The following is a 115,343-nucleotide window of genomic DNA, read 5'->3' as shown; positions in this document are numbered from 1 at the left end:
CCTTCAATCAATTTGCCTAATCCATGATCCTTAGGTTGTTTGCGCACGACAAACGTGCGCCATTCCCGCTGTGGATCGGCCCTATACCCATAGTCTGAAATACCGGTGGCCAGGGGAATTGCTCCGATTTCCAATCCGCCAATGAGTGTAAAATCTAAGGATTTAAGCAGGTGATAGGCTAATTGAGCCACAAGGTGACGTGAGTGCGGATGAGCCAATACAATACGACAGTCAACATAATAGGGGCTGTTTTTTCCTGAGGCGAGGCGGAAGCCCTCTTGCGGATTCCATTTGAAGGCTTCCAGCTGATGAAAAGCCTGAATGAGGGCATTTTTTGGCATAGGAAATTTAAGAAAGTGTTACGGTTGAGTCATAAGCGATTTCCTTCTACCATTACGACTTCGAGATCTGCAACAAGACGCGGAAAAAATTATGATGTTGAAAATGAAAATGTTCGTGTGAATCGGAAAGCACCGGTATCGTGAATATCTAGTCGTTCCCTTGAGGGTGGAGAAGTCCAAAGCCAAAAGGAAACTCAGCGTGAAGGAGCGTATTGAATGTTTAGAGTGAAAAAACGTCCATTAAAAAAAGAAAAACCCCCGGTTCTCTATAATATTCTAGAGAACTATACGGATTATGATCCCCCTGGAAATGTAATGGTGTGCGGAATGACGGAACCGGAAGATTTTGAGATGCATGCACGAGTCCTGTCTGAAAGTTATGATATTCCTCTTGAATCTATAACTGGCGTGCTTCAACACGGGGGAATATATCTCTATCCGCATGAAGGTACGCTTGTCACAAAGGGCGCATTCGTCTGTCGTGTTGATCCTCTTGGCAAAGACCCGAAACACACGTGGGTCATGGATCTTGAGCAATATGCGGCAGCCGAGCGCATGCGTCAAAGTTATGGTGTGACGTTGGAAGAAGGCATGGAGCGGGTTTTTTATCGAGGCCTTCCTCAGGAATTGCAGGATCGGTTGCGGCAAAAAAACTTAGGGATCGATTTGACAAAAATTGAATCAGGGAACGCGTGTAGTGGAGACATTCAATATATTGATTTCCGAAAAGATTGGTCTCCCCATTTTAAGCGAAAATGTGTTATGCCAGATGGACGATTGATTGAAACCAGTGGGCTCCATGATTTTGCAGAACTGCATGGGATCAGCGTGGATGAGACTCGTAGCTTGTTTGATCATGGGGGCACTCTTGCACTGAAAGATGGTGGAGGTCTTGCCTGTCAGATCATCAATGGCCAGCCATCCGTGGCCCGCTTTAACTCACGACAATTTAGTAAAGCTAAAGCTCTCGCTAAGGAAAAAGATCTTCATATATTGGACGCCTTAAGTGAAGTGGCTTATCAAGATCCAGTTTTGATGCGAGCCCTTCGTCGTGCAGAAAGCTCCTCATTGTAAGCTTTCCTTACTTCTCATGTGAGCCAAGTTTCGATACTAAATTGGCTCAAAAGGGGAACGACCACGAACGGCGTCTCGCTGTGTGCTTGCCTCATGGTTTCGATGTGTTTTTCTGATCTATTCCCAACCAATCGAATCGTACCCTCGTTCCGAAAGACATCGGTTAACGAAGGATTTGTGTGCGGGTGTGGGTTGCGAGGCCTGGAATAATCCACGAATAAAGCCAACGGTCGCACCTGTTGCGGCACCTATGGCTGCTCCAATACCCGCCCCTCCTCGAATGGCCCCACTGACTGCACCGACGGCACCCCCTGCTCCCGCCCCAACGGCAGTATTCCCGGCCACAGTCGAGGCCTCGTGTTCGGGGACATAATCTTCTGCAAGCTGTTGGCATTCCTCAATGTCCTGTTCAGCTCGATCGGGGCCAACTTGTTGAAGATGGTCGTTGGGATAAAGGATTGGGCGAGGGCCAGAGCACCCTAAAGCTAGGATACAGACACTACAGATGCTAAGAGGGACAATAAATGAATGGAAATAGGAATGGGACATGCTGTGCTCCTTTAATATGGAGGCCGTGTGTTCAATGGGAGGAAGAATTTGGTCGAACAAATCGGCTGGCAAGACGCATGAGCCATTTTTTCGGAAAAAATGGAGTTATCCATTGGGTTGCCAGTCCCTGCCATCCAATAGTCACGAGGTTTTTCCGGGATATCAAAGCCTTTAATGATTTTTTTACGACGTCGTGGGGAGTGTGAGCAGAAGAAATGTGGCGTGGGCAGTGCCCTGCCGTCCTATGGAAATCGGTTTCTGTGTAACCTGGACAGCATACCTGAATGGTGACCTCAGTTTCTTTGGCCTCCATCGCCACCGCTTCAGAGAAAGATATGATAAAGGCTTTAGTGGCCGCGTATTCCGCCATATAGGGAATTGGAAAAAATCCTGCCACGGAAGCCACATTGATAATTGCACCCTGCCGTCGATTCATCATACCAGGTAGGAATAGTCTTGTGCTTTCTGTGGTCGCATGGATATGGACCTGTAACATGTCTTGGATCGTTGAAAGTGGCATGTCTGTAAATTGGCCATACAGCCCAAAACCGGCATTATTGATAAGTAACGACACGTCCGGCCGATATGATTGAGCTAATTGGTAAAGGGTTCCAGCCGCGTTAGGCCTGGCCAAATCCAGCGGTTCAGTCCAGATTTGAACAGGGGTGGTCTGTTGAATTTCCTTGGATAATTCCTTCAGGCGGTTTTGGTCCCGGGCGATCAACAAGAGATGATAGCCTTGAGCCGCTAAGGCTCTGGCATATTCGGCCCCAATCCCTCGTGAAGCTCCTGTAATAACCGCGAATGGCGCTATGTTTTCCATGAATAGGGTCTGACGAAACGTTCAACCATAAAAGGCTTTCTTCCTACGGGTCAACTGCGGGTTGACCAAGAAGCGCTGAGCACGAGCAAGAAGTTGTGGAATTTAATAATTCATGATCATGAAAGAAGCCCGAAAATATTAAGAATTATCAGGGATGTGCCGAATGAAACAGGTATGCGCCGATCAATCGGTTCTTTAAAGCCGATTGCCCGAATTCACCACAAACCAGAGGACTCGATAACCGACATGAGTGCCGAAGGAATTGATAATACGTTACAAGCCTGTGGGTCGAGGTCGGCAACGGGTGTGCTTGAGTTGCCGGATTCTTCCCCACCTTCAAAGGCTGTCACGAAGAACGTCAATTTGGAGCAGGCCTTGGCTGATATTGAAGAGCAAGCCGGGGGATTAGTGAAAACCACGAAGCAGGTGATGGCGTCATTTAAAAAAATTAAAGATGCAGCGAAAGTGGGTGATCTGGTTAATCTGCGAAAATTGCTGGAGGAAGGCAAAGAGGTGACGCTGAGCCTGGGATGTGATTTTGTGAAAACCCAGGAACGTCTGAATTTTGATGAGGCTGGATATTTGGAGGGCAAAGCGTTTCGCCAGGAACTTCTTACCACTGCCCAGCAGATGGGTGTCAACCTCTATGAGCACGATGGCTATTTATTTTCCTATCCAGTCTTATTACGAATTCTTCATAAAGAACGTGCGGTTGCCATTGATCGAATGCGGGAAAACCGGCTTCGTCCTTCGGTCTTGGTCAAACGATTAAAGGAAGTTCAAAATAAACCCCTTCGATTTAAACCGCAAACGTTTTTGGAGATGGTCTTTACGGCCTATTCCATTGTGGTGGCGGGTCGGGGGAAGCACCTCATTGGCAAAGGAACGGTGATTCCACTCTTGGAACTGTATCAACTCTTGACGCTCCTTCCGTGGCAGGCCAATGAATATACCAGACAGGAATTTGGCCGGGATGTCTATTTATTGGATAAAAGTGGAACCATTTCCACCAAAAACAATCATCGGGCAAACTTTCATGCGAGTACCGGCGTGCGGGACGCCAACAAAACGTTAACCGTGATTGCGCAAGGGGGACGGGAGAAAACCTATTATGGAATTTCCTTTGTCCAGTCGGGATAAACCGGTCGGTACCGTATTTAAGTTTCCCTAGGGTGAACCGAGAAGACGAATGAGATTAACAGGATATTGAGGGAAAAATTATGTCTCCACAGGAATGGTTGAACGTTCTCAAATCTGCCTATCTTCAGGGGTTTATCCGTCGTGGAGGATCGGCCGTCAAATTTGCGGTTGTGGAGGAGGCTCAGAACGCAAAAGCTGTGAGCGTGGGGGTGGAGGCGCTGTCACGGGAGGAAGGCTTTGTCACGATTCACGCGGATTCTCATTGTACGAAGGTCCAACTGATTGATCTCTTGTTTAAGGAAATGGCCAGGCAAATTGAATGGGACGCCTGGGCGTTCGAGTATGTCAAAAAACTCTTTCGAGAGCATCAATGGAAAATCCCTGAAAGGCGGGAGGAGTGTTGTTGGTCTTCTCTGGCCTCCCTCAACGGTTGCGATGAACCCACGATGCACCGAGAAGTGAACGCATGGTTGGAAGGGAGCTTGTTTCAGGATTTTCACATGAGTCGGGAATTTCGACTGGCCATGATCCAGTTGTGTTTGGCTCAGTTGGAATTGCCGGATAGTCCCTCTAAAGAGTCGGCAGCAATTAAGGCGTGGCTTCGGGGTGAGCTGAAACAAATGGCTACCCTCAAAAAAATATTGATTTTTGAAAAGGTCACCCGCAGTAATGCGCGTGACCTCATAGTCTCCTTAGCCCATTGGACCCGCCTGTTGGGGAAACCCGGTATGGTCTTGACCATCGATATTTCCGCCTTTACAGGCGGCAAAGAAGCCGGTGCGACCTGCCTGAATTATTCGCCCTCTGCGGTTATGGATGCCTATGAGATGCTGAGACAATTCATTGATGGCAGCGATGAAATTGAAGGGCTATTGGTCGTGATCGTTACCTCGCAAGCCTTTCTCTCGGATCAACGGTTGGGTCTGAATCGCTATGAAGCCCTAAAGCTTCGAATTTGGGACGATGTCCGGGATAAAACCCGTCAAAATCCATTTGCACCGATGGTCAGGCTGACCAATCAGACCGCAGTCTTTGCCGAGAGCAGTCTTCTGGCCAGAGTGGGAAACCGAAAAGAAGATGTGCAGCATCAACGGGTTATTGAATCCTTGAGGGCAGGTGTCCCGAGCCCGGGAGTGGTTCAATCGCTGGGATGTCCACAGCCGATGGTCAAATCCAAATTCCAACAGATGTTGCAGGACGCTCAAGCCAGCATTCATAAGGGTTGGACAACAAAAGGCATGTTGATTGAAGGAGGATTTGGTACGGGGAAATCACATTTGCTGGAATCCTTAAGGCGTATGGCATTGGAATCCAGATTTGTGTGTAGCAAGGTCGTAATAAGTAAGGAAACGCCTCTGTATAGTCCCGCATTGATGTTTCGATCTGCCATTGAGTCTGCTGATATCCCTGAAAAACGAGGAGATGTCTTGGCCGAGGTGGCAGCGGATTTAAATTTTAAGAGTCCCCAATACGCGAATTTTTATGAATGGGTACATCGTCAGGGTGGAGAAATTGATGGGCGCTTTGCGGCCTCGGTCTTTCTGTACGAACGCATGGGGAATGACCCGGAGTTACGTCACCGGATCATTCGATTTTGGGCAGGGGATCCGTTGACCGATGCTGAAATCAAGCGATTACTCAAAGCCTGTGATGCGAGTATTTCCTATCGATTTGAACGAGTCTCCCCCATGGAGATGGCGTTGCAACGATTTAAATTTGTTTCACGACTGATGATTGCGGCGGGATATTCTGGTTGGATTTTACTGATCGATGAGGCAGAAATTATTGGTAGGTATTCCTTTAAGCAACGAGCCCAGTCCTATGCGGAATTAGCCAGGTGGCTGGGCCGACTGGAAGCCTCCAGCTTTGCCGATCTCGGCTATAAATCCGGATTGGCGGCCGTGATGGCGCTCACGGATGATTTTCAAAGTGCGATTTTGGATGAAAAGGGTGATCGGGAAAAAGTGCCAGAAAAACTGCGAGAATCAGGATCGGAAACCGATTTGGTGCTGTCCCGCCAAGCAGAACAGGGAATGCGGCTCATCGAATGCGAACGCATACCATTGGTCGGTCCCTATGACCAGCTTGTAGAAGAAATCTACCATAAAATTCGTGCCATTCATGGTGCTGCGTATGGCTGGGAACCCCCTCAGGTCCCAACGATTGAGCGGTTATCCAGCACCCGGATGCGTGAATATGTCAAAGGCTGGATTACCGAATGGGATTTGACGCGTCTTGATCCAACACAAAAAGTCGACATTGAATTAACAGAAATTCGACAAGATTACTCGGAAGATTCTGAATTAGAAGGGGATGAGGAAGACCTGCTTCACCCGGCACTCTCCGAGTCGAACTAGTTTATGTCTTGACCAAAATGGCTGTCATCAGAAAATTTGCACAATATAACCGCCAGATTCGAATGAATCTTTCAAAGACGGGGCAACATTTTTTTTCAGCATAGGTCTCTGCCTTTTCGGTAGTCTGTAAAACCTTTCTGTGTATGAATGTGACTTTCTAACCTGTGAAGGATACGAGCAATGGAGTTACGACCTCAAGAATGGTTTCATACGCTTCGCCAAGAATACCTTCAACGATTTATTGGGCAAGGAGGCTCATCGGTCAAGTTCGTGGTAACCGATTCTGACTCGGATCGAGTCGACATCCAAAACCACCTGGCTACCTTGGCTCAGCAGGAGGGTTATGCGTGCATCTCAGTTGATGCCAAAGACACCAAAATTCATATGATGGATAAGTTTTTCCATCAAATTGCTTGTCGCATCCCATGGGATGATCTGGCCTCACAGTTTGTTCGTCGACTCCTTCAAGAAAATGGGTACCAGATCCCGGACAACAAGGAAGAGTTCTGCATGTCTGGAGTCGCCAGGATGAATGAACGGGCGGAACCGTTACTGCGACGAGATTTAAATAGTTGGTTAGAGCGGGCCATCTATCGAGATACGCAGATGTGCCAGGAATTTCGTATGGCCATGATCCGATTGTGTTTGGGGCAATTGGACTCTGGCTCAGAAGCTCCCTTTATGACCGAACCGGTCAAGGCATGGCTGGGTGGAGAGATTCGTCAGATTTCGGCTCTCAAAGAAGCCCTTATCTTTCAGAAAATTAATCGGACCAATGCCCGGTATATGTTTGTTTCGTTATGCCGTTGGTTACGCTTAGTTGGGAAAACAGGGTTAGTCGTGTCCCTGGACTTAAGTCGATGTTTGCTCAATAAGAAGCCCGATTCTCCTGAAGGCTTGTATTATGGCGTTTCAACGACGTTAGATGCCTACGAAATGCTTCGTCAGTTTATTGATGGGACAGATGAATTGGAAAGTTTCTTGTTGGTGGTCCAGGTACCGCAAGAATTTTTGACAGATGAGCGGAGAGGACTCAACCGGTATGAGGCATTAAAATTACGTATTTGGGACGAAGTCCGTGACCGCCAATACCAAAACCCGCTAGGGGCTTTGATTCGTCTTGGATCTCAACAGGCCGGAGATGCCCACGATTCCGGAAAGAAGGAATACACTGATCGGCCGGCGATGGCCAATGGTGATGTTGGACATCAACGCGCCATGGAGGCGTTGCGATCCGGAGTGCCGAACCGTGATGTGGTGCAGGTACTGGGAAGTCACCAAACGGACCTGGAAGGAAAATTCAGACGGCTGCTTCAACAGATGGAGGCGAACGTTCCTCATGACTCGCCTACCAAGGGTATCGTCATTGAAGGAGGGTTTGGGAGTGGGAAGTCCCATCTTCTTCATGCGTTGCAACAGATGGCGCTAGAGAAGAATTTTGTCTGCAGTCCTATTGTGATCAGTAAGGAGACACCCTTGTATAATGGTGTACCCCTCTTTCGTGCAGCCATCAACAATGCCATTGTTCCCGGTAAACATGGTGATGCTCTCACCGAAATAGCCGGTGAACTGAATTTCCAAAGCCCGCACTTTGCCGATTTGTTTGATTGGGTGCATCGGAAGGACCAAGGATGCGATTCCCGGTTTGCTGCCAGCCTGTATCTCTATGAGCGGATGATTAATGATCCTGAACTGAGTCATCGCATGATCCGGTATTGGGCGGGAGACCCGTTGAGTAATAGCCAACTCAATAAATATCTTCAGGGGTGTCCACCGGAAAACCCCTATGTGTTCAATAAAATTTCCAGTCAGAATTTGGCCTTACAACGGTTTCGATTTGTCTCACGCTTGATGGTGGCGGCTGGCTATAAAGGGTGGATCTTGCTTATTGATGAGGCGGAAATCATCGGACGATATTCTTTTAAACAACGGACCAAGTCCTATAAGGAGGTGGCACGGTGGATGGGGGTATTAGCCGAGGATACCTGTCCGGCTATTGGGGCCATTGTCGCTCTGACTGATGATTTCCAAAGCGTGATCTTGGAAGAAAAACAGGATTCCCAGAAAATCGAGCAGATGTGTCAGGAGGAATCGACGGATGAAACTCATATGCAAGCATTACAGGCGATCCAGGGTATCCGGCTTATCGAACAGGAGGGGGAACCATTAATTCGTCCCTATGAATCAATGGTGGATGCCTTATATGAGCGGCTTCGGTCCCTGCATGGATCGGCGTATAGTTGGACACCGCCACCCGTTTCTGCTGTAGAAAAATTATCCAGTACCCGGATGCGTGAGTATGTACGTGGATGGATTACGGAATGGGACTTGCGACGATTGTACCCTGAAGCTCAATTAGACATTGAAATTCTGGATGTTCGGCAAACGTATGACGAGGATCAGGAGCTGGAACCCACACTGGCGGATGATATGGATTCTGAAAAGATAGCAGAGCCGGAAGAAAGTTTGATGGCTGTCGCCTTACAAAATCAAGCTCCAGTGTGAGTGAGCCTACCAGGTGGGAGGAATTGGTCGTATTGCGCAAAGGCCACCCTCCTGCCGAGGAATCAAGGGCTTTCATGTTAGTCTCTGCTGTGCTCCCCTCCTTTCTCTTCTTGAGGGTCCGCCAATATATTTGACCGGCTGGGTACCCATCATCTTCTGAATAGTGGGAGCCCATTAAGAGTCGGATTTAGGCGGAATCCCTTCGAGAAAAATCGCATACCAAAATCTTTCGGGCCATGGGGATGAGGGAGGCCTCCCATGGGAGGAATGCTCAATTTTGTTGCTAAGGATCCGATAGCGTAAGTCAGAGGACCGCCCTGGAAGAGGGGATTGAAAAGCCTGCGTTGAGAATAGGAAAGATCATTGTCGGTATCTGAGTTGACGCTTCGTAAAAAATTGCCGTTGTCAGGTTCGGGACTATGGCGAACCTGTCTGAACAGAATTCTGGGAGCCATGGAGCTTCTACATCGGCATACGATTTTGGTGTTAACCGTGCTTTTTGGGCTTTGTCTCATCGTGATTTATCTGCACATTTCCCAATTGAAAACCCAAATGGTAACAGCCATGGCCTTTCGAGGATCCGAGATCTATACCAGAGCGCTGAAGGAGATGCGGATATGGTACACCGTCGAGATTGTTCGACGCCTTCATGCCCAGGGAATTGAAGCCTCGACAGAGTATCGGGACCATCAAGGCGAAATTCCTCTCCCTGTGACACTCAGTCGGGACCTTGGTAAGCGATTGGTTGCCGGGCGAAGAGGCGAACGATTGGCATTACTAAGCCCCTATCCGTTTTACCCTGAAAAGAAGTCAGGAGGACTCATTGATGGCTTTCAGGAAGAGGCGTGGGAATTTTTCACGCAACATCCTGATACGGATGAGCCATTTTATCGGTTTGAGCAGGTCGAGGGGCGTGAATCCCTCCGTTTTGTGAAGGCCGATTGGATGCAGAAGGAATGCGTGGAGTGTCATAACAGTCATCCTGACAGTCCAAAGCGTGATTGGCAGATCGGGCAAGTGGGCGGCTTGTTGGAGGTCGTGTATCCCGTTGATTCGCTGGAGACGATCATGGGTATGAGTTGGCAAGGGACTTATGGGTTGATGGGGATGTTGGTCGTCATTTGGATGGGCGGATTCGGATTAGTGGTGTTAAAGCTTGGCCGGGTGGCAAGTGAATTGGAAGAGCAGGTTCGCGATCGAACCGGCGCACTGCAAAGTGCCAACAAACATTTGGAATTGGAAATTCATGATCGATTATTGGCCGAAGATACCCTTCGGAAGGCGAAAGATAATCTGGAAAAGCGAGTCCAGGAGCGAACGGGGAAGTTGGCTGCCTCAAATGCCGAACTCATTCGGGAAGTGGCGGAGCGGAAGCGGGCTGAGGAGGACATACGCAAACTCAATTCCCAGTTGGTCCAGCGCTCGGCCCAACTCGAGGCGAGTAATAAGGAGCTTGAGGCGTTTAGTTATTCGGTCTCCCATGATTTACGCGCGCCGTTGCGGGGGATCGATGGGTTTAGCCAGGCTGTATTGGAAGATTATGATGAAAAACTTGATGAGTTAGGACGAAATTATTTGCGGAGGGTGCGGACGGCCAGTCAACGGATGTCCAAGCTTATCGATGCCATGCTCAATCTGGCCCGGTTGACCCGAGCCGAAATCCATACCCAAACCTTTGATCTGAGTGCTGTAGCCCTGGCTGTTCTTGAAGATTTTCAAAAAATGGAACCGGACCGGCAGGTCGAATGTATTGTGGCCAATAATGTATTCGCCACCGCTGACCCGCAATTGCTTCGGGCCGTTTTAGAAAATTTGATCGGCAACGCGTGGAAATTTACCCAGCAACAAGCCCATCCCCGTATCGAATTCGGTTATGGCCAATACAAAGGGCAGGCAGCCTACTTTGTTTCCGACAATGGGGCGGGTTTTGATATGACCTATGCGCATAAACTCTTTGGCGCCTTCCAACGGCTTCATGCCTATACAGAATTTCCTGGAGTGGGCGTTGGGCTGGCCACAGTGCATCGTATTATTCAACGGCATGGCGGTCAAATTTGGGCAGAAGGAGTGGTGGGCAAAGGGGCAACTTTTCATTTTACGTTGTAAGGCAACCGGAGGAGGAGAAGATGATGACCAACAAAGTCATTCTGTTAGTGGAAGATCATCCTGATGATGAAGAGTTGACGATGCGGGCCCTCAAGAAAAACAACATAAAAAATGAAGTTGTGGTGGCCCGGGATGGCGTGGAAGCGTTGGAATATTTATTTGGAACCGGAGCGCATGCCGGTCGTGATTTAAGCCAGATGCCTCAAATTATCTTGTTGGACCTCAAGCTCCCCAAAATTGATGGGCTGGAAGTGCTTCGACGGTTACGAGCTGATGAACGGACGAAGTATCTCCCGGTGGTTGTGCTCACGTCGTCCAAGGAAGAACAGGACATTGTGAAAAGCTATCAACTTGGAGCCAATAGTTATGTTCGCAAGCCAGTGGACTTTCAAGAGTTTTCTCAAGCGGTTCAAAACCTTGGGCTTTATTGGCTCATTTTAAATGAATCGGCACCGGAAAGGGTGTGATTCGGTCAGGTAAAAATGATTACCCATCCCGATTAGGGGGGATGTGTCTGCCATGGGTAGATCCGTGGAATGTTCCGGCTTTCCCTGGTCTTTTTTATTGATCAATCTCCTCATGGGTGTTGAATATTTCCGCCCTCTTTCTCTCTGTCAAAGGTTCCCACAGGTGTCAATATTCCAATGACTTCAAACAGGAAAGATATGCCCGTCCACCGCATATCCTGCCTATCTTCCTGAGCCCCGTCTTCTGGTCCTTTAATCTCCTATCTTTTGTTTCCACACGCTTTTCTCTTCTCTGTCAAATCCGGTGTGGTGCCAGGCATATCCCTTGCTCTGTATTGGAGGTACCGATCCACCGACCATTCTTTTCAAGGAGGGGGCCATGAGACGAATGCTGACATGGGATATTCCCGAATCCGTCACGTCATATGAACACGCGTGGAATCCAAAACGAAAACATATGGCTGAAAGCATTGGTCTGGAGACCCAGCGGGCGTCAAGAAGCAGTGCGGCCGGGGCGATCTGTTGTGCCAAATGTGGTAGTGAGGTGAAGGTCTTTGTTTCTCCTAGACGAAATCCCCATTCCAGTAAATTAGGCCGGGCAGTCTCGTTGAAAGATCATGACCTGTGCCGGCGGTGTTGGCGGAAGTTGATGCATGAACAACGGAAGACGGGGGTGGTGACCCTGCCCATTTCCTTCTTTGCGAAAGAGAAAAATCTCCGACCTCGCCTGTTGATACCCAAAATGGCTTCCCTTCCCAAGCAAGCGTCCTAACCCCCGCCATAAAGAGAGGTTGAGAAATAGGGGCAAATGGCTCAACCATCTAGGTCGTATAAGGTCTATCCGTGAAAATTTATTTGGAGGAAATGGTCGCTTGTCTCTCTTGAATAAATGCTTTCGCAAGGACAGCATTTTGATACACGACCTTTAATTCCAGATTGCCGAACGGGCGGCGCACGACCTTCAGTAACACCTGTCCATTTTCAAATCCTGAATTCAGCTCGTCGAGTTGTCCAGAAAGAAACGATTGCTTGTTCGCTTCAGTAAGATCCTGCGTGAGGTCATAACTCGCTCCAAGAATGATCTGTAATTGCTGGTACCAATCATCTGTATATAGCCCCATATCAATGGAAATGTTTGCCAGTTTCCCGGTTGGTTCCGTCGTATCTGAGACCTCGTCGGGTAAATAGGTCAGTTCAACATATCGATTTTTATCGGTAAGTTCATAGAGACATTCCTTAGAGTTGTTGCAGGCTGGTAGGGCGGCTACCTCTTGTTCCGTCATGCCAAATTTTAAATCCCGGAAGCCATCAATTCCGGTCTCTGCCAAACCCAGCCCACCCGATAGGACAATTGAAGCGCTGGTGAGGAGTGCCCAGGTTCGTATGCTTAGAATGCCGAAAAGTAAATTCATGACATGATTCCTTACTTGTGAAGCTAGAAAAATGAAGAAAAAAGAACTATCCATGTGATGTCAACTGTTCTGCATGAGTCAATCACCATAGCAAACCTTTCCTGAAAAAGGCGATGAGGCACTGCAGGAAACCTAACCATTGAGGCCATACCAGAAGTTTGGATACTCAGAAAAGAAATTGTTGAGAGGGACTGTGGAAGCAATTTGGAAATGTGACGGGTATCGAATTCATTTGGAGCATTGGGGCCTTCTTGAATAGGTTCTCTCAATTGACGGTGCAGGGAAAACTTCTTGCCGAGAGTTTGGCACTTCTCATGCTTTCCTCTTTCCGGTATCCGGAAGGCTCAGGCCGGATCAGCTGGTTAAGGCTGAGTAAACGATAGTCCTACCCGCCAGGAAGCCTATTCCCACTGAAGCCACAGGGGAGAGAACACACTGACAGGGACTTGCTGAAGACTGCCACAAGTTGTGTCAGGGAGTTTCTTGATGAACCTGGAGAAGTGGCCCCATCCAGTAACGCATCGGTCGATCCCCTTCCGCTGCCTTATGAGGAAGATGGGCCACATACCAAAAGACCACATTGGTCTCTTGGACGCTTTCATCACTTTTAAATTCCAAATCTCCACGTGCGCCGAATGGCCAGCCGGCATCTTCATCCCGGTAAAATTTTCGAATCGAGACATCACGATCTGAAAACTTCTTCGATTCTCCATCAAATGGACCTGGAATAACCCAGACACCCTGCCCGGTGGGGTAATCGCGTACAAACCAAACGCGATCCTGACTGTTGGTGCCGGGCTTCTTGTCATCCTCCTCTACCAAATATTTTTCCCACCCGGGTCCCCAACCGTTGTCTTTTACAGAATTCCGGTCCAGGACAAAGACCTGATCCTGATCGGATCCGCCGATATCAAAGTCCAGCCGCCAGTAGGCATGGTGTTCATGGTCGGTATTACAGGAGAGATTCCAGCTCTGAACGCTTGGATACAGGCGACCGTCTTCGCTCAGATACCAGGCCTGGTACAGATGGTATTGACCGATTTTGGCATACACACCTAATTCCAACCACTTGACCCCTTGGATGGTATGTTCGGCCTGACAGAGCTTTTTCCCATCGCAGTTAGGATTTTTTTTGAGGCGCTGTGGGCTGATCCGGTCCTCGAATGGTCCGCATCGGCCACTGGATCGCCCTAGGCCAAACCAACTGAAGGGATGCCAGGCCGGCCACTCCCGCACATACTTGACCCGGATCACCGGCAAATCCGCTTTACCTAAAATCTGGTTGCCTTGATAGGACACATTGCGCAGTCCGAGGCCAGCGGCATCTTTCATCTCAAGGTATAAGTCCCACGGGCCCCAGGTAAACGGTTTGGATTCCCAGTCGGCCCAAGCGGGGCTGACCATCAAAGCACTGGTTAATGCGACACCGGCGAGTAAATATCGAAATGATGCCATGCGACGCGCTCCTTGTCTGGGAATAGTCATTGGGGTCCTGCCTCCTTGCCTGCGTCTAGGACGGTCTGAGAAGTGAGGTCAACTCGTGCAAAGTAGAGGGCCAAGCTCTCCGGTGTTTCAGAAAATGTGACCCAAAATACCCGGTCCCCGAAACCCGCTTCGTCGCTCACCCAAAAGTACCGGTATTCTTCAGGGGAAGTCAGAATGGCATGTCCGTACAGATGCTGAACCTCCTGGGCAATTCGTGGATCTACTCTGGCCAGCTCAATGGCTGTGGTGATTTCTTCTTCACCTTCTTCGGGCTGGTAGCCTTCACGCGGATCCTGCTGGACAGAAGACACTCGGTCTTTTTCCATGCAGACATGCACGGCCACATTGTGGGTGTAACTGTAGTAGGTTAACCGATATGCGGAGGCATCGGAAGCCGATGCCCGTTCGGTCGTTCGAGGGTTAGCCGTGTCGTCTCCCTGCAGGGTCACCAGGCATTGGTCGGCAGGGACTTCCTCGGTATTAATAAAGGCAAAACGATCGCCCAATTTGGTCTTCACGTCTGGATCCCGTTCTGCTGTGGCACGTAAGGCAGGCTGGTTCGATTCGACAATGATAATTTCCGGTCCCGGACCGGATAAGGTTGTGGGGGACATGGCATCGACGGGGCGTCGTGGACCTCCTTCCGGTGGCAATTCCAATGGTAATTCAATCAGAGGAGGGGGATGGAAGGGCAAGGGTTTTTTGGGGATCTTTGTGAGTTCCACGCTGGAGCATCCCAGAAAAAAACTGCCGAAGACCCAACCCGCCGTCACCAGGATATGAGAAGTGAATTTTAAATGCATGAGGCCGGCTCCTTAGGTCGAAAATGAAAAGGCCTATAGAAGGAATTATTTATCAAGCCTACCTTAAAAATTCTCCAGAAGAATAGCAAGAGAATCTGGATTTTCCCCTTAACGATGGAAAGAGATGTGCGAAATTGTGAAGTAGTGTGTCCATGGGCATAATATGTGGTGGAAAATTTTCCTCGTACGAAAGACTGCAAGGAAACCGTGAAATGGGCATACCAATGCACTGGTATGTGTGATGCGCGTTTTTTCTAAAGAGATTACTAAGGATTTTCGCAGACAGACCATGCCAACGAGTTTCAGAATTTGGATAGTTTACCAAAAAAATAAGTGTCTCTGGAGAACATCCATGGATATCTTTAAATGCAGGTGTGCCTAAAATCTTGCTGAATGCCGGCTCATTGGAGAGCCTTGCGGGCATGGAAGAGGCACCGGGGCAGGGCTTCAAACCATTGGTAGAGAAGTTGGTCTTTTGGATCAATGTTGATAATGTCATGGCTGGTAAAATCGTGTTGAATCATGATCGGTCAGGAGCATCAAAGATGTCGAGTATGTGTTGGCTTTAGTGGGGACTTAGTGGGGACATTGATTGGAGGTACCATGCTTTCCGGATCCCTATCGGGTCTTCGCCAAAGGCGACTTTTGGGTATTTACCTCACGAACAATCACGCCACCATCATTAGCTATGCAGAGAACCGGCAGTGCGGCCCGCATCCCGTTATCGACAATTCTCCCGTTAAGATGTCTTTAAAATACACTCCTGGGATCGTATCGAGCTTCCAGATTGGCGATCCTTTGCACATAAGACCAAACGGGGCTGAGGGGAAGAGGACTCGCTTATCCTGACGACTGCGCACCATCCAAATTACTCTTGTCTCCATATGCGATGCGACTCTGCTTTTGATTACGGTACCGAAATTCTGTAATGTCGGTAGGCTAAAACTATTTTTTGTATTAACCAAAAACCAAGAAAAGATTCGACAATGACTTCTCGTCTGACTCATCCTACCTTCCTATGGCTCTCTTTGATTCTCTTGACCTTTTTCGGCTTTTTTCTCGTCGACGTCGGATTGTATTTTTTGATACCTCCCCAATGGGCTCAATTTGCTCCAGATTATCGGTCCCACCCCAAGGACCCGCGTTTGAGCGGACTGAGGGGGGGCTCACGTTATTATTATCAGGCCGACCCTCTTCTTGGTTTTGATATTACCCCTCTTGCTAGGGGAACCCAGTCGATACCCGACGGGGTGGAATTTGAAATATTTGCCAATGAACTTGGGTGTTTCGATAGAAACAGTCTGGAGGATTTCTCTACTAGCAAAGAAGGCTATGTTTATTTCGCTGGGGACTCATTTACTTGGGGTTTTGGCCGTTACGAAGACAAATTTGCGACAGTCTGGGAAAATAACACCGGAATGTTAACAGCCAAATGTGGAGTGGGCCATACAGGGACAATACACCAATTTGGTAAATTCAAAAAGATTATTGAAACAATTGGGCGTCAGCCGACTGTCGTGTTTGTCGGTTTTTTTGCTAATGATATTATCAATGATTTCACCTTTCCACATTCGATAGTCGTCGATGGTTTTCTCATCGATACGGTTTATGAAATGGGAAAGGAGCAGATCATTCGTATACCCGATGAAGATCGGGTTCGTGAGATTTCCCCGAAAATTAGGGCAATTGATGAACATACTTTTCAAGAACCCGAAGAATCACAATCCTTATGGAGGAAAACAAAGAGTTTTTTGCTACGGCATTCATTGTTGACGAATATTTCCAATGCCCTTTTCAAAAAAATGCTTCTGGCAACAGGAATTCGTTCTCCCGACAAACCAAAAAAAAGAAGTATTTATAGGTTGTTTGAGGATTCAGAAGTGTTGAACCAATTTTCTTTTTCCCCTTTTGCGGAGAAAACCAAAAAAGCGATTACGGTTTGGGGCGAAGATGCGAAATTGAATGGATATCATTTGATTTTTTTATTAATCCCACCAAGAAGTGATTTCAATAATGCCGATATCTTTAATCAGGTAAAAGAATTTCTTCGTGGCCAAAAGATCGACTTTATTGACTTCGCTCCCATCTTTAAAGAAAGGGGTTGGAGAAAAGAAGATCTCTACTGGCAAATTGACCAACATTTGAATGACGAGGGTAATCGCAGAATGGGCCTGGAGCTCTCACGGCTGCATAATGGAAAGATGTAGTTGTTTATCGGGAACATTGTCATTGTCACGTCTTTGAAAAAGTCGCTGCCATCTGAATGAGTAAGCATAACCCTTTCTGGAAGGAATGACTGAATATGTTCTATTTGTGTGGAGCCACCCCTCTTTGCCGGGAGATAGTTTGTTGATGCCGCCGAAACTCGAAGGACATGGCTGGATTGGTTTGGATGAATCCATCCTCACCCTCTATAACGAGTTAGATGAGGATCCAGACGGATTAAATCACAGTCCCCTTTGAATTATTGCTTTTTAATGCCGCGAGTGGGAGGGGCCTGAAAAGGGTCATCGGGCCAGAAATGTTTGGGGTAGCGGCCCTTCAATTCTTTTCTCACTTGCGTGTAACCGGTTTTCCAAAAACTTGTGAGGTCCTGGGTGACCTGAACGGGACGTCTGGCCGGAGAGAGCAGATGAATGAGGACAGGGATCCTCCCGTTGACCAGGCGGGGCGTGTCGCATTGTCCGAATAATTCCTGAAGACGGACAGCCAGAACGGGAATCTCTCCTGAGAGATAATCCAAGGGAATGTGCGATCCTGTCGGCACAGTGAGATGGGTGGGCGCCAGGGAGTCGAGCGTGCGCCGTTGTTCAGGAGAAAGGAGCGCCTGGAGCGGCCAGGCAAGATCGATTCGTTTCACCTGATTGAGGCTGGAGAGATTGATGAGAAAAGGCCCTAGCCACTGGTCCAGTGATTGAAGGAGTGTGTCGTCCGAGACATCCGGCCAAGCGGACTCCGGTTCCGTGGCGCGGCGCAGAAATTGGACGCGCGCCTGCCAGTTTCTGAGTGTGGGGTTCCAGGGCAAACGGGAAAGTCCCGTGTTTCGAAGGCCGTCGAGGAGCGCGGTCAACACTAAATCAGGATCAGGATCGGGAAGGCGGGTTTCCTCCAGAATAAGTTCTCCCAATCGTCGTTGCCGCATGGATCTGACTGCTTGCGTTGAGCCTTCCCACATTACAGAATCCGTTGACTGTATGAGATCCCCGCAGTGGGAGATCAGATCTTTATGTGAAATCGGGGCAGCCATATAGATAAGTGCCGTTGCCGGGGCACCGTTAAGGTCTGCGATCACAAGCCATTCTTCATGTTCTAATGGATCCGGGTGATGGAATCTTGCGCTTCGCCCATTGGCCAGGCGGTATCGTCTGTCCTCAGCTGATTGCCGTTGCGCTATCCGGTCGGGATAGGCCAGTGCCAGGAGCACACCCAACTGATCGATTCGTTGTTTGGAGACATGGCGAGGAGCGGTGATGTGCAGTGTCCGTTGCCATGACTGAGAGACCTGGCGAATGCGTTGGATGGTTCCCTTATCCGGAGCCCCGGTGTTTCTCTGAACATGGGCCCCACCATAGAGCAAATCAAATCGGGTGCGAAGATCGGCATGTTCTCGTGCGATTGATCCTTTGAACAGGTTTCGTTCGCTTAGGGCTGCGGCAAGATCGCACGCCAAGGCTCCCGCCCCCAGCGCCTTTCCCTTCAGGACCATATGCGCGAGACGCGGGTGCATGGGGAGGTCGGCCATCGCCCGGCCATGATCGGTGATGTGGCCATGGGTATCACATGCGCCAAGGGAGTGAAGGAGCTGTCGTGCCTGAGCGATGGCGCCGGAAGGAGGAGGGTCAAGCCAGAATAATTCCTGGGGATCGTGATTTCCCCATTGAGACAACTCCAACACGAGCGAGGTGAGATCCGCATCAAGAATTTCCGGTGTGGTTCGGGGGGTGAGGGTACGCTGCTCGGCTTCAGACCAGAACCGTATACACAGGCCGGGTTCCAGGCGTCCCGCCCGCCCGCGACGTTGTCCTGCCGATTGTTGGGAGACCGTGAGGGTGGCCAGCCGGCTCATACCGCTGCGTGAATCAAAATGTGGTACGCGCATGAGTCCGGTATCGATGACGAGACGAATACCTTCGATGGTGAGACTGGATTCGGCAATATTAGTGGATAGGACCACTTTGCGCCATCCGGCAGGCGGTAGAAGAATTGCCTGGTCCTGGGCCTGAGCGGATAGATCCCCATAAAGCGGAGCGATGCGAGTATGTGGGTCAAGCGGAAGGTCTGCCAGGAGCCGTTCCACTTGGCGGATCTCTCCCGCACCTGGAAGAAACACCAGGAGGTTGCCCTGTTCGGTCTTCAGCAGACGATGAATGGTATGGGCCACCTGTCTGGCGAAATTTATCCCATCCGGCTTTCCGACGTAGCGGGTTTCAACGGGAAACATCCTGCCCTCGCAGGTGATCACTGGAGCCTGTTTCAATTGTTGCGAAATGGCCGCACTGTCGAGTGTGGCCGACATGATCAACAGCCGAAGGTCCTCTCGAAATACCTTCTGGGATTCCAGGCAGAGGGCCAGACCCAGATCGGCTTGCAAACTGCGTTCATGGAATTCATCAAAAATGACCAGGCCATAGTTCTGTAATGATGGATCGTGTTGAAGCATTCTTGTGAGAATGCCTTCGGTTACCACTTCCAGTTTTGTGTTCGGGCTGATTTTGGTATCCAACCGCGTTCGATATCCAACGGTAGTGCCAACGGTTTCCCCCAGAAGATCGGACATGCGGCGTGCGGCGGCACGCGCGGCCAACCGTCGCGGCTCCAGCATGATGATGTTTTTTGTCAGCCACGGCTCTTTGAGAAGGGCCAGCGGGATCTGTGTCGTTTTCCCGGCACCCGGCTGAGCGGTCAGAAGGACAATTGGGTGTTGCCTGAGGGTCTGCTGTAGCTTTGGAACTACCGCATCAATGGGATACGTGTGTGTCTTCATGCAACATTCATTGTGAGGTGAAATAGCGAATTAGAGGTTCTCAGCAAGGCCCCCATCTTGAAAAGGAACTTACCTGAAAAATCCAGGTTGGAGCATCTCTCTTTAGTATAGATGAAGCATTTGTCTTTTTATTTTGCTGACATTCAGGGTACACTAAGGTATTGATTAAGGGGTTGTGTTCATCGGGAACGGCATCAAACTGATCAGGAGGGAAAGACGGAATGAAGCCAGCATTCAGAAGGGAACTGACCACAGGACTTTGCACAATCCTGGTAGGACTGAGCCTCACTTCCACTGGAATAGGGAGTGAAACGACTCCTGATTCAGCAGCGGGAATGATCACGGTTGATGGTCATACGGTTTCCGACATTGGTCCACTGCCGACTGTTGTTCCACAGCCTCCCGGTAACCTCAATTACGCGGCAAAAATTTCTCTTGGAAAACAGCTGTATTTTGATGGACGGTTATCCAAAAACAATGCCATCTCTTGTGCGTTTTGTCATAACCCTGTTGCGGGATTTGCCGATCCCAACCAAACCTCGGTGGGCGTTGGAGGGCTACGGGGCGGCCGGCAATCGCCTACAGTGTACAACACCGCCTTTAATCCCTTCCAATTTTGGGATGGTCGAGCCGGCTCGTTGGAGGAACAGGCCATTGGTCCTATTCATAATCCTGTTGAAATGGCTGAGACCCATGAACATGTCGTTCCAAAAATTGCGAAGATAAAAGGCTATCAGGAAGAGTTCCAGAAAGTATTCGGAACCGGAGTGAGTTTGCAGGGAATCGCCGAAGCCATAGCTGCCTATGAACGGACCATCATCTCCACCAATTCGGCCTTCGATAAGTTTATCTTAGGTGATCAACAAGCGATGGGAGAAGATGCTCAACGTGGGATGGCCCTCTTTAAGGGAAAAGGCCGGTGCATCCTCTGTCACAACGGATCCAATTTTACGGATAATCGGTTTCACAACCTCGGCGTGCCGCAAGTGGGACCGATGGAAGAAGATTTGGGGCGGTATTATGTGACTCTTCGAGAACGCGATAAGGGAGCATTCAAAACTCCAACCCTTCGAAGCATCACGGAAACTGCCCCGTATATGCATGATGGTGCTTATAAATCATTAGAGGAGGTTATCGACTTTTTTGATAAAGGCGGGAATGCCAATCCTCAGTTGAGTCCGTTGATGAAACCACTGGGATTGGCGCCGCAAGAGAAAGCCGATCTTATTGCCTTTCTAAAAGCTTTGACCGGCGAACCGATTCCGTTTGAGTTTCCAAAGTTACCAGAGTAATCCAGCCTAAACAGGAGAATAGCTGGTTCCTCGTTTCCAGGTGGATATCGGATAGGTTGCCTCATGCTGTCGGAGGGAACTGGTGTTTGCGGATAATCCCTCAGGCAAAGCAGAGCAGGGCAAAAGTGTGTGCCGGACCTATGGCTATTCCTGAATGGGGATGGCCACGGGACCAAAGGTAAGCGTGAGGGAGCCGATGGCAGATAGGCTCAGGTTTAGGCCCGCTGTCCTCGCCTCGGAGAAGGTGAAAAAAAAGTCTGAGGAAGAATCGTTAATGATTTTTCGAGTTGGAAAGCCAGGGACCTGGATGCCTTTCTTGAAAGGAGGGTTATCGTAGCAGTGTATAAGGGATGTCTTGGCTTTTCTGTGAGAGTTCGGGAGGTCATTTCAGCAGGGTGACGAATCAAATTCGAATGCGAGCCGAGGAGTGGGGAATAAATATTTTTTTTACCGCAGGCCGTCTATGAAGGCTTGACTGATTTCCCCTCTGGCGACCTCGGTCACGGGCCCTTTCATTGTGATGTTGTACTGAGGATCAACGGTAATATCCAAGGTTCCCCCAGGGGCCTTCACACTCACGGGGCTTTTCACTAATCCTAACCGTACTCCGGCACAAGCTGCCGCACAGGCGGAGGAACCCGAGGCCTGTGTTTCTCCCGCACCCCGTTCCCAGATCAAAATAGAAATGGTTCGAGGTCCGGTTGGAACGGCCAGTTGGACGTTGGTTCGTTTGGGGAAAATGATATGGTTTTCCAGTTCCGGCCCGATTTCAAGAAGATCCTGGCGGGTCCATTGTTCTTCCTCTTTCTTATACACCACGCAATGCGGGTTTCCGACACTGACTCCGGTAAACCGGAGAGACTGGCCTGCGGCCTTCACGGGCTGTTGAATCAACTCAGGCACCCGTAAGGTGCAGGGAAGCGAAATGGGTTGAAACGAGGCTCGTCCCATATCGACTGTGGCCCCATTCACGTATCCGTGACCGTTGAGTTCCAAATGGATCTCAACCAATCCGCCCTTGGTTTCAACCGTAAAGTGTTTTTTCCTCGTATGCTTGGTGTGGTACAGATAGCAGCCGAAAATCCGCAGTCCATTACCGGATTTCTCGGCCTCACTCCCATCCGGGTTGTATATGCGCAGTCCAAAGTCTGCTTTTTTCGAAGGCCCGAGCGCCAGAATGCCGTCACTTCCCACTCCCCAATGCCGATCACAGAGAGCCCGGATGGTCCGCGGTGTTAATTTAAAAGACATTTTGGCCGGGTCGAGAGCAATATAGTCATTGCCCAGGCCATGTCCTTTGAAGAAATTGTTGTTCATGCCTGCTCCACAATGGTATGGACTGCTATCGGGCGATAGGCCTTGCCGGCAAGGCTTTTTCCCGTCTGGACGGTAGGCCTGAATTATACGTAAAAATGATGAAAGAGGAAAGTGCTGAAGAAGGGAAAAGGCCTAAGGGGTCAAAATCTTATGGCGAGTAGGGCGGAGCGTTGCCTGATAGCCACTGGAACCGGTTAATTTGAAATTACAAGAGGGGGCCCCAAGAGTGATTTCCAGTCTTTTGTGATCCATTTGTTCGAAGGATTGTTGAGAAAGACCTGAGAGGAAGGTGTCCTGCATCAACACTCGTCAAAGGGTATTGGAGTCAGGCGAACAGTGATGTGTTCCACAAGGCATGCGGGTTGATTCGGAGAGAATGGCCATGGGCCTCGCCGCCACGGTTAAGTGATGGCAAGGCCCAAAAATCACATCAAAAATTACAAAGAGGCAAAAGTCATTGAGCCTTCTTGGACAGGTTGCGAGCGGAGCGGCGTTCGTTGTCCGTGAGGTAGCGTTTTCGCAGCCGCACATTTTTTGGAGTCACTTCGACCAGTTCATCATCTTCGATGAATTCCAAGGCGAATTCCAGGGTCATTTCCCGTGGGGGAATGAGGTGAATGGCTTCATCGGTTCCTGAGGCTCGAATATTAGTGAGTTTTTTCTCGCGAATGGCATTCACCACCAGGTCATTGCCTTTGTTGTTGACCCCAACCAGCATGCCTTCATAAATATCGTCTCCAGGATGGAGGAAAATTTCTCCACGATCTTGCAGGCCCCAGAGGCCATAGGCCACCGCTTGTCCAGGACCATGAGAAATGAGCACGCCAGCCGAACGATGAGGAATCTCTCCTTTAAAGGGTTGGTATTCATGGAAAATTTGGGACATGACACCGCTGCCTCTGGTCATCCTCAATAATTCACTGCGAAATCCCAAAAGGGCACGTGACGCAATGTGGAATTCCATGCGGACGGTGCCGACCGCACTGATCCGCAGGTCCTTCATTTCGGCTTTCCGGCCACCCAGCGCTTCGATGACCGCACCCTGATAACCGGGGTCCACCTCAATGACCACGAGTTCGACGGGTTCCAGAATTTCGCCGTCCATTTCTTTATAAATGACCTTCGGTGGGGATACTTCCAATTCAAAACCTTCCCGACGCATGGTTTCGATTAAAATGGACAGATGAAGTTCTCCGCGTCCCGAGACCGTAAATCGTTCGCCACCATCGGCTTCCTCTACTTTAATGCCCACATTCATCATGGCTTCGTGAGCCAGGCGTTCACGAATGTGTCGGGACGTGAGAAAACGCCCTCCGTCTTTCCCGGCCAACGGGCTGGTGTTATGAGAGAAGTTCATGGAAATCGTCGGTTCATCAACGTTGACGGTCGGTAAGGCTGTCGGGTTTTGAGGAGAAGCTAAGGTTTCTCCCACCCGAACGTCCTGATGGCCGGCCAGGGAAATAATGTCTCCGGCTTGAGCGGAATCGGTTTCGATCCGGGTGAGCCCCTGATAGGCCAGCAGTTTGGTGACCTTGCCGCGGGAAATGGTGCCATCCCGTTTAACAGCGACGATCTGATTGCCGACTTCAATCATCCCATGGACAATCCGTCCCACTGCCACACGACCGATGTAGGAGTCATATTCCAACATCGTCACGAGCATTTGAAACGGTTGCTCCGGATCAGCCACGGGCGGGAGGACCCGATGAATGATCGTGTCTAATAAGGGTTTCATATCAACGGCGGGATCACTCATGTCCAGCGTGGACTTTCCTTCTTTTCCGGATGCATACACAATGGGGAAATCTAACTGTTCGTCGGTCGCGTTCAGTTCACAAAACAAATCAAAGGTTTGATTCACGATTTCTTCAGGACGGGCGCTGGGGCGGTCGATCTTGTTAATCACGACGATGGGCTTCAGATGCAGTTCCAACGATTTTTTCAGGACGAATTTGGTCTGGGGCATCGGGCCGTCAAAGGCATCCACGAGTAAAAGCACGCCATCCACCATGCGGAGAATGCGCTCGACTTCACTCCCAAAGTCGGCATGGCCAGGCGTATCGACGAGATTGATGCGGGTATCTTTATAGAGGAGGGAAGCATTTTTCGAAAAAATGGTAATGCCACGCTCTTTTTCCAGAGGATTCGAATCCATAATGACGGCTTCGCCTTCTTTAAATATATGCGCGCCGGTTTGCCTGAGCAGGGCATCCACTAACGTTGTTTTGCCATGATCGACGTGAGCGATGATGGCGACATTGCGAAGGTCTTTTCGGCGTTTTTGATTCAGCATGACTGTCGGTTCCTTTGTTGGGCACAACCAGACGAAGCACGAACGACATTGTTCTATGCTGAGGTTGCGTATCGAGGCCGGTCTGAGGAGATTTGGGCTACGGCACCGGCCAGAACAGCCGGAGAATGGCTTGGATCCTGCAAGACGGTCGATTCTCACGAAACCGTACAGGAAGATCGGTCTTAATGCAACTGGTTGTCCTTGACCTCATCACAGGATTTCCTCTACGGTAGGGCAGCTTCAGGAGATTCCTCTATTCCCCTCCAGCAGGATTTTCTGTTCTCCCACCTTAGGAGGTTGTCTATGCGCCCACGTCGGGTGACGATACTGGATCTGGTCACCAAAGGTCCCACCAATTCTCTCTATGCCAGGGTGATGAATCAAAATCTGGCGAGCATCATGCCGCAGGTCGTCGGAGTGTGGTGTGAAGAATTGGGTCATCAAGTGCGTTTTGTGTGTTACACCGGGCGCGAAGATCTCCAACAGGAATTATTAGACGAAACCGATATTGTGTTTATCGGGGCCTTTACCCGATCGGCGCTGACAGCGTATGCCATCAGTCAGATGTTTCGAGCTCGAGGGGCCGTGACGGTACTGGGCGGGCCTCACGCCCGGAGCTATCCGCAGGATGCGGCCAAGTACTTCGATTATGTCGTCGGGTTTACCGACAAGAATCTCATTCAGGATATTCTGGCGGATTGTGCGCAGCATCGTCCTCTGGGAGTTCAGCTCGCAGCAGCCCGGCAGCCGACCGCATTGCCCGGGGCGAAGGAGCGCTGGAAATTTATTGAGCCGACCATTGCCAAGGCGCCCACCTCATTTAAAGTCGTGCCGATGATCGGCAGCATGGGATGCCCCTATACCTGCGGGTTTTGTGTGGACGCCAATGTGGACTATCAGCCTTTATCGTTTGATCAGATCAGCGAGGATCTCAAATTTCTGCGGACAAAGTTGAAGCGACCGATTGTGGCCTGGCACGACCCGAATTTCGGCGTGCGGTTTCAGGAATATATGAATGCCATTGAAACGGCGATTCCGCCCGATAGTATCGACTTCATTGCAGAAAGTACCCTGTCGCTCCTGGCCGAACCCCACCTGAAACGATTGAAGCAAAATGGATTCAAGGCAATTTTGCCGGGGATTGAGTCGTGGTATGACATGGGCGATAAATCCCGGACCGGTCGCCACAGAGGACAAGAAAAAGTGAAGCAGGTGGCCGATCATATCAATCTGATACTCCGCTATATCCCCTATGTTCAGGTGAATTTCGTGTTGGGCCTGGATTCCGACCAGGGATCTGAACCGTTTGACCTCACCAAACAATTTTTAGACTTGGCTCCCGGAGCCTTTCCTGCCTTTTCCCTGCTGACGGCCTTTGGTCAGGCCGCTCCCTTTAATCGGGAATTGCAACGGGATGGACGGGTGCTACCCTTCCCTTTTCATTTTCTTGATAACAACCACGCGATGAACGTGCGTCCCAAGCATTATGCCTGGCCGGAATTTTATGATCATGTCGTGGATCTGTCCCGGCATGCGTTTTCCTGGCCGATGATTGCCAGGCGGATGATGCTGAATCGTGGCTGGATTCCCACATGGTTTAATTTCATCCGGTCGGTGTCGAGTGAAGGGTTCGGCCGGATCAAATACCACACGAAGATCCGGGGATTATTGGATACGAATGTGTCGGTCCGCAGCTTTCTGGAGGGGGAAACGTTGGAGTTACCGAAGTTTTATGCAAGAAAAATTCGTGGGAAACTCGGCCCGTTATACGACCTGCTTCCTGATGGGGCCACGATGCACGACCATCATGCGTATCTGCACTCTTATCAGGAGTCCATGCCTTCGCTTGTTGAGGTGGGGCCCCTCCCGGGATTGGTGCATTAAGCCCCCGGGTCCACTTCATCGGTTCATAAGAAGATCGCCTCCCGTCAGCAGGGTTTGAACCTTCCTCATCCTCTGATCTATTCCTGATTCCTGCTGGAGTAAATTTTTTTATGGGTCTCTCGTTCTCTTGGCCCATTTCCACTGGGAGAGAATCGCCTCGTTTTGGCTGTGGACACAAGACTGTCGCTCGCGGCTTGCTTCATCGAATCAGGTTAATGTAAAACCGGCACGTTGTTTTTTCTCTTACCCATTCTGGCGTCCATGTGATGAGGAGGGCACTCCGGCAGTAATTTTTGCAGGGGCCTGGTGGTGCCGAGCCCGGGATCAGACGAAGGATCTGAATGAAGAGTTACTCTTTTCGATCTCGCGAACAAGAGAGGATCGACCATTGATCAACGCGTATGTTTTACATGATGGAAAGTTCCAGGCTTTGTCCGTCCCGGAGCTTTCCAATTCTCTTGACGTGGCCATGTGGATCGATCTCACCGCCCCAACGGACGACGAACGGCAATTAATTGAGACGCTGTACGAGCAACCTTTGCCCACCAGCAAAGAGGTGCGGGAAATTGAAGCCAGTGCCCGTGTCAATGAAGGAGAGGATAGCCTTCATATCTATTCATTCTTTTTTCAGGAAGAAGATCATCGTGCCACCACGAGGGCGGTGGCCTTTACGATCAGAGACAACTGCATCATTACCTTGCACGATCATCCCATCCCGTTGTTTCGTCTGATGCGGCGAAGAGCCCGCCATGAATCGGATTTGATCCGGGATCCATTGTCGGTTCTTTTGGCTTTGTTTGAATTGAAAATTGAACACCTGGCCGACCAGTTGGAAGCCACCCATTTGGCTTTGGAAACCATTAGTCAAACGGTACTGACCAAAGAGGGCAGAAATTTGCAGGGGGCGATCGATTTGCTCACCAGGGAGGAAGATGGGAACGGGAAAGTGCGGCTGTGTTTGATGGATACCCAACGTGCCTTAGCCTTCCTCCTTCGGCGGGGGCGGGGAGATGAAACTGTCCGTGATTGGATTCGCGAAATTTTACGTGATATCGATTCTCTTCTGCCGCATAACGCCTTCCTGTTTGAAAAGGTCAATTTTTTAATGAATGCCGCAATGGGGCTCATTAGTATCGAACAAAATCAAATTATCAAAATCTTTTCCATTGCCGCAGTGGTGTTTCTGCCTCCGACCTTGATTGCCAGTATCTACGGGATGAATTTCGATGTGATGCCGGAACTGCATTGGTGGTGGGGGTATCCCCTGGCTTTATGCGCCATGGTGTTATCCGGAATCGCTCCCTATTGGTATTTTAAGCGGAAGGGATGGTTGTGAGGGATAACCGAGTTTGAGCGTCTCGGGCAGGTGGACGCGAGTGGGTTTTCAACCAAACGATACAGCCGAACGTGAACTATTCTCTTTCCTGCACGACTGTCATTCTTCAGCGCTAGAATTTTTCTGCTCTCACCACATACCTGAGCGGCCCGCCAGGGACGATCGCATCAAAGGGATAACAGGTCGTCAAGATCAATGCATCTGCATCCGCATGATTGGCAAGACGGGTGTGGCGGCTATCAACTATCATGTGTTCCTGAACGAAATAGGACGTTCGATTCCCAGTCGGCCATTCCACAGCGACGAGATCGTCTTTCTGAAGATATTGTAAGAACTGAAAGTGCGTATCGCGATGTCCGCTCAACACGATGGCACCGGGTTCATCCGCCTGCACTCTTCCGGAAAGCTGTCCCGGTCCGAAGGCTAACGATTGTCCGCTGTCATCGGCCAGGATAATCTGGTCGATGCGGTGTCGCGGAACGAGCAAGCGTCCGATCGGCCAGGTATCCGCCCACGGCCAGGGTTTGGCAGGTTGTTGTGTCTTAAGAGTCTGTGCCCAGGCATGTTGCAAGAGCCATTGGGCGGCAATGGCCTTCACGGGAATCCACAGCCCCTGTCCAATCAACCAGACTCCCAGGACCAACAACATGCCTGCCAACACCCGACGCGTATGGGGTGTCACATCCGTGCGACTTGTTGTCGCGTCCATAACCCTCCCATCCAGAGCATGAAAATTCCTAACAGAAGATAGAGCGTTGACGGTGTGGCGGTTTGCGGCCAGCCAAAGATTGCCTCGTACTGCATGCCATGCGGAAGGTTGGCCTTCATCGCATGGGAGTGGAGTGGGCGATGTTCAGGGCGAGCAGGGGTGGTTTCTACGGCCACCAGACTGGTGTAGCGGCTAACCAGATGATGTCTAAGGGCCACATCGATGACCCCCTGACGGAGTTCCGTTTGCTGTTTGGATTGATCAGGTTGGGCCGATGAAGCCTGGTGATCCGTGAGTTGTGAAATCTTTTGCCTGGCCCAATGGACCGCGATGCCCGACCGGGAAAGCCCGGCCGCGAACGGCAGTTCCCTTTTCCATGGAACGGTTCCGTGAGTGCCGGAAACGATAAGTTGGGAGGGCGGCGTCGCGGTTCGAAACGATACCATGAGCGGTTCCCCCGCATACACATCCGGCAGTGGAGCCGGAAGGAGATCCCATGCCGCACCAGCGGAACCTTCCAGCGCAAGATTGAGAAATGCGGGTTGTTCGAGTTTGACAAACAGGCGATGCATTTTCTCTTGCACCTCTTGTGTGGTGCCGATGTAGGTAAAGGTACCCCGTCCATGTTGAGCGGCCTTCCGCATGAAATGTCCGTTGGGAGCGGAGCCGATGCCCACGGTAAACAAGCGGGTCTGGCCGAGGAGACGTTGAAGGGTCGCAAAGAATTCCTCTTCATTGCCGATCAGCCCGTCCGTGATAAAGATCACCTGCCTGAGAGAGGTTTGTTCTTCTTTTTGATGGGACAATGCTTGAACCATTGCCGGAAGCATTTCCGTCCCGCCCTCAGCTTGAAGGCTGTTCACATACGAAAGCGCGCGTTGAATTGCGCGGGTGTCAGCCGGCACGGCCAGTGGAAATAATTGTTTCGTGATGGAATTGAACTGAATGATGTTGAATCGGTCCCTGGGAGTCAGCCGGGACACGGCCAGTTTCAGAGCGGCTTTGGCTTGCACGAGCGATGCGCCGGCCATGGAACCCGAGGTGTCCATCACAAAGATGACTTCACGCGGTATGTCACCCGGCCCGGCTTCGTTAATTTGTGGCGGAAGGAAAAACACCAGACCGTAGGTCTCGCCCTCGTGTTCCTCCAGAAACAGTTGTGTTTGGGCTTCATGCGAAGCTTGCGGAGTCCAGGCCAATTCGAAATCGCGATCGGCAAACGTGGATGGGTCGGCCAAGGTAATATGTAGGCGTCCGTTGGAATGGGTTTCAACCCGAATGGGGTGAGTGGGGGACTCCACGCGATCAAGTAGAAAGCCGGGTGCCAGATCGATCTGCAAGGTGAGGGGATTGATGGGGCCTTCAACGGGATGCTGTACCGGCGGCGTGATCCGTGACGCATCGGGAACCTGATCGGTATTGACCGCCCACCCCGCGCCGGTCGTTTGGGGTTGAGCCTCGACTAAAGATAGGGGAGTGCCGGGAATATAGCGTGGCCCGACCACCATCGGAAACCGGAGAGAAAACCGGCCTTGGTCATACCGGACCGTATCCTGATATTCAATCTCCACCATGATGGGTTCACCCGGCGCGAGATTCGCCACGGACGCGGTAAACACATTGGGTCGTTCCTGCTCCAGCAGGCTGGCGCGTTGTCCCTTGCGCTTGGCCTGTTCAAATGTTTTCCTGGCTTCGGCCCGCTCCTGGATCATCCCTTCAATCACCCGCTCGCCGATCCGCATGCGCAGGTGATCGACGGCCGCCTGCTCGGGTAACGGAAAGACATAGATGCCCTCGGCCCATTCGGAGCTGGGATTGTGAAAGGTTTGCGAGACGGTGGTGCGGACGATCAGCCCGCTGATGGTCGTGGTGACATGGGTGGAGACGGTGGGGGCTGGGAGAGTGGAGCCTCCCGACATGGGGCGAATCGACAAGCCATGTGATATGTCCGGTCCGGCCTGTTGAGAGGGTGCCGGGACGTCGGGTTCCAATGGTTGAGCGGACACGGGAGGAAGGCCCAGGCAATCCACCACACTGCCGGTGAGCCAAAAGGCAAGAGGCAGAAGAAGTTGCTTCCAGAAATTCATACCGGCTCCTTTATCGTCATGAAAGGTGATAGTTAAGACTGTCCGTCAGGGCGGGCCCGGGCCGACCCACAGCAGGGTGAGCCAACCCGGGGTGAGAGTCTTAGGGAAGGGATTCCACAGTGAGGAGTGGATCGGAAGAGACCGATTCCTCTTGAACTTCCTCCTGGAAGGAGACTTCAGTGTCCGAAGAGACGATGGGTGATTCGTCAGTGGTCAGACCCAGTTCTTCACCGGCCGGGCTGTCCGTGTCTGCGGGAGCCAATGACAGTTGGAGGTCTCCTCCTTCTGGTGTTGAAGCAGGGAGTAACGCGACATGTGCCCGACGGTTTTGTTCAAAACATTCCGGCGTTTCTTCCTGACAGATTGATCCGTCTTTCCCCAACGTGTCTACTTGGACGTCATTCTCAGCCACGCCAAGTGACAGCAAGAAGGTTTTGACAGACTGCGCTCGCTTGAGCCCCAAGGCACGGTTATAGGCATCCGGTCCCTGAGCATCGGTATGTCCCACGATGCGGAGGGTGCCGCTCCATCCCTCCGGCCTGTTCTCCATTCGGGTTTTAAGTCTGTCCTTTGCCTCATCGGACAAGGTCGACTCGTTAAACGCAAAATAGACATCCGTCTCTGCCATCGGCTGCTTCTCACCCGGCCCGGTGGCAGGGATGATCGTATTGGTCCCTGGCTCTTCAGCCAAGGCCTGGCTCAATGCCAGGGGTTCGTCAGAAGCGGGTTGCTGTTCGGAGGAGGTAAACGCACTCGCCATTTGCGCTTTATCTATTCCCTGAGAAGCGGTCGCAGGCAGGGGTGTTTCCTCGGAATACATCAAGAGGCCGCCTATCCCCAAAACCAGGATGAGTAACCCGGAGGCGAGGTAAATAATCTCCTTGGTATCCGATGGGCCGGCTTCGGGCTCAGAGGCTGGGGGCTCCGTGTGATGTTGTGATGCAGGTGGTTGAGAAATTTTCACGTTCATGGCTGTCTCCTTGTGAAGTCGTTAAGTTGTCGTTGGCATTTCCGGTCGTCCTGTTTCGCGGACTCTTTTAAAAGCCGCTCTTTAGCACCTGTGAATGTTCACCTCCTTTCCGATTGCGAATGCGATTGTTGAAACCGTCCTATCGCAAGGGGCTTGCCATGACGATGAATTGGGAAAGTTGTTGTAAAACAGTTGGTTATGCGTAATGTGGCGTGGCTCGGTTTGCGGGGATTGCGGGGACGAATGAGTGGATGCGGGGATATCCCCGCATCGTCGGCAAGCTAGATAAACCGGAAACTCAAATCCTTGGTCATAGCTACGGTCTTAAGAGGGCATTTTTTTCTTTGCAGATTCCCCGCTTTTGTAAGGCGGGGTTAGGGGAGGTAGAGTCTTTTAATTATTTTTCTCTTCGTTCGTCAGCCTTGCAGTTTTTGGAAGGTTTGCCGGGTTTCGCCCCGGCGGACGACCCACTTTTGTTTCGGCAAAAGTGGGCAAAACCATTGACGCCCCGTCTGGCCTCATGCAGGGGACGGACGCCAGTCTTAGGAGGGCGGACCAACTCGCTCCGCTTGTATGGTCTTTTCTTGTCATTCTTGAGAAGCTCCGAGGGGTCGGGGGTGGAGGGACATCGCTTCGCATCTGCCAGTTTCTGGACAGACGGTTTGAGACTTCTCCCATCCACATCCTCAACGTCGATGAAGAATCTTGCGGCAGGACTCCTGACCGCCGATTTGAACGCAAGCTTACGTTGGTGTGGCCCACCCCATTGGTGAACCTTATTTGTGGAGGCGACGCGTATGCAACCCGTTTTGAATGTCGGAGGCGATGTGGCCAAAGACACCGTAGTCGTAGCTTGTGCCGAGCAACACTTTCCAGTTCACGAGATCCGCAATCAGCGCACCGCCTTACGCACGTGGCTCAAGTCTTTGCCCGCCGGCAGTCGCCTTGGGCTCGAATCCACCAATACCTCTCATGAGGTCCTCGCGGATCTGGCGCATGCCCACGGTCACACCGTCTTTCTCTTGAATCCGATGGAAACCCGGCCTTATGCCAAAGCCATGGGCGCGCGGGCGAAAACGGATCGAGTCGATGCGACGTTGTTGGCTCGCTTGGTCGCCCAAGAACACCAGTGCCTGCGGCCTTACACACCGCCGACGGCTACCCAACGCCAACTCGACCGGTTAATTCGGCGGCGGGCCAAGCTCGTCCGGATCAAGGGCATGCTCAAGCTCACGATGAACAACCTCAGCGGGTTTGCCTCTGACGTCAAGGCCGTGCTCCAAAAGTTGGATGCCTTGCTGGCCAAGCTCGATGCCACCATGGCCACGCTGGCGGCCCGGGCGCCCGGGCATCGAGACGCCCAACCGCGGATCGAAACTATCGTGGGCGTCGGCCCGTTGGTCGGGCTGAGCCTCACCAATACGTTAGAGCGGGTGCCGTTCCGCAATGCCGATGCCTTCGTCGCCTTCATCGGCTTCGACCCGCGAGCCAAGGACTCGGGGCAGAAAAGCGGGCGCCGCCGCTTATCCAAACGCGGCCCGGCCGAGGTACGCCGGTTGCTCTTTAATGTTGCCATGGCCGCGGTCTGAACCAAAGTCTGGAAACCCATCTACGACGCCTATCGCACCCAAGGCTGGAGTGGCACGGCGACGTTAGTCATTATCGCGCGCAAAATCGCCCGAGCCGCGTGGTCCATTCATCGCTATCAGACGACTTTTAACCCGGACCGGCTCACAAAAGGCTTGACCTAAACCATAGAATCTCAAACAAGGCCCGCCAACTCATGAGAGCGTCCTCCCGTGGGCCAGCCGGAAGGCGTCGGACCAGGGGGGAAAACCTCAATCGTTAACTTTTCGTCATCACGGAATGTTTGGGGGCGGCGTGAGGTTCTGGGTTGCCGGGTTTCGCCCCGGCAGCCGAGGTTTTGCCTGATGCGTCTCGAGGAGCGCAACCTTTGTTGTGGAGGCAAAAGTGGGCAAAACCATTGACGCCCCGCCCTCATCAGATTGATCCGACGCGAAGGGGGAAGAGGCGGGCTAACTCGCGGGGCTCACACAAGCCCGCCAAGAAGAAGAGCGTCCGATCATGCGGACGGGCGGCAGGCGTCGGAGAAGGGGGGAAACCTCAATCGTTAACTCATCTGTTTACCTGGAGGGTTGGAGTCGGCTTGATGCTCCATGTTGCCGTGGTTCGTCCAGGCGGACGAAGTCCTTTTCTTTCGGCAAATGGGCGTGCAGAAGTCAGCAGAGGGTGTAGTAGGTGGTGAAAACGAGCCGGATTCGGTCTGGAGACCTCACCCCACCGAAAAACCGAGCGGACCGTTGTTAGCGAGGTTTAACATCTTCCGACAGCCAGGTTTTGATAAGGGATTGGTAGGGCACATCGCGCTTGTTCGCCTCAATTTTTATACGATCCAGCAGTCCCTCGGGAAGCCGGAGCGAAATGGTTTTTGTTGACAGCTTCAGATTTGGGAAAGAGGCAGTCTGAGCCTTATCCCAGTCTATATACTCACTGGAGTCATGACTTTCCCAGAACGCACGTTCTTCAGCTTCGCTTTTAAACTCAGGAATTTTTTTTCGATTGTTCATATTTGGTCCTCTCTTTGCGGTGCATGTCACGCGCTGAAATGATCCGAATTAACATACCGGCAGTACTCGATCGTACAGTAAAGGTCAGGTGAAGCTGACGCTTGTTGTCGGTTGTCCCTAGCGCATGATAGCGCGCGCGGCGGTTAAGAGAAAGAGTGGTGTGGAATCGAGGGAACTTTTCGTGGTCTTTAAGTCTTGGTTGGTGTTCTCTTGGCCTCTTACCTCGTCATCGGGGAAGGCCTCTGTTATACACATGCAAGTGCAATACATATGGAGAAGCTATCATGAGTGCAAATAATTTTTTGCGAAAAACCAAGCCTGTTAATGTGCGAGAAGCACAAGCTCAATTGTCGAAGTTGATCAAGTCAAAGTCTCCCTCCATGGTGCTCTCGCATGGCAAACCGGTATCGTTCCTCGTGCCCTATGAAGATATGCTGGATCTTGTCGAAACGCTCGATGAGTTAAAGGACAAAAAGTTCCTTAGGGAAATCGAACAAGCCCGGAAAGACTATGCTCAGGGCCAAGCCGTACCCGCCGAGCGCCTCTTCAAAAAAATGGACGTCTAGATGGCCTATGAAGTTGTCTGCCCAGTGAGCGGGTGGAGCGCCTCTTTCAAGAAGTCTTAGAAAAAATTCCTGCCGACTTCTAAAAAACGATAGATGCCGGGGTTCGTCCCGGCAGCCGAGCCACTTTTGTTTCGGCAAAAGTGGCCAAAACCATTAACGCCCCGCCCTCACAAGATTGATCGGACGCGAAGGAGAGGAGACGGGCTAACTCGCGGGGCTCGAACAAGCCCGCCAAGAAGAAGAGCGTCCGATCATGGGGATGGGCGGAAGGCGTCCGAGTTCTCGACTAAATTGTCATTCTGAGCTCCGCGAAGAATCTGTGCCCAGCCCGACGATTGTTTTCGTGCTTGAAAAGAGACCAGATGGATTTAGGCTTTTGGTTTCGGCCTCGAATGTTTTTTAAACAAACACGAATTTTTCCTTGACTTATCTCGACAATTATTAAATTATCATCTCTAATTTGAACGTTTAGAGAAGTTGGCGTTATGCGGATCCGCCTAATCACTGTTGGGTGTACAAATGAGAAGGTTTGACCCTTGGGTAGGAACAAAATATAGGTACGAAGGATTCAATGGACTGAAAGTTCTGATTCTTGGTGAGTCTCACTACGGAGATGCTGGAACGGAAACGGCAGAACTCACATCTGAAGTAGTGAAGGAATGGGGTCAAGAAAAGAGGTCTCGTTTTTTTACGGTTACTCAAAAACTCATCCAAGGAACAGCATCGGGCGAACGGGTACTAGCTCAAGATCGTAAAGAGTTCTGGGAACAAGTAGCGTTTTACAACTACATCCAAGAATTCGTAGGTGCAGGGCCGCGTCAACGCCCCGCGCAGGAAATGTGGGAAAGATCTGCAGCAGCATTCAACGATACTCTAGGCGAGTTAGAGCCGAATGTATTGGTAGTTCTTGGATATGAGCTGCAAAGTAATTTGCCGAAGGTGCCGCTAGATTTGGTGGTTTGCAACGTGAAACATCCGTCTGCTGGTGGCTTTAGATACTCAGATTGGCAACAAGCTATTCAAGCCGCCTTGAGAATAGCAATGGGGAAAACACCCAACAAGGTGCTATAGGCCGACCCGAAAAAAGCTGCGCGTTGCAAGACCGAACCCTATAAACCGATGCATCCCATGTTCCGCTGCCGCTGCTGCTAGGGGGGATAGGAGGCTGGGAATTTGGGCTTTTTTCATTACCCTATTGCGGTTTTGCTAATTCTCGCACTCTTTGGCTGTGGAGGGCCCGTCTCGCGCACGATCGATGCTCAAATAAAGGCTGAAAGTGGCGGTAACGGCGTCGATTTACGCCAGGTCAGCGGATTTGATTGGGATAAGCTTCTAGTATTTGGACCGTACTCTTACCCGACGCAGATTTGCCATGAAATCGGGCTGTCGGCCTCAGAGTGCGACAATGCAAAGCTCAAGGACGTAGATGAAGGACAACATTTGATAGTCTTCCTGGTTGGCGGAAGGGTTACATACCATGAAGAGGTGTCTCGGCGGATTGTAAATTTTGATGAGGACATCCTAGCTAAGCCTATTGCGAAATCTGAGGCAATGTTCCTTTTAGAGAGAGGTTCCGGTGGAAGTCCATATCTAATGCATCCAATGGCCTCAAAACGAGCTTTGCAGTTGAAGCGCGACGAAGGTGCCCATCTCTGAGTCTGGGCGTTCAGTCGACCGCTGACGAAATTTTCCGGGATACGGGATTTTCCACGGATGGTTTGCAAGCATCCCAATTAATTTCACATCCTTTCCTTTGCCTGTCCGACGCCTGCCGTTCGGCCCTATGGGCGGATGCTCTGGTCAGCCGGCGGGCCTTGTTTGAGCCTGGCGAGTTGGCCCGCTCTCTCTCCTGCATCCGACCAATCTGATGTGGCCGGATGGGCGTCAATGGTTTTGGGTCCTTTTCCCGAAAGAAAAGGACCTCGGCTGCCGGGACGAACCCCGGCTTCTAATTCAATCCTTCAAAATTCTACCGTTCTTGTGGTCAGGCCTTGTAATGACACAGTAAATGGTCACCCTTTGGGATAGGTAAATGAAGCTGAAAGGGGTTTGAGCGATGGCAAGACCTGATTCCATGAACGTACCTGTTTGCGACAAAACCACTAAAACTGCTGCGATAAGCAGGAAATGTATATTTTGCAGATTTAGTAAATATTAAAATTCAATACAGAAATCCCGATGGGAGCATACATACTTTAGTCGAAGGTGATAAGGTGAAATGGAGAGACAAATTTCGTATTTCTGATAACCATCTTTTATTTATCAATTCTAGAGTGAGCGAGACCGCCGATGAAATTTCAAATATGATATTTAGCCTTCATAAAATTCAACGACCTTCTAACTAATGAATAGCATCGATTGGAAGACATAATAATAATGGAGTGGCGAGAGAGGATTAATAAAAAAAGGAATTGCAAAATGTTAAAGAAGAATAATGAGGGAAAATTATTGAGTACAATTAAAGTAGGTGACCTGGAGCTACCCAATAGAGTTTTTATAGCGCAACGTCAGATTAATTTCACTTTAAATCCAACCCTATTATATAAGGAGTCCTATTATGAAAGTTTATGGCTACGGCACAAAATCGTCCGATATAGAGCTAGCCCCGGTAACATTCGAAAGAAAAGATGCGCGAGAGGGCGAAGTTGAATTTAAAGTTTTATATTGCGGTGTTTGTCATTCTGATTTGCACCAGATCAAAAACGATTGGAATAATTCACTATACCCGTGCGTACCAGGCCATGAAATATTAGGAGAAGTGACGGCCGTTGGTGAGGGTGTCACTAAATTTGAAAAAGGCGATCTTATTGGTGTTGGCTGTATGGTCAATAGCTGTCAAGAATGCGATCCTTGCAAAAAAGACGCGGAGAATTATTGCCAAGGCCCTAAAAGCTGCACGTTGACTTATAACGGACCTAAAAATCCGGATGGTACAAATTCTTACGGTGGCTATACAACCAACATGGTTGTGCGCGAGGAATTTGGCCTTACGATTCCTGAAAATTTGGATCCCAAATATGTCGGCCCTATTATGTGTGCCGGTATTACCGTTTATTCTACTATGATTCATTGGAATTTGGAAGAAGGCAAAACCCTTGGTGTGGCCGGGATTGGTGGATTAGGCAATATGGCCATTAAACTTGGTAAAGCTCTTGGCGCTGAAGTTGTCGCTTTCACCCGCAGCGAAGATAAAAGAGACGAAATATTAGAAATGGGTGCGGATAAAGTTGTCATCTCAAAAGATGAAGATGAGATGAAAGAAGCTGCGCAAAGCCTTGATCTTCTCATTAACACAATTCCAGTGCCGCACGATATTGCCCCGTATATTGATCTTATGAAGACGGATTCAACGATTGTTATTGTTGGTAATATGATCAAGTTCCCGGAATTCTCACCGGGCCCTATGGTTTTCAACCGCATACAGCTGGCAGGGTCACTTATCGGAGGTATAAAAGAGACGCAAGAGGTTCTGGAGTTGTGTGCAAAGCATGACATTAAACCAAGCATTAAAATGATCAAAATGGACGAAATCAATAATGTTCTGAAAACATTAGAAAATGGAAATGACGTAGACTTCAGGCATGTCATTGATATGGAGTCTCTGCATAGTAAAATACATGACATAAAAGATTCTGCAACCGAGCTCGATCAACCCATACGCGGTAACGTTGTAAATCGCAAATCAGCATAACTTATAATCGAAGAGAAGGAAAAACTATGGCACAGCCCCAAGAACAATTAACGGAAGACGATAGAAAAGCTGTAGGCACTAATATGGTCGTGAACATGGCGGATTTGGATTGAAAGAATGTCAATATTAAATCAATCACGGTTAGTTAATAAAATGAAACATTTCTAAAGTATCCGGGCGCTATGCGTGGAAATTTGACATATATCTACACATTGAAATTGAAAGAAACTGAGACCATGAAAACCTCTGCTTGAAGCAATTCGCACAGTCCGATACAACAAACCGGCACTTTGTTCTTGCCGAAAGGCCAGAGGGTGAGCCCACTAAAGACACGCTAAGCAATGTTGAGAGTGCTGTTCCAACCGCATCCGAGAACCAGATGTGCTCGAGGTCAGGTCTTGCCATTCTTGGGGATAAATCTTGCATGCCACAAAAGATGGTTATGTTTTTTGATCGTTGAGTGAACCCGATTTTTCCTTTCCCTACCTACCTTCCTTCCCCTGCCCGACGCCTGCCGTTCGGCCCCATGATCGGGCGCTCTTCTTCTTGGCGGGCTTGTTCGAGCCCCACGAGTTAGCCCGTCTCCCCCTCTACGCGTCCGATCAATCAAATGAGGCCGGACGGGGGCGTCAATGGTTTTGCCCCCTTTTGCCTCCACAACAAAGGTTGCGCTCCTCGAGACGCCTCAGGCAAAACCTCGGCTGCCGGGCCGAGACCCGGCAGCTAATATATCTTTCAAAATTTTACAGTCAGTGCAATTATCGTTAGGCTACGGTACCGAAATCGTTTAACCCCTGTGACCTCTTTAGGGGTGATCTGAAAATGGGCTGGGCCGTGAGTAACTAAAATCAATGGAGCGTAATTGTGGCTATTCAATTTCCAGAGCTGAGTGATGAGTTAAGCCAATTTATTGGGGAACAAAAAGTATTTTTTGTGGCCACGGCTGCGCCGGATGGAAGAATCAATCTCTCCCCGAAGGGCCAGGATTCACTTCGTGTCCTCAACTCTTGCGAGATTCTCTGGATGAACTTGACCGGCAGCGGAAACGAAACGGCAGCCCATCTGGCCGAATTCAACCGAATAACCATGATGTGGTGTGCTTTTGAAGGGCCGCCACGAATCCTTCGCGTTTATGGGGCGGCCCAAGTTTTTCATCCGAGGGATGCTCGTTGGGCGGAGTTTTCGAGTCAATTGCCTTCCACAACCGGAACACGGCAGTACGTGTTGGTGTCTATCGATCGGGTGCAAACCTCCTGCGGTCATGCTGTGCCTTTCATGAACTACGTTGAAGACCGTCATGTCCTTTCGACGTGGGCTGAGAAGAAGGGCGAGGAAGGGATCTCGGAGTATTGGCAAAAAAAGAACCAGCTCAGTATCGACGGGAAGCCGACAGGGATTCTTGGATTGTAGTGCGGACTAGAAGACCGCTTGCTTTTACTTAATTATGAATGAATGATGAGTGAGGATTTGCTTTATTATTTGGCTTATGGTTCGAACCTCCACCCTGTCCGGTTGCGGGAACGCGTGCCGTCTGCCGAATTGCTTGATGTGGTTGAGTTGAAGCACTACCGACTGTCTTTTCAGAAAAGGGGTCAGGATGGGTCGAGTAAGTGCAACCTGGCCCACACAGGAGAAGAATCGGATGGAGTGTATGGAGCCATCTATCAAATTGATTCAGCCCATAAACCTATCCTCGACCGTTTCGAGGGGAATGGTTATCATGATAGCCAACTCACGGTAAGATTCAATGGCAAAGAGTGCTCCTGCCTTACATACCTGGCTCAGCCATCTTACATTCAAAATAGTCTGAAGCCCTTTCATTGGTATAAGGAACTGATTGTCCTGGGCGCCAGGCATTTACGGTTTCCTGATGCCTACGTTCGTTCCATCGAATCGATCGAATCGGTTGAAGATCCGGACGAGGAAAGACAGATCCAGCATCAAGGGTTAATCGAGCGAATTCAACAATACTCCAGCTCGTAACCCCAGGACATTCCTAAGCGAGTACGTTGATCTTTGAAAAGGATCTCAGTGATTTCGAAACAATTCAACTGCACCGCATTTTCGGTGGCTATGGCACCCCTTCCTAAGCCAGTCCCCCCTCTGGCCGACGCCTGCCGTCCGGCCCCATGATCGGACGCTCTTGTTCCTGACGGGCTTGTTCGAGCCTCGCGAGTTAGCCCGTCTCCCTGCTTCGCGTCCGATCAATCCAATGAGGCCGGACGGGGCGTCACAGGGTTTGGCCACTTTGACCGAATCCAAAGTAACTCGGCTGCCGGGCCGACACCCGGCATCTAACTCACACCTTCAAAATTATATAAGAAGCGGGTTCTGTATTTAGCAATAATCTGAACACTCTTCTGTTTTTGGAAGAAATTGAAGTAAACACTTGCGGTCAAGTCTTGCAATATCAGAGTGGATGGTACGCTTTGGGATGGGTGAGTGAAGCCAAAAGCGGATTGTGTGATTGCAAAAGCGTTCGCCGAACAGTTCACTCTGCTCGTTGACTAACTCTGGTGGTTGATGCGGTTTTGTTCGTCTTCGGTTTCTGTAGGCGACACAACTACTAAAGCATCTGCAACTGATGGAAGAATATTTGGTAAAGCAGAATATGTATATTTTCCAGATTTAGAAGATAAAAAAGTTTAATCCAGAAAGCCCGGTGGGAGCATACGCACCTTAGTCCAAGGTGATAAAGTTAAATGAGGTACCTTTAGCATTGAAGTTTTTATGACGCAACGTCGGATTAATTTCACTTTTTACCCAATCATATAATTAGGAGCACTATTATGAAAGTGTATGGCTACGGCACGAAATCGTCCGATGTAGAGCTAGCCCCGGTAACATTCGAACGAAATGATGCGCGAGAGGGCGAAGTTGAATTTAAAGTTTTATATTGCGGTGTTTGTCATTCTGATTTGCACCAGATGAAAAACGATTGGGATAATACACTATATCCGTGCGTACCAGGCCATGAAATTTTAGGAGTGGTGACGGGCGTTGGTGCGGGCGTCACTAAATTTGAAAAAGGCGATCTCATTGGTGTTGGCTGTATGGTCAATAGCTGTCAAGAATGCGACCCTTGCCAAAGAGACGCGGAAAATTATTGCCAAGGCCCTATAAGCTGCACACTCACTTATAACGGCCCCAAAGATCCGGATGGCACAAATTCTTACGGGGGCTATACAACCAGCATGGTTGTGCGCGAGGAATTTGGCCTTACGATCCCTGATAATTTGGATCCCAAATACGTCGGCCCTATTATGTGTGCCGGAATTACCGTTTATTCTCCGATGATTCATTGGAATTTGGAAGCAGGCCAAACCCTTGGCGTGGCCGGGATTGGTGGATTAGGCAATATGGCCATTAAACTTGGTAAAGCTCTTGGCGCTGAAGTTGTCGCTTTCACCCGAAGTGAAGATAAAAGAGACGAAATATTAACGATGGGTGCGGATAAAGTTGTCATCTCAAAAGATGAAGACGAGATGAAAGAAGCTGCGCAAAGCCTTAATCTTCTCATTAACACAATCCCAGTGCCGCACGATATTGCCCCGTATATTGATCTTATGAAGACGGATTCAACAATTGTTATTGTTGGTAATATGATCAAGTTCCCGGAGTTTTCACCGGGCCCTATGGTTTTCAATCGCATACAGCTGGCAGGGTCACTTATCGGCGGTATAAAAGAGACCCAAGAGGTTCTGGAGTTATGTGCAAAGCATGACATTAAACCAAGCATTAAAATGATTCGAATGGACGAAATCAATGATGTTATAAAAACATTAGAAAATGGAAATGATGCAGACTTTAGGCATGTCATTGATATGGAGTCTCTGCATAATAAAATAAAAGACATTAAGGATTCTGCAACTGAGCTCGATCGACCCACACGCGGTGAATTTGTAAATCGCAAATCAGCATAGCTTATAATCGAAGAGAAGTTAGAAACTATGGAACAGCCCCAAGAAAAATTAGTGGATATTCCGATCTAGGATAAATGAGTGAAGCCTAAAGCGAATTTTTTGCTTGCAGGGCCTGAGGTGCTTCGAGGATTCCGCCGTTTTCTGACCGATGCCTACCGTTCGGCCCCCTGATCGGATGCTCTTGTTCCTGACGGGCTTGTTCGAGCCTCGCGAGTTAGCCCGTCTCCCCCTTCTTCGCGTCCGAGCAATCTGATGAGGCCGGACGGGGCGTCACTGGGTTTGGCCACTTTGACCGAAACCAAAGTGGCTCGGCTGCCGGGCCGAAACCCGGCAACACAAAACATTACACTTACACTAAGACGACAGCTATGGCCAAAAATCGGTCATGGTTGCTATTCCAGCTCATTGTTTGCCGGTGTCTTGTGTGAAGAGGGAAAAACTCTACCTCCTCTCACCCCGCCTTACAAAGGCGGGGAATCTGCAGCGCAGCGAGTTAGCCCGGCTCCCCTTACTTCGCGTCCGAGCAATCTAATCTGAGGAAATTATTAGACACCAATCTATTAATGTACGAAGAGCAGGCCATCAGGAATTTATTAATAATTGGGCGCAGGCCGGGTGCCTATATTGTCACGGCTTACTCCCCAAATCTTAATTGGAGTAAAGACAAAATCCTTGGTCCTCCGCAATTCGTTGTTCTATCGTCTCCTCAACGGATAAATCGCTGCCAGCCGGCATATCGATCCTCAACCGGGCCGCAGCGTAAACTCAAGGCCATAAGCGCAAGTCCACTGACGACACTGCTCCAGAGCCAGGCTGACGTGCCGCCTGCTACAAGCCACGGCGCGAGTATGAGCCACACGCCGCAAAGCACGTTAAAATAGCGCACCAAGCGCGCCGGTTCGGCGAATGCTACCACGGCCAGGGTCACGACCAGCGCGCCAACGATGTGCGTACTGTCCGCCGCCATCCCGTTCAGACCGAGAACCGAGGGCATTGCCATGAGCCACATGCCCGCGAGCGCGCTCAGCAAGAGGTTCCATGGTGCGGAGAACACTTCAATGCCGTGAATGACTTCCTTGAGAGATGAGCGTACTTGTGTGGACGCTGGTTCTTCCTCCGCGTGGCCTTCCCCGAGCCACAAGGCCCGCCACACGCTTCCACCTTCGTTTCGCGTGCGGAGAAGAAATTGACTGGTGGCAATCACTTCATCTAACGCCGGCGGTACCATCAGGAGCATCACGACCGCCGCCACCAGACAAAGTGTACACCAGGCGCCGATGCTGACCGGCTGGAGAATCACGAGCACAATGCTGGTCACGCCCGGCGGAATAATAAACAGTCCGAACAGCAACACCATCCACGGCATCGTACGCCAGCGCCGACGTCCACCAATCAATCCGGCGAGGGCGTCCAACAGGTACGAGAGTGCACCTAGTCCCGCATCCGACACAGGAAACATTTTTGAGATGTCCGAGGTGAGCACTTGCCTTGTGCCATTACCAAAAATGGGATCCCACGGATGGGGGATATGCCCGAGTTGAAACGCCGCCAAATAACGCGAGAGAAAAAACCCGAGCATCGCCAGAAACACGATTCCCAATCGTTGCTCCCACCCGGACGGATTATAACTCCAGCCCGGGGGAATCCCGGAGCCGGACCATTCCCTCCAGGAATCCTTTTCTCTCTCATCTGAAGAAGGCAGGAGATGGGGAGCCAAGGTGGCCGGATCATTCATCCCTCCCCTCAGGCCTGTCCCTGTTCTTGAGTTGAGGGTGGGGGGAGAAAGCCCGAGCTGGGGAATGATGACGGAAAAGGCTATTATGAGGGCGCCGGTGATCAGGTCGTTATTGTAAACTGCGGCGTTCGGCGCCCAAAACAGCAGCGGGGCGCTCATCACCCAAAGTCCGACCGCACACCCGGCCCAAGCTGCCCACGCATGGCGAATTGCGAACGAGCTGAAGAGAATCACCCCCGCTCCACTTGCCAGATCGCTCCAGAATAGCGCGGGTTTTATCTGCCCGAGGGCGGGCGCAGAGCCAATCAGCCAAAGGCCGAGAAACATGTTTGCCACATGCGGCCACGTCAGCCGATCCGGTGACGGATTGTTCGCCTTCAGCTTATTTTCCTTATACCAGCCGGCCGGGTCCGCCTTGAGCGCAGCGGTCATCTTGGGTAACGTCTCGCGTAGGGAATTTTGCGGCTCCCACCCCAGAAGCTTGCGGGCGCGCCCGACATCGAGCGCGTAATGGTCATCTGCCAAATCGATCATCCATGGCTTGATGAACTGGCCTGGGCCGGGTAACAAGCCCTGAAGCCAGGCCCCGATCTTTGCGACCGACCTGGGAATGCGATAGGTCTTCCAGTCCTCGTTGTGTAGCTGACGGCTGATGGCCCGCTGGAGTTCGTCGTAGTTGAGGGTTTCCGGCTCGCCGATGAGCAGCGTGGTAACGGCCGGAAGTGATTTGCGACGTTCGACGACGAGCACCAGGGCCTCGATGAGGTCGTCAAGATGCACGAAGGATTGTCCGTGCGTGATGTCGCCGGGAAACACATGGGCGACCATCTTTCTCTCATAGATTCGCTTGATTTGATGTGAGATAGGGATCGAATGGCAGCGGTCGTCATACACACCGGCGATACGCAGGAAAACCACTGGCACGTCACCTCGTTCCCGCAAAATGAGTTGCTCCGTCTTGACCTTTGACTTCGGGTAATCCCATTTCGGTCCGAGGGGGGAATCTTCATTGATGGATTGACCGGGTTCGCATGGTGCATGCACAAGCATCGTGCTGGAAAATATAAACTGTTCGATTTTGAAGTCACGCAACCCACGCAACAGCCGCTCGGTGCCCCGTACGGTGACCTGTTCATAGAGCGGACTGGGATTTCCGGAGAAACTGTAGTAGGCGGCCAGATGAATGACCGAGGCGATGTGTGTGCAGCCAAGCCGACGCACTTTGTCAAGCGCGGCGCTCACGCTGGTATCCGAACTGAGGTCGCAGTCGATGATGTGCTCGGTGCTAGGCGGAGGATGAGGCGGGCCTTCCCGATCAAAGGCCATTTCCCAGTAGCTCTCCCCCACGCGATCAATGAAGGAACTGCCGATCAAACCGCTGCTGCCCGTGATGATGAGAGTGTTGGACGGGGTTTTTACCTCGTCAGCTTTTTCTCCCATCTCACCGGACACAATTTCTTTGCCCGGATGCATCTTATCCGTTCCACATTCCCCGTCAGAATAATTGATTAACTCTTTCAATTTTTAGGACAGGATGAAGGGATTGGGTACTGGCAAAAACCCTTAAAATTCATTTTAGTTGGCAAGGAGGCGAGACGGTACGCTTTTTTCCCCATTGTCCGACGCCTGCCGTCCGGCCCCATGATCGGGCGCTCTTGTTCTTGACGGGCTTGTTTGAGCCTCGCGAGTTAGCCCGTCTCCCTGCTTCGCGACCGATCAATCCAATGAGGCCGGACGGGGCCTCCATGGTTTTGGGTCCTTTTGCCTTCACAACAAAGGTTGCGCTCCTCGAGACGCATCAGGCAATACCTCGGCTGCCGGGCCGACACCCGGCATCTCCAGTGAGCCCCGAACAGAGCGGAAACTATTGGACAACAATAAAGGGTTTTTGCCGAGAACGGATCCTACCTTGTATTCTAAAGCCCATGAGAGGTTGTCTATTGTGGACTTTTATAAATAAGTGAAGGATGACCCTATGACTGATCAACAGAAACCACACCCTCGCGGCGACCAGACTCTCATTGGAAAACTGTCCGGGAAATCAATCACCATCCCCGACGTGAATGTTCCCCCGATGCCTGCTCTGGCGCCTCCCGGGGTCATTCACAATGGTACGAAAGCGTCGAACTTCGACGAGATCGACTCGTCCATCGGATATCCCGATGTGCGGAGTTTCAAAAGAAAGTTCGGGCTGATTATTCCCGCCACCAATACCAGCATGGAGCACGAACTGTGGAGCATCATCTTTAAGAACCAGGGACCGGACGGACTACGTGGGGTCGGTCTTCATACGGCCACCGTCATGACGCCGAAGCCGAGATTGGAAACTGAAGAAGATTTGCGGGCGTATAAGAAACAGTTTCTGGGCGGCCTGAGAGCAGCGGTGGATGTGGCATCGATGGCGGAGCCACAATATATGATCATGGGCATGAGCCTGGAGCATATCCTTGGAGGCATTGAAGCCATTCGAGCTCCGATGGAGGAGATTGAAGAATACTCCGGCCTGTCCTGGGCCACCTGGCATGATGCCGTTCACGCGGCTTTGAAGAAATATTCAGCGAAGCGGATCGGCATCCTGACGCCGTTCGACAAGAAAGGGAATGAGTCTGCGACACAGATGTTCGAAGAATTGGGGTACGAGGTGGTATCGAGCGTGGGGTTCTCCTGCGCGAACGCGCTGCATATCGCGCATGTTCCGGACCCGGCCAAGGAAAAGGCTATTCGGGAATTGTTAGCGACTGAGGAACATGCATTGGATGCGGTCGTCCAGTGTGGAACGAATATGAGCTTGATCAACGTCACGGAGAAATTGGAACCGGTGCTAGGGATTCCCATCCTGGGGATCAACACGGTGACTTTCTGGTACGCGCTACGGGAAAACGGGTTCGAAGGGCCCTTAGCGGGTGGGGGAAGGTTGTTGCAAGAGTTCTGATCCGGACTTCAGCCGCATGACAATTCCCTGCAGCCGACGAGCAATCTGAGTGTTTGTGCCAGTTCAGTTGGAAAGGAAGTGCCTCCGGTCCGCCCCTCAGTCACGGATTCTATGAGTTCTGTAAAAAAGTTGTTTCGACAATAGCATGGATGAAATTCGTGGCTGATCGTTCTTAATTTCCCCTCCTTTGTAAGGAGGGGCGGAGGGGAGGTAGCGTCTTCTCCTGGAAGTGGTGGCGGAAAACATCAATGCTTGTAGATATATCAGAGACTCTACCCCACCTAGCCTCCCCTTACAAAGGGGAGGAATCACGAGATAGCACCCTCTAGCAAAAAGTTCAGAGGGTAATGGGTGCATCCAGAAAACTCGGAGGAACCATAAAAAATTACACGGGACAATCCTTAGGAGCGAGTTATTTGAATAGCTCCAGAGGTGTCCACCCCCACATTATGAATGCTGCCTGTCGGCCTTCGAAGAGGGTAGAATGTCAGGATGGATGTGAAAGCGCTGCAGAACTGTATTGAGGGCAAAGTGACGGTGGCAACCGACGCCGGGTACGAAGATCTCAGGCGCTCGCTCATTTGGAATCAGCTGACGCCGATGCGCTATCCGCAGGTGGTCGTGCAGGTGGCGAATGAGGAAGATGTTGTTGAGGCTGTCCGGTTTGCCCGCAGGCAGAACATGAAAATTGCCGTGCGTGGCGGGGGACATAGTTGGGTGGGGTTCCCGCTGTGCAACGGGAGCCTGTTAATTGACCTTGGACGTCTTAACCGGGTTTCGATTGATCATCAGACTCGCACGGCGTCGATTCAGCCGGCGGTCACGGGGCAGGCACTCAACCAACAATTGGCTTCACACGGGCTGGCCTTTCCTGTCGGGCATTGCGCGACGGTTCCCATGAGCGGCTATTTGCTGAATGGCGGGCTGGGCTGGAACTGGAACACATGGGGGCCGGCCTGCTTTAGTGTTGAGGCCGCCAATGTCGTGCTGGCTGATGGCAGTCTCGTCGTTGCCGATCAGGAACAACATGCCGACCTGCTCTGGGCGATCCGCGGGGCAGGGCCTGGCTTCTTTGGCGTCGTCACACAATATTTTCTTAAGCTGTATCCGATGCCGCGTGCCATCACGACCAGCACCTATTATTACCCGTTGGAACGCATTGCAGAAGTCGGCGCATGGGCAGCGGGTATTGCTGGACAGTTGCCGCGAGAAGTAGAACTGGCGATTTTCTGCGCGCAGGCGCCACCCGCTTTCGCGGAGCGGTGTCGGTCGAGCAACGGCTTTATTTGTATTCTGAGCGCGACCGGGTTCTTCGACACACCTGATGACGCCGCCGCCTCCCACGGACTTCTGAAGAGCTGCCCCGTTTTATCCGAATGCCTGGGAAAGGACGTGAACCAGCCCGCCTCAATGGACGCCTTGCTCGACATGGGCGGCAGGTTCTGGCCGGAGCTGCATCGCTGCCTGGCCGATACGGTTTGGTCAAACTCCCCACCGGAGCAACAACTGGCGGCTCTGCGCGATGCCTTTCTGCAGGCGCCGTCACCGGAGTCTCTCGCGCTATGCGCATTTTCCACCGGAGTGAACGGCAGTGCGGCTTTGCGACCCGACGCGGCCTTCTCGATGACCGCCTCCACTTTATTACTGAACTATGCCATCTGGGAGCGGCCGGCGGATGACGATGTGAATGCCGACTGGCATCGAGCGACTCTCGCTTCGCTGGACCGGTTTGCCGTGGGACATTACGTGGGGGAGTCGGACATTGTCGAGAATCCGAGGCGTGCGGAAGGGTCATTTGCCCCTGCGATCTGGCAACGGCTTCAGGCCCTCCGACGTACCTACGACCCTGATGGGTTTTTTTCAAGGTCACGATAGAGGAAGCTGACCACCAGGGTTCTGTCGTAGTATCATCTCCCTGCCACGTAGTTGGGGTACAGGCTTTTCCACCCATTCATATGAGCGAATACATTACATTTCTTGAAGAGGTGTTCGAGCAGTTCGGCCCGATTCATCCGCGTCGGATGTTCGGCGGCTATGGCTTGTTCCACAAAGGATTGATGTTCGGGCTGGTTGCGGATGAAGTGTTGTATCTGAAAGCCGACAATGCTTTGGCCCCATTTTTTGAAGAACGGGAATTAGACCAGTTTCAATATGAAAAACACGGCAAGACATTTAAGATGTCGTACTTTATGGCTCCGGAGGAGATTTTTGAGGATCCTGCGGAGGCGAAAGGGTGGGCACTGCGATCGTATGAGGCGGCCGTGCGCGCAAAAAAGCCGGTAAAAAAAGTAAAGAAGAGAAACTGATTGTCATATGAACATCAGGACCGATAGAGCGGGAGAGATGATCGGCACGGTCTATATTGCCACAAGCGTCGATGGATTTATTGCCCGCGAGGATGGCGGGATCGACTGGCTTCCGGGAGTGGGAGAGGCAGGGACGGAGGATTACGGATATCACGAATTTATTGATTCCGTTGATGCCATTGTTATGGGGCGACACTCATATGAGATGGTATTATCCTTCGGTGCCTGGCCGTATGGGGGAAAGCCCGTGGTGGTTCTCAGCAGTGGAACGGTAGCTATTGGCAAGGATATCGCAAGCACGGTTGAGTCCATGCATGCACCACCGCATGAGGTGGTGCAACGGCTGGCCGGACGTGGATGGAGGCACCTCTATATTGACGGGGGCAAGACCGTTCATGGATTCCTTCGCGAAAATCTGATTCACCGGCTGATCATTACGACAGTTCCGATTCTTCTCGGGGCGGGCATTCCCCTGTTCGGGCGGCTTTCTCACGAGATCCACTTGCAGCATCTTGAGACACGCCCATTTGCGAATGGTTTGGTGCAGAGCCACTATAAAGTACGACGGCATGTCGCCGAACAGGAGACTGCTTCCGGGTGTGGTTGAAGTCAGCCACTTGGTCCATGGGCGATGAAGACTTTTGTTGTCTGCCAAGGTGTGTAACATGTCATTCAAATATCTGACTTACACTAAGGACGTCTTATGCCATATGTGAATATTCAAGTGACGAAGGGTGTGTCCAGAGAGCAGAAGGCGGAATTGGTGAAAGACGTCACGGATTCCCTGGTTCGCGTGTTGCGAAAAAATCCCGACCACATCCATGTGGTGATTCAAGAGATCAATGAGGAAGACTGGGGATTTTCCGGTCTGCTGACTGATGAATGGAAACAACAACAGGGCCGGTCGTCCTCGAGCGCATGACGACTGACCATTCGGGGGGTAATGAGAGCTATGAACCTTAGATTACGAAATGGTGGTCCTGCAGATGCTGAAACATGTGGCTCGATCTGCTTCGACGCGTTTACGGCTATTGCCAGACAGCATAATTTTCCTCCTGATTTTCCCGCCCCGGAGGTAGCCGTTCAATTATTTTCTCACCTGTTCTCGCGTCCTGATATCCATTCCGTTGTGGCCGAAATGGACGGTCGCGTCATTGGGAGCAATTTCCTCTGGGAGAATACTGTCATTGCCGGGGTCGGTCCGATCACCGTGGACCTGGCGGTCCAAAATGGAGCTGTGGGTAGACGTTTGATGGAGCATGTGTTGGAACGGGCGGGGGAGATTCGTTTTGCCGGCGTCCGGCTGGTGCAAGCGGCGTATCATAATCGCTCACTGTCTCTCTATACCAAGCTGGGCTTCAACGCCCGTGAACCGCTTTCGACAATTCAAGGACCGGTTCTTGGAATCGGGATCGCCGGCCATGCCGTCCGTCCGGCGGTCGAAGGGGATGTGGCGAATTGCAATCGGCTGTGTATTCAGGTCCATGGCCATGATCGGAAATCCGAGCTGCTGGACGCCATCAAACAACAGACCGCCACCGTGGTCGAATGCGAGGGCCGCATTACCGGTTATGCCACCGTGGTTGGTTTTTTCGGCCATGCGGTCGCCGAGGACAATGAAGATCTGAAGGCGCTCATCGGGGCGGCTCCTGCTTTTCCCGGACCGGGCTTCCTGCTCCCCACGCGCAATAGTGAGTTGCTTCGTTGGTGTTTGGAGAAAGGGCTGCGCGTGGTCCAGCCGATGACCCTGATGAGTATGGGGCTGTATAACGAACCAGACGGGGCTTTTCTCCCTTCTGTGGTGTATTAAAGGGGCTGTTGAAAAAAGCCGCCAGCGGCGTTCTCGCCATTTTCCCGTGCTCACGCACTGGAAGTACGCTCTGCGCGCAAAACAAAAGTTGTGCCCTTCGGGACACGGCAGGCAATTTGCGGGCTTGCTGGACGAACTTTTTTGAACCGCCCCAAGGCCTCTAATATGCAACGTGCCTGGGGGGCAATATGCCCGTGGAAATTAGTATTATTCAACACTCCCTTAAACCGCATATTGCCCCCCTGAGGTGACCTAAACATGCTTTCTGTCGTGTCGGAGTCCATGTGAACGAAATCAGCCTATTCGTCTCCCAGTATGGCGGAATCGTGCTGTTTGCCATCGTCTTCGCCGAGCAGGTCGGCCTTCCGATTCCGGCAGTTCCGGTCTTATTGGCGGCCGGTGCCCTGGCGGGTGCCGGGCAGATGGATCTCGGCGTCGCCATTCTTCTTTCTCTCGTCGCCTGTCTGGCCGGCGATGTGGTGTGGTACGAGGTGGGCCGGCGTCGAGGCCGGCAGGCCCTCAGTCTTCTCTGCCGTATTTCGTTGGAACCTGATTTTTGCGTGCGGCGGACCGAGAATTTTTTTACCCGTCACGGGATTCGCGCGCTGGTTCTCGCCAAGTTCCTGCCGGGCTTGAGCACCCTGGCGCCGGCGATGGCCGGTCTTTTTGGAATCAGATTCACTCGTTTCCTGGGCTATGACGGACTGGGTGCAGGGCTCTGGGCTTTGACATTCGTGTTGCCGGGGTATGTCTTCAGCAGCGAGATCGAAGCCATTGCCGCGCAGCATTCCCGCGCGGGCATGTATTTCCTGGTTGCACTGGGTATCGGCCTCGTGGCCTATATCGCCTTCAAGTTTGCCCACCGGCAATGGGTGTTGCGCGAGTTGCGAATGGCCCGCATGACCGTGGATGAGCTGAAAGGGATGATGGACAACGGCCAGGAGGTCTTTGTGTTGGACCTGCGCGGTCCGTTGGATCACGAGGCGGACCCCTACACCATTCCAGGAGCTCTCCGCATGACCCCGGATGAATTAGAACAGCGGCATGGCGATATCCCGCGACAGAGTGACGTTATTTTATTTTGTGCCTGCCCGAACGAGGCAACGGCTGCCATGATGGCGTTAATGTTGCGGAGGCGGGGCATCAGGAAAGTACGCCCCCTGGCTGGCGGCCTCGACGCCTGGCGCGAACGGAACTTTCCACTTGAAGCCACAGCGGCCCCCGCCGCCACTGATCTTGTTGCCGGGTGAGTCTGGTTGTTCTGATGGTTCGGACGTATGAAGGAGAGAAGGCTTCAGCGTGATGAATGGTTCTCTTTTTTCCATTAGTGCACCGCCATGAATGATGTGGACTAGAGGAAAACGATAGAACCGTCCCTGACTTTACCACAATGCTGTTGCCTAGCTGCCCTCGAACGGGGAACCGGCCGACTGCATCGAGATCGGATCCCCCTGGAGCAGACGTTCTCTTTGAATTGACCGGTTTTGTATATCTGCTCAACCGCAAACGCAGAACATTCCATTGATATGGTTCATCGAATTATCTCGGGCGGACAAACGGGTGTTGACCGGGCAGCCCTTGATTTCGCGCAGCAATTTGGAATCGAGTGCGGCGGATGGGTTCCGAAAGGGCGCATGGCGGAGGACGGCGTCATTTCCGCACGGTATCCGAACCTTGTCGAGACAGAATCCGAAGATCCGAACATACGGACTGAGTATAATGTGCGGGACTCCGACGCCACGATACTGATTACCCGTGGGGCACCGACCGGAGGTTCCGGATTTACATTTAAGGTCGCCATGCGTTTGGGCAAACCTGTTTTTCATGTGGATCTTATTCGAGAATCGATAGACCAGGTCGTGCCACAGGTTTGCAGGTGGTTGCAAGATCTTCACCCGGCCGTCTTGAATGTGGCCGGCTCCAGAGCCAGTGAAGATCATGACATCAATAATCTCACCAAAGTGCTTTTGGAAAAAGCTATTCTCCCAGGGAACAGAAATCGCTAAGGGGGCACCGGCTGTATTTTGTGAATTGCGCGGATGACGGGCGGTGCCCGAATTTCTCGAAATGCCTTTCATTTCCCTTAATTCGCCGATCCGGATGAGGCAGGGAAATTTCCGGGTGGTCAGTCCGGGGTAAAAGGTCTTGCCTTTGTGATGGGTGACGAACCCATCTTCACCTTTTCCTTTCAAAAGTTCTCCGTTTTTCAGTTCCTTCTGCTCACGTGGCTAGAATTCTTTTGGAACAGCTTAGGCACATTTTGTGTTCCATTCTGTGACACTGGGATTGCCGGAAAAAGGAAATTTCCCTGGTCTTGTATGAAAACAATAGGTTTCAGCCATGGAAAACAAGGGAATTTTTCCACTGATGCCCTTTGGCATAGACCTTGAGTTACTTAAATTACGTCCATTTAATCCTTATGGGAAAAAGTTAGGAATCTGAATCATTTTTTGTCATCATTCAGTGGATCATCACCAGACTTGATCGGAGAGAAAATTATGAAAAACCGGCAGAATCACTTCATGGTGGCGTTGGTATTCCTGTTTATTTTTTTAACGGTCCTGGGAGGGTGTTCCAGTAGCAGGACGAAGGTCTCTCCCAATGTTCATTTCCAGGAAGTTGGTGAAGAACAGGCGGAGAAGGACATTGTGGCATGCGAAAAACTCGCCGATGACCACGTTTCTCAATCCAATGCCGGAGAACACGTTGCCGGGCAAACGGCCATTGGGGCAGCCATCGGGGCTGCCGGTGGTGCAGTGATAGGGCTCCTAACGGGTGATGCAGGAATTGGAGCAGCTTTTGGCGCTGCCGCTGGAGCGGCACAGGGGCTGGTACGAGGGCTTTTGGGAGCAGCTAGTTCCGAACCAAACCCCGCCTATCAAAATTTTGTGGACCGATGTCTCAAGGAGGCAGGATATGAACCAACCGGCTAAGCTTGACCAGCTAGAAGCCTTTGAAATGGTACTGTGTACTTCCCGCATTCACTGTTTCAGCACTAGGTGACGTGCTTGAGGTCTTTAACGCACCTGCGTCATCAATTCTGTGTCCATGATCCGGAAACCGCCATCTAAAATAGCTCTGAATAGATGTGCTTCACACTATTGGGCAATTAATATGGGATTAGAAGGCTCGTGCCTGGTTCAAGGGGGAACCCCGGGTCGTGTTCGTTGTTTAGACGATTGGTTAGGGGGTATTGGGTTGGATCTGCGGGTGCTCCTGTGCCAACGCGGTCTCTAAAAACAGGGCTTGTTCCAGTGACCGGAAAAATTTCTGATAGGGTTCGGGATCCTCGACCGCCCGCAAATAAAATTGGGCGCTTGCCCGCACGACCAATTGTTTTTCGTTTCGCGGTCGTACGGTGACGGTGAGCCGAACCACATCATTGCGGTGCCAGAACGGTGCCCATGAGAGATAGGCTTTACTGAACACGAGAAGACTTTGGTCGTCGTAAAGGTGGTAGAGAGGGTCATAGCCATATTCGGGTCGTTCAAGGGGCGCAAAATATTTGCCGGACACAATACCGAGTTCTTCATCAAGAACCTCCAACTGAAAATTCAGATCCTGCATCGTGGACAGGATGGCTCTGAGTATGGTTCGACGATCGGTCATATCGAATATCCGGCTTTGGGCCGCTCGTAATTTGACCTGACTGGCTTCAGACATCCAGATTTGTTCCCTCGCATCCCACTGATTTTCATGTCGCGATTCATAGGGGGAAATGCAGCCCCCAAGAAGCAGTCCCACACTGATGAGGCAACCGATCGGTAGGGCATGTGTAAGATGTTTCAGATAGCAGTGCATGGGGATATCTGCTCCGGCTTATTCTTTGGAAATAAACAGCGAACGCTCCAAGGTCGCGAAAAAGTTCTGGTAGACTTTGGGATCCTCAATTGGTTTGTTGTTATAGATGGCATTTGCCCGGATCATCATGTGTCCTTCGGTCTGGGGTCGCACGGTGACCGTTATCCCCAGGACATCAGTATAATTGGGTTCCGCAAATCGGGCCGCAGTGACGAGTCCCATGGGTTCATTGGCGCGCTCGATGATGAACCCAAGATCCTGTAGTGCGGCAACCACCCCTCGCATGGCTTGGGAAGGATCCGTGACCTCAAATGAACGTGATTGATAGCTGCGCAGTTTCATTTGCGCCGCGGTTGGAGCTAATAAATCCGGTCCGGGTTGTGGCGGTGCACATGCCTGAAGCCACAAGCTTCCGCTTAAAAGGAGTGCCATCCAGACAGCTTGCGTGTGTGTCATATGTCCTCGTTTAAATGGTGAACGCTTCCAAAAAGACGGCTTTGGAAAGTTTGAAGAAAAACTCCTGGTAGATCAGGGGATCCCGGATCATCTCCATTTTTTGCTCTCCCGGAGGAATATACTGCCGATCGGCTTGTCCGTCTCCCTGCCACACCACCCGGTAGAACATGATTCGCACCTCATGTTTTGTGCCCTCCTGGTTGATGGGACGGGCGATCAGGACGGCCGCGATTTTTTGATGGAGATCTACCGGCATCCTGAAGTTCCCTAAGGACAGGAGCCCCATAAAAAACCGGTTGAGGTCTTGCCCATATTCCCGGGCGCTTCGTTCCTTGGTGGCGCGCAGAAATCCCATTTGCCGGACGCTTTCCTCGATTTGAAGACCCAGATCCTGCAGGACGGCAGCCGACGCGGATAGGAGTTCTTGTTCATTGGACGTTTCAAAGACACGAATTTGCATCGCCCGGTTTTTCGGACTTTCAGGCGACAATTGCAGGAGCTCTGCGGGTTGGGTCGGCGTGGTACAACCGTTGCTGAGGGCCAAAAGAGCAAGAAGTGTCCCACCTGCCGCCCATCTCAACGGTTTTGGCATGGCGGGGCGTTTAGAATTGCGTCGAGTTGTATGCAAAGTCCCGCACCTTTTTTTCTTCGTCATACTTGATGATAATGGTGAGGGTTCGTTGGCGGGATGAGCTGGAACTGTCTTTAGAGTTTGCACCCAGAATAATGAGGGTCCCGTAGGAGGATGAACTCGTGTTCACCCGATCCGTGGAGACCTTATCGTAAATCCACACTTCCCGCCGTTTGTCATCTGTCGTGACAATATTGGGAGATCCCAAAATTTCGGCCACCTGTGCGGCACTCATTCCCGTTTTGATTTCCCCCTGGACTTTCCCGACCGTCAGACGCTCATCGGGAATTTCCGCCTTGCTGCCTCCACAACCCGATAATCCCAGTGCGAGGCACATCCCTATGATGATTGGCATGGTTTTCATGTGTGTGCTCCTTTTTCAATATTAGCCATATCTTTGCAAGAACATTTCTTCCAACATACCGGGCATCCCTTAAAACATTCTATAGGAAGACGACTGCCTTTTCGATCTCTAAAACTTACGGTTCTGATGAAGTCCAAACGCGCATCATCCTCCTGTTGATAGGTTGTCCTCTATTTTTTTCACCTTGTCGTCTGGCTGAACCAAAGCCGGAGGACGTTGAGAAACCAAATCGGCATAAAAGTCCTTGCCTTCATGATTGATGACGATAAAGGCAGGGAAGTCTTCCACTTCAATTTTCCACACCGCTTCCATCCCGAGATCTTCGAATTCCAGAACCTCCACTTTTTTAATGCTATGTTCGGCCAGTCGTGCGGCGGGGCCGCCGATGGATCCCAGATAAAACCCGCCATGTTTTCCGCAGGCCTCACGCACTTGTTTGGAGCGATTGCCTTTGGCCAGCATCACCATGCTGCCGCCGGCTTCTTGAAACTGATCCACATATGAATCCATGCGTCCGGCCGTGGTGGGGCCGAACGATCCCGACGCATGGCCTTGGGGTTTTTTGGCCGGTCCGGCGTAATAGACGACATGATCTTTCAGATATTGGGGCAATCCTTTTCCAGCATCTAATTGTTCCTTGAGGCGGGCATGCGCGATATCCCGTGCCACGACGATGGGACCGGTGAGGGAAAGACGTGTGGCCACCGGATGCTTGCGAAGCTCTGCCAGAATGTCTGCCATGGGTCGGTTGAGGTTAATTTTCACCACATGGCCATCCAGATCTTCGTCTGTCACCTCGGGGAGGTATTTCGCAGGGTTGGTTTCAAGTTGTTCCAGAAAAACCCCCTCCTTGGTGATTTTTCCGAGGACTTGTCGATCGGCGGAACAGGAGACACCCAATCCGACCGGGCAGGAGGCCCCGTGTCGTGGCAAGCGGATGACTCGTACGTCATGGGCGAAGTATTTTCCGCCGAATTGGGCGCCGATGCCGGTTTCGGCGCAGAGTTGAAGAATCTGCTTTTCCAGGTCGAGGTCGCGAAAGGCACGCCCCTGTGTGTTGCCTGAGGTAGGCAGATCATCCAGGTAATGACAACTGGCCAGTTTCACGGTCTTTAATGTGAATTCTGCGGATAGGCCGCCCACGACAAAGGCCAGATGATAGGGCGGGCAGGCCGAGGTGCCCAGAGTACGAATTTTTTCCGCCACAAACGCGAGCAGGGATTTGGGATTTAGGAGAGCTTTGGTCTCTTGATAGAGAAAGGTTTTGTTTGCGGAACCGCCGCCTTTGGCAATGAATAAAAAATGATATTCCGATCCCGGTTTGGCATAGAGGTCGATCTGTGCTGGAAGATTCGTGCCGGTATTTTTTTCGGTGTACATGTCGAGTGGCGCCATCTGTGAGTACCGCAGGTTGCGCATATCGTAGGCTTCGAAGATGCCGCGGGAGAGGGCTTCTGCATCATCGCCGGTGGTAAGCACCTGTTGCCCTTTATATCCCATGGCGATGGCCGTTCCGGTATCCTGGCAGCCTGGCAGCACGCGGGCCGAGGCGATGTTGGCGTTTTTGAGTAGTTCTAACGCGACAAACCGGTCATTGTCGGATGCCTCGGGGTCTTTCAGGATTTTGGCCAACTGCGCGAGGTGGCTTGGTCGCAACAAGTGGGCAATGTCATCCATGGCTTCTCTCGCCAGAAGTGTGAGGGCCTCGGGTTGGACCTTGAGGAGTTCCTGGCCGTCACAGGTCGTGGTCGAGACATAGTCCGACGTGAGTTTTCGATAGCTGGTCGTATCTGCCTGATGTTCAAATATTTCCTGGTACTGGAAATCGCCCATGTTTCTCATTCCCCTTTTTCGTCTATAACCTTAAAGAGCTGATGGTTGGTCCAAGTTACTATCCGGTCTGCTTGGCAACCTCCTGTTCATTTGAATTTCAATTGTGCGTTTTCTTTCATTGAAACTTCAAGTGAGTCTCGAGTTTTTGGTCTTCCGTACTTAAAAGACCCAACCGCGATCATGAAAGAGACATGTGAGGGTGACAGCCTTCAGTCCTCACGGGAGCGGGTTGTCTGCTCAGGTCCTTCCATTTTTCTTCGTATGTTTTTTTTAGGAAGGAAGGTGACTTCGTATGAATTTTCTTTTAATGTAGCAGACTGCTGAAAGTCCTCACGATCATAATGGAGTGTCGTTGCCCATGAAAGTCTTGATGTTCACCAATGAATTTCCCCCCTACACCTATGGAGGCGCCGGGGCGCATGTGGAGTATTTGAGTCGGGAATTATCACATCTTCTTCCCATCGAAGTCCGCTGTTTTGGTGATCAACGCCTGGATCAAGGCAATCTGAAGGTGCATGGGATTCCCTTAGGAGACACTCCGTTTACAGCTCCCAAGCCCTTGCATTCGGTCCTTGGCGCGGTGCAGCGCTGCTGGCAAATGAATGCCGAGGGGTTGGGCGCAGATCTGATTCATTGCCATACCTGGTATACCCATTTGGGCGGTATTATGGCCAAGCTCAATTACGGGATTCCGCTGGTCATCACCACGCATTCATTGGAGCCCCTTCGGCCATGGAAACGAGAGCAATTAGCCGGCGGGTATGATTTTTCTCTATGGGTTGAGAAAACTGCCCTGGAGATGGCTGATGCCATTATCGCCGTTTCCGAAGGAACCAAGAAAGACATTCTCAAGTTGTTTCAGGTTCCTGAAGAACGGATTCATGTCATTCATAACGGGATTGACCTTCAAGAATTTCGGAAAGTCCAAAGCCAGGAGGTGTTAACCCGATATGGGATTCCTGCCGGACAACCTTATGTGTTGTTTGTAGGGAGAATGACCCGGCAGAAGGGTATTACCTATTTGATTCAGGCTCTCTCTTATTTAGATGAGGAGTTTCCCGTAGTGTTGTGTGCCAGCTCTCCTGATACACCGGCCATGGCAGCGGAAATGAAAGAGGCGCTCGACCAGATTTCCGCCCATCGAAAGCATATTTATTGGATACCGGATATCCTGGACAAACCGAGTCTCATTGAATTGTATTCTCATGCCGGGGTTTTTTGTTGTCCGTCTATTTATGAACCATTCGGGATCATCAATTTAGAGGCCATGGCCTGTGAGGTGCCTGTGGTGGCTTCTGCCGTCGGCGGCATTCCTGAGGTTGTTGTGGAGGATGAGACGGGATTTTTGGTGCCGGTTGCCCAATTGGAAGAAGCTCCCTTTAGTCCGAAAGATCCTGAGCGGTTTGCACAGGACTTGGCCGATCGGTTGAATCAACTCATGCGGGATCCTGAATTACGGGCGCCCATGGGGCAAGCCGGGAGACGACGGGCGGAAGAATTTTTTGGCTGGGACAAAATTGCCAAACGCACGAAGGTGTTGTACGAAACCGTTCTTGGGGAGAGCTAGGGTGCGGGGCTGTGAGAGAGATCCATGTGGAGGAACATATGAACCGGGGCCTAGTGTTGGAAGTTGAGCAGGGATCCCAGGCGAATGGACATTCCACGGGCAGGTGTAAAGGACGCGAACCCGGGTTTTTTACCCGGGATCGTGGCCGGTTTGAAACATGGCCTCAAGTCGCTGTACTTCTTCTTTGCGGCGGTGACGCTCCTCCACCAGCATGGAGATGACGGAATTCCAAAAGGAGACTTCAGCCTGTGACCCGTCGCTTAACCGTTGGTCTCGCCATTCGGTCGCAAAACGGGTATACACTCGAATTTCGCAATCGTTAAAACTTCTGAGTGATTCAAGCAGTTCGTCTTCAGCATGCATAAGTCAACTGGCCTTCCTGAAGTTGGAGATGTACATAATGAATGTTGGTCACAGCGAGCATGAGAACGTGTATCGGCGGTTCTTGGCGTGTTCCTTAGGGTGAGATGAATTCTTGGGAGGAAATTTCTCGATGAAACATATGTCATTCAGTATGTGCGCCTGCTATCGGTGGATCGGGATTGGGGTATTGTGCGCCATGGTTTGGGGTTGCGGGGAAGATCCTCGACAATTATTTGAAACGGCTCAGTTTGAGGAGCAACAACATAATCGCGCCCATGCTCAAGAATTATACGAACAGATTATTCAGCAACATCCTGAGAGTGAATTTGCCGAAAAAGCCCGGAAGCGATTAGAGGCCTGGAAGACAGAGAATACGGAGGAGGGAACGTGATGGGTGTGAATCGTTCAGGAGTTGTGCTCCGGATCCACGCCGGTTCGATACATATATTCTAATCGCTTAATATCCTGGTCCCGCCGCAATCGTTCATCGATACATAGGTTTACGACGGCATTCCAAAATCCTGCTTCGGCCATGGCGCCGGCTTCCATCCGTTGATCGCGGAATTCGCCGGAAAAACAGGTATAGCGTTGTAAATCACTGTCGTCGAATTCCCGAAGAAAGTTCGGTAAATCTTCCGTATGAGGAATGGGTTCGTGGCGATGGCTCATGATGGAATCTCTTATGAAAAATATATCGGTGCGGGCCCCCGGAACTCTTGAGGTTTTTGGGGAGAATTTCTTCAGGAACCCGATGGGGCTTCTGCCATCGACGCATGCTACCCGGTGGAGTACGTGTTCATTGTGTACAATTCCTGAGCGTTAGTTTCTGCACGAAGAAAATTCCTCGTATCCATTACAACCTTGTGAAAGTCCCACAAAATGAGACAAGCCGATGGGGTTTACCGGACGTCCCGGAAAAAAGCAGGAGAAAATGTGGGGAGCCCAAATTCCACATGCAGGATAATCATGAGGACGCGAATAAAGCTCCGCCATATTCCCATTTTGACAAATTTCCGGGAATCGGTGATGACCGTCAAAGGCAAAAGTCTGGGAGTCGTTTTCGTCAGAAGAGTCTGTCCAAACACGACATCTTCAAGAACGGCCTGCAGAGGGAATCCTCCTAATTGGGTGAACAGGCCTTGTCTCACGAATAAGGCCTGATCCCCATAGACGATATGTGAATGTGTGCATCGGAGATTATCCAACCAGGAAATCATCCGTAACCGCCAATCATTTCCAGAGAAGCGATGGCGGAATCCTCCCGCCTGAGAGGAAAGGTCGGAAGCAAGATGGTGTAATTGCTGGAAGGCGCCGCGAGGGAGTTGAGTGTCTGCATGGAGAAACAGGAGCCAATCAGCGGCGGAAGGCTGCTGCTGAATCACCATTCGGGCGCCTGCATTCATTTGTGATGCGCGCCCTTTGGGGGCCATACACCAGGAAATTTGTGGATTCTGGCGGAGGATTTCAAGAGTACGGTCGGTACTTCCTCCATCCACGACGATGACCCGGTAGGGTGTTGATTGCGACAACACGGACTTGATGGTGTGCGGGAGGGCCTTCTCCTCGTTGTAGGTGGGAATAATGACCCAAATCATAAAACTTTTCTGTGCGCGCCGTTTACCGGGCCACGTAAAGACCATTCGGTAGGAAGGGGCCACCCTGAGGATGCTCTCGTAACCATTCCGGAAGGTCGCGTTGAAAGTCCTTCCAATATTCGTGAGGATCTTCTTGAATGCAATAAAAGGAGTCCTGTGCCGAAAACAGAAGGGTTTTTCCCAATTCCAAATATGCAGGGGCTAATTCCCTCAGGTGGTCAGTGGATGTATGACCCTCGTCCAACATTCTTTGCAATGTCCGAAGTCCAAAACCGTGATGGGCCTCTTCCTGTTGGAGGAGTATGTGGCGTAATTTTCGAAATGGGGCGCCTCGTTTGAGAAGACCCGTTTCCAGCCTTTGTAAAATGGCTTGGCCTAACCCCTCTAGAATAATTTGTTCCGCCAGAAGAGATTCCGCAAGGTCCCCACGTGTCAGGGCGGACATGATGAGCCGGCGGTACTGATTCATCTGGTGAGAAATGACAGGAGACTGCCGATCCCGTGGGGCCAGACAGCGGATCGCCCACTGAAAGATCACCGCATGTCGCCCCTCCTGCTTGGCCTGACCGGCAAGAAACCGCTGCAGACCTGGTTCCCTCACCAAGGTGGCCTGAGTTTTCGCACAATCGTGGGCCAATTGTTCGCCCAGGACCATAAATTGGAGTAATTGCGCCAGGTGCACATGCTCGCCGGATTTCACCAGCATACCGACATTTTCTCCAAACTCTTGCGCTCTGCGACACTTAGGCGGGCATGAGGGCCCTGCTTAGCGCGATCTCCTACCATCAGGAAACGCGTCTTCACTTAGGCAGTCTCCGAGGAGTATTGGATGTTACAAGCCCGCAAACAAAATTTCATGGAAATAGAAGGCCAAGGATGGAACGGGATGGGAATGGACCCAGATTTTTAAGAAGGGGAGAGAGGAGGGATTCCATTGAGGCTCCAGTCATAGTCAAAAAATTCAATGGTATACGAGTTCTGGCGGATATCGTTCGCGAGATACGGATCTGTTACGAATTGTGCAACATAGCCCAGCAGTGACCCTGAATGATTGATGAAATCCTCCGAAAACCAATCGAAGATTTTGGATAGATAGGCGATGCGGCGTTGTCGGTCGAACCGGTTGCGTGTGGGATCGTTAATAAACTGTCGGGCACTTGCCGTGAGTTGTTGGTCAAGGGACTCGGGAGCGTAGGCTGCCGATTGAAGTTTCGGACAGGATTGTGAGGCGCAGACTATAGCAAAATGTATACGGGGTTCCTTGAAGTCTGGAATCAAGAGGTGCTGTTCCAGGTCATACAAATTCAATAATTCCCCGCCCACCTGGTATGTCCGGCCGAGAAAAAACGTGTACCGTCCCGTCAGTGAGGTTGGAGTATACCCATCAATGATGCCTTTGATAGCAAAAGCATTATAGGCATTAATCCAAAAGGCCAGACGATGGTTGGGAGTCGGAAGTTGTTGGGGGGCGATATGTTGAAGAAGGTGAAGGTAACCAGTGAAGTGTGAATCGTGCGCGAATTGGGGATAGTCCACTACGCCGTTTTTCACATGAGCCATGAGTGCTTGATGAAAGTATTCATGGCTAAAAGCTTCCGGAGGAATGGGATGAGAAGGAGTAAACGTATGGGGAATAGTCGAGCACCCCATGGAAAGGACGAAGGAAATGATAAGAATGAAGGGCGCTTGCCCCGGGCTTGAAAATCGGGTGATCCATTCCATAACGTTGGCAGGGTCCTGTTCTTAGATAATTGAAACGATGACTTCTTGCAAGCCCGAGGCTCCGTCGGGAAATGGCGGATGTTCTTGCGCCGCTTGTTGTTCCCCTGTTCCATCAGTCGCTCGAGCGAAAATATGGAAATCACCCGGTTTTTGGGGTTCCCATGGATACTTCCACATGACCCATGAGTAGGGAGAAAGTGACGGGGCCAGGGTCGCGGCCGACCAGGATTCTCCTCCGTCGGTGCTGATGTCCACCCGACGAATCCCCCGGGATCCCGCAAAAGCAAAGCCCTGCATGATGAATGGTTTTTGGGCGGGCAGGGTATCTCCGGTTTGTGGATCCGTAATCCAGGACTTGGTTTTGACGATGGCCTCATCCGTCCAGTCTTTGCGTTGGTAATAGCCTTTGTAATCCGAGGATACCACCTCGATTCCCGTGAGCCACTGGACATGCTTCATGCCGTAATGCCCAGGTACGATCATTCTGGCTGGAAATCCATGTCCCAAAGGCAGGGACACCCCGTTCATGCGATAGGCAACCATGATGTCATCCATCATGGCCCGTTCGATGGTGAGACTGTCGGAGTATCCATCGGCGGCATGAAAGACCACGTCCTGGGTGTGTGATGTGACCCTGGCCTTGTCTAAGAGTGCCTTGAGCCGGACTCCCTGCCATTCAGCCGTGCCGATCGCTTCTCCCGCGACCCCATTACCGACACATTCCAATGTGACGATTTCTGTGATCGCCGGTTGGGCGAGCAGGTCCCGGTAGGTAAGGGTAAACGGGGATATGACCGTTCCTCGAATGGTCAGTGCCCATCGATCAGCAGGCACAAAGGGAGGAGTACGGTAAGAGGTGATATAAAATTCATCGTTTGAGGTGATAGGACTCGTGGTTCGTTTGGTGGAACCGAACAGTTGGCTCCACATGCCGGCCCTGGCCGGTTGGTTGGCCAAGAAAAAAGGAGCCACAACCAAGGTCCCGCTTAATTGCAGGAATCGTCGGCGGGACATCAATGGCTGGTCGAAGTTTCGCATATTGGAGATATGGTCAATTTTTAACTGAGGACGTTACAGCGAAGTCGTGCCGGAGAAAAGAGCAGGAAAATGATGGTTGTGTGTCATTTGTGTTTGAAGGCTGGAAGGAATAGATGAATATCTATCTCACGAGTTTAAGTAATAAGCTAACCATGAATGTGCTGACCATGATTGCGACGATTTTTATTCCATTGACGTTTATCGTAGGGATCTATGGGATGAACTTTGAAGTGATGTCGGAATTGGAATGGCCCTGGGGCTATCCGCTTGTGATGAGCCTCATGCTCGTTCTCGCGATCGGCATGCTGTGGGCTTTTCGAAAGAAGCATTGGATTTGAGGGGTAGGACGGGCGTCCTATACCCGAACGGTTTGGGAAAAGACATGAATGACAATCACCCCCGCGATGATCAACCCCATTCCAATGACTGCCGGCGTATCTGGAATTTCCCGAAAGGCGACTGCACCGACGAGCGCCAGGAGAACGATGCCAACACCTGACCAAATGGCATAAGCGATGCCGACCGTCATGCTTCTCAACACGAGGCTTAACAAAAAAAATGCCGCGAAATATCCAATGACGACTAACAGGCTTGGGCCTAATTTGGTGAAACCCTCGGCTGCCTTGAGTGAACTGGTTGCAATCACTTCTGCCACAATAGCCAAAAACAAATACAAATAGGTCATCCTCACAATCCTTTCAATGTCGGCAAGAGGCTCTTTCTCATCAACCGACCTAGCCGGCGAAATATTTACTGGCCGGGTAGCCTAACGAAAATACTGTTGAAACACTATATGGGACAATCCGTAGAGCGTAGTCAATCAGAAATGCGGAGGAAAAGTTCGAATCACCAGAAAAAACATGTTGCCCATAAAATGTCAATTGCGATAAGAAGATCTATAATACGCATCCCTGATGCTAGGTCTATCGATGAGGAGGAGTCATATGGAAATTCCTATGTATTCAAAGGTGTTCTCAATCCTGTGTATTGTTGCTCTGTCTGGAATGGGCATGCCCTTTCCGAATCAAGGCTTGGCAGAGTCCGTTCTCCTTCAGGAGGGATTAGGGAGCCATCATTTTCCGATCTCCTCCAATGGAGCGATGGTGCAGAGGTATTTCGATCAAGGTCTCATTCTGTCCTTTGGCTTTAATCATGCCGAAGCCGCCAGGTCTTTCCGGGAATCTCAAAAGCGCGATCCCGACTGCGCCATGTGTTATTGGGGTGAGGCGTTGGTACTCGGTCCGAATATCAATGCGCCGATGGATCCTTCTGTCGTTCCCCAGGCCTTCGCAGCCATGGAGAAGGCGGTCGCGCTGAGGGATCAGACCACGGAAAAAGAGGCCGCGCTCATCCAGGCGCTGGCGAAGCGCTACTCCAAAGAGGTGGTGGCCGATCGTTCCCCACTTGATGTGGCCTATGCCGAGGCGATGCGGACTGTCGCAGAGCAGTTTCCCGATGACCCGACCATTGGCGCGTTATTAGCTGAAGCGCTGATGGACCTGCATCCTTGGGATTTTTGGAGTAGGGGAGGAGAGCCTAAACCCTGGACACCGGAAATAGTCTCGACGCTGGAGTCCGTGTTAGACCAATCCGCCAGCCATCCGTTGGCCAATCATCTCTATATTCATATCATGGAAGCCTCATCCCATCCCGAGAAGGCTCTTCCCAGTGCTGAACGATTGCCAGCCCTTGTTCCTGGCTCAGGACACCTTGTCCATATGCCCGCTCATATCTATATTCGAGTCGGGCGGTATCGAGATGCGGTATTGGCCAATCAACATGCTGTTAAAGTTGATGCGCACTATTTGAACCATGCTCACGAGGAAAGTCTGTATACGGCGGCCTATGTTCCTCACAATTCACATTTCCTCTGGGCTGCGGCGATTAAGCTTGGGCAACAGCAGCTGGCGATGCAGGCGGCTCTTGAGACCGCGGCGTCCGTCAAGCCTGAGATGATGCGCGCTCCCGGCATCGGCGGCTCCATTCAACATTTTTGGACTATTCCCCTCTATACCAAAATTGCATTCGGGCAGTGGTCGAACATTCTCGCTGAGCCCGCGCCTCCAGGGGATTTACGGTATCCCACGGCTATTTGGCATTACGCCCGTGGATTAGCATGGGTGCGTGAGGGGAAACTGGAGGCTGCCCAACAGGAATCCACGAAACTTTCAGAGATTGCCCGTGACCCCGCTGTAGCCAAGCTGACAATTCTCGATCTGAATAATATCGCCGATATCCTGGCCATTGCGGAGGCTGTTCTGAAAGGAGAAATCGCGGCAGGGCATGAGAATTATGAGGAGGCGGTGCGGCAGTTGCAGCGCGCAGTCGAATTTGAAGACGGATTGAATTATACGGAACCGAAGGATTGGTACATTTCCTCGCGCCAGGTGTTGGGTGCGGTGCTCCTGGAGGCCGGAAAAGCTGGCGAAGCTGAGCGCATATTTCGAGAAGATCTCCGGGATCATCCTCAAAACGGGTGGGCGCTTTTCGGATTGGAACAGAGTTTACGTGCTCAGGGAAAAACCGATGAGGCGGAAACCGTCCTTCAGTCGTTTCGGCAGGTATGGAGCGATGCGGATGTGATCTTGACCTCTGCCCGGTTTTAAACCCTTCAGCAGGGGGTCGCGGTTAGCGTCGTTTGGGCAGTGGCGCCTTCTCCGAGTTTCAGTTATGTATTGTTGTTAGTATGTGCACTCTCCCCTGATTTGGGTTCTGCAGAGGAGGGTCGGTGACCTGTACGGGCTGTGTGGGCCGGCGGGTGGTTTTTCCGAACCGGAATCCGGCTTGAAGAAAGATTGTTCGTTGTAAGACTTGTGTTTTCCTTCTTGCCTCATGGGGCAAAGGCAAGAAAGGCTTCAGTCTTCATGGCTCCTCCGCGTTGTGCCGCATCTTGGAAGTTTTCTTTATCATCCTCCTCTGTTTATTTAAGTTTCTTCTGCCACACTCCGAAAACAGTTCAATAAGATCATTCGTAGCGGTAGCGGGGCATCAAGCACCGTGAGTTGTTGCTCCCTTGCAGGCTGTTGGTAGGGGATTTTTACATCGCTACATAACCTGGTCCACGGAGTACACTTTGAGTCGACGATCTATCGGCATTCCTTGTACGACTGTTCCAAAATCTACCCAGGGAAATGGTCTGTCCCGGCTCCAGGAAATTGCCGACCGACGATCAATTCCCGGGGTGTTGCTCTTTTCGGGATCCGGAGACGTGCTGTTTATGAATGCCGAAGCAGAAACGTTAAGCCGCCAAATCATGGGAGACGCGTATGATGCCGAGGCGCGAGGTGTGTGGCCTGCCGATGTCTTGGAGTTATGTGAATCCCTTCGGACACTCTTAAACAACCCCGAGAGCCAGTTGGTCGAGGGCCAGCATGAGTTGAGACGGGTGACAGGCGATGTGAAAACGCCCGTATTACTGAGGGGTTTCCCATTAGCGGCCCATACAGAAAAAGATGAAGCCTGTATGCTCATCATCATGGAGAAAATCGGACGTGAACGGCGGGTGGTGTCTAACCAGGCCAAGGAGCAGTATCGTCTGACCAGTCGGGAAGTAGAAATTGTGAAATATATCAGTGAGGGATGGACCAATAAGGAAATTGCCCGACATCTGGAGATTAGTGAACATACGGTAAAAGAACATGTTCGCCATCTTCTCAAGAAAACGAAAACCACGACCCGAACGGGCATTCTTGCCCAAATTTTCCAGGATACCTAACGCATCCAGGCGTCCGACCGGCTGCCCCTTCTCTCTTTTTCCCTTCGATCTTGCCATCATGCAATAATCCGTTTGACTGTCAATCTGCAGTGCCTGCCTATTTTTTCTATTGGTTCCTCGTGTCTGCTTAGAAGAATGGATCTTCCAGACGAGATTTCTTTTGAGGAAGCCCTTGATTGTGACTTTCAGGCCAAGGATAATCCTCTTGTCCCTGTTGGCAGCACTTCAAATGTTCAGAGGTTGCTCATTTCTCCCTCTCCTCACACTGTGCTCGATAAGCTCAAACTTGATGAACCAGGGTTGGTGCGGGCTCTTCAAGCTGGTGATGAGCAGGTGTTCGCGGCCGTGATGGATTGGTATTCCGGTTCGTTATTGCGGTTAGCCATGTCCTATGTCCCAAGCCGGGCTGTAGCCGAAGAAGTTGTGCAGGAAACCTGGATGGGGGTATTTGAAGGGATTCACCGGTTTGAGAGCCGGTCATCTTTTAAAACCTGGCTTTTCCGGATTTTGACGAATCGGGCCAAAACACGAGGAATACGAGAAAGTCGCTATGAGCCGTCCGGGTTGAGCACTTCTTCTCCGGATGCCGATGACGGGCCTTCCTTGGAAGATTCTCTTTTCGTGGCAGAAGGTTCCAGAATGGGTCATTGGAAAGATCCACCTCATAACTGGGAACCGGATACACCGGAACGGGTATTACTGTCAAAGGAATGCCGGGCAGCTATTGAAACCGCGATTGAAAACTTGCCGGCTACGCAGCGGCAGGTGATGACCTTGCGCGATATCGAGGGTGTCAGCTCTGAAGAAGTCTGTAACATCCTTGAGATCAGTGAGACCAATCAACGGGTGCTGTTACACCGGGCGCGCACCAGGGTGCGCCGGGAGCTTAATCCCTATGTTCAGGGAAAGAACATCTAAGGACAATGGATACAAATTTGAAACACAAACTTATGCGGTACATGGTGGGAAATTTTTCCTGCCAGGAAATCGCCCAACTCGTTACCGATTACCTGGATGGGTCGCTGACTCTTATGGAGCGGATTCGATTTCAAATGCATTTGGGTCTGTGCTTTGCCTGCCGTAATTATTTACGTCAAATGAAATACACCATTGCGACTCTACGTCAATTGCCTCCTGAGCCCGTCCCTCAACATGTGAAAGAGGAGCTTCTTGAGCGGTTTCGAGCCTGGAAGCAGCGTTCCCCTCAGTCTTCCGTCAACTCTGAAACCGATTAATGCATCGCAGTGAAGACCCGTGGCCCCCTTCTCTCTATCCATCCGATGTGGTAAACAGGACTTCAATTTTTCTGACCGTACTCGTTCACACGAACCCATCCGTCTTGATTAACCTAAAGGAGTGAACCATGGCCTTGAAAGATTCGACGATGCTTCCGTTGGGGACGCCCTTGCCTCACTTTGAACTACCGGATGTTCGGACAGGGCATATGGTGTCTCATGAAAGTTTCGTCGGGAAGCAGGCCATCCTGGTGATGTGTATTTGTCGACATTGCCCTTATGTCGTTCATGTGCAGGAGGAATTGGCCAAACTCGGTCGAGATTATCAAAAGAAAAATGTTGGCATTGTGGCGATCAGTAGTAATGATGTGAAACGTTATGCTCAGGATTCTCCCACAAGACTGAAGGAAATGGCGGAGGAATTGGATTTTCATTTTCCCTATTGTTATGACGAATCTCAGGAGGTGGCGAAGGCTTTGACAGCGGCCTGTACACCGGATTTTTTTGTGTTTAATGAAGAACGCAAACTGGTGTATCGGGGACAATTGGATGACAGCCGGCCGGGAAACGGGAAGCCCGTGACCGGGCGGGATTTACGAATGGCCCTGGACGCCGTTCTGGATAAAAAACCTGTTGCCGTGGTGCAAAAGCCTAGTGCAGGCTGTAGTATTAAATGGAAGGTTGGAAATGAACCGGATTATTGATACTCAATATGTGAGGAGGGATTGTTGATGCCTGAGCAGTAGAGTGCAACGATTTCCTTAAGTGGGTCGATTCAGAAATTTTTTCTCTCCTAATGTCTTCTCCCCCTCTTTTTCTCTCATTCCTTTCCGGATTTTTTAAACACAATATCCCCGTAATAGGCGACGGCCGACTCTTTGGTGTTATCCGTGTCGGTCATGATGGCAACTCCTGAGATGTTTGGGGGATCTTCTCCGAATGCTTTCTTGTAATCTTCATAAATATTGCGCTCCTCGGTTATCCATTGGTTCAATTTGGCACTTCCGCTTTGGGTGACGAACATGTAGACCCGGTCCGTATAAGGATTGGGAACAATCGTGCCGATGGGGCTTTTGCTTTCCCAAATATAATTGATGGCTCCAATGGGGGGATATTGGCCATAAATCAATTTGATGGTTTCAAATTTCGCCTTTTCAAAAAACCCGACCTGACTGCTGTCATACTGGAAGGTAATGTAGAGCCGTGCCGGATAATCATCTCCTGATTTTTGAGCGACATCCCCTTTCTGTAGGATATTTTCGACTTTCCATCGCCACGCAATGACCGGATATTCCTTTGGGTCGATCGAGATTTCCCGTGTCAGGCCGGAGGATGATTGACGACTGATGGCCTTGACCACCACCTGCTGTTCGTCTTTGACCAGGTCGTATTGAGTATGTTCTGGAATTTTTTCAAAAATCAGCGGTTTCCATCCTTGAGGAAATGGTTCGCCCGGTGTGGCAATGGAGAAGTTGCCGACGACGACTTGATCGGGACTTGCGGCGATGACCGCATTTGAATGGGTCAGGCTTAAGAGTCCGAAGACGACTGTGAGGACAGAGAAGAATGCGGGTCGAGGTGTGATAGGTGTCATGTCTGATTTCCAATACAGCCTGAGTGTGTTTAAATCATTTTTGGGCCGACTCCGTTCGCCCTGAGCAGTTCAAAGGCCACAACATACTAGGGTGAGGTGCTTGATGGGACATGACCTTACCGGGTCCATGCAAAGAGTTTGCGGAGAAACTGTTTTTTTCCTTCCGTCAGGGTGGTTTTTCGCCAGGCGTTCGCCGACTTTTTGACAACTTCCGCTTGGGTCGGGTAGGGGTGAATGGTGCCGGCGATGGTGTTGAGTCCCAGGCCTCCCTTCATGGCCAGAGTGTATTCACTAATCATATCGCCCGCATGGGCCGCTACGATGGTGGCTCCGACTATTGTATCGGTCCCTTTTTTTACATGGACTCTGGCAAAGCCTTGGTCTTCTCCATCGAGAATAGCCCGATCGACTTCGTTGAGGTGAAATGTGAAGGTGTCGATCGGAATGTTTTTGTCTTTCGCATCCTTTTCATACAGACCGACATGGGCAATTTCCGGCTGGGTATAGGTGGCCCAGGGAATCACCAGGTGTTCCGTGCTGCCATAGCCGAGGCCGAACGGATGAGGAAACAAGGCGTTCTGAATGACAATTTGCGCTTGCGCATCGGCCGTATGCGTGAACTTAAACGGAGAGCAGATATCTCCTGCCGCAAATATTTTGGAATTGCTGGTTTGAAGCCGGTGGTTGACCTTCACGCCGGTTTTGTCGTATTCGACCCCGACCCTCTCCAGCTCCAACCCTTCGATGTTCGGACTGCGGCCGACTCCAACCAGAATGTCATCAACTGGAATGTCATAATGTGTGCCATGCGAGTCCACCACGAGGTGTTTGGCGCCGTTCGCTGAGTGAATGTTCAAGTCTTTTCCGCAACAGAGCAGTTGCACGCCGTCCCGCAACATCGATTGCTCCACGATGTCGGCAGCGTCGCGATCTTCATTGGGAAGAATGCCGTGCATGGCTTCCACTAGAAACACCTGGCTGCCGAATCGGGCAAAAGATTGGGCCAGCTCGCAGCCAATCGGGCCGGCACCGATCACTCCCAGTCTCTCAGGAAGTTCCGTCAGGGAAAAGATGGTTTCGTTGGTGAGATACGATGTATTGGCCAAACCTGGAATTGGTGGTGCGGTGGCGCGGGCACCCGTGCAGATGACCGCTTTGGAAAATTGCAATGTGGTTCCATCCACATCAATGGTGCCCGAGCTGGTGAACCTGCCGTTCCCGATAAAGACATCCACTCCGAGTTTGGTATAGCGATGCGCTGAGTCGACATGACTGATCCGGGCACGCAGTTTACGCATGCGGGCCATGGCTGCACCAAAATCCTGTTTGATCTCACCGGAAATATGCACACCGAATTGTTCGGCCTCTCTGACGGCGTGCCAGGCTTTGGCCGCCCGTATGACGCCTTTGGAGGGCACACATCCTACGTTTAAGCAGTCGCCCCCCATCAGGTGCCGTTCAATCAACGCCACCTTGGCTCCGAGGGCTGACGCAATTGCAGCGGTGACTAATCCCGCTGTGCCAGCTCCGATGATGACGAGGTTATATCGTCCGGACGGGGTAGGATTGCGCCATTGGGGCGGATGCACATTGTTGACCAACTCCTGGTTATAGTGGTCCTGGGGAAGGACTAAACCGCTATGGGCTGGTGATTGTGGGGTGTTCATCTGAGGCCTCTAGTTTGGTAAGGGGTTCAGTCATTTACGATTTAGGGTTGATGATTCCACTGTGAGTCTTCTTCCATTTCTGATAGGCCACCGGCATGAGGGCTAACAAGCCCAGGAGCGTAAAGGCGAGTAAGACCGGTGGGCTGGCAATTTCGCTCAAGGAATTGATTGTGCCCAATTGGCGGCCCGCAAAGGCAAAAACAAAGCTGCCGGGAATAATGCCAATGGACGTCGCCAGGACATAAGTGCCGAGGTTGACACGGGTGAGGCCGGACACCAGGTTCACGAGGAAAAAAGGAAAGGCTGGAATGAGTCGAAGCGTCATGAGGTAATTAAACGCATTGTTGGCAAATCCTTCTTGGATGGTCCCGAGCCGGTCGCCAAATTTGCGCTCCACCCAATCGTGGAGCAAATAGCGGGCGGCCAAAAAGGCGAGCGTGGCTCCGGCGGTGGCTCCGATATTGACGAATAGCGTTCCCATCAGACTTCCAAATAGGAATCCTCCCGTCAACGTGAGGATGGCTCCGCCGGGAAGTGAGAAGGCTGTCTGGAGGATATAGATGAGAATAAATACCGCGGCTGCGATTTCATAATGTGAGGCGGTATAAGCTAGTAGGGTGTCTCGATTGGCCTTTAAGGCATCCAGAGAGAGATAGTGGCCCAGATCAAAATAGAAAAACGCACCGATGCCTGCCAGCAGAATACTCCCTATGAGAACCTTTCCCATCAATGGATTGGACGAGTCGGTTGGGGTGGCGGACGGATGGGACATGTGAGGCTCCATTATGCGGGTTTTCATGGCAATTCTCCAATAGTGGACCTTACGCCAGATTATCCAGCGGCGTCTTCGGCGATATTGAGCTGTAGTCGCGCTTCAGGGGCATTTGTTACGAGAAAGATTCGAATAGTGAAGAAAGCGATTCCTTTCTCTTTGTAACCACTGTTCGAGTCATCCCGACATAGGGCTTCTTTTAAGTGTGCATGGTCATCCTAGACGGAGGGTAATTTTCCGACGAGTTCCTCAGCAGGATAGGTGAGAATTTCAGCTAGGGTTGGATGGTAATGGGGAATGCGGAGAAGATCGTGGACTGTCCCATGAAAGTGCATGATGGCAATCAATTCATGAATAAGTTCTGAAGCCTCCGGTCCAACGATGTGTCCACCGAGAATCTCACCAGACTCAGGATGACAGAGCACTTTCACGTGTCCATACGTTTCGCCCAGACAGAGAGACTTTCCATGGTCGTTAAAGGGGTAAGAAGCGACAAGATAGGGGAGTTGACGGTCCAGGCATTCCCGCTCGGACAGTCCCACGCTGGCCAACTGGGGATCAGTAAAGACGACCTGGGTTTTGAGGCGGGAATCAAAATGTTTAGGAGGGAGATTGGGATGAACGGCATTCCATCCGGCGATTTCGCCCTCTTCGATGGCAATATGGACGATTTCATACCCGCCGTTGACATCTCCCACGGCAAAAATCTGTGGTTGAGATGTTCTCATGTCCTTGTTGACGAAAATGGCATTCGTTTGATGGGCGACTTGCGCTGCCTCCAAATTAAGGCCGTCGATATTTGGGCGGCGGCCGAGGGCCTGGAGGATTGTCGTAGCGCTGACTTGCTGTGGTTGGCCTTGATGCAGAAAGTGGACGGTCTTCGTTCCGCCGGAAGTGCTGATATGTTGGAGGCGTGTATTGGTGTAGACGGTCATTCCTTCAGCCCGAAGGTGTGCTTCAACTGGCCGAACCAGATCTTCGTCCGAGTCCGAGAGAATGTGGCCGCTTCGTTGAATCAGCGTGACGTTAACGCCAATGCGAGAAAAAAATTGAGCGAGTTCCAACGCGACCGGCCCTCCTCCCAGGACGATCATGGATTCAGGCATGGTATCAAGCTCTAATACCTCATCGCTGGTGAGGTATCCGGCTTCTTCTAATCCTGGAATGGGGATGTGTGAGATCACAGACCCCGTCGCGATGATATAGGCCTTTGCGGATAGCCGCTGGTGACCGGCCTGAATGATCGTTGGCGAAACAAAATGGGCATGTTCCTGGTAAAGGGTAAATCGCGGATGCTTGAGGGCTTGAATGCGATCTTCAGCAAATTCCTTGATTAACCGATTTTTTCGATCAATAATGGCTGCGAGGCTCACTTGAAGGTTCGTTGAGTGAAGCCCGAATTCCGGTGCACGGCGGATGAGTGCCGCGAGATCGGAGGAGCGGAGAATGGCTTTGGTGGGCATGCATCCTCTTAAGATGCAGAGGCCACCCAACGGACCCTGATCGACAATGCCGACATCGGCTCCTTGAGCTTGAGCGGTGCGAGCGGCCGCATAGCCTGCCGAGCCCCCTCCAATAATGATGAGGTCATGAGAATAGGTCATGTGAAAGCCTTGTTCTGATAGATGAATTGAGCAAATTTACATGGTCGAATTTCGGGTAGAAGTATGTAGCATGAACGGTCTCAAGGAGAAAAGGCAGTTGCCGGACGGTCTGTGTGCCGTGTCCTTCGGGATCGACTGGCATTATTTGTGGCTGTGTAGTGACTGTCTTTTTCCGCAGCCATGCGAGCTGGAAGATGGTGGAGCATGGAGGGGGGCCTTCCTACAGACCAGGTTTATTGGAGGACGTCGTTTGTCTCTGCCTGATCTCTTCGACTTTGGCGATGAGTGTTTCCACTTGATAGGGTTTTTGAATGAACGCTGCCATGTCCGGGTTGAGAAATCTTTTCATCGCTTCTTCCTCGGAATATCCACTGGACAAAATAACCGGAATGGTCGCATTAAGCCTTTGGATGTGTTCGAGGAATTGTCGCCCGTCCATGTTCGGCATCGTGAGGTCTAAGAGCACGACCATAATTTCGTGTTGATGTTGCTCGAAGACCTGAATGCCGATTTGTCCATCAGAGGCGACTAATGTTTGCAATCCCATTTCTTCAAAGATCATCGAACAGGCCACCCGAACGTCTTCTTCGTCATCAACCACCAACACCATGGATTGTTTGGGAAGTGAGGCCTCCTGAGTGGGAATTGAGAAGACCGGTCCTTTCTTTGTTGAAGGATGGGGCGTGGTGGCGGGAAACAGTAACGTAAATTCTGTACCGACATCTGGTTGACTTCGGACGGCAATGGTGGCGGCATGGGCCTGAGCGAGTCCAAGAAGGGCTGCGAGTCCAAGCCCGCGTCCAGGAAGTTTGGTCGAAAAAAACGGGTCAAATATTTTCGGGATTGTCTCCGAGGCCATTCCGCATCCAGTGTCCTGAATGGTCAGGGCAACGCTGCGGTTATCCGGGAGCTCTCCAATCACATACCAACTCTGAAAATTTTCTATTGTAGGTTCCCATTCAAATGTACGGATGGTAACGACGCCATCTCCTTCTCCATAGGCTTCTGATGCGTTTATCACAATATTCATGATGATTTGGCGCAATTGAGCTTGATCGGCTCGAATGGGCGGAAGAAAGGGGGCGAGATCGTATTCGAACGTTAGTCGTTTTGAAAGGGTTGCCCGGAGGAAAGGGGTCATGTCTTCGAGGAGTTTTGGAAGATTGATGACTTGAAAATTTAAGCGGGTTTGTCCGGCAAATGCCAACATTTGATTGGCCAATTCCCCACCCCGAAGACCGGCTTTTTCAATGAAGTCCAAGTGTTCCCGAGCTGGAGCGTCAGAAGGAAGAGCGCGAAGAGCCAGGCCGGAGCGGGCTACAATAGTCATCAGGAGATTATTGAAATCATGAGCGATTCCTCCGGCGAGCACTCCCAGACTTTCCAGTTTTTGTGAATACTGGCGTTCGATCTCATGACGGCGTCGTTCGTCTTCGGCCCTTCGCTGCTCTGTCACATCCCTCAGTGAGGCCAAATAGGCGGGTTCTTCATCCCACTCAATAGGGACAACTCGCATTTCTACAGGAGTCGGTTGACCGGATTCGCCCATGATGCCAATTTCCGTCGTCTGGTTTGCGGAGATCGGAAAACCAAAGGGGGATCCGTTGAGTTGTTCGGATGTCCTTTGGAAGAGATGCTCTGCTGCAGGATTGGAATACCGGATCAGTCCGTCATGTCCGACAACAAGGATTCCATCGCTGGATGATTGCAGAATGATGCTGGCCTGACGTTCAAGAGAGCGTATGCGAGGGATGGTGATGACCTGCTCGATCGCTTGTTCCATATGATGCCAGAGGAATTTTTCCGTTAGGGTGTTTTTGTTGAAATACTTTTGTGCGCCGGATCGAATGGCCTGATCTGCCATTTCGTCACTACCGTATCCGGTGAGAAAAATGATGGGAGTTTTCGACTGTGAGTGCGTTCCCCGTATTTTCGCCAGGAATTCTAATCCGGTCATATCCGGCAATTGGTCATTCAAAAGCAGACAGTGAGGCGGGGAGATCCTGCAGGCTTTCCATGCCTGGGTTCCTGTTTCCATTTCCTGAATGTCGAGGCGAAATGAGGTTTTGCGTCGGATCCATCGAGTATAGGTGGATCGGTCAATGGGGCTATCATCGACGATAAAAATCCGGAGAGTGGTGAGTTGAGGTTTTTCAACACGGCTTGGCATGGTTGACGGCAATCCCATGAATGTAAGTGAAGCAACTGAGATTGGGAGGGAATGCAAAGATGCATTCGTCAATCAATTGCAAGGCCCTCTATTACCGCGGGTTATTCAGTGGGGGTTCTTTGCCCAGTTTCGAGTGAATGCCTAACGTAAACCGGTATTGTTATAACTTTACCATGCCTTCAAATGGGTTATCGTTTTTAAAAGTTTTCACAATATAACTGTTGGCCACTGCCTAATTCTAGGCTTCGAAACCGGATTCGTTCGGTGAGAAGGGCCGCATGGTGACGATAATCATCCCCAGGAAAGCCATTCCGTCAGGGTGTTTGACGATTTTTTTCACAATGGTGAGTCCGGGACCATTCCCGGCTCCGAATTTTATATGGCCGTGCAATCGCTCAAACATTCGAAATAAGTTTTGCTGATTCGTCTGAATAATACTGATGGAATGATCCCAATAAGGATTGCCCCGGTCACGAAAAAATTGAGCGCTCCGTACGGGCGCCGAGCTGTGCCATGAGTATTAGAGGGCCTAGACCCCTCTCCTTATGTCGGCCTTCAATCAGGGCTGATAGGAAAATCTGCAAGAAGCAGTGGAATTCAGAATCAATTTGAAAGACAACAACCGATTGGGAAATTCAGAGTGAAGAGTGAGAATATCAGAGAAAGGATGACCGAAGTTTTAAGGATAAAGAGAGAAGGTGTGAGCCGACTGTCCTTATGACATGTGCACCATGTGCTGGGTGCTTTCATTAGCGGGGAGTGGCGGCGCAATCCAATACCCTTGCATCGCATCGCATCCATATTCTTCCAGGAAATCGACTTGTTCTTGTGATTCCACTCCTTCGGCAATGACTTGTAGCCCCAGGGCTTTGGCTAGAGAAATGACGGCCATGACAATAGCGGCATCGTTAGGACTGTGTGGAAGATTTTGAATGAGGCTTTGGTCAAGTTTGATGCCGTCTATGGGAAATGACTTCAGGTATCGAAGCGAAGCATAACCTGCTCCAAAATCATCAATGTACAAGTGGATGCCCATTGCCTTGAGTTCACGAAGCGTCTGGATGGTTCCTTCTGTCTCATGAATTAGAAACGTCTCTGTCAATTCCAGTTTGAGATTTTCCGGGTCTAGATGTGAATGCTTGAGGATATCTTGCATGAGTGCAGGGAGATTTCCCTGATGAATTTGTCTGGCTGAGAGGTTTACAGCGACATGAGGAGCCGGAAATCCCTGCTTTTCCCAGTATTTAGCTTGTTTGCTGGCTGTACGTAAAACCCACTCACCTATGGGAATGATCATGCCATTTTCCTCCGCTTGAGGAATGAACTGATTCGGCCCAATGAGGCCTTGGTAGGGGTGATGCCAACGCAATAAAGCTTCCATGCCAATGACTTGCTTGGTGCGAAGATTCATTTGTGGTTGATAGTGGAGGAGAAATTCCTCTTTGGCCAAAGCTCGACTGAGTTCCATCTCAAGCGTGGAGCCATCGAGGCCAGCTGTTTTCATGCCGGCGGTGTAAAATTGATGGGTATTTCCTCCCTGGGCTTTAGCTCGATACATTGCGGCATCGGCATGAGATAAAAGTTCCTGGGGATTGGCGCTATCCCAAGGGTAGATGGTGATTCCGAGACTTCCAGTCACATGCAGTTGGTGCTGTTTGATGATGACGGGTTGAGCCAGTAGGTGAAGAATACGTTGTGCAACAGAGGCCACGTCCTCAATCGACACAATTTGTTCCAAAAGGACGGCAAATTCATCTCCGCCCAATCGGACACCGGTGTCAATTTCTCTGATACATTTTTTGATGCGTGCGGCCACGGTTTTGAGTAAGGAATCCCCACAATCATGGCCGAGTGTGTCGTTGATGTCTTTGAAATGATCCAGATCTAAAAACATCAGAGCGATTGCCGTATCGTTCCGATGACAGCGAGCCACCGCACAATTTAATCGTTCATAAAAAAGACCTCGATTTGCGAGTCCTGTCAGATGGTCGTAATGAGCCAACTGGGTAATGCGTTGGGTGGCTCTCTGGCGTTCCATGGCATAGCGAACGGCCCGGCAAAGAGTCGAACTGCTGGTCTGGCCTTTGATTAAATAGTCCTGGACTCCACTTTTCACGGCTTGAATAGCCTGGTCTTCTTCCTCCACCCCGCTTAAAATCAGAACTGGGGCATCAGGGCAAAACTGCAGAAATTGAGGAATGGATTCAAATGATTTGCCGTCCGGGAGATGGGAGTCCAGAATAATGGCTTGAAACTGATTTTGTTGAATAAGATTGAGAGCGTCGCTGAGAGAACGACTATGCTTCAACGTAAATTGGTTTTGGAGGCCTTCTTTCAGCATATTTTTAATAACCAACGCTTCTTTTGGGTTATCTTCAACCAACAAAAGTGAAATCATGATTGCGGCGTTCTCCCCATTTCAGCTCGTTCCTGTGTTCAGAGACTTTTTAGATTCGGGAAAAGGGTTCTAAGTTATCTTGTCGGAGATAACAGTATTTTCTTGATAGTTTCTGCAAATTTTGTCCATTTTAGTAAGCTAATACCATCTATCGATTGCCTGAGCCTAAGAATCCAACAACTTAATAAAAACAGACATTTATTCATGATTGTAGGGGGAAAATTCGATAGATTTTTCAGATAAGGCAATAAGTACAATATGCTAGGGTTTTATGTTTTTTCACTTAGAAAATTTAACTTTACTTTATAGGGAAAATTTTTATATAGTGTTATCAAATTGCGCCTTGTATTTTTACCTTCTATTTTTTTGAACAATAGGTCTTTTTCCTGGTTTCGCCTCAAAGAGGATATGACGTACTTAAGTCTATAGGCTGAGTGCGATTCCTCTCTAAATCTTTATAAACGCTAGCACACCATTCTGCACTCTAATGTGGTCCATTAAGAAAAAGGACGAGAGAACAGCGATAGGTTTATCCTATTGATAGGATTACCCATTGGTTCAGGCTAAAAGTGGTATGATTTAGGTTAAGCTATTTAATTTTGAAGGAGCTATGTTAATGGGGAAGACAGCGTCATTGCCGGAGGTGATTCAACGATTAATTGAGATTGGCAAGCCCAAAGGGCATGTCACCATAAAAGACCTAACGCACATTCTCCCTGCCGATCAGATTACCTCTGATCAATTACATACGATTTTAAGTGAGTTGCATGAAGTCAATCTTCAAGTGATCGATCCTTCAAAACGGACGGCCTCGCAGTTGGCAGCTTTAAAAAAGAACGCGGGTCAAGAAGATTCAGATGATTCCGATGAGGAAGCGGATTCTTCCCTTGATATTGATTTGACCCCAGGTGAACCTACTCGTATCGATGATCCGGTCAGGTTATATTTGAAAGAAATGGGGCGAGTGCCATTGCTCACCCGTGAAGGCGAAATTGAACTTGCGAAACACATCGAAGAAGGCAAGCGTGAGTTGGCGTGTGCCGTCTACGGCATGCCGCTAAATATCCATTACCTGGAATCACTTCACGATCAATTAAAACTTGAGGAGATCCGTGTTCGAGATATTGTGCTCCTCCAAGAGACCCTGGAGGATGAGGAAGTTGAAGAAGAGGCCATGGCTAGTGAACAGGAAGATGAGGAACTCCGATTCCGAACGCTAGAGAGTCTGGCAACGGTTCGAAAGCTTGGGCGTGGATTGCTTTCCCTTTACACCCAAAATCGGGATGGGCAAACAACGAAAAATAGCAAGGCACAACTTGAGAAGCGCCGGATTGTTTTGGCCGATCAATTTGTGGATCAAATTGAAGCTCTTAATCTGCATCAGCGGGTTAAAGATCAGATGTTAAGACGTGTTAAAGACATTGGTCAGGAAATTCGATCAGTTGAAATGATGACTGCACGTCATACTAAAAGGCTTGGGCTTGCGGGGCAGGACGGTATTCAGGTGATTGGGAAAAAACCACGTGCTACCACAAAGGGAAGTTCCCTGAGGCGCAAGCAACAATTAACCCCGGAAGAAATTGAAAAATTAAAACAAGAAGTTGAAGCGGGGAAGGCTACCCTCTTGCGCCTTCAGAATGAGGTGCTGGGTATGCCGATGGAAGAATTTACGGCTGCTCTGACTATTCTTGAGACAGCTGAGGAAAAAGTGAAGCGGGGGAAGGCGCAATTGATCGAGGCTAATTTGCGCTTGGTGGTCAGTATTGCCCGAAAATATACGAATCGCGGATTGCAGTTTATCGATTTGATCCAAGAAGGCAATATCGGATTAATGCGGGCTGTCGATAAGTTTGAGTATCAGCGTGGATATAAATTTAGCACCTATGCAACGTGGTGGATCCGCCAGGGTGTAACACGTGCTATTGCTGATCAGGCCCGTACCATCCGTATTCCGGTACATATGATTGAGGCCAATACTAAACTAGCACGGACGGCAAGACAGTTAGTGCAACAATTAGGACGTGAACCTACTCCAGAGGAAATTGCCGAACGGATGGGCTTAACTCCTGAAAAGGTCCGCATGATGTTGGATATTTCCAAGGGAACCATTTCTCTTGAAACGCCGATCGGGGAAAAAGAGGATAGCCAGTTAGGGGATTTGATTGAAGATAAAAATGCAGTCTCTCCCATGGATGCGGCAAACCGGTATGATCTGCAACGTCAGATTGCGAATGCCTTGGGTGTGCTGACCCCTCGCGAAGAGACTGTGATCCGAAAGCGGTTTGGGATTGGTGATAGTACCGATCATACATTGGAAGAAATTGGCCAGGATTTTGACGTGACTCGTGAGCGGATTCGCCAGATTGAGGCCAAAGCTCTAAAGAAGCTTCGTCATCCGAGTTGCAGTCACAAACTTCGGAGTTTAGTAGATCATCTCTAATTTGAGTATATTTTAAATGGTAAGGCCCCGTCATGGATTATGACGGGGCCTTTTTTTTTGCCATATCCTTTATTCTCCATTCACTCATTTTGTGTTCCCCTTCTCGGTCCGGGTATGTAGATGGTATGCTTTTCCTAAGATGCGTATTTTAGTCGTGGAAGATGAACCAAAGGTGGCTTCCTTTATCCGGCGTGCGCTGGAGGAAGAAAGTTATGCGGTCGATGTATGCGCAGATGGACCAGGAGGGTTGGATTGGGCTCAGGCCGTCAATTATGACTTGATTGTTTTGGATTTAATGTTGCCGGGATTGCCTGGATTGGAAGTGCTTAAACGTGCTCGGGCTGCAGGTGTCAAAGCTCCGGTACTTATTTTAACGGCTCGTTCAGAAGTGGACCAACGGGTTAAGGGACTGGATGCGGGGGCTGACGATTATTTAACGAAACCCTTTGCAATCGAAGAATTGCTCGCCAGAGCTCGAGCGCTCCTTCGTCGAGCTGGAGGGGCACCAACCGGAATTCTTCAGGTGGATGATGTGATATTAAATCCTGTTACCCGGGAGGTGACTCGTGCGGGCCAGCGACTTGAGTTCACAACTAAAGAATATGCGCTCTTAGAATATTTAATGCGAAATGCGGGGCGGGTGTTAACGCGGTCCATGATTACGGAACATGTGTGGGATTTGGATTTTGATACGTTTACAAATGTGATTGATGTGTATATTAGCTACTTGCGAAATAAAATCGATAAAGGACGAGAACGAAGTTTAATTCAAACGGTTAGGGGGAGCGGATATATGATGAGGTCGGACGGGTGAAAACCACCTCGATTCGAGTTCGATTAACTTTGTGGTATGGATCTGCATTAGCTTTAATTCTGGTTCTTTTTGCCGTGGCTTTATATTTGGTGATGTCCCGCGCACTTCGGGAACAGGTAGATGCCTCGTTGGATGAGGCTGCCGCTGTGGCGATTCGAACGTTGGGAGAACATCGGTTTGGCCCGTTTTTGATTTTTGAAGATTTATCTCAGGACTTTCCTGAAATTGCGCTTTTGGATAAATTTTTTCAAATTTTTGGGCCGGCGGGGCAAGTGACGATTCAGTCGGCTAATATTCAAAGCCGAGAGATTCCATTGAGTCAGACATCTTTCCGTGCCTCTCTTGATGGAAAATCAACGTTTGAATCCGTCCAATTTGAAAAAGGGGTTCCACTGCGATTGTTGTCGGTTCCTATTCGTCAAGATGATCAATTGGTGAATATTTTACGTGTGGGGACATCTCTTTATCCTACAGAACGAATGTTGCATCGGCTCTTAGCCGGTCTCTATATCGCCTCTCCTTTGGCCTTACTTGTGTCTTTGGTCGGAGGGTGGTTTTTGGCAGGACGGGCGTTGCGCCCGGTTCATGCTATTACGCAAGCCGCCCAACGTATTGCGGCTGGGGATTGGACCCAACGAATTCAAACTCCCCATTCCAACGATGAAATCGGACAATTAGCCTCGACCTTTAATGACATGATTGGACGTTTGGAAGTGTCGTTCCGCCAAATCCGGCAGTTTAGTGCGGATGCGTCCCATGAACTTCGGACACCCTTAACCATTACAAAAGGGGAGACTGAGCTGGCGTTGCGGCGACCGCGGCAAGCAGAAGATTATCGGGCGGTGTTGGAGAGTAATTTGGAGGAGATTGACCGCATGAGCCGGATTGTGGATGAGCTCTTATTCCTGTCGCGAGCCGATCTTGGAGAAATTAAGCTTAAGATGTTCCCAGTCCAGTTGGACGATTTAGTGCGAGAAATCCAACAGCAGGCCTTGGTATTGGGCCAGGAACGGAATATTCACACGGTGCTCGAAGCCATTGAGCCCGTCGTTGTTCAGGGAGACGATCTGCGTTTGCGGGAATTACTTTTAAATTTGGTCGACAATGCCGTGAAATATTCTCAAGAAGGACAAACGGTGGAGATCTCTTTGAGTGTTGCCGGAAACAAGGGAAAACTAGTGGTTCGGGACCACGGTATTGGTCTTGCCCCTGAGGATCATGGCAGAATTTTTGATCGGTTCTACCGTACGGATGAAGCGCGTGCTCATGCGGCAAAAGGGACAGGACTGGGTTTGGCGATTTGTAAGTGGATTGTGGAAGTTCATCATGGGACCATTGAGGTTCAAAGTGTCGTTCATGGTGGTTCCTGTTTTACGGTTTTCCTGCCTTTGGCTCCCTCCCCGGCGAAAGTGAAAGACACAAACACTTCTCGCTCTATTAAAAAGTTTTAATTTTCCCCTAATTTCTCTTTCATCTCTGGGTGGTACATTTCCCTGTACTGAGCAAATCTGAAGGGAGACGACCCTTGACCAGGCATGACAAAAGTAAAATTTCCGTTGCCAGAAATTGAGTTCTTGGTTGCATTGAATGGCAACGTCCGGATCCATTTGCATCCTGGTTGATCTGCCTGCACAAATTCATGTAACGGCCAAGTCTTGTGGGCTCTAACCCTGTAATGTTCGGAGGGGGAATTCATGATCACACTTCAAACGGCTTCACAATTCACGGAAACACCAAAAAACCACACATCGTCTTTGCATAAGGGCCGATCTAAGAAGCGGACTCCAGTAAGGTATCGAAATTCCATAAACCAGATGGATATGGATCAGGAGGAGAGTTCAAAGTCCATTGCTGAACCCGGGTCGGTAAATTTAGAATCTATGTATTTTCGAGGGTTTCGCTCGCGCCCACTTTTGAATGCTCAGGAGGAATTAGCGCTTGCCACCCAATTGTACCAGGGAACGGCCGATCTTCGACTTTTGTTACAGCAAGCTCTAGAGCTTTCCCAAGGGCTGAGTCCACAGCCTGAGGTTAAGTCGCTTCAAGAAGAATTGACGAAATTCAAAGAGCTCAATGGGTATTCAGCTCCTGTGGTGGAAAACATCCTGGAGTGTTTGTCTAACATCGAGTCTCTCTCAGCGATGTATGGCAAAGCAGCCCAAAAGCTCAGTCGGCAGTTTGGAGAAATTCGTCGGTCGATTGATGAAGTCCGGGTAGATATCGAAGAACCCAAAGATGCCTTAGTGCAACGGAATCTTCGTTTGGTCGTAGATGTCGCGAAACGATACCTAGGGCGAGGGATGAATTTCCTAGACCTTGTGCAAGAAGGGAATATTGGACTGATGAAAGCGGCAGAACGCTTTGATTACACCCGTGGGTTTAAATTCAGTACCTATGCCACCTGGTGGATTCGCCAGGGTATTTCGCGAGCGGTTGCCGATCAAAGCCGGACCATTCGTGTGCCGGTTCATACAAATGAGGCATCCACCAAAATCGCCAAAACTGCACAGCGTCTTGCCCAGCAATTTAACCGAGAGCCTACCTTTGAAGAAATTGGACACCATCTGGAGATGACCGGCGATAGGGTGAAAGAAACGATTGAAGCGTTTCAGGAACCAATATCTCTAGATGCTCCATCCGTTGATGGAGAGACAGAATTAGGAGAATTAATTCCTGATCTGGCGTGCCAATCTCCGGACGAAGAAGTGTCCCGTAAATCAAATGCCCAATGGTTGAATCAGATTTTTCAGGTTTTGACTCCTCGCGAGCAACAAGTCATTCGTTTGCGCTTTGGAATTGGAGTGGATGAAGCTTGGACGTTAGAGCAGGTAGGGCGGTCCATGTCCGTGACTCGTGAACGGATTCGTCAAATCGAGGTTGTGGCCTTAAAAAAGCTCAAAGAGTCCCATGTCAAGGCCATGCTGGCTGAAATTCAGTGAGTTAGTTTGGTTGCGAAATTTAAATTATACAGGATACAGTGCCATGCTAACAGATTGACGTAGAGTTTCAAAAAGTGGAAGATTTTGAAAGGCAGGAATCTTAATAAGGTTCCTGCTTTTCTTTTTTCGAGTGAGGCTTCCTCCTTATGGGTTCTCGAGAGTATTTAACGTATTCCATCATTGCGCGGTGTCGTGGGAATATTCCCTGACCGAGACACAAAGAAAGAAAAACAGACTCATTTTTGACCGGAATCAGTATGCCAATTGTGATCAATTCCCATCTTTGCATTCCTGATTCTGATGTGCGATTTTCGGCTGCCCGAAGCGCAGGTCCTGGTGGTCAACATGTCAATAAGGTGAATAGTCGGGTCATTTTGGAGTTTGATGTCAAGCATACTACCGTTCTGAGTTCCTATCAAAAAGGAAGAATTGCCGAAATGGTTGGACAACGGATGAATCAAGACGGGGTTCTGAGGCTGCAGGCTCAACGACATCGCACCCAGTCGGCCAATCGGGCTGATTTATTGGAAAAGTTTGTGAAAATTCTGCAGGACGCCTTGCGTCCTGAAAAACCCCGGGTGGCAACCCGAGTGCCGTACCGAGTGCGTGAGAAGCGTTTGGAAGAGAAAAAACTTCGTACTCGCGTGAAGCGGGTACGACAAAACCCCAAAAATTTTGACGAAACGTAACAATCTGAAACTCTTACGATAAGGAAAATTCATGACAATGCGTCCCTCCCAGTCCAGTCCCTTGATGCCCACTCCACCCCGTGCTAAACGGGTCCCGCACCGGCTAGAACATCACGGTCACGTCCGAACCGACGAGTATTATTGGCTTAGAGATCGTGAGAATCCTGAAGTCTTGGCCTATTTACAGGCCGAAAATGAGTATGCCGCCACGTTGAGGAGCCATACCAGAGATTTGGAGCAGACCATATTTGAAGAAATTTGTGGCCGCATTCAACCAACGGATTTATCTGTTCCGTTTCGGCTTGGAGATTTTTGGTATTACATTCGATATGAAGAGGGAAAGGAATATGCCCTCTATTGCCGGAAAGAGAAATCCTTAACGAATCCCGAATCCATCATGGTCGATGGCAACGAATTGGCTCGGGGGCATGATTATTTTTCTTTGGGGAATTGGGCGGTAAGTCCCGGCCAAGATATTCTGGCCTATGCCATTGATACCCAAGGGCGGCGTATATTTACTATCGGATTTAAAAATCTGACAACGGGCGAGACAATTGATGAATGCATTTCTTCGGTGACTGGGAATATGGAGTGGGGAAATGACAATCGTACACTTTTTTATGCCAGACAGGACCCTGAAACATTGCGATCAAACCAGATCCTTCGTCATCGTGTGGGAACGAATCCGGAGCTGGACACGTTGGTCTATGAAGAAGCGGATGAGACCTTTTCGGTTTCTATCGAAAAAACAAAATCCAAACGGTACCTGATGATCGGATCGCATCAGTCCATCACGAGTGAGTACCGGTATGTAAATGCGGATCATCCGGAAGGCGAATTTCAAATTTTCCAGGCACGGAAACGCGGACATGAATACGATGTGGATCATCTTGGCGATCATTTCTTTATTCGCACCAATGATGAGGCCAAAAATTTTCGTTTGATGCGGACTGAAACAAATATGACGAATCTCACGCAGTGGCAAGAAGTTATTTCTCACCGCCCGGATGTATTTTTGGAAGGATTCGAGCTGTTTGAGAACTTCCTGGTGCTAGAAGAACGAAGACAGGGACTCATCCACCTTCGAATGATTCGGACTATGGATGGCTCTGAGCATGAATTGGATTTTGGAGAGCCGGCTTACCTGGCCACCTTGGGGGATAATTTGGAAGCCGATACTTCCTATCTACGGTATGGATATACCTCCATGACCACTCCCATGACCATCTATGACTATCACATGGAAACACGGGAAAAAATTCTTCTCAAACAAGAGCCGGTCCTCGGGAATTTTCACATTAGCCACTACCAGACGGAACGTCTTTTTGCTTCAACGCCAGATGGTATCTCCATTCCTATATCCCTGGTCTACCGAAAAGGTTTTGCCCCGAATGGCACGCATCCTCTGTTATTGTATGGCTATGGTTCTTATGGTGCGAGCATGGATGCAAGCTTTAGCTCCCCCCGTCTCAGTTTGCTGGATCGTGGCTTTGTCTATGCGCTAGCCCACATTCGAGGTGGGGAGGAGCTAGGCCGACAATGGTATGAAAACGGTAAGCTCTTATACAAGAAGAATACCTTCACGGATTTTATCGCCTGTGCCGAATTTCTTATTCAACAAGGGTACGCCGCACCTCAAAAATTATTCGCTCTGGGTGGAAGTGCTGGTGGTTTGTTGATGGGGGCAATTATGAATATGCGGCCTGAATTGTTTCATGGTGTGGTGGCCCAGGTTCCTTTTGTAGATGTGGTGACCACGATGTTAGATCCCAATATCCCACTGACGACCGGAGAATATGATGAATGGGGGGATCCCAACCAACAACAGTTTTATGAGTACATGCTTTCCTATTCGCCTTACGATAATCTTCAACCCCGGTCGTATCCTCACCTTTTGGTGACTTCAGGTTTGCACGACTCACAAGTACAATTTTGGGAGCCGACAAAATGGGTGGCGAAAATGCGGGCGCTGAAGACCGATCAACAACGCCTTTTGCTCAGAACTAATATGGATGCAGGTCATAGCGGAGCCTCCGGCCGGTTTAAACGTTATGAGGAAACCGCGATGATCTATGCCTTTTTATTGGATCTCGCCGGTTCCGTTGACCTGTGAGGTCCTCACCGTTTTTGAGAAATCGCATTAACCAGCACAATCCTCTGAAACCCCAGACAGCATTTCCTAAATAAGACAAAACGAGTGTCAGGAGCATCCCAGTGTTGATTTCTCTGCCCTGATGGAGAAAATCTCGATGTGAGGCTCTTGCCAGATGTCACAAGATTCTCTACATTCCTAGGCATGACCCCCAGACGATTTCGGGCCAAGGTTCTTCGCGTTCGGCATTTGACTCAGGATGTTCGAGAATTGATCTTGGAGTTAGTGGATAGCCCGACCTTAGAATTTCTCCCGGGTCAATCAATTGCTGTGACCATCCCTTATGGAGCGTCTGGCCTCTCCTACCTGAGATACTATTCGCTGGCTTCACTTCCCAGTTCCTCTCATCAGCTCGTATTACTCTTTAATGCCGGAGAAAAAGGAAAGGGCGCGACTTTTGCGTTGGAGCATTCGGTTGGTGAAGAACTTGACTGTTCCGGTCCTTTTGGTTCATTTCACCTTCATGAGGACCCTGAACGAGACCTGTTATTTATTGGGACGGGAACCGGCATTGCACCGTTATGGTCTATGTTGTCCAGTCTCTTTGAGCAATCTTGTCCTCAGTCCATGACCTTACTATGGGGACTTCGAAGTGAGTCGGATATCTACTATTTGGACGAGTTGCAAAAGTGGGCCGATTGCTTTAAAAATTTTTCCTTTACCCTGACTCTGTCTCAACCTGGTCATCATTGGAGGGGAAAAAGAGGGCGCGTGACGCATCTGCTCCAGGAGTTTCCGAATGTAGACCATCTGGCGGCGTATGTTTGTGGCAATCGAAAAATGGTTACGGAGGTCACCAGCCTTCTTCAGTGCAAGGGGATGTGTCCTGTCTATCGAGAACGCCATCATGACGGAAAATAGGGTGATGGCTGCCAATATCCATATTTGTCCTTTCACCCTTCCAAGCTGGGGCTTGGGTTCCTTATGGATGCCCGTACTTTAAACTCTAGGCAATGGTTTGGAATTGGTTGAACGATAGATGAAGTCCAAGATGAGATGAGTGTTATGGAACAGAAAAGTGAGCGCTTAGGCGAACCCGATGGGGTTGCGGGCGATCTTGGTATTTATCTGCACGTTCCTTTTTGTAAGAAACGATGTCATTTTTGTGCCTTTTATCTTGTCCTCCATGACCAGCAACGGGTGGATCAATTTCTAGAGGCCATTGAACGAGAGATCGCTCTGTATGCGAGCCAACCCGGAATGCGTGAGCGAACCGTGTCTACGGTCTATTTCGGAGGGGGGACGCCCACAGTCTTACATCCTGGACAGTTGGCAACAATCTTTTCCAGCATCAAATCTGGGTTTTCCCTCTCGGAACAGTGTGAAATTACCGTCGAAGCGACACCGGAATCTCTCACGGATCAGTATGCCGATTTTCTTCAGCAGGCGGGCGTGACCCGTGTGAGTATAGGAGTCCAATCCTTTGATCAACAGGAACGGACAATGTTGGGACTTTCAGGAATCATGGAGGAAGTCATATCCGGCATACAGATAGCGAAACAGGCTGGATTTGCCAATATCAATCTTGACCTCATCTACGGGATCCCTGGCCAAACAGTGCTGTCATGGGAAATGACTCTGACCCAGGCTCTGGAGCTGGATCCTTCTCATTTGTCCTTGTATGCGCTTTCACTTGAAAAAGGGACTCGATTTTACACGGAATTCCGGCGCGGGCTATTTGAAGTGATGGACCCGGATCATGAGGCGGGTTTTCTGCAGCAGGCTGAAACCCAACTGGAGCCACTGCAGTTGTCTCGATACGAACTTTCAAATTGGGCGAAGCCAGGGGGTGCCTGTCAACATAATCTTCGGTATTGGAGAGGATTGGAATATTTGGGATTAGGCCCGAGTGCCCAATCGTATGTCTCAGAAATCCGCTATGGCAATGTGCCCAGTATCGAACAGTATTCGAAGCGCCTGGGGGCCGGGCAGTTGCCCATTGCCAACAGAGAACGGTTGTCACGGGCTCAACAAGATAAAGAACGTATAGTGTTCGGGTTGCGTTTGCTTGAAGGCGTGCCAATTGATTGGATTCAACAGGCATCTCAAGACGAAGTATGGGCAACATCTTTTGAAGCATTGGTGAAAGAGGATTATCTTTTTCAGATGGACACAGGTGTGCAATTAACCCAAAAGGGACGGCGATTCGCTGATACGGTTGGAATGCGGCTATTGTAAAATGGAGTGGAAGAATCGAAATCTGAACTGAGTACTCGAGGTTCTTGAGCAAAAGTGCCTGCTATTAAGGCGTTTTGCTGAGAGGTGCGTAGATGGCGGATTTGGTCGGGTTATAAACAGATTTATGCAGAGATCTTCCACAGCTTTTGTGGATAAAATATCTTCTTGAATTTTTTTAAATCGCCATGAATTGGCCGTTTATTTGTATGTAGGGTTATTGGCAATTTGTGGCAAGAATAATGTTAAAGATGATAAAAAACAAATAGTTATGCCATTGTATGGTGAAATGGAATGCCATAGATCATTTTAGGAGTTTTATATGTTGGGGCTCAAAGGATGGTGTTTTCCACAGGATAATGGGGATAAAGGTAATCTGGTCGGGTTTTTCTGTGAAATGTCCCGGGAGGAATAAATAATAAGGCATGTTGCATGGGATGAAAAAATTGAGCAGTATGCTCTCATCATCGAATCCTGGATGGGTGCAAAAAATGCCTAAAAATGACGTTTTAGAATGGAATATTCAGCATTATTCTGGTGTGCCGTCGTTAATCCCATGAACCCAATTTCTCCTATCCCCCTCATTTCCGGATCAGAAAAATTGGGCCGATCCGTTTCAACACATCGTTTATCCAAAAGCCGCTTTCTTGCGGGCTTGCAATGTGCCAAGCGGTTGTATTTGGAAATCCATTCGCCAGAATTAGCCACACCGCCTACACCGGATCGCCGGGCCATTATGGATATGGGCACCGACGTTGGGGTCGTTGCCCGTCAATGTTTTCCTCATGGCGTTCTGGTTGAACACACACACCGTCAAATTCCTGCAGCGCTCCTTCGCACCAGTGAGCTCGTAAAGGATGAAGGCATCCCGTCCCTATTTGAAGGAGCGTTTGTCTGGCAAGGCATTTTGGTTCGGGTTGACATCTTAGAACGAATTGATGCCACGCGGTGGCGCTTGATTGAAGTGAAGGCGACATCGAAGGTGAAAGCCACGCATCTAGACGATCTGGCCATTCAAGCTGCAGTGCTGGAAGGCGCGGGCATTCAAGTCAGCGGGTGTTTTTTGATGCATCTGAATACTCAGTATTCATTTCTTGGCGGAGACCTGAATTTAGAAGAAATGTTTGTTTTGGAAAATAAGACCGAGGAAGTGGAGGCACGTCGGCCATTGATTCAGGCACAGCTTGAAGATATGTGGATGACATTGGAACAGCCGACGCCACCTGCCGTTGTCCCGGATAGCCATTGCCATCAGCCCTATGAATGCCCCTTTTGGAACCATTGTACGAAAGAGAAGTCTCAGCGTTGGGTGTTTCATCTGCCTGGCAGCTCGAAATTACAAACCCTCCTGCTGGAGGAGGGGATTGAAACCATTGATGAGATTCCCGACCATATTCAGTTGTCTGCAACTCAGCAACGAGTGAAGGATAATGTGGAATGGATCTCACCTCTACTTCGGCCCCGGCTGCAATCCGTCAGGTTTCCGGTTCATCATTTGGATTTTGAGACGTTTATGCCGGCGATCCCGGCCTTTCCCCATACTCGTCCGTATCGTCCGATTCCCTTTCAGTGGTCTAACCATATTGAATATCCTGATGGCACAATCGTTCATCATCATTATCTCTGCACAGATGGCCGGGACCCTCGCGAAGAAGTGGCCTTGAGTCTGTTGGAAAGCGTAGGAGATGCCGGAACCATTTGTGTCTATTCGGAGTATGAACGGTTTTTGCTTTTTGCACTGGGTGATGTGCTGCCTCAACTGAAGCCCGTCCTATCGAAGGTGGTTCGCCGGTTGTGGGATCTTCTTTCGGTCATCCAGGAACATTATTATCATCCGGACTTTCACGGATCCTACTCTATTAAAACCGTCCTGCCAGCTTTGGTGCCTGCCTTGGCTTACGATGATTTAACGATTCAAAATGGGGCGGTGGCTGCGGTCATGTACCAGAAAATGGTCTTTCATGAAACGGATTTAATGGAGCGTGCTCATATTGCCCAAGCCTTACATGAATATTGTGGCCGGGACACCTGGGCAATGGTTGAGCTGAGACGGGTTCTACTCGATCGTACAGGAGGTCGCTTAACTTAGAAAGTGCGTCAAATTCCGTTGACCCCTTCGTCCGTCGCTGCTAGAATTTCACGCATTCCGTCTTTCCCAGACTCCACCAGTCCAACGATGTCTGTGTCCTAGATATTCTGAATCCTCGCCAACGCCATTTATCTATGGAAAATACCTAGTGAATATTTTGGTATTACATGGGCCTAATCTGAATTTACTTGGAACTCGCGAGCCGGATCTCTATGGAACCATCACCTTGGATGAGGTGAATGCGTCACTGAAAAAATTGGGAATGGATTTAGGGGTCTCGGTCGAGAGCCGTCAATCCAATCTGGAAGGGGAATTGGTCACCTGGATCCAGGAGGCCAACACACAATTTGAGGGGTTGGTGTTTAATCCTGCTGCCTATACCCATACCAGTATTGCCCTGCGAGATGCTGTTGTGGGCGTGGGAATTCCTATGGTCGAAGTGCATCTATCGAATATCCATCGCCGGGAAAGTTTTCGTCGGCGGTCCTACCTTGCCCCGGTTTCGCTTGGGCAAATCTCGGGATTTGGACCACAAAGTTATCTGCTTGGACTGAGAGCGTTGGTTGATGCACTTCAGCGGACTATCCCAGCACACCGCTAACATTTCTGTTCACGTTTATTGTATGAGGAGTTTGATGCCGTGATTACGACTGCAGATTTTCGAAATGGGGCTCGCTTGGAACTTGATGGGCAACCCTATTATATTGTGGAATTTCAACATGTAAAACCCGGTAAAGGCGGAGCCTTTGTTCGAACAAAATTGAAGGGCTATAAAACAGGGAATGTTATTGATCGTACATTTCGTTCCGGAGAAAAATTCGACGAACCCAATCTTGAGGAATGCGACATGCAGTTTCTCTATAACGCTGGGGAAGAATATGCGTTTATGGATATTAGTAGTTTTGAGCAGTTTACCTATCTTAAAAACCAATTGGGCGAAAACGTCGATTTGCTCAAAGAAAATACCGTCGTCAAAATTTTACTGTATCATGATGAGCCGATCGCGGTAGAGTTGCCCGTGTTTATGGAGTTAAAAGTCGTGGAAACCGATCCCGGTATCCGGGGAGATACGGCATCCGGTGGGACTAAGTTGGCAACTGTCGAGACCGGGGCCTCGGTAAAAGTTCCTCTCTATCTGGAATCCGGAGAAGTTATTAAAATTGATACGCGGACGCGCACCTATGTAGAACGGGCACGGTAATCCGGAATTCCTGTTCTTCAGATATACACGAAATAGGAGATTATGGCTGATTCATCCAGAAGAGAAATCGAAGACCTTGTCGAAGTGTTAAACCGGTACCACCTGACCGAGTTGGAATTCGAAAAAAAAGGTGTGCGAATACGCATTAGGCGGGATCATGTGCCGGCTTCCTCCCAACAGGTAGACGTATCAAGGACCGTAGAGGCTGGTTCTTTCCAGGACCAACCGGTTCCTCTCCTCTCCTCCGAACCCGCACATTTCTTGACTGTGACCTCGCCCATTGTGGGAACCTTTTATCGTTCCCCCTCTCCTGATACGGATCCCTATGTCGAGGAAGGTGATATCGTCAAAAAAGGGCAGGTGCTCTGTATTGTCGAAGCCATGAAACTGATGAATGAAATTGAGGCAGAAACCGATGGAAAAGTTGTAAAAATTCTCGTAGAAAGCACGACTCCCGTTGAGTTCGGCCAACCACTCTATTTAATTGATCCATTGTCCGGGTCTTGAACTCTGGTTTTTTCTGAAGGGGAATGCGAAAAGTCCGTTTCTCTTGAAGAATAAGATGCTTCCCTCGAGTCTTTTTATCTAAGGATACGACGTGTTTAAAAAAATATTGATTGCCAATCGTGGAGAAATTGCCCTGCGGGTGAATCGAGCGTGCCGGGAGTTGGGCATTCGCACTGTTGCGATCCATTCCGACGTTGATGCCCAATCACTCCATGTCCGTTATGCAGACGAGCATGTATGCGTCGGACCTGCCGAAGGTGGACTGAGCTACCGGAATATCCCGAATGTATTGAGTGCCGCGGAGATTACCGGAGTGGATGCGATTCACCCAGGGTACGGGTTTTTGGCTGAAAATGCGCATTTTGCGGAAGTCTGCGAATCGATTGGGATTACCTTTATTGGGCCCACCTCAGAGCATATTGCCTTACTCAGCGATAAATCAAAAGCCCGGGCCCACATGAAGAAGCGGGGGATCCCTGTATTGCCCGGGAGCGATGGTGAAATTGACGATTCCAAAACGTGCGTCGCTATTGCCAAAAAGCTTGGGTTTCCGGTCATTGTGAAAGCCTCAGCCGGTGGCGGAGGGCGTGGCATGCGGGTGGTCTGGCATGAAGAAGAGTTGACCCAGGCGATCGAGTCCGCCCAATTAGAAGCGCAAACAGCCTTTGGTCACGGGGGCGTGTATCTCGAGCGTTTTTTTGAAGATCCACGACACATTGAATTTCAGATTATGGCGGATAACCATGGGCATGTTGTGCATTTTCATGAACGAGATTGTTCCATACAGCGGCGCTATCAAAAGGTGTTGGAGGAATCCCCCTCTCCAGCGTTGGACGACACGTTGCGACGAAAAATGGGACAGGTTGCTGTCGAAGCCATCAAATCCGTGAAATATCGAAACGCCGGAACTGTTGAATTTCTCATGGATCAAAGTGGAAAGTTTTATTTCATGGAAGTCAATACGCGAATTCAAGTTGAGCATCCGGTCACCGAAATGGTGACGGGAGTTGATCTGATTAAGGAGCAAATTCGCATTGCCGCCGGTGAGGAACTGTCCTACCGACAAAAGGATATTCAATTGACCGGACATGCCATCGAATGCCGAATCAATGCCGAATGTCCGGACCGATTTACCCCTAGCCCCGGACCCATCACAAAATTTTGTCCCCCAGGTGGACCAGGAATACGCGTCGATACGGCCATGGATACAACCGGTATTGTCCATCCCTATTATGACTCGATGATTGCGAAGCTTATTGCTTTTGGGCGAGATCGAAATGAAGCCATAGCTCGAACCAGACGCGCGTTGGATGAATTTGTAATTGACGGAATTAAAACCAGCATTCCTCTCCATCGACGGATTCTTGATCATCCTGATTTCCAGAAGGGTCCAGTGTCGACTCGATTTTTGGACCGGCTTGTTGCTTTACAGTCCCCATGACCGCAGTTCATACTCCGCGCATTTTTCCTCCTGATATTTTTTCACGATTCTATCTCATTGTGGATGACCACTGGGCCTCGAGATGTTCATTGCTGGAGGTCCTTCAACAGGCTGGCGAAGCTGGGGTCAAGTTGGTGCAATATCGCAATAAAACCGGATCGATGAAACAGGCCTATGAAGCGGCCCTTGCCCTTCGAAAGGTGGCGGCAGAAAGGGGCATGACGTTTATTGTGAATGATCGCTGTGATTTGGCGTTAGCTCTCGAGGCCGATGGTGTACACCTTGGTCAGGGCGACCTTCCCCTGCATCTTGCGCGGAAAGTCGTTGGACAGAAAATGTTGATTGGGGTTTCGACACACAGTCCTGAACAGGTGCGATTGGCTACTGAAGAAGGTGCGGATTATTTAGGGTTCGGCCCTATTTTTTCAACGAGAACCAAAGCGAATCATGAGCCGGTCGTTGGTATTCAAGGACTGGCTGGTGTTCGAAGCCTGACCGCTCTTCCCATCATTGCCATTGGTGGGATTGTTCCCGGTTCCGTTCCGGCACTCCAAGGCGCGGGGGCCAATGGCGTGGCGGTGGCTTCGGCCATACTCGATGCGGTTGATCGGCCTAGGGTCCTGGCGCAGTTTATGGCTGAGTTTCAATAATATGCCTGGCCAACCGTTGCATTTCAGGATGCTCGGCTAGGGTTTCCACTCCCATTCGCCAATCCCTCTGCATGGTTTTTTGAAACTCCAAGGGGCCAAATACCGGCACTTCCGACCATTCTTGAATCAGACGAATCGTGGAGGTGCGCTGCTGAATGAACCTCTCGGTTTGAGTTGTAGACAGGGGATCATTCAGGACGATTCCACACGGCTTAATCCCGGCACCCTTCAATGCTTCCAAAGTCAGGAGCATATGGTTCACGCTGCCCAGGCTTGTCCGGCCGACTACGAGAGCGGGAAGATTCAGAGTCGCGATCAGGTCTCGTATGGTGTGCGTTGGTGAGAGTGGAGTAAGTAAGCCTCCAGCCCCTTCCACGAGACACACCGGGTGCTGTTGTCTGAGGAGATGAAAGGCGGTGGCAATACGCGCAAGCTCAATGGTTGTTCCAGTCTCGCGCGCGCAAGTTAACGGTGCAATGGGCTGAGGAAAGGCATAGAGACAGATTGACGCGAAGGGAGGAGGAGGGGAGAGTAGACTTTGAAGACGGACTGTATCGGAAGTTTCTGTCTGTTGGGGATCGATACCGGTTTCGACCGGCTTCATGACACCCACTTGATACCCTTGTTTTTTCAACCCCAGAACCAGAGACGCCGTGATAGTTGTTTTTCCGACCCCGGTGTCGGTCGCGGTTATGAATATGGCGAGATGGTCAGGGTGAGTGCTCATGGTTACGGAAAGGTTGACGAATGGAAAGAATTACCAAGTCCGGCTGTCCAGATTCCATATTTGTCCAGACGTATCAGGCGATAGGGCCATGTGATAGATAGACGTGGCCACATTTTGTAGAGAAGGAGTTCTGTGGAGCGTGTGGTTGCGGAGCTCCATGGCCGCATGCCATCCCGGTTTTGATATGGGTGAGAGGTGCCAGCCTGGGAATACCATATTCACTCGAATATTGAAGGGCCCCCACTCCTTTGCCACTGTGTGCATCAATCCAACCAGTCCTGCCTTAGACGCCGCGTAGGCGGCTTGTCCTGCTACGCCTTGTTCACCAGAAAGAGAGCCTACCAAAATGACGGACCCATTATTTTGTTGTTCAAAGACGGGGGCCATGGCTTTAAGTACGGTATAGGCACCGGTCAGGTTGGTATGAAGAATCCTGGTCCAGTCCTCAGGGGAGGTTTTGACTAGGAGCTTCGAAGGGCCCATCCCCACGGCCCACACCATGACATTCAGAGAATGATGGGATTGGATGAATTCCTGAAGAATAGTCTGAATTTGCGAGCTGTTGGTGACGTCGGCTTGATACAGATAACTTTCCCCTCCGGCCTTCGTGATCACGGCGGCGGTTTCTTTTGCGACAGTTTGATGTTGATGGTAATGAAGACCTACTCTCCAACCCTGGCGTCCGAACACCCTCGCAATGGCTCCACCGATAATTCCGGATCCGCCAAACACCATGACGTTCGAACGGGTACTCACCTTGTCCTCAGGTGTTTGGCAAAAAGGTTCGTTCATATCTGGGCGCCCCCACGTGTCATTCCCGCCACATCATACAAAAAGTGTAGAAGCGAGATGAGGGGGTGGTATTGGACTGACTTGGGATCGTTCTGCATTGATTGCCATTGGGTCTCCTTGGTTTCTAGTACTGCATAGGGAAGAGAAATTGTCAATCATTGCACAGTCTGTCAAGCAAAATTGGGGGTTTTCACGATGAATGCGGCCTGGATAGGTTGATCTTGGTTGATGTCTTGCCGGTTTTAATGATCCTATGGTAGGTTCACATCACTTTCTGCCTATGAAAAATTCATTTACATCGCGTGGAATTTTGTCCACAACTGGAACCTTGGTTGTACTTGGCCTTTCCCTGGTGTTTCTCCCAGGCACGGTCTATTCCGCTGATTCCACGAAAATTGTAATAGATAACAGTCATGAGTATTTTCCTGATCAGGTAGGGAATGAATGGGTGTATCAGGGCACGATGATCGAAGGGGGCATGGTCCAGATTAAGAATGAGAATTCACGGTTTACGAATGTTTCAAAAGTTATAGGGACCGAAATCCTAGAAGGAGTGAAGGTCACCGTTTTCAACGATACCAATCCTGGGAATCAAGGGCCGTCGGATAGTTATTATTTCCGGGATGTTGCAGGGATCCGATATTATGGATCGAAACCCGGCACGACGTTGGAGCGCCAACTGGTGCCCTATCAAATCGTTCGATTTCCCTTAGAGGTACCCAGTTCTTTTGAGCAATTTCACCGGACCGGGTTGGATTTTGGCATGGATGTGGATCGTGATGGAGAAAAAGAAACGGTGGATATTGTGGCAACCGTGTCTGTTCAGGGGCAGGATACTGTGGTCGTACCGGCTGGCATATATCAGGAAGCCATTCGTCTTGAAGCCAAAATGATCATGAAGGTTCACTTGTCTGAGAGCGGGGAGTCGATTCAAGGAACGGATACGATGACAGCCTGGTTTGCTCGAGGAGTGGGATTGCTCAAATACATTGAACGCCAAACCATTCCTTCCATTCGTAGTCAGAATGAACGCATGGTCGAAGTGATTGAGGAATTAGAAAAGGTGACCGTGGCATCTGATGTCGCCTTATTGAGTCGGAGCGAAGCCACGGCGAAGCGTGTTTTCCGTAATCACCTTTTCCACCATGAATTGCTCAAGATACCCGCTTCCTCCGGCCTTCCGGCCGATTCCTGATAACCGATGCCCTCCAAAGGGTTGCCTGCTCACTAATGATCCGGTAATCGGTCGGTTAATATACAAATTCCCTACATCAAATGTGTCACGAGCCAGTTGAATATTGGCAGGACTGCGTGAGAATATCCCTCCAGTCAGGGCATAAGGGGAATCATTGGCTAATTCCAATGCCTCCGAAATTGTGGAAACCTTTAATACAACCATAACCGGGCCGAATATTTCTTCCTGAACGACCGGGTGGGAAGGTGGCAGATTTGCCAGTATCACCGGCCCTTGAAAATACCCAGGTCCCTCGAGTTGGCGATCAAGAATGCAGGTGCCTTCCGTTTTCCCAAGGTCCACAAAGTGCCGAACTCGTTCCAAGGCCCTTCGATCAATAAGCGGTCCCATACGGTTCCCAGGGTGTTCCGGTGGACCAATCGGAATGCTTAAAGCCGCCTGTTTAAGCCTTTCAAGAAATTGGGGAAACACCTCCTTTAAGATAAGAATTCTAGAACAGGCGGAGCATTTTTGTCCTTGGTAGCCTGTTGCACTGGCTAACGCTCCCACCACGGCTTCATCCAAATCGGCCGTTTCATCAACAATAATGGCATTTTTTCCGCCCATTTCGGCAATGACATGTTTGATATGTCTTTGCCCAGCCGACACGTGACTGGCCTCTTGAATAATATTCAATCCGACGGTTTGTGATCCTGTAAAGGCGATGAGGTGGACCTTGGGGTGTTTGACAAGGGCCTGTCCCACGTCAGGTCCACCGGGCAGAAACTGCAAGGCGCCTTCAGGTAACCCTGCTTCCCTGAGCAGCATGAAGAGGTGATACCCCATCATCGGTGAGCGCTCGGATGGTTTAAATAGAACAACATTTCCAGCGACTAAGGCCGCCGAAACAAGACCGGTGGGGATGGCTAACGAAAAATTCCACGGCGAAATCACCACGGCCAACCCTCGTGGTTGGAAAATCCGTTGATTGTGTTCTCCTGGCTCTGTTCCTAGCCGCTCCGGAATGCCCAGACGAATCATTTCCCGTCCATAAAATTCCAGGAAATCGATGGCTTCAGCGACGTCCGCATCGGCTTCCCGCCATGGCTTACCGGTTTCCAATATTTCCCAAGCGGCTAATTCAGACCTGCGTTGTCGCATCAGCTCGGCTGCATGAAATAAAATCCGCGCACGGGTGCGCGAAGGGATTTTTCCCCAGGTGCTCATATGGGCGTGGGCGCGCTGGACAATGGAATCAATTTGTTCAGGAGATAGAGTTGGAAATTTGGCAATAATTTGGTCAGGAAAACTGGGATTAGTCGAGATCAGTTCTGGCCCAAGCCAGGGCATGGGGGTCGGAAGGGGGTAGGAATGGATCTGTCCCAGGAGAGGGGCGATGTGTGCAAGGCCGAGAGAGAAATCTCGTTGTACGTTCTGTTGAGAAAAATCCGAATGTGGTTCGTTGACGAATCTGTCAGGATTGTTTTCATCAAGTAATGTGGCTTCCGACTGAATTTCCAGAGATATCGCCTCCTCTCCATTCCTGTCCCCGTTCGAGGGAGACAATAACAGATGATCAAGTGACTCGGCAGTTTCATATTGGCGTCGAATGAAGCTTTCATTGGAGGTATTTTCCAATAAGCGACGTACGAGATAGGCCATACCAGGGAGAAGTTCCCCAATGGGGGCGTAGACCCTAAGTCGAAATCCTTGTTCCACCACGGCATCACGTAGAGGCTCGGCCATGCCATACAACATCTGATATTCAAACGTTCCCGGCGGGAGATGAAGCGAGTCTCCCATCGCCCGGACCATGGCTAATGTTCGAATATTGTGCGAGCCAAAAGCCGGGCGAATGAAGGCTCGATGTTCCAGAATCCGGTGAGCAAGGTATTCGTAGTTCGCATCGGTGTCCGTTTTCTTTAGATAGACGGGGATGGGCCAACCTTGTTGTTGATAGCGAATAACTTCAGAGTCCCAGTAGGCGCCTTTGACGAGGCGAATACCAAATGGAGTATTTCGCTGTTTTCCCCATGCTAGAAGAGTATCGAACGTGTCGTTACTGTGTTTGAGGTAGGCTTGTATGGCAATGCTTGCATGCGGAAAGTGTTGGTAGGCCGGTTCAGAAAATACACGCATAAAGACCCCAAGAGTGATCGGCTCCAATTCGGCCTGCTCCATGTCAAACGTGAGAGAGGCCGGCAGGGCCTGTGCAAGGTCCAGGATCGAGCGTAGGCGGGGGGCAACGCCTGCATAACTGCCCTCAGGATCAATCGGATCTAATTGCGAATATAAGGCGGAGAGTTTGATGGAAAGATTGATTCTGGGAAGAGAGCCGAGATGATCGGTTTCTAATAGAGGTTGATGATTCCATTGTGGGATGACTTCATGTAATTGGGTCAACGTCTGAAGGCATCGCGTGTGATAATGATCAGCCTCCTCCTCACTGACCGTGGATTCTCCAAGCAAATCAAGCGAACACGCACTTCCTGCATGCCAAAGTTGTGTGAGCGTGGGGATAGCGTGGTTGACGGTTTCCCCTGCCATAAACGTGTAGGCCATTTTCAGAAACTGGCGCCGCAATATCCGTGTGCCCACTTGGGCTGTAAGCGAATTGTTTGAAAACCGACCAAGTGCCCACTTCAGGGGACCGGGGAGAGACGGTAGGTCTTGAAAGTATTCCTTCAGGATACGCACAAATTGTGCGTCCGTCTGAAGGGAGGGAAGGACGTCAATAAAGCGAAACAGCTGCACCTTGAACTGTTCATCACGGGTTCCCCAGTCTAAGAGAAGTGACGTCCACCAGCGGTGATCCCAAAATCCTGGAGTATGGTGGCGAGCATTTTTCGCTAATGTCTGTCCAATACGCCGAATGTCAGATTCTAATGAATCATGGGCGATCATCCTCTTTCCCTCCTAAAGATATTTTACACCTTTTCGGAGAATGCGGAAGAGAGATAAAGGTGAAACGAAACGGGAAGAAAGGCTAGGGTTGGCAGGTTGACAAACGTTTACCCGAAATACTGCCATGAGGGCCGAGGGAGTTTTTGAAGGTGCCTTCAAGATGGGAGTCATTGTTGCTGAGGAGCAAACTATCTTCCTGAACTCCTTGGGGAAAGGTCCATTTGAGATAGACCGTATCCCCGTGAATCTCAATGGCGGATGGGGCAATTTGAGACGGTGAGGATTGGTCAGGGGGCGAAAAGGTGACGGTCATTTTACGATCCCCATGGTTTTGATGGTTATGTACCACCCATCGCCAGGTTCCGCATAGCCGAGTACTGGCAGAATTGGTTTGTTCCTGTTGTTGCCACTGCTGAATTTTTTGCCAGGCCTCCCATGCTTTCCCATACGCCGTGGCCTCCAACTCGCTGGTTTTGGTGAGCAGGCTCATTCTAAACATCGGTAAGAGCCGGATTTCGATGTAGTGTTGGGTATAGGCATCTTGAATGGGAAGGAAGGGGTGGTGCGTATCGGCTGGGTGATTAGATGTTTGCCAATACTCGAGTAATCGATCCTCGATACCTTTTGGGCCGTGCTGTGTAAAAAGGCTTGTCCAGGATTCTGGGCTTTCATCCCAATCCTGATAAGTTTGGTCGTAATATGAAGCAAATTTGGCAAACTCTTCGTCAGGAGGGACGGGGTGGGAAGTCGTCATGTGAGACCAGGCTGATACTTGTCTATAGCCATCAAGTATGAATTTCAAGCCTTGAAGGGTGGAGTGGGTCATGATCCATTGCAGGTGCGCTTCACCCGGAAGGACGTCCGAAAGTGGTGGGATGCCTGTTGTTGGCTTTACAAGGATCTCTCGAAATAATTGCGCCTGGTTGGAGACTGCCAGAAATTTTAAGTAGCTAATAACGGCCTCGATGATCTCTGGTGGCAGGTTCAACTGCGTAGGTCTCGAATGTGAATTCCTGTAAATACGAGAGTCTCTAGCCCCTATGGTGGTTGTGGAATTGAAGAAGGCTAAGGCAGCGTCATCAGAGTCAAGCTGGAGAATTTGTGTACGGTATTCCTTAAGGAAGGACAAGGGGATCCCGGTTGATCCCTGATTGGCAAATGCGGGGGAAAGAGAACTGAAAATAAAAATGTGGGCGCCAATAAGCCAGAGAATCAACCATATAGTTCGATTGCCACGCCAAGCCATGAGATTTCTCAATGTAAGCGTTAGTGCTCGGTAGGGATGAATTGATGAAACGAGTCGGCCATGGTTTTCGAAAATCAAATTGATGCTTATATGGTTTTGTTGATGATCGCATTGATGAAGTCTATTGAGGTCTGCAAGGCTTCTTCCATATCTGATGCCCGGTAGCTAGGAGTGCTACTTTGCCAGAATTCATCAGAAGCTTCAGGATAAGATCGAACTTCGATCTTTTTCCCAGCTTCATTGGCCATTTGGCAAAACTGGTCACGTTCTTCTGCCGAATTGAGATCGCTTTGTCCTGGTGTCTGGAGTAAGAGAGGGCAATACAATCGTTGAGCCAATTGAAGATCGGTTGGCAAAGTCCCAGAGATTGCCACTGCGGCCTGGAGACGACGCCGATGCGCGGCAGTTTTTATTGCCAGGGTTCCCCCCATGCCAAACCCGATCACTGCATGGGCGTTTCGGGTGGTTCTTTCCAATAAGGAATCTTCTGTGAGGTTGGCGTTGAGAAATTCAAAGCTGGCGTTGATATCCTGCAAGGCTTGTTGTTCATTGACTCGCTCCATTAAGGCATTGGCCACTTCAGCATTGGCCGTCACCATCCCGCCCTGTCTCACATACAAATTGGGAACCAAGACGACGTACCCTTGACAGGAGAGGCCTTTCGCTAATTCCTGAATGTGGGACGTGAGTCCATAACGATCATGCAGGAGGACCATAGCCGGTAAGATTTTGTTGGCCTCTTGTGGGGCGAATTGAATGCCCTCCACCTGCGGGCCCTTAGGGGGTCGTGTATCGGCATAGGGATCTACCATGTGGTCTTTGTGCGTTTCAAATATTCCTGTACTATTGAATCGCACAAGGGTATATCCAATTTGTTCAATGTCATAGGGGGTGGTGCGTTGGGTCATCAGAATAGCCTTTGGATAAGAATGAACGAAGCAGCACAAAATGGGAATTTCTTTGAAAATTCAATGGGGAAAGTCAAAACACTATATCGATGGTTTCTTTGGCCTGTCAATCAAGCAGATGTTGATCGGGATAGAAAGGGGTAGGCGAAGGTTCTCTGTAGGTTCGTCTTTAGGGAAACGATTCAATTTGCGAATATTCTCTGATGAGAATGGGCAATCATGTCTAAAGTTTCTCCTTAACATCATGGCCGACTCAGAAATGAGGGGCTCATCTTTTTCGAGAAAGGCCATTAAATTCATTCACGAAAAAGATCAAAGGCTATTCTGCCATGTTTTAATTCTATAACCTGAACTCTTTTTGATGATTTTCCCAAACATCGGTTTGAACAAAATTCACGTGCATTTTTCCTTTTAAAAATTACTTTCTAATGCCTAGAAATGTTCATTAGGGAATATTGCCAATGTCATGTGGTTTAGTGTAAGATGCGGCCTGCAGTGGAATGTCAGAAAGTTTGATTTCGCGAAAAGGAAAGGAGTTGAGCATGGAACGGCGAGTCACTTCCCATACGGAAGAAGAAGAAATGAATCAACGCCGTCGCCTTCTCACGCTTGCACGGAAAGGAGATCAAAAGGCGGTTGAATCGTTATTCGAATTGTATCAAGTTCGTGTTTTTTCAGGTGACGCTTTGAAAAAAAAGAAACTCCCATCGTTCCCTTTGCCCACCCCAACAGGAACCTCAGGGAAAGGCACGGGCAAAGGCGTGAAGAAATTAGGAAAAAATTCTAGAGCTTCTCCAGGAGACATGACGCCTGCCCCCTTACCCCACAATTCAGTGCAAGAGTCAAAAATGAAGTCGGGATTGCCCATCAAGAAAATTGGAAAGGTCAAAGGGGCAAAGCCCACAGACAAGAAGCCCGTACAAACTGCCCCCAAAGTTGGAAAAAATAAAAAATCTGTTCCAGGCGGCAAATCCAAAAAAACATCTGCCTTGTCTGCGAGACCGGCCCGCGTGAAGAAAAAATAACTTGGGAAAGTAGACGATTCTGTCGTGTGGTGTCAGAATTCAGTAGCGAACTTCAACTCGCAAGCCACCCGCTGCCAGCTGCTTTCCAATTACATCAGCGTTTTTTATGTCACCCTGAAAGACAATAGCACTTCCGTGGTGATCAATCTGCCAGGCTAATTCAAAGGCTTTTTTGGGGGTCATCCCGGGAATCACTTGACAAAAAAGACTGACGACTTGTTGGTAGGTATGACAATCACAATTGTAGACAACGACTTCGGCTTCGAAATCTTTTCCGGTTCCTAGGTCGGTAGTTTCTAGGGTTTCGGGATCTTTGACGATCCCACACACAATAGGGTCGAGCATTCTCCATTGTAACAATGGAATAGAGGTCCCTCAAGTGAATATGGGGTTGGTCGTCAATTTGACGAAAGTCTGATCAGGTAAATTAAGTGATCAAGAGTTAGAGATAATCGACCTATGAGTGCCCTTACTTATCAAGCACCACACGGTAGTTGCCGAGAAAAATTACTGCAGAAGTGTATCAATTTGAAAGTCAGCGAGAAGATGTGCCAAATATGAACCCTTTAAGCAACATGAAGGAGTGTCCGTGGGTAAAACGATATTGGTAACCGGTGCTGCGGGATTTATTGGAAGCCATGCAGTGGAAGCATTGGTCAGACGGGGGGATCAAGTAATTGGTCTTGATAATCTCAATGATTACTATGATCCTGTCCGTAAAGAGAAAAACCTTCGAGAGGTAACCGAACATGCTAAAACCGGAAAATGGCCTGGCACGTTTCAGTTTCTTAAAGGAGATATTCGTGATCGAGAGTTGGTTGCCCATCTTTTTTCTGATCATCGTTTTGACGCTGTTGTCCATTTAGCGGCGATGGCGGGTGTTCGGGTGTCAATTGATGATCCTGTGCTGTATTACGATGTCAATGTGATGGGAACGATGGCTTTATTGGATGCGTGTGTGGGACGGATCGGTTCACAGGGCAAACATTCACCTTCTCCAACGTTTGTGTTTGCGTCAACATCTTCGGTGTATGGCAATACCAAGACCATTCCCTTTGTTCCGGAAGATTCCTGTGATAAACCGCTTGCCCCATATGCGGCAAGTAAACGAGCAAGTGAATTGCTAGGGTATACCTATCACCACTTGTATGGTTTGGATTGTACCGTCTTTCGATTTTTTACCGTCTATGGCCCGCGTGGCCGTCCCGATATGATGGCCTATAAAGTCTTAGATAATATATTCACCGGCTGTGAAGTCCCCCTCTATAACAATGGAAACATGCATCGAGATTGGACGTATGTCGAAGATATTGTCAGTGGGCTGGTTGCGGCGGTTGACCGTCCGATGGGGTATGAAATTTTGAATCTTGGACGAGGCGAGCCGGTGCTTCTTGTTGACTTTGTTAAAGGCATTGAACAATTAACAGGGCGCCAGGCACAGCTCGTTCCCGCACCTATGTTAGATGCCGATATCGCCTACACTTTTGCCGATATCTCAAAGACCCGCAGGCTATTGGGATATGACCCGCAAACCTCAGTGCCGGAGGGGGTCGGTAAATTCTGGGTCTGGTATCAATCGGAGATTTTACAGGATCCAAAGTCAAAGCTCTGACCCAGAATTTCTCATTCCAGCGATATTTCTTCTTAAACTTTCAATATATTTCCCTATTCCCCGGTTCCGCCAGACCGGGGAATTACTCTTTCTTTTCTTCTTTCAGATACAGCGAGGAACGGTTTGTTCCCGTTTCATTCATGTTGTTGAGGTGGAACGGATACGTGGTGCTCCCGCTACGGTGCTCAATAAGGCCTTATCCCGTATGTTATGAAGCATCCTTAACTTTCCTGCAAAGCAACCGATAAGGTTTTCACGTGTCTATTGCTGAAGAATGAACAAGATTTAAGCGGATTTTTCCAGAATTATTCCGTATAGGAGGATGAAGGACTAACCTTCCCCATACCTCATGATACCAACAGTCACCATTGCACCAGGAGGATCTCATGTGGGTTTGTCCAAATCGTAGCAACTTAATAGTCGTGGTTATGCTGGGTGTCCTTATGGCTTCGGGCTGTAGTAACCATTCGGTCCGAACTGGGGCCAACTCGGAAGGGGATGGGATGGTTTCAGGTGAAGATGGAAATGCATTCGATCCCAATAGAATTATGAGTCAAGCCAACGGCTCAGTTGAGGGAAGTGGTAAAAATGGTGGATTGGTCAATGGAGTCAGGGCTTCCCAGCATCCAAATGGTGTCTCTCAAGACAGAGTCAATGGGGCAGATCCAAATTCGAATCCAGAAACAATTCGGGGAGCGGAAAGAACAATGGCCCAGGGTGGTTCAAACTATGGGCACCAATACCCCGGTGTGGATGGATCTGGCCCTAATCATGGATCTGTGTCTGGATTTGAAAATGGAAGGGCGTCCAGTCAAAATCCCGATCCAGAAGCTTGGGCAAATGCCTATTTGGGAAACGGCAAGAATAGCCGGGATTTTTATGGTGATCCGTCGAAGTCCGCGGCTCTCAATGATGGCTCTGCCAAAGGAGGAGTGAATCCTGCAACCTGGGCTGAAACTTATAAGAAAGAACATGGCGGTCCTTCTCCGGAATATGTCGATCCTGACTCGAGCATTGCCAATGGCCAGGGCCAGCGAGGGGGAGCCTCAGTGGGAATTGGGAGAACCGATACGAATGGCTCGATATTTGAGTCGAATTTTAGTGGTTCCATGGGGATCCAACATGGCCAGGTGCAGGATATTTATTTTGCCTTCGACAGTTGGAATATTTCTAGCAGCGCCGCCAAGTATCTTGAAGAAGGAGCGCAATGGTTACAAGCGAATCCTGGAAAGGCTTTGACGATTGAGGGTCACTGCGACCAAAGGGGGACACAGGATTATAATCTGGTGCTTGGTCAAAAGCGGGCCGATGCGGCACGGGAGTATTTAGTGAATCTGGGTGTGCAACCGGACCGAATAAAGATTGTTTCATACGGCAAAGAGCGACCATTTTGTCAAAATGACAGTGAGGATTGTTTCCAGGAGAATCGGCGGAATCATATGGTTGTTCGAGTCAATTAAGGATTCGGCATTCATAGGACCCTTCTCAGTGGCCCCGAACAAGAGGATGCGAAACATTCGCATCCTCTTGTTTTTTGAGCTGTACGTCGGGCATCAAACCAAAAGAAAAAAGTGAAATGACTAGGAGATGCATAAGGTTATCCTCTACCGATGTTTCTGCCTGAAAATCTTGCACCGGTTTTTAAGGAGTGGTACAGTCTCGTCGCCAATCTGTGCGATGCCGGAGTGGCGGAATAGGCAGACGCAAGGGACTTAAAATCCCTCGGGCTTACAAGCTCGTACCGGTTCGACCCCGGTCTCCGGCACCAATTGAATCAACAGCTTGAAGGTCAGGCGCGCGGTAGCTGTAGCTGCTGAACCGGGTAAAACCAGCCATCGTCTCATGCCCGAATATGCGCAAGAGGGTCAAATGATGGATCTCCGCCCGTCACCCATCGGTGATGCCTGTATGCGGGAAATCATGAAATCGGAATGCTGGAATGCTAGCATTCTGACAAGCAGTCTTAAATGGCTCTCCGCTGCATGAATTAAATATCCAGCGTTAAAGTTTGTGGTCCGAAATCAGAGTGTTTAGGCTTGAAAGTCATTGGACCCTTGATCCGCTCGCGGCCAATTTTCTCCATCATAAAACCGTTTTTAGTCTTGACCTCTTGTTTGCCGCCAGTCCTGTGCGTGGTGAGAGTTTTCGAGTGCTTGAGCCTGGTTCCGGTTGTCCCCCCTACCAACTCCTTGACCTTTCATTTATCCACGATTGGAAATAGCACGTATCCCCCTTCATTTTTTGTAGTTCCATGAGTTGGTCCTTCTTTGTGTGTAGGTGTTCCAAAAGATCACTGTACCTACCTCTAGTCTTAACGAGTAATTGTTAGGCCCATCCGGAATAGATTGAATATAACTCTACGCATTAAAACTTCCCATTTTGGTGCTCCACAAATTAAGAGGTAGATTATATGCTCCAAGTCTGCGAAAAACTGAATCACCAATCCACCGTCATCATATTTACGGGACGGTTTGATCGACAATCAACCATTGGTATCGGGGACCTGATCCTCGGTACCAAAGACATGAGATGTCAACACATCATCCTGGATTTCATGGGCATCACCGGGATTGACTCGGTGGGTCTCGGGCTCCTGTACCTCTGGTACCATAAACTAAAACCCCAACACATTGGGCTCAGTATTGTGGGGCCTTCTCCTAACGTCCGAGCTGCACTGGAAGGCTGTCACCTTCCTGACTGCGTTCCGGTCTATGCCTCTGAGTACGAGGCGGTCCGACAGGAAATCTACGGTTAGAATGCCTTTGCTTTTTCCTTCAGGCATTGGCCTGATCCTCTGCGCTTTGATCCTCTAATCCGCAGCTCGAGAATTTACGGTAAGCAATCTCTGATTTTGTTTGAGGAAATATGTCGCCGCAGGGCTACCTCAGATAGGGTATGTATCGAATGTCCAGGGTTTTGTCTGTCATGAATCCTCATGGAAAATTTCACAATGGATGCAAGATGTGATAGCCACCGAAGATGAATATTTTCAGGGGGAGTGACGTTTGTGGGAGGTTTTGAGCAGGACAAAGTGCCGCTTCACCTTGGGTCGAAAATGATCGGATTGTATTATTTGCATGTCTCTGTTTCGGGTGTATACCCGTTATGTATTTTTTCATTTTTTCGCATCAGCGTTAATAAACTAGTCACCTTGCGGGCTTTCTTTCTTATCAAAAAGCCATTTGACTGAATCCTTTCCAATCAAATGTTTCCAAATTCCTGTAATTCGATTCCTTGGAGACAAAAAAGAACGGTTGAGGTTGTAGATCCTACCTTGAGGTTCTCCCCGAATCAATTAAGGGCAACAGCCAAGTCACGGTGGCAGTCAGAACACTTAGCCCCTTCTTTCGAGACCGCAACCAGACGAATGAAATGTGCACACCACATGCAGTAAAGATATCCTGGCCCATTGAATCGAAAAGGATAAGTGGGGGAGAGCTTCCCCCAATTGACCGCCTCTATTGGACACCAGGAGAGTGCATGAGACAGCATTGCTTACAAATCCTTTCTCAAAAATCGGTCTTGATGATCACCCCTCTAAGTTGAGAGATGTGTATTGCTATCCTCGGAACCAGTGAAGGGAGAAGACTCCTAAAAAGGCTATAACCGATTCGATCATCCATAATGTTGTCCAGTCCATAATGATGTCCTCCTTATTCCTCCATTTTTCTTCTTATTGTTTTTGGTTGTTGTAAATAGCAACCTTAATGCCACGAATTTCCGCGTATCCAGTTGGGCGGCCTTCAGGCTACTAACTAATTGTTTTATTAAAAGAAACAAGGAGGGTTGCGAAAGGGAAGTTTCGATCTAACCATGCAGACCGAAGTATCGGAATTAATACAGATCGTATCTTATTCACACAGGAAAGCTAGTTTGGTGGCGAGGACGAGATTCAGGATACCCTCCTCTCTCGGTCATCCAAAGAAGGAGAAAAAAATTAGATTTTAGGTGTGAGAAGAGGGCCAAAACGGATGAATTTGGAGAAGGGGAAGTGAATCTGAAATCATGCATTCCAGGCTGTTTGTAGGAGGTGAAGTAGATTGCCACTTTTTTGGGCTTCCCCTCAGGCTTCCCAGCTATTAGCGCGTTGACCCAGGCCCGTCGTCGCCATTCTTGTCGGTGGGTAACCCCATTATTCCACTGTAGTGTTACAGGTGGGGGCAGGAAACTGCAGTGTCCATTAGTTTTCCCATAGAACGTTTTTACCCATTGGGTAAGGTCTGCTTGGCGGTTGGTAGGAGGTCGAGAGTCTTGTGTCATGCCTTGTTTCATACACACCTGTTTTTTGAAGGAAATTTTGATATGAAAAATGCGGAGGCCGGAATAATCTCAAATGTGAGCGTGGCATATCTGTTGCTGATTATTTGGTTTGAAGGATAGCAAAGAAGGGGCTACTCAATACCAAAATGTGTCACGGACAATATAAGGAGGGACAGGTTCATGTTGGTACGAGCACGGTGGGAGAACGGAACGAGAATCTTGATGCTTTCTGGTCGGTTCGATAAATTTGGACGGGTCCCGGTGGAAACGGCGTTGGCGGCGGGAGAGGGACGACCTTGCCATCACGTCGTCATGGATTTTTCACGAGTATCCTCTATGGATAGTGCAGGCATTGGAAGACTATTGTTGCTCTATCATTCGCTTCGAAAGAAAGGCATGGCCTTGACGGTGATCAATCCGAAGCCCTCTGTTAGGGCACTTTTGGATTTGGCAGGCTTAGCCACCATTATTCCGATTATGCAGGAAAAGCCTGAAGTCCGATCGGTTGCCTGATCCTCTGGGAATGAGAACTGAATTTCTTTAAGTTGCAGCAGAGACAAACCGAAATGGAAATTATCAAACCGTGATGTCTACGATGCCTACCCAATCGACTCCCATTGACGATATGCATGTTATTACATTCGGGACATGCTTTGATGGGTCTGCGGAACCTGCTTTGGAGGCGGCTGTCTTACAAGTGCAGGAAATACAGGGCAAGCACATCATTCTGAATATGGAAGCTTTGACCACCCTGAATAGTCGTGCCTTAGGCAAATTATTTCTCACCTATCATCACCTCAATCGGAAACACATTCGACTCAGTATGGTCAATCCAAAGCCCGCAGTTCTTGAAATGTTAACATTTGTCAATTTTCCGAAGATCGTGCCTATCTATGATTCGGTTGATGCCGTGGTGGCTTTTGAGCAACGTCAGATTGAATCTTTAGCTCTTCCACAGCGACCGGGGTGAAAAAGGGTGTATTAGGGGCGAGAATATCTCGGATGAAATTTGGGAGGACGAGCCGATCAAAATTCTCCCAACCCCTCGAGCTCGGGCCTTTAAGGAAGGCACTCCATAACCAAAATCCGACAGTTCAAATGGCGGTTTGGCATTCACTGATGCATATGCCCCCCCTCAAATGCCTAAAGCGGATCTCCAGCCATCCCGACAGTCGCCATAGATTTTTCTAGCTCCTCCCTCCCCTACAAGAGGTTGCAGTTGGCATGGCAAGGCCGCTGGCCCCTGCATTGACTTCCATTTTCCTCCCTTCCTAGAATCGTCACCCTGGCGATTTGTCCATTCCTCCCGGAAGGGATCTCTGGCTCGTGAATGAAAGCGTCGTACTCGATAAGGTTATCAAAACTCATGGCCTCGTGAGGGCGGTGGATCATGTGTCATTGTCTATCCAAAGCGGAGAGTTCTTTTCTATATTGGGGCCGAGCGGGTCGGGGAAATCCACCATCCTTCGATTAATTGCCGGATTGGACCGGCCCGATCAAGGGGACATCGTTATTCAGCAACGTGTTGTCACCTTAGATCCTCCTCATAAGCGACCGGTAAATATGGTGTTTCAGCACTATGCGCTCTTCCCGCATCTGTCGGTGTTTGAGAATGTGGCTTTCGGTTTACACATGAAAGGGGAGCGTCAAGCCAATATTCAGACGGCGGTGAGTCACATGTTGGCTCTGGTACGACTGCAAGGAAAGGAAAAGCGCCTTCCAGGGCAATTGTCCGGAGGGGAGCAGCAACGGGTGGCGCTCGCACGAGCCCTAGTGAATCGTCCCGTGGTCCTGCTGTTGGATGAGCCCTTGGCTGCTTTGGACCAGCAGTTACGTCAGGAGATGCAAGGAGAGCTGAAGCGGTTACAAAGGGAGGTGAAAGCGACATTTATTTGCGTGACTCATCAACAGGATGAGGCCCTCATGCTGTCTGATCGAATTGCGGTCATGCAAGGTGGGAAGGTCTTGCAAGTGGGGACGCCGCAGGAGATCTATGATCGCCCCGTATCTTCGACGGTGGCTCAGTTTATCGGTCTTTCCAATGTCTTGTCTGGTACCATCGCATCCTGTGAGAGTGGATGGTGTCGGGTTGAACATGACGTCTTGGCATCCGTGAAGGTCACGTGTTCCCCGCATGATTCTCTGCAGGGGGCTGTCACGGTTATGGTTCGCCCAGAGCGCATACATGTGTCCTCTGACCTGTCCCCCAACGGATATGACAATAGGCTTCAAGCGATTGTGCACCAAGTCGCTTTTTCCGGAAATGAAGTGGTGTATCATGTTCGGCTTCGAGACGAGGCGATCTGGATGGCTCGGGTGCCAATCGCCGAAGCGCAGGCCAGACCATTGGCCGTTGGTCAGCCGGTGTATGTGCAATGGCGGGCTCAGGAGGGAATGGTCTTGCCCGCCCATCCGGCACCATGCTGAACAATCGTTCTGACCATTCTTCCGCTTTCCCTGTCAAGCTGTCCCTCCTATCGGCAAGTCTCTTTTTAGGCCTGTTCTTTTTTCTCCCGCTGATATTGGTCTTTGGTGTAAGTCTGGCGAGTCGGGGAATGTATGGGGGAATTACCTGGATCCCCACCTGGGAAAATTATCAACGTGTTTTTGATCCGCTGGTGGGAGTGATATTTTTCCGATCTCTTCTCTTGGCGGGATTGACGACTTTCATCTGTGCCGTGGTGGGGTTCCCCTTGGCGTATTGTCTGGCCAGGGCCTCCCGCCCCTGGCAACTCATATTACTGACTCTTGTGATGATTCCATTTTGGACGAATTTTTTGGTTCGGACCTATGCGTGGGTATTAATTCTTCGAGCGGACGGTATTGTGAATGGCCTGTTGATCAGGTTGGGATTGCTGGATGAGCCCCTTTCCCTATTATTCACCGATCTATCGGTATTCCTGGGACTGGTTTATGGTTATCTGCCCTTTATGGTGCTTCCTCTGGTGGTGGCCATAGAACGTATTTCTCCGCAATTGGAGGATGCGGCGTTTGACTTATATGCGTCCATGGTCGGGATGTTTCGACACGTGCTGCTTCCTCTCAGTACTCCGGGTTTTCTGGCCGGTGGGGTGTTGGTCTTTATTCCTTCCCTCGGGGCTTTTATTACGCCCTATCTATTGGGTGGAGGACAAAACATGATGCTGGGCACGTTCATCCAACAAGAATTCCTGGTTGCACGAGACTGGCCGTTTGGCTCCGCGCTTTCTTTCGGATTAATGGGAACGGTCCTTCTCCTCTGGTTTCTGTTGGGTCGTACGTCCGTTGAGAAGGATCCGTCATGAAACGGATGCCGTCCAGCTTCATTGTGATGAGCCTGCTGGTCATGGTGTTTTTATATTTGCCGGTGGTCATTCTAATCGGGCTATCCTTTAACGCCTCCACGATGGGAGTAGTGTGGAAAGGATTCACGTTTCAGTGGTATGAAAAGCTGGCGATGGACCAGGCGATTCTCGAGGCAACCGTCAATAGTGTGGTCATTGCATTGCTCTCAACCGGAATGGCCCTTATCCTTGGAGTGGGGACCGCCATTGGCCTGGAAACCCGTCAAGGACCGCAAAAGGCCTGGGTTAATATGATCCTCGTATT

At 50.1% G+C, this 115,343-nt stretch carries 99 protein-coding genes, 1 tRNA gene and 2 pseudogenes (2 of these 102 only partly in view); 62 read left to right on the top strand and 40 right to left on the bottom strand.

Translation table 11 applies throughout. The features are described from left to right. Positions 1–341, bottom strand: partial view of an orotate phosphoribosyltransferase gene (pyrE, locus tag PP769_RS17555; protein WP_312642635.1) — the 5' portion only. It extends 235 nt beyond the left edge of the window; 341 of the gene's 576 nt are visible here — the first part of the coding sequence; its start codon is at positions 339–341; the stop codon falls past the left edge of the window. A 216-nt stretch (positions 342–557) separates the two neighbouring features. Between pyrE and PP769_RS17550 the strand changes: the two genes are divergently transcribed. After that, positions 558–1,415 (top strand): hypothetical protein, encoded by an 858-nt coding sequence (locus PP769_RS17550; protein WP_312642633.1) that lies wholly within the window; start codon positions 558–560, stop codon positions 1,413–1,415. 117 nt (positions 1,416–1,532) lie between these two features. Here PP769_RS17550 and PP769_RS17545 read toward each other — a convergent pair whose 3' ends face one another. Together PP769_RS17545 and PP769_RS17540 are read right to left on the bottom strand one after the other, a co-directional pair. After that, a complete protein-coding gene (locus PP769_RS17545) occupies positions 1,533–1,964 on the bottom strand; it encodes a YMGG-like glycine zipper-containing protein (protein WP_312642631.1) in 432 nt (143 codons plus the stop codon). A 31-nt stretch (positions 1,965–1,995) separates the two neighbouring features. Next, on the bottom strand, positions 1,996–2,787 hold the full coding sequence (locus tag PP769_RS17540) for an SDR family NAD(P)-dependent oxidoreductase (RefSeq protein WP_312642629.1): 792 nt from the start codon (positions 2,785–2,787) through the stop codon (positions 1,996–1,998). Positions 2,788–2,961: 174 nt separating this feature from the next. Here PP769_RS17540 and PP769_RS17535 point away from each other — a divergent pair, with 174 nt between their 5' ends. From PP769_RS17535 to PP769_RS17510, 6 genes are all read left to right on the top strand, one after another. Beyond that, positions 2,962–3,927 (top strand): hypothetical protein, encoded by a 966-nt coding sequence (locus PP769_RS17535; protein WP_312642627.1) that lies wholly within the window; start codon positions 2,962–2,964, stop codon positions 3,925–3,927. An 80-nt stretch (positions 3,928–4,007) separates the two neighbouring features. Further along, on the top strand, positions 4,008–6,284 hold the full coding sequence (locus tag PP769_RS17530; RefSeq protein ID WP_312642621.1) for a BREX system ATP-binding domain-containing protein: 2,277 nt from the start codon (positions 4,008–4,010) through the stop codon (positions 6,282–6,284). A gap of 180 nt (positions 6,285–6,464) precedes the next feature. After that, the gene (locus tag PP769_RS17525) at positions 6,465–8,789 is read left to right on the top strand and encodes a BREX system ATP-binding domain-containing protein (RefSeq protein ID WP_312642619.1); all 2,325 of its coding nucleotides are present in this window, start codon (positions 6,465–6,467) and stop codon (positions 8,787–8,789) included. 363 nt (positions 8,790–9,152) lie between these two features. Then, a complete protein-coding gene (locus PP769_RS17520) occupies positions 9,153–10,895 on the top strand; it encodes an ATP-binding protein (RefSeq protein ID WP_312642617.1) in 1,743 nt (580 codons plus the stop codon). Between the two features lie 20 nt (positions 10,896–10,915). Continuing rightward, entirely contained in the window at positions 10,916–11,362 is a 447-nt protein-coding gene (locus PP769_RS17515; protein ID WP_312642615.1) for a response regulator, read from the top strand. 379 nt (positions 11,363–11,741) lie between these two features. After that, on the top strand, positions 11,742–12,134 hold the full coding sequence (locus tag PP769_RS17510) for a hypothetical protein (protein ID WP_312642612.1): 393 nt from the start codon (positions 11,742–11,744) through the stop codon (positions 12,132–12,134). Between the two features lie 79 nt (positions 12,135–12,213). On the opposite strand, the gene PP769_RS17505 is transcribed toward PP769_RS17510, so the two are convergent. The 3 genes from PP769_RS17505 to PP769_RS17495 all read right to left on the bottom strand — a co-directional run bounded on the left by PP769_RS17505 (position 12,214) and on the right by PP769_RS17495 (position 15,062). After that, a complete protein-coding gene (locus PP769_RS17505; protein WP_312642610.1) occupies positions 12,214–12,774 on the bottom strand; it encodes a hypothetical protein in 561 nt (186 codons plus the stop codon). Between the two features lie 471 nt (positions 12,775–13,245). Then, positions 13,246–14,229 (bottom strand): hypothetical protein, encoded by a 984-nt coding sequence (locus PP769_RS17500; protein WP_312642608.1) that lies wholly within the window; start codon positions 14,227–14,229, stop codon positions 13,246–13,248. A gap of 26 nt (positions 14,230–14,255) precedes the next feature. Beyond that, the gene (locus tag PP769_RS17495; RefSeq protein ID WP_312642606.1) at positions 14,256–15,062 is read right to left on the bottom strand and encodes a hypothetical protein; all 807 of its coding nucleotides are present in this window, start codon (positions 15,060–15,062) and stop codon (positions 14,256–14,258) included. 1,145 nt (positions 15,063–16,207) lie between these two features. On the opposite strand from PP769_RS17495, the gene PP769_RS17490 reads away from it, so the two are divergent. Beyond that, entirely contained in the window at positions 16,208–17,269 is a 1,062-nt protein-coding gene (locus PP769_RS17490) for a hypothetical protein (RefSeq protein WP_312642604.1), read from the top strand. Positions 17,270–17,354: 85 nt separating this feature from the next. Next, complete coding sequence (locus tag PP769_RS17485; protein WP_312642601.1) at positions 17,355–17,525, top strand: hypothetical protein; 171 nt, start codon at positions 17,355–17,357, stop codon at positions 17,523–17,525. A 1-nt stretch (position 17,526) separates the two neighbouring features. Here PP769_RS17485 and hrpB read toward each other — a convergent pair whose 3' ends face one another. Then, positions 17,527–20,046: an ATP-dependent helicase HrpB gene (gene hrpB, locus PP769_RS17480; RefSeq protein WP_312642599.1), complete on the bottom strand. Its 2,520-nt coding sequence runs from the start codon at positions 20,044–20,046 to the stop codon at positions 17,527–17,529. A 221-nt stretch (positions 20,047–20,267) separates the two neighbouring features. On the opposite strand from hrpB, the gene PP769_RS17475 reads away from it, so the two are divergent. Further along, positions 20,268–21,338, top strand: a complete 1,071-nt coding sequence (locus PP769_RS17475) for a cytochrome-c peroxidase (RefSeq protein WP_312642597.1) — start codon at positions 20,268–20,270, stop codon at positions 21,336–21,338. Positions 21,339–21,785: 447 nt separating this feature from the next. Here PP769_RS17475 and dapF read toward each other — a convergent pair whose 3' ends face one another. Both dapF and typA read right to left on the bottom strand, forming a co-directional pair. Next, entirely contained in the window at positions 21,786–22,655 is an 870-nt protein-coding gene (gene dapF / locus PP769_RS17470) for a diaminopimelate epimerase (RefSeq protein ID WP_312642595.1), read from the bottom strand. 454 nt (positions 22,656–23,109) lie between these two features. Next, positions 23,110–24,948 (bottom strand): translational GTPase TypA, encoded by a 1,839-nt coding sequence (gene typA / locus PP769_RS17465; RefSeq protein WP_312642593.1) that lies wholly within the window; start codon positions 24,946–24,948, stop codon positions 23,110–23,112. A gap of 303 nt (positions 24,949–25,251) precedes the next feature. Here typA and PP769_RS17460 point away from each other — a divergent pair, with 303 nt between their 5' ends. Further along, on the top strand, positions 25,252–26,832 hold the full coding sequence (locus PP769_RS17460; RefSeq protein ID WP_312642591.1) for a B12-binding domain-containing radical SAM protein: 1,581 nt from the start codon (positions 25,252–25,254) through the stop codon (positions 26,830–26,832). A gap of 388 nt (positions 26,833–27,220) precedes the next feature. Further along, entirely contained in the window at positions 27,221–28,168 is a 948-nt protein-coding gene (gene corA / locus PP769_RS17455; protein ID WP_312642588.1) for a magnesium/cobalt transporter CorA, read from the top strand. Positions 28,169–28,280: 112 nt separating this feature from the next. Here corA and PP769_RS17450 read toward each other — a convergent pair whose 3' ends face one another. From PP769_RS17450 to PP769_RS17440, 3 genes are all read right to left on the bottom strand, one after another. Continuing rightward, a complete protein-coding gene (locus tag PP769_RS17450) occupies positions 28,281–28,877 on the bottom strand; it encodes a class GN sortase (RefSeq protein ID WP_312642586.1) in 597 nt (198 codons plus the stop codon). Then, positions 28,847–30,964, bottom strand: a complete 2,118-nt coding sequence (locus PP769_RS17445) for a marine proteobacterial sortase target protein (protein ID WP_312642584.1) — start codon at positions 30,962–30,964, stop codon at positions 28,847–28,849. The genes PP769_RS17450 and PP769_RS17445 overlap by 31 nt, the downstream gene beginning before the upstream one ends. Before the next feature lie 100 nt (positions 30,965–31,064). Continuing rightward, positions 31,065–31,934 carry an OmpA family protein gene (locus tag PP769_RS17440; RefSeq protein WP_312642582.1) on the bottom strand — a complete coding sequence of 290 codons (870 nt, stop codon included), beginning with the start codon at positions 31,932–31,934 and terminating at the stop codon, positions 31,065–31,067. 797 nt (positions 31,935–32,731) lie between these two features. Here PP769_RS17440 and PP769_RS17435 point away from each other — a divergent pair. Beyond that, the gene (locus tag PP769_RS17435) at positions 32,732–33,523 is read left to right on the top strand and encodes an IS110 family RNA-guided transposase (RefSeq protein WP_312642580.1); all 792 of its coding nucleotides are present in this window, start codon (positions 32,732–32,734) and stop codon (positions 33,521–33,523) included. A 735-nt stretch (positions 33,524–34,258) separates the two neighbouring features. Here the strand turns inward: PP769_RS17435 and PP769_RS17430 are convergent. Continuing rightward, a complete protein-coding gene (locus PP769_RS17430) occupies positions 34,259–34,522 on the bottom strand; it encodes a BrnA antitoxin family protein (protein WP_312642578.1) in 264 nt (87 codons plus the stop codon). Next, positions 34,497–34,658: pseudogene (locus PP769_RS19830) on the bottom strand (BrnT family toxin); the annotation flags it as partial. The gene PP769_RS17430 and the pseudogene PP769_RS19830, both read right to left, overlap by 26 nt. 148 nt (positions 34,659–34,806) lie before the next feature. Between PP769_RS19830 and PP769_RS17425 the strand changes: the two are divergent. The 7 genes from PP769_RS17425 (at position 34,807) to PP769_RS17395 (ending at position 42,702) form a co-directional block, all read left to right on the top strand. After that, on the top strand, positions 34,807–35,088 hold the full coding sequence (locus PP769_RS17425) for a type II toxin-antitoxin system Phd/YefM family antitoxin (RefSeq protein WP_312642572.1): 282 nt from the start codon (positions 34,807–34,809) through the stop codon (positions 35,086–35,088). 519 nt (positions 35,089–35,607) lie between these two features. Beyond that, the gene (locus PP769_RS17420) at positions 35,608–36,159 is read left to right on the top strand and encodes a hypothetical protein (RefSeq protein ID WP_312642570.1); all 552 of its coding nucleotides are present in this window, start codon (positions 35,608–35,610) and stop codon (positions 36,157–36,159) included. Positions 36,160–36,261: 102 nt separating this feature from the next. Then, positions 36,262–36,744: a hypothetical protein gene (locus tag PP769_RS17415; protein ID WP_312642568.1), complete on the top strand. Its 483-nt coding sequence runs from the start codon at positions 36,262–36,264 to the stop codon at positions 36,742–36,744. A 901-nt stretch (positions 36,745–37,645) separates the two neighbouring features. Beyond that, the gene (locus PP769_RS17410; RefSeq protein ID WP_312642566.1) at positions 37,646–38,779 is read left to right on the top strand and encodes an NAD(P)-dependent alcohol dehydrogenase; all 1,134 of its coding nucleotides are present in this window, start codon (positions 37,646–37,648) and stop codon (positions 38,777–38,779) included. A gap of 864 nt (positions 38,780–39,643) precedes the next feature. Beyond that, on the top strand, positions 39,644–40,189 hold the full coding sequence (locus PP769_RS17405) for a pyridoxamine 5'-phosphate oxidase family protein (protein ID WP_312642564.1): 546 nt from the start codon (positions 39,644–39,646) through the stop codon (positions 40,187–40,189). A gap of 57 nt (positions 40,190–40,246) precedes the next feature. Further along, complete coding sequence (locus PP769_RS17400) at positions 40,247–40,762, top strand: gamma-glutamylcyclotransferase family protein (RefSeq protein ID WP_312642562.1); 516 nt, start codon at positions 40,247–40,249, stop codon at positions 40,760–40,762. An 806-nt stretch (positions 40,763–41,568) separates the two neighbouring features. Then, complete coding sequence (locus tag PP769_RS17395; protein WP_312642560.1) at positions 41,569–42,702, top strand: NAD(P)-dependent alcohol dehydrogenase; 1,134 nt, start codon at positions 41,569–41,571, stop codon at positions 42,700–42,702. A gap of 706 nt (positions 42,703–43,408) precedes the next feature. Here PP769_RS17395 and PP769_RS17390 read toward each other — a convergent pair. Then, positions 43,409–45,910 carry a vitamin K epoxide reductase family protein gene (locus PP769_RS17390; RefSeq protein ID WP_312642558.1) on the bottom strand — a complete coding sequence of 834 codons (2,502 nt, stop codon included), beginning with the start codon at positions 45,908–45,910 and terminating at the stop codon, positions 43,409–43,411. A gap of 502 nt (positions 45,911–46,412) precedes the next feature. On the opposite strand from PP769_RS17390, the gene PP769_RS17385 reads away from it, so the two are divergent. From PP769_RS17385 to PP769_RS17345, 9 genes are all read left to right on the top strand, one after another. Further along, on the top strand, positions 46,413–47,369 hold the full coding sequence (locus tag PP769_RS17385; RefSeq protein WP_312642555.1) for a maleate cis-trans isomerase family protein: 957 nt from the start codon (positions 46,413–46,415) through the stop codon (positions 47,367–47,369). Positions 47,370–47,861: 492 nt separating this feature from the next. Then, entirely contained in the window at positions 47,862–49,244 is a 1,383-nt protein-coding gene (locus PP769_RS17380) for an FAD-binding oxidoreductase (RefSeq protein WP_312642553.1), read from the top strand. Positions 49,245–49,324: 80 nt separating this feature from the next. Further along, positions 49,325–49,675: a TfoX/Sxy family protein gene (locus PP769_RS17375; RefSeq protein WP_312642551.1), complete on the top strand. Its 351-nt coding sequence runs from the start codon at positions 49,325–49,327 to the stop codon at positions 49,673–49,675. Positions 49,676–49,682: 7 nt separating this feature from the next. Then, positions 49,683–50,282, top strand: coding sequence for a dihydrofolate reductase family protein (locus PP769_RS17370; protein ID WP_312642548.1), 600 nt, complete (start codon positions 49,683–49,685; stop codon positions 50,280–50,282). 96 nt (positions 50,283–50,378) lie between these two features. Then, positions 50,379–50,597 carry a tautomerase family protein gene (locus PP769_RS17365; RefSeq protein WP_312642546.1) on the top strand — a complete coding sequence of 73 codons (219 nt, stop codon included), beginning with the start codon at positions 50,379–50,381 and terminating at the stop codon, positions 50,595–50,597. A gap of 30 nt (positions 50,598–50,627) precedes the next feature. After that, entirely contained in the window at positions 50,628–51,485 is an 858-nt protein-coding gene (locus PP769_RS17360; protein WP_312642544.1) for a GNAT family N-acetyltransferase, read from the top strand. A gap of 284 nt (positions 51,486–51,769) precedes the next feature. Then, on the top strand, positions 51,770–52,735 hold the full coding sequence (locus PP769_RS17355) for a DedA family protein/thiosulfate sulfurtransferase GlpE (RefSeq protein WP_312642542.1): 966 nt from the start codon (positions 51,770–51,772) through the stop codon (positions 52,733–52,735). Positions 52,736–53,011: 276 nt separating this feature from the next. Further along, on the top strand, positions 53,012–53,491 hold the full coding sequence (locus PP769_RS17350) for a putative molybdenum carrier protein (RefSeq protein ID WP_312642540.1): 480 nt from the start codon (positions 53,012–53,014) through the stop codon (positions 53,489–53,491). Between the two features lie 492 nt (positions 53,492–53,983). After that, entirely contained in the window at positions 53,984–54,418 is a 435-nt protein-coding gene (locus PP769_RS17345; protein WP_312642534.1) for a YMGG-like glycine zipper-containing protein, read from the top strand. Between the two features lie 250 nt (positions 54,419–54,668). Here PP769_RS17345 and PP769_RS17340 read toward each other — a convergent pair whose 3' ends face one another. The 5 genes from PP769_RS17340 to PP769_RS17320 form a co-directional block, all read right to left on the bottom strand. Beyond that, complete coding sequence (locus PP769_RS17340; protein WP_312642532.1) at positions 54,669–55,286, bottom strand: hypothetical protein; 618 nt, start codon at positions 55,284–55,286, stop codon at positions 54,669–54,671. An 18-nt stretch (positions 55,287–55,304) separates the two neighbouring features. Next, the gene (locus PP769_RS17335) at positions 55,305–55,742 is read right to left on the bottom strand and encodes a hypothetical protein (RefSeq protein WP_312642530.1); all 438 of its coding nucleotides are present in this window, start codon (positions 55,740–55,742) and stop codon (positions 55,305–55,307) included. A gap of 10 nt (positions 55,743–55,752) precedes the next feature. Next, the gene (locus tag PP769_RS17330) at positions 55,753–56,334 is read right to left on the bottom strand and encodes a hypothetical protein (protein WP_312642527.1); all 582 of its coding nucleotides are present in this window, start codon (positions 56,332–56,334) and stop codon (positions 55,753–55,755) included. 10 nt (positions 56,335–56,344) lie between these two features. Continuing rightward, positions 56,345–56,737 carry an outer membrane protein assembly factor BamE domain-containing protein gene (bamE, locus tag PP769_RS17325; RefSeq protein WP_312642525.1) on the bottom strand — a complete coding sequence of 131 codons (393 nt, stop codon included), beginning with the start codon at positions 56,735–56,737 and terminating at the stop codon, positions 56,345–56,347. Between the two features lie 144 nt (positions 56,738–56,881). Then, the gene (locus PP769_RS17320) at positions 56,882–58,570 is read right to left on the bottom strand and encodes a fumarate hydratase (RefSeq protein ID WP_312642523.1); all 1,689 of its coding nucleotides are present in this window, start codon (positions 58,568–58,570) and stop codon (positions 56,882–56,884) included. A 358-nt stretch (positions 58,571–58,928) separates the two neighbouring features. Here PP769_RS17320 and glgA point away from each other — a divergent pair, with 358 nt between their 5' ends. Further along, the gene (gene glgA, locus PP769_RS17315; protein ID WP_312642520.1) at positions 58,929–60,137 is read left to right on the top strand and encodes a glycogen synthase; all 1,209 of its coding nucleotides are present in this window, start codon (positions 58,929–58,931) and stop codon (positions 60,135–60,137) included. Between the two features lie 129 nt (positions 60,138–60,266). On the opposite strand, the gene PP769_RS17310 is transcribed toward glgA, so the two are convergent. Then, positions 60,267–60,500, bottom strand: coding sequence for a hypothetical protein (locus PP769_RS17310; RefSeq protein ID WP_312642518.1), 234 nt, complete (start codon positions 60,498–60,500; stop codon positions 60,267–60,269). A 130-nt stretch (positions 60,501–60,630) separates the two neighbouring features. On the opposite strand from PP769_RS17310, the gene PP769_RS17305 reads away from it, so the two are divergent. Further along, a complete protein-coding gene (locus tag PP769_RS17305) occupies positions 60,631–60,891 on the top strand; it encodes an outer membrane protein assembly factor BamD (protein ID WP_312642516.1) in 261 nt (86 codons plus the stop codon). A gap of 14 nt (positions 60,892–60,905) precedes the next feature. On the opposite strand, the gene PP769_RS17300 is transcribed toward PP769_RS17305, so the two are convergent. The 5 genes from PP769_RS17300 to PP769_RS17280 all read right to left on the bottom strand — a co-directional run bounded on the left by PP769_RS17300 (position 60,906) and on the right by PP769_RS17280 (position 64,831). Next, entirely contained in the window at positions 60,906–61,169 is a 264-nt protein-coding gene (locus tag PP769_RS17300) for a hypothetical protein (protein WP_312642510.1), read from the bottom strand. Positions 61,170–61,399: 230 nt separating this feature from the next. Beyond that, positions 61,400–62,095: a TIGR04283 family arsenosugar biosynthesis glycosyltransferase gene (locus PP769_RS17295; RefSeq protein WP_312642508.1), complete on the bottom strand. Its 696-nt coding sequence runs from the start codon at positions 62,093–62,095 to the stop codon at positions 61,400–61,402. A gap of 22 nt (positions 62,096–62,117) precedes the next feature. Continuing rightward, positions 62,118–62,801 carry a hypothetical protein gene (locus PP769_RS17290; protein ID WP_312642502.1) on the bottom strand — a complete coding sequence of 228 codons (684 nt, stop codon included), beginning with the start codon at positions 62,799–62,801 and terminating at the stop codon, positions 62,118–62,120. Between the two features lie 200 nt (positions 62,802–63,001). Continuing rightward, entirely contained in the window at positions 63,002–63,817 is an 816-nt protein-coding gene (locus PP769_RS17285) for a DUF547 domain-containing protein (RefSeq protein ID WP_312642500.1), read from the bottom strand. A 21-nt stretch (positions 63,818–63,838) separates the two neighbouring features. Beyond that, positions 63,839–64,831, bottom strand: coding sequence for a molybdopterin-dependent oxidoreductase (locus PP769_RS17280; RefSeq protein ID WP_312642498.1), 993 nt, complete (start codon positions 64,829–64,831; stop codon positions 63,839–63,841). 137 nt (positions 64,832–64,968) lie between these two features. Here PP769_RS17280 and PP769_RS17275 point away from each other — a divergent pair. Next, positions 64,969–65,193 (top strand): annotated as a pseudogene (locus PP769_RS17275) (CorA family divalent cation transporter); the annotation flags it as partial. A gap of 17 nt (positions 65,194–65,210) precedes the next feature. Here PP769_RS17275 and PP769_RS17270 read toward each other — a convergent pair. Further along, positions 65,211–65,540: a DMT family transporter gene (locus PP769_RS17270; protein ID WP_312642494.1), complete on the bottom strand. Its 330-nt coding sequence runs from the start codon at positions 65,538–65,540 to the stop codon at positions 65,211–65,213. Between the two features lie 259 nt (positions 65,541–65,799). Here PP769_RS17270 and PP769_RS17265 point away from each other — a divergent pair, with 259 nt between their 5' ends. The 5 genes from PP769_RS17265 to PP769_RS17245 all read left to right on the top strand — a co-directional run bounded on the left by PP769_RS17265 (position 65,800) and on the right by PP769_RS17245 (position 70,509). Beyond that, positions 65,800–67,461, top strand: coding sequence for a tetratricopeptide repeat protein (locus PP769_RS17265; protein WP_312642492.1), 1,662 nt, complete (start codon positions 65,800–65,802; stop codon positions 67,459–67,461). Between the two features lie 467 nt (positions 67,462–67,928). After that, positions 67,929–68,570 (top strand): helix-turn-helix transcriptional regulator, encoded by a 642-nt coding sequence (locus PP769_RS17260; protein WP_312642490.1) that lies wholly within the window; start codon positions 67,929–67,931, stop codon positions 68,568–68,570. 135 nt (positions 68,571–68,705) lie between these two features. Then, positions 68,706–69,488 carry an RNA polymerase sigma factor gene (locus PP769_RS17255; RefSeq protein WP_312642488.1) on the top strand — a complete coding sequence of 261 codons (783 nt, stop codon included), beginning with the start codon at positions 68,706–68,708 and terminating at the stop codon, positions 69,486–69,488. 17 nt (positions 69,489–69,505) lie between these two features. After that, the gene (locus tag PP769_RS17250) at positions 69,506–69,805 is read left to right on the top strand and encodes an anti-sigma factor family protein (RefSeq protein ID WP_312642486.1); all 300 of its coding nucleotides are present in this window, start codon (positions 69,506–69,508) and stop codon (positions 69,803–69,805) included. Positions 69,806–69,933: 128 nt separating this feature from the next. Next, positions 69,934–70,509 carry a thioredoxin family protein gene (locus PP769_RS17245; protein ID WP_312642484.1) on the top strand — a complete coding sequence of 192 codons (576 nt, stop codon included), beginning with the start codon at positions 69,934–69,936 and terminating at the stop codon, positions 70,507–70,509. 116 nt (positions 70,510–70,625) lie between these two features. Here the strand turns inward: PP769_RS17245 and PP769_RS17240 are convergent, their stop codons facing one another. From PP769_RS17240 to PP769_RS17210, 7 genes are all read right to left on the bottom strand, one after another. Then, positions 70,626–71,399: a DUF3047 domain-containing protein gene (locus PP769_RS17240; RefSeq protein ID WP_312642481.1), complete on the bottom strand. Its 774-nt coding sequence runs from the start codon at positions 71,397–71,399 to the stop codon at positions 70,626–70,628. Positions 71,400–71,515: 116 nt separating this feature from the next. Continuing rightward, on the bottom strand, positions 71,516–73,066 hold the full coding sequence (locus PP769_RS17235) for a mercuric reductase (protein ID WP_312642479.1): 1,551 nt from the start codon (positions 73,064–73,066) through the stop codon (positions 71,516–71,518). Positions 73,067–73,100: 34 nt separating this feature from the next. Further along, positions 73,101–73,865, bottom strand: coding sequence for a TVP38/TMEM64 family protein (locus PP769_RS17230; RefSeq protein WP_312642477.1), 765 nt, complete (start codon positions 73,863–73,865; stop codon positions 73,101–73,103). 191 nt (positions 73,866–74,056) lie between these two features. Further along, the gene (locus PP769_RS17225) at positions 74,057–75,442 is read right to left on the bottom strand and encodes a dihydrolipoyl dehydrogenase family protein (protein ID WP_312642475.1); all 1,386 of its coding nucleotides are present in this window, start codon (positions 75,440–75,442) and stop codon (positions 74,057–74,059) included. Between the two features lie 220 nt (positions 75,443–75,662). After that, complete coding sequence (locus PP769_RS17220; protein WP_312642473.1) at positions 75,663–77,612, bottom strand: ATP-binding response regulator; 1,950 nt, start codon at positions 77,610–77,612, stop codon at positions 75,663–75,665. A 238-nt stretch (positions 77,613–77,850) separates the two neighbouring features. After that, positions 77,851–78,015, bottom strand: a complete 165-nt coding sequence (locus PP769_RS17215) for a hypothetical protein (RefSeq protein WP_312642471.1) — start codon at positions 78,013–78,015, stop codon at positions 77,851–77,853. Positions 78,016–78,327: 312 nt separating this feature from the next. After that, the gene (locus tag PP769_RS17210) at positions 78,328–80,010 is read right to left on the bottom strand and encodes a two-component system response regulator (protein WP_312642469.1); all 1,683 of its coding nucleotides are present in this window, start codon (positions 80,008–80,010) and stop codon (positions 78,328–78,330) included. A gap of 616 nt (positions 80,011–80,626) precedes the next feature. Between PP769_RS17210 and rpoD the strand changes: the two genes are divergently transcribed. From rpoD to thiE, 14 genes are all read left to right on the top strand, one after another. Continuing rightward, positions 80,627–82,450, top strand: coding sequence for an RNA polymerase sigma factor RpoD (rpoD, locus tag PP769_RS17205; protein ID WP_312642467.1), 1,824 nt, complete (start codon positions 80,627–80,629; stop codon positions 82,448–82,450). A gap of 139 nt (positions 82,451–82,589) precedes the next feature. Beyond that, positions 82,590–83,264, top strand: coding sequence for a response regulator transcription factor (locus tag PP769_RS17200; RefSeq protein WP_312642465.1), 675 nt, complete (start codon positions 82,590–82,592; stop codon positions 83,262–83,264). Continuing rightward, a complete protein-coding gene (locus PP769_RS17195) occupies positions 83,261–84,715 on the top strand; it encodes a sensor histidine kinase (protein ID WP_312642462.1) in 1,455 nt (484 codons plus the stop codon). The genes PP769_RS17200 and PP769_RS17195 overlap by 4 nt, the downstream gene beginning before the upstream one ends. A gap of 243 nt (positions 84,716–84,958) precedes the next feature. Then, on the top strand, positions 84,959–86,203 hold the full coding sequence (locus PP769_RS17190) for a sigma-70 family RNA polymerase sigma factor (protein WP_312642460.1): 1,245 nt from the start codon (positions 84,959–84,961) through the stop codon (positions 86,201–86,203). A 257-nt stretch (positions 86,204–86,460) separates the two neighbouring features. Then, a complete protein-coding gene (gene arfB / locus PP769_RS17185; protein ID WP_312642458.1) occupies positions 86,461–86,892 on the top strand; it encodes an alternative ribosome rescue aminoacyl-tRNA hydrolase ArfB in 432 nt (143 codons plus the stop codon). 31 nt (positions 86,893–86,923) lie between these two features. Next, on the top strand, positions 86,924–89,005 hold the full coding sequence (locus tag PP769_RS17180) for a S9 family peptidase (protein WP_312642456.1): 2,082 nt from the start codon (positions 86,924–86,926) through the stop codon (positions 89,003–89,005). Positions 89,006–89,188: 183 nt separating this feature from the next. Further along, positions 89,189–89,905 carry an FAD-binding oxidoreductase gene (locus PP769_RS17175; RefSeq protein WP_312642454.1) on the top strand — a complete coding sequence of 239 codons (717 nt, stop codon included), beginning with the start codon at positions 89,189–89,191 and terminating at the stop codon, positions 89,903–89,905. A gap of 144 nt (positions 89,906–90,049) precedes the next feature. After that, positions 90,050–91,222 carry a radical SAM family heme chaperone HemW gene (gene hemW, locus PP769_RS17170; protein WP_312642452.1) on the top strand — a complete coding sequence of 391 codons (1,173 nt, stop codon included), beginning with the start codon at positions 90,050–90,052 and terminating at the stop codon, positions 91,220–91,222. A gap of 511 nt (positions 91,223–91,733) precedes the next feature. Beyond that, on the top strand, positions 91,734–93,308 hold the full coding sequence (locus PP769_RS17165; protein ID WP_312642450.1) for a DUF2779 domain-containing protein: 1,575 nt from the start codon (positions 91,734–91,736) through the stop codon (positions 93,306–93,308). Positions 93,309–93,456: 148 nt separating this feature from the next. After that, entirely contained in the window at positions 93,457–93,909 is a 453-nt protein-coding gene (gene aroQ, locus PP769_RS17160) for a type II 3-dehydroquinate dehydratase (RefSeq protein WP_312642448.1), read from the top strand. 39 nt (positions 93,910–93,948) lie between these two features. Further along, positions 93,949–94,509 carry an elongation factor P gene (gene efp / locus PP769_RS17155; RefSeq protein WP_312642446.1) on the top strand — a complete coding sequence of 187 codons (561 nt, stop codon included), beginning with the start codon at positions 93,949–93,951 and terminating at the stop codon, positions 94,507–94,509. 42 nt (positions 94,510–94,551) lie between these two features. Further along, a complete protein-coding gene (accB, locus tag PP769_RS17150) occupies positions 94,552–95,016 on the top strand; it encodes an acetyl-CoA carboxylase biotin carboxyl carrier protein (protein ID WP_312642444.1) in 465 nt (154 codons plus the stop codon). A 91-nt stretch (positions 95,017–95,107) separates the two neighbouring features. Continuing rightward, the gene (accC, locus tag PP769_RS17145) at positions 95,108–96,457 is read left to right on the top strand and encodes an acetyl-CoA carboxylase biotin carboxylase subunit (RefSeq protein ID WP_312642442.1); all 1,350 of its coding nucleotides are present in this window, start codon (positions 95,108–95,110) and stop codon (positions 96,455–96,457) included. After that, positions 96,454–97,107, top strand: coding sequence for a thiamine phosphate synthase (thiE, locus tag PP769_RS17140; RefSeq protein ID WP_312642438.1), 654 nt, complete (start codon positions 96,454–96,456; stop codon positions 97,105–97,107). Before accC ends, thiE begins: the two co-directional genes overlap by 4 nt. On the opposite strand, the gene bioD is transcribed toward thiE, so the two are convergent. Then, a complete protein-coding gene (gene bioD / locus PP769_RS17135; RefSeq protein WP_312642436.1) occupies positions 97,088–97,834 on the bottom strand; it encodes a dethiobiotin synthase in 747 nt (248 codons plus the stop codon). The two genes, thiE and bioD, sit on opposite strands and share 20 nt — an antisense overlap. Positions 97,835–97,864: 30 nt before the next feature. Then, positions 97,865–98,626 carry an SDR family NAD(P)-dependent oxidoreductase gene (locus PP769_RS17130; protein WP_312642434.1) on the bottom strand — a complete coding sequence of 254 codons (762 nt, stop codon included), beginning with the start codon at positions 98,624–98,626 and terminating at the stop codon, positions 97,865–97,867. 280 nt (positions 98,627–98,906) lie between these two features. Here PP769_RS17130 and PP769_RS17125 point away from each other — a divergent pair, with 280 nt between their 5' ends. After that, complete coding sequence (locus PP769_RS17125; RefSeq protein WP_312642432.1) at positions 98,907–99,821, top strand: hypothetical protein; 915 nt, start codon at positions 98,907–98,909, stop codon at positions 99,819–99,821. Here PP769_RS17125 and PP769_RS17120 read toward each other — a convergent pair. The 3 genes from PP769_RS17120 to PP769_RS17110 all read right to left on the bottom strand — a co-directional run bounded on the left by PP769_RS17120 (position 99,714) and on the right by PP769_RS17110 (position 104,858). Then, positions 99,714–102,704, bottom strand: a complete 2,991-nt coding sequence (locus PP769_RS17120; RefSeq protein WP_312642430.1) for a proline dehydrogenase family protein — start codon at positions 102,702–102,704, stop codon at positions 99,714–99,716. The genes PP769_RS17125 and PP769_RS17120 overlap by 108 nt on opposite strands. 82 nt (positions 102,705–102,786) lie before the next feature. Beyond that, complete coding sequence (locus PP769_RS17115; protein ID WP_312642427.1) at positions 102,787–103,950, bottom strand: hypothetical protein; 1,164 nt, start codon at positions 103,948–103,950, stop codon at positions 102,787–102,789. Between the two features lie 86 nt (positions 103,951–104,036). Beyond that, positions 104,037–104,858 carry a dienelactone hydrolase family protein gene (locus PP769_RS17110; RefSeq protein ID WP_312642425.1) on the bottom strand — a complete coding sequence of 274 codons (822 nt, stop codon included), beginning with the start codon at positions 104,856–104,858 and terminating at the stop codon, positions 104,037–104,039. A gap of 542 nt (positions 104,859–105,400) precedes the next feature. Here PP769_RS17110 and PP769_RS17105 point away from each other — a divergent pair. Continuing rightward, on the top strand, positions 105,401–105,883 hold the full coding sequence (locus tag PP769_RS17105) for a hypothetical protein (RefSeq protein ID WP_312642423.1): 483 nt from the start codon (positions 105,401–105,403) through the stop codon (positions 105,881–105,883). Between the two features lie 39 nt (positions 105,884–105,922). Here the strand turns inward: PP769_RS17105 and PP769_RS17100 are convergent, their stop codons facing one another. Then, positions 105,923–106,228 carry an ATP-dependent Clp protease adaptor ClpS gene (locus tag PP769_RS17100; protein ID WP_312642421.1) on the bottom strand — a complete coding sequence of 102 codons (306 nt, stop codon included), beginning with the start codon at positions 106,226–106,228 and terminating at the stop codon, positions 105,923–105,925. 244 nt (positions 106,229–106,472) lie between these two features. Here PP769_RS17100 and PP769_RS17095 point away from each other — a divergent pair, with 244 nt between their 5' ends. From PP769_RS17095 to PP769_RS17055, 9 genes are all read left to right on the top strand, one after another. Continuing rightward, entirely contained in the window at positions 106,473–107,495 is a 1,023-nt protein-coding gene (locus PP769_RS17095) for a GDP-mannose 4,6-dehydratase (protein ID WP_312642419.1), read from the top strand. A gap of 386 nt (positions 107,496–107,881) precedes the next feature. After that, the gene (locus PP769_RS17090) at positions 107,882–108,955 is read left to right on the top strand and encodes an OmpA family protein (RefSeq protein WP_312642417.1); all 1,074 of its coding nucleotides are present in this window, start codon (positions 107,882–107,884) and stop codon (positions 108,953–108,955) included. 219 nt (positions 108,956–109,174) lie between these two features. Continuing rightward, positions 109,175–109,263, top strand: a tRNA-Leu gene (locus PP769_RS17085). A 642-nt stretch (positions 109,264–109,905) separates the two neighbouring features. Continuing rightward, complete coding sequence (locus PP769_RS17080) at positions 109,906–110,250, top strand: STAS domain-containing protein (RefSeq protein WP_312642415.1); 345 nt, start codon at positions 109,906–109,908, stop codon at positions 110,248–110,250. 1,685 nt (positions 110,251–111,935) lie between these two features. Continuing rightward, positions 111,936–112,268 (top strand): STAS domain-containing protein, encoded by a 333-nt coding sequence (locus tag PP769_RS17075; protein WP_312642413.1) that lies wholly within the window; start codon positions 111,936–111,938, stop codon positions 112,266–112,268. Positions 112,269–112,341: 73 nt separating this feature from the next. Next, entirely contained in the window at positions 112,342–112,725 is a 384-nt protein-coding gene (locus PP769_RS17070) for an STAS domain-containing protein (protein ID WP_312642411.1), read from the top strand. Between the two features lie 356 nt (positions 112,726–113,081). Continuing rightward, positions 113,082–114,182, top strand: coding sequence for an ABC transporter ATP-binding protein (locus tag PP769_RS17065; protein ID WP_312642409.1), 1,101 nt, complete (start codon positions 113,082–113,084; stop codon positions 114,180–114,182). Continuing rightward, the gene (locus tag PP769_RS17060) at positions 114,131–115,039 is read left to right on the top strand and encodes an ABC transporter permease (protein WP_312642407.1); all 909 of its coding nucleotides are present in this window, start codon (positions 114,131–114,133) and stop codon (positions 115,037–115,039) included. Before PP769_RS17065 ends, PP769_RS17060 begins: the two co-directional genes overlap by 52 nt. After that, positions 115,036–115,343: the beginning of an ABC transporter permease gene (locus PP769_RS17055; RefSeq protein ID WP_312642405.1), read on the top strand. It continues 490 nt past the right edge of the window; 308 of the gene's 798 nt are visible here — the first part of the coding sequence; its start codon is at positions 115,036–115,038; its stop codon lies off the right edge, out of view. Before PP769_RS17060 ends, PP769_RS17055 begins: the two co-directional genes overlap by 4 nt.

This window comes from Candidatus Nitrospira allomarina (assembly GCF_032050975.1).
GTDB lineage: Bacteria > Nitrospirota > Nitrospiria > Nitrospirales > UBA8639 > Nitrospira_E > Nitrospira_E allomarina.
Note: the sequence above shows the minus strand (reverse complement) of the source record. Positions and strands in the feature narration are given on the sequence as shown.

Bases quoted from the DNA above. Each gene is read 5' to 3' on its own strand.
- PP769_RS17550 (WP_312642633.1), top strand. From the start codon at position 558: ATGTTTAGAGTGAAAAAACGTCCATTAAAAAAAGAAAAACCCCCGGTT.
- PP769_RS17545 (WP_312642631.1), bottom strand. From the start codon at position 1,964: ATGTCCCATTCCTATTTCCATTCATTTATTGTCCCTCTTAGCATCTGT.
- PP769_RS17540 (WP_312642629.1), bottom strand. From the start codon at position 2,787: ATGGAAAACATAGCGCCATTCGCGGTTATTACAGGAGCTTCACGAGGG.
- PP769_RS17535 (WP_312642627.1), top strand. From the start codon at position 2,962: ATGCGCCGATCAATCGGTTCTTTAAAGCCGATTGCCCGAATTCACCAC.
- PP769_RS17530 (WP_312642621.1), top strand. From the start codon at position 4,008: ATGTCTCCACAGGAATGGTTGAACGTTCTCAAATCTGCCTATCTTCAG.
- PP769_RS17525 (WP_312642619.1), top strand. From the start codon at position 6,465: ATGGAGTTACGACCTCAAGAATGGTTTCATACGCTTCGCCAAGAATAC.
- PP769_RS17515 (WP_312642615.1), top strand. From the start codon at position 10,916: ATGATGACCAACAAAGTCATTCTGTTAGTGGAAGATCATCCTGATGAT.
- PP769_RS17510 (WP_312642612.1), top strand. From the start codon at position 11,742: ATGAGACGAATGCTGACATGGGATATTCCCGAATCCGTCACGTCATAT.
- PP769_RS17505 (WP_312642610.1), bottom strand. From the start codon at position 12,774: ATGAATTTACTTTTCGGCATTCTAAGCATACGAACCTGGGCACTCCTC.
- PP769_RS17500 (WP_312642608.1), bottom strand. From the start codon at position 14,229: ATGGCATCATTTCGATATTTACTCGCCGGTGTCGCATTAACCAGTGCT.
- PP769_RS17495 (WP_312642606.1), bottom strand. From the start codon at position 15,062: ATGCATTTAAAATTCACTTCTCATATCCTGGTGACGGCGGGTTGGGTC.
- PP769_RS17485 (WP_312642601.1), top strand. From the start codon at position 17,355: ATGACTGAATATGTTCTATTTGTGTGGAGCCACCCCTCTTTGCCGGGA.
- hrpB (WP_312642599.1), bottom strand. From the start codon at position 20,046: ATGAAGACACACACGTATCCCATTGATGCGGTAGTTCCAAAGCTACAG.
- PP769_RS17475 (WP_312642597.1), top strand. From the start codon at position 20,268: ATGAAGCCAGCATTCAGAAGGGAACTGACCACAGGACTTTGCACAATC.
- dapF (WP_312642595.1), bottom strand. From the start codon at position 22,655: ATGAACAACAATTTCTTCAAAGGACATGGCCTGGGCAATGACTATATT.
- typA (WP_312642593.1), bottom strand. From the start codon at position 24,948: ATGCTGAATCAAAAACGCCGAAAAGACCTTCGCAATGTCGCCATCATC.
- PP769_RS17460 (WP_312642591.1), top strand. From the start codon at position 25,252: ATGCGCCCACGTCGGGTGACGATACTGGATCTGGTCACCAAAGGTCCC.
- PP769_RS17450 (WP_312642586.1), bottom strand. From the start codon at position 28,877: ATGGACGCGACAACAAGTCGCACGGATGTGACACCCCATACGCGTCGG.
- PP769_RS17445 (WP_312642584.1), bottom strand. From the start codon at position 30,964: ATGAATTTCTGGAAGCAACTTCTTCTGCCTCTTGCCTTTTGGCTCACC.
- PP769_RS17440 (WP_312642582.1), bottom strand. From the start codon at position 31,934: ATGAACGTGAAAATTTCTCAACCACCTGCATCACAACATCACACGGAG.
- PP769_RS17435 (WP_312642580.1), top strand. From the start codon at position 32,732: ATGCAACCCGTTTTGAATGTCGGAGGCGATGTGGCCAAAGACACCGTA.
- PP769_RS17430 (WP_312642578.1), bottom strand. From the start codon at position 34,522: ATGAACAATCGAAAAAAAATTCCTGAGTTTAAAAGCGAAGCTGAAGAA.
- PP769_RS17425 (WP_312642572.1), top strand. From the start codon at position 34,807: ATGAGTGCAAATAATTTTTTGCGAAAAACCAAGCCTGTTAATGTGCGA.
- PP769_RS17420 (WP_312642570.1), top strand. From the start codon at position 35,608: ATGAGAAGGTTTGACCCTTGGGTAGGAACAAAATATAGGTACGAAGGA.
- PP769_RS17410 (WP_312642566.1), top strand. From the start codon at position 37,646: ATGAAAGTTTATGGCTACGGCACAAAATCGTCCGATATAGAGCTAGCC.
- PP769_RS17395 (WP_312642560.1), top strand. From the start codon at position 41,569: ATGAAAGTGTATGGCTACGGCACGAAATCGTCCGATGTAGAGCTAGCC.
- PP769_RS17390 (WP_312642558.1), bottom strand. From the start codon at position 45,910: ATGCATCCGGGCAAAGAAATTGTGTCCGGTGAGATGGGAGAAAAAGCT.
- PP769_RS17385 (WP_312642555.1), top strand. From the start codon at position 46,413: ATGACTGATCAACAGAAACCACACCCTCGCGGCGACCAGACTCTCATT.
- PP769_RS17380 (WP_312642553.1), top strand. From the start codon at position 47,862: ATGGATGTGAAAGCGCTGCAGAACTGTATTGAGGGCAAAGTGACGGTG.
- PP769_RS17375 (WP_312642551.1), top strand. From the start codon at position 49,325: ATGAGCGAATACATTACATTTCTTGAAGAGGTGTTCGAGCAGTTCGGC.
- PP769_RS17370 (WP_312642548.1), top strand. From the start codon at position 49,683: ATGAACATCAGGACCGATAGAGCGGGAGAGATGATCGGCACGGTCTAT.
- PP769_RS17365 (WP_312642546.1), top strand. From the start codon at position 50,379: ATGCCATATGTGAATATTCAAGTGACGAAGGGTGTGTCCAGAGAGCAG.
- PP769_RS17360 (WP_312642544.1), top strand. From the start codon at position 50,628: ATGAACCTTAGATTACGAAATGGTGGTCCTGCAGATGCTGAAACATGT.
- PP769_RS17350 (WP_312642540.1), top strand. From the start codon at position 53,012: ATGGTTCATCGAATTATCTCGGGCGGACAAACGGGTGTTGACCGGGCA.
- PP769_RS17345 (WP_312642534.1), top strand. From the start codon at position 53,984: ATGAAAAACCGGCAGAATCACTTCATGGTGGCGTTGGTATTCCTGTTT.
- PP769_RS17340 (WP_312642532.1), bottom strand. From the start codon at position 55,286: ATGCACTGCTATCTGAAACATCTTACACATGCCCTACCGATCGGTTGC.
- PP769_RS17335 (WP_312642530.1), bottom strand. From the start codon at position 55,742: ATGACACACACGCAAGCTGTCTGGATGGCACTCCTTTTAAGCGGAAGC.
- PP769_RS17330 (WP_312642527.1), bottom strand. From the start codon at position 56,334: ATGCCAAAACCGTTGAGATGGGCGGCAGGTGGGACACTTCTTGCTCTT.
- bamE (WP_312642525.1), bottom strand. From the start codon at position 56,737: ATGAAAACCATGCCAATCATCATAGGGATGTGCCTCGCACTGGGATTA.
- PP769_RS17320 (WP_312642523.1), bottom strand. From the start codon at position 58,570: ATGGGCGATTTCCAGTACCAGGAAATATTTGAACATCAGGCAGATACG.
- glgA (WP_312642520.1), top strand. From the start codon at position 58,929: ATGAAAGTCTTGATGTTCACCAATGAATTTCCCCCCTACACCTATGGA.
- PP769_RS17310 (WP_312642518.1), bottom strand. From the start codon at position 60,500: ATGCATGCTGAAGACGAACTGCTTGAATCACTCAGAAGTTTTAACGAT.
- PP769_RS17305 (WP_312642516.1), top strand. From the start codon at position 60,631: ATGAAACATATGTCATTCAGTATGTGCGCCTGCTATCGGTGGATCGGG.
- PP769_RS17300 (WP_312642510.1), bottom strand. From the start codon at position 61,169: ATGAGCCATCGCCACGAACCCATTCCTCATACGGAAGATTTACCGAAC.
- PP769_RS17295 (WP_312642508.1), bottom strand. From the start codon at position 62,095: ATGATTTGGGTCATTATTCCCACCTACAACGAGGAGAAGGCCCTCCCG.
- PP769_RS17290 (WP_312642502.1), bottom strand. From the start codon at position 62,801: ATGCTGGTGAAATCCGGCGAGCATGTGCACCTGGCGCAATTACTCCAA.
- PP769_RS17285 (WP_312642500.1), bottom strand. From the start codon at position 63,817: ATGGAATGGATCACCCGATTTTCAAGCCCGGGGCAAGCGCCCTTCATT.
- PP769_RS17280 (WP_312642498.1), bottom strand. From the start codon at position 64,831: ATGTCCCGCCGACGATTCCTGCAATTAAGCGGGACCTTGGTTGTGGCT.
- PP769_RS17270 (WP_312642494.1), bottom strand. From the start codon at position 65,540: ATGACCTATTTGTATTTGTTTTTGGCTATTGTGGCAGAAGTGATTGCA.
- PP769_RS17265 (WP_312642492.1), top strand. From the start codon at position 65,800: ATGGAAATTCCTATGTATTCAAAGGTGTTCTCAATCCTGTGTATTGTT.
- PP769_RS17255 (WP_312642488.1), top strand. From the start codon at position 68,706: ATGGATCTTCCAGACGAGATTTCTTTTGAGGAAGCCCTTGATTGTGAC.
- PP769_RS17245 (WP_312642484.1), top strand. From the start codon at position 69,934: ATGGCCTTGAAAGATTCGACGATGCTTCCGTTGGGGACGCCCTTGCCT.
- PP769_RS17240 (WP_312642481.1), bottom strand. From the start codon at position 71,399: ATGACACCTATCACACCTCGACCCGCATTCTTCTCTGTCCTCACAGTC.
- PP769_RS17235 (WP_312642479.1), bottom strand. From the start codon at position 73,066: ATGAACACCCCACAATCACCAGCCCATAGCGGTTTAGTCCTTCCCCAG.
- PP769_RS17230 (WP_312642477.1), bottom strand. From the start codon at position 73,865: ATGAAAACCCGCATAATGGAGCCTCACATGTCCCATCCGTCCGCCACC.
- PP769_RS17225 (WP_312642475.1), bottom strand. From the start codon at position 75,442: ATGACCTATTCTCATGACCTCATCATTATTGGAGGGGGCTCGGCAGGC.
- PP769_RS17220 (WP_312642473.1), bottom strand. From the start codon at position 77,612: ATGCCAAGCCGTGTTGAAAAACCTCAACTCACCACTCTCCGGATTTTT.
- PP769_RS17215 (WP_312642471.1), bottom strand. From the start codon at position 78,015: ATGTTTGAGCGATTGCACGGCCATATAAAATTCGGAGCCGGGAATGGT.
- PP769_RS17210 (WP_312642469.1), bottom strand. From the start codon at position 80,010: ATGATTTCACTTTTGTTGGTTGAAGATAACCCAAAAGAAGCGTTGGTT.
- rpoD (WP_312642467.1), top strand. From the start codon at position 80,627: ATGGGGAAGACAGCGTCATTGCCGGAGGTGATTCAACGATTAATTGAG.
- PP769_RS17200 (WP_312642465.1), top strand. From the start codon at position 82,590: ATGCGTATTTTAGTCGTGGAAGATGAACCAAAGGTGGCTTCCTTTATC.
- PP769_RS17190 (WP_312642460.1), top strand. From the start codon at position 84,959: ATGATCACACTTCAAACGGCTTCACAATTCACGGAAACACCAAAAAAC.
- arfB (WP_312642458.1), top strand. From the start codon at position 86,461: ATGCCAATTGTGATCAATTCCCATCTTTGCATTCCTGATTCTGATGTG.
- PP769_RS17180 (WP_312642456.1), top strand. From the start codon at position 86,924: ATGACAATGCGTCCCTCCCAGTCCAGTCCCTTGATGCCCACTCCACCC.
- PP769_RS17175 (WP_312642454.1), top strand. From the start codon at position 89,189: ATGACCCCCAGACGATTTCGGGCCAAGGTTCTTCGCGTTCGGCATTTG.
- hemW (WP_312642452.1), top strand. From the start codon at position 90,050: ATGGAACAGAAAAGTGAGCGCTTAGGCGAACCCGATGGGGTTGCGGGC.
- PP769_RS17165 (WP_312642450.1), top strand. From the start codon at position 91,734: ATGGAATATTCAGCATTATTCTGGTGTGCCGTCGTTAATCCCATGAAC.
- accB (WP_312642444.1), top strand. From the start codon at position 94,552: ATGGCTGATTCATCCAGAAGAGAAATCGAAGACCTTGTCGAAGTGTTA.
- thiE (WP_312642438.1), top strand. From the start codon at position 96,454: ATGACCGCAGTTCATACTCCGCGCATTTTTCCTCCTGATATTTTTTCA.
- bioD (WP_312642436.1), bottom strand. From the start codon at position 97,834: ATGAGCACTCACCCTGACCATCTCGCCATATTCATAACCGCGACCGAC.
- PP769_RS17130 (WP_312642434.1), bottom strand. From the start codon at position 98,626: ATGAACGAACCTTTTTGCCAAACACCTGAGGACAAGGTGAGTACCCGT.
- PP769_RS17125 (WP_312642432.1), top strand. From the start codon at position 98,907: ATGAAAAATTCATTTACATCGCGTGGAATTTTGTCCACAACTGGAACC.
- PP769_RS17120 (WP_312642430.1), bottom strand. From the start codon at position 102,704: ATGATCGCCCATGATTCATTAGAATCTGACATTCGGCGTATTGGACAG.
- PP769_RS17115 (WP_312642427.1), bottom strand. From the start codon at position 103,950: ATGGCTTGGCGTGGCAATCGAACTATATGGTTGATTCTCTGGCTTATT.
- PP769_RS17110 (WP_312642425.1), bottom strand. From the start codon at position 104,858: ATGACCCAACGCACCACCCCCTATGACATTGAACAAATTGGATATACC.
- PP769_RS17105 (WP_312642423.1), top strand. From the start codon at position 105,401: ATGGAACGGCGAGTCACTTCCCATACGGAAGAAGAAGAAATGAATCAA.
- PP769_RS17100 (WP_312642421.1), bottom strand. From the start codon at position 106,228: ATGCTCGACCCTATTGTGTGTGGGATCGTCAAAGATCCCGAAACCCTA.
- PP769_RS17090 (WP_312642417.1), top strand. From the start codon at position 107,882: ATGTGGGTTTGTCCAAATCGTAGCAACTTAATAGTCGTGGTTATGCTG.
- PP769_RS17080 (WP_312642415.1), top strand. From the start codon at position 109,906: ATGCTCCAAGTCTGCGAAAAACTGAATCACCAATCCACCGTCATCATA.
- PP769_RS17075 (WP_312642413.1), top strand. From the start codon at position 111,936: ATGTTGGTACGAGCACGGTGGGAGAACGGAACGAGAATCTTGATGCTT.
- PP769_RS17070 (WP_312642411.1), top strand. From the start codon at position 112,342: ATGTCTACGATGCCTACCCAATCGACTCCCATTGACGATATGCATGTT.
- PP769_RS17060 (WP_312642407.1), top strand. From the start codon at position 114,131: ATGGCGGGCTCAGGAGGGAATGGTCTTGCCCGCCCATCCGGCACCATG.